Genomic DNA, 115,343 nt, shown 5'->3' on the forward strand with positions numbered 1-115,343 from the left:
TGGGATTTCGATAGGAGATGGAGCCGTTATCGCTATGGGGTCGATCGTTACCAAGGATGTGGAGCCATACTCGGTCTATGCAGGTGTCCCTGCCAGAAAACTCAAAGACCGTTTTGATGATCATAAAGACCTGAACAAGCACAGGGCAATGCTGGAGAATTCACACGACCAAAATGCTTTTGATTTTGAGATGTTATGTAAATAGGGGCATTGAAGGAATTGACCCAGCGAAGTAGAAGAGAAATCTAATATATGGGCTTTGTAAGTAATCATTTACTGAATTTTTAATATATAAAACATGTATGCCGTAATCAAAAAACACTTTCCTTCACTCTTGAATTTGGGGGTTTTGTGGGTTTATGCCTTGGATTTTTATAAGTACACCAAACATTCTTCAGTGGCCAGGGAAGATACCTCAGTCAAGCTCGTAAGTAGAATAATTGCAGATTACCACGTGATAGAAAAGGGACTGACGATGCCCAGTGTCAGGCTAGGGTTTGGCGTGGCCAGAATGCATGCACTATTGGAAAGTATAAATGCTTATGTGGAACAATATGGTGCTACCAACGAACAGGTTTGCTGCGCCATTGGAGTAGTGAAGGAGTATAAGGATTTTCATACCCGCAATGACTACCAGATAGATGAGAATATCAGCAAGCAAATAACATCGCTTGAACAAAGGTTTCCTGCTATTGCCAATACCGTGCAGAAGAGATTTTCAGAAGGTAATTATTATGCTCAATCCAAGGCTTCATTTGATGACTTTTCCAGGTCACGCTTAAGTGTTAGAAACTACGATCCTGAAAAAGAAGTGCCTGTTGATAAGATAGAGAAGGCGGTAAATTTAGCGACCAATGCTCCTTCATCCTGTAACAGGCAGACTGTTAGGGTTCATGTTTATAAAGATCGTGATTTGGTGCGTGAGATACTGGCCATACAAGGGGGCAACAGAGGGTTTGGTGATCGTGCCAATAAATTGATCATTGTCACATCAGATTTGCAGTGCTGGCATGGTGTGAGTGAAAATAAAGCTCCTTATGTCGACGGAGGCGTATTTACAATGAACCTCTTATATGCCCTGCATTTTTATAAAATCGCATCTTGTCCCTTGAATTGTAATTTGTCTCCGGAAAAGGAGAAAAGCTTGCGTAAAATCTGCGGTATCCCCAAATCAGAAGTTTTTGTCGTGATGGTAAGTTGTGGATTGGTTCCTGAAGAGTTTGAGGTGCCAGCTTCCAGAAGATATACTACCCCTAATATATTAACCATTCATAATTAAATGAAAGTAGGAATAATCACCATTTTGAACGTCAATAACTATGGGGCAGAACTCCAGGCGTATGCTTTATTGGCGAAGATCAGATCATGGGGGCATGATGTCGAAATCATCAATTATCTTTTCTACAAACATCCCCGCCATAAGAGGACTTCTAAGTCCCGGCCGTTTGTCCAATTAAGCTTCCAACAAAAGCTAAAGGAAAGGCTGTATCCGATAGTTGCCGATATCAAAGCCATTCCCTACTGGAAGGCCAAAGTGGCTCGGGACCAAAAATTCTCCCGATTCCATGACAGGCACAACCGCCTCTCCAGGGAATTTAGGAGTATGGATGAGCTTTATTCCTTCGAAGGCTTTGACTATGATGTGTTTGTGGTGGGCAGTGATCAGGTATGGAATCCCAATTCAGGATCTAATATAGAACCTTATTTCTTGACTTTTGCGCCCAAGGAAACCCGAAAGATCAGTTACGCTTCCAGTTTTGGAGTGGATTCAATTCCCACAGGATATCATGAGACCTACCGTCAGCTTATCGATGGATTTGATGAACTGGCCGTAAGGGAAGAAGCCGGAACACAGCTGATACGGGAAATGGCCAATAAGGAAGTGGACTGGGTACTGGATCCTACCTTTCTTCTCGATAGGACGGATTGGAGCCAAATCGCCGTCTCTCCAGAAATCGGTCGGCAGTACGTGTTGATCTATGCCCTTACGGATGCCGAGTACATCACTTCGTTGGCGTATAAAATTGCCAAGGAGCGTCAGTTGGCTATCGTACGATTATGCAAAAACGCTTCTAGGGAAGATACTGACAAATCGATTATTAACGTGATTGATGCCGGGCCGGAAGAGTTTTTGGGGCTGTTTTTGAATGCCTCATTTGTCCTTACCACTTCGTTCCACGGTGTTTGTTTTTCCTTGAATTTCAATGTCCCTTTTTATTCCGTTCTTAAAAAAGAGAAAACCAATAACAGTAGACAATTGAATCTGCTGGCATTTTTGGGACTGGAAGAGCGAGTACTGTATGTAGATGCTCCTTTTCCTGATCCAATCCGGGAAATTGATTATGTAAGCGTAAACGAGAAGCTTGAAAAGAAAATCCAAAGTTCAATTAATTATTTGAATACTGCTTTAAAAAATGAGCAATTATCAGAAGTATCAAAATAACCTGAGTTTTCGGAACAAACTGGGAAGGCTACTTTGGAGTTTTACCTGGATGTTTTTCTTCCGACCACTAAACCTGCCCGTCTTTAATGGTTTTAGGATATTTTTGTTAAGGATTTTTGGCAGTAAAATAGGTAAAGGATGTAAGGTCAATGCGACTATAAAAGTCTGGGCTCCTTGGAATTTGGAAATGGGGAACCTGGTCGCCATAGGTTTTGGTGCCATGATCTATAACCCGGGTAAGATCAGCATAGGGTCGAAGGTCACTGTTTCCCAAAGGACACACTTATGCAGCGCTACTCATGACTATACCTTGCCGAGCAATCCATTGGTGACTAAGCCGATACGAATAGAGGATAGGGCCTGGGTGGCGGCAGATGCTTTTGTAGGCCCTGGAGTAGTGGTGGGTGAAGGAGGGATCGTGGGAGCTAGGGCTGCTGTTTTTAGAGACGTGTTTCCTTGGACCATTGTGGGAGGTAATCCCGCCAAGTTTATCAAAGATAGAGTTTTAGAAGGTGAAAAAACAGTAGAGGAAATTTTGCTATGAATTCCGAAGTAAGTGTTGTTATCCTGACTTATAATGAATCCAAGCACATCAAGCGATGCCTTGAGCGGGCCTTTACGGTAGCATCCAGCGTATATGTAGTGGATAGCTTTTCGACTGACGATACGGTAGAAATTGCGAGGGCCATGGGCGGTGAGGTATATCAGCATCGCTGGCCAGGTAACCAAGCAGCCCAGTTTAACTGGGCGCTTGAGCATTTGCCGATAACGACCGAATGGATTTTGAGATTGGATGCAGATGAATACCTGACCGACGAGCTGCAAGATGAAATCAATGCCAAACTTCCACTTCAACCCGATGAAATCACGGGTGTTTCCTTCAAAAGAAGGCATATTTTTATGGACAAATGGGTCAAGAGAGGAACTTATCCTGTCACCTTATTGCGGTTGTTCAGGAGGGGAAAGGCTGTCTGCGAGCAGCGATGGATGGATGAGCATATCCATTTATTAGAAGGGAAGTCCGTGACATTTGAACACGATTTTGTGGACCATAACCTCCATAATCTAGCTTGGTGGACCACAAAACACAATGGTTATGCGACCCGAGAAGCGATTGAATTGTTGGATTTGGAATATCAATTGATAGGCCGGGAGAGAGATAATGGGGGATTGAACGAACAGGCCAGCATTAAACGAAGTAGGAAGAAGCAATACTCCAAGCAACCTTTATTTTGGCGGTCATTTGCCTATTTCCTATATCGCTATATTCTAAAAGGCGGTTTTTTAGAGGGCAAAGAAGGCTTCATGTGGCACTTTTTTCAAGGCTGGTGGTACCGGACTCTTGTAGATTCAAGGGTTTATGAGGTAAAAAAGGCCTGTGGCAATGACCCTGCCTTGATAAGGGATTATATACAACGTAATTATCAAATTGAACTGTCTCCCAAAAAGAGCCTAGTTGAAGTTTAACCAACGCATAAGTATTGCTTCTCTTGGCCTTTTGGTTTGATAAATTTATTATTGCCTTGTTAAATCCACTTTTATGGGCAATGGTGTTGTTATTGGCGGGCTTGGCCTTCCGTAACCGTCAAATAAAAAATAGATTTTGCTGGGCTGCATTGGCGGTATTGGTGTTTTTCTCGAACCCATTTATGTCCATGCATGTGGCAAAAATCTGGGAGCCGGAGCTCCGTTCAGCCAAGGATGTGAAACTGGGCCAGAGACCCGTGGTCGTACTAGGGGGATGGCAGAGTCGCTACCTGGTATGGAGAGGCCGATTTTTCATAAAGGAGGTGATCGGTTGTTCGGAGCATTGGAATTGCTACAAAAATCGAATCAAAATATGCTTTTGATCAGTGGAGGGGCTTTTTATAAGCGAGACGTGTTGGCAGAAGCGAGTTTTATTAAATCATTTTTGACGAATACAGACTTGATTCCAAACCCCATTGTGGCCGAATCAACATCAACGAATACAGCACAAAATGCCCGTTATTGCCGAGATATTTTTATTCGGCATGACTGGCCGATGGACATTGTTCTGGTGAGTTCGGCTTTTCATCTTTACCGAGCCAGAAAATGTTTTGAAAAGCAAGGTTTCCAAGTGGAAACTTTTGCTACGGATCCACTTGAAAGTAGGACTCCTAAGCCCATGATCCATGCTTTTATTCCCAGCTTTCATAGCCTACAGACTTGGGAATACTTGCTAAAAGAATGGCTTGGAACGCTGTACTATCACTTAAAAGGGGAAATATAGGCTGGGATTATTTATTGAATGACCACTAAGCCGGAATATGCATTAGATGGTTATAATGGCGATCTCCAGACATTTTCACATCCTATTTTCATCTTAACATATCAACCCAAAATGCACTAGTCTATCTATGACGACCTGAATTCCCTTCAAAATCATTCCGTAAACTGACTGGTTTTTTAGCACTTTCAGCACTCACAGCGATTCCTAAGATTTCATTCGGGTTTACATGTCATGATGTATTGAGGACTACTATTTCATCTTACAATTTTTACCACACATCACCATGAAAGTTTCTTTAATTACAGCTTGCTATAATTCTGCAGCTACCTTACAAGATACCATCGATAGTGTCTGCCGTCAGCTATACGATGATATTGAATATATTATTATTGATGGAGGCTCCACAGATGGTACCGTGGATATTATCAAAGAAAATGAAAAGTGCATCACCTATTGGATTTCTGAGCCTGATAATGGACTGTATGATGCCATGAACAAGGGGATTCGAGCTGCTACAGGTGACGTAGTCGGGATTATTAATTCGGATGATTTTTATCACCGTGATGATGCGATTTCCTTGGTGGTAGATTGTTTTGAGCGTACCGGGAAGGACTGTGTTTATGCGGATGTCCGTTTTGTTTCTCCCGAAAACTTGGAGAAAACCGTACGATATTACTCCTCAAAACGATTTCACCATAATTTATTTAAAAAGGGCCTTATGCCGGCCCATCCCACTTTCTTTACTTATAAAAAGAACTTTGAGGAGTTAGGCTACTACAGGACTGATTATAGGATAGCCGCAGATTTTGAGCTATTGCTCCGGTATTTGTACAAACATGGGTTGACCTATGCGTATATGCCTGTTGATTTGATCAAGATGCGTACGGGAGGGGTCAGTACACAGTATTTTAAAAACAACTGGACCATCAATCGGGAAAATCTCAAAGCTTGCAGAGATCATGGATTGTATACCAATTATTTTCATTTGTATTCCAGGTATTTCAATAAAGTATTTGAGTTTGTTCCCGCTATGTGGTAATTGATTTTAGTGGGTATTATATATGAAATTTTCGTGAAGTTTATGGTCTTAAGTCCGTTTGTTTTCTAAAATATACCATTCGTACTTACTATACATGTATTTGTTTAAAGTATTATATAATATTGTTTAAATACTAAAATCAGGTTGGAAATACTTAATATGAATAGTATTTTTGAGTGTATTTAAAATTTGAGTAGTTTTTTCGCAAGATTTTATAGACGGTTTGTAAATAGAGCCGTGAAGTTTAAATAATAATATTTTATCATCAAATTTTGTCTTATGAGAGTAATTGTTTTCTCGCGGAGGAATTTATAATACTAAGTTGGATAGGTGGGATAGCCTAGATAACTCCAAGTTATTGACTAGTTGGGTTGAAATTTTTCAAGAGACTGCAAGGCTCGTATAGGACGATATAATATTCTACAGTAAAAATCCTTTTTCTAACATCTAAACCATTAATACAATGAAAATGAAACAAATGCAAAGACTTGGGCTGACGGGGCTTAGCTTCCTGTTGGTTCTTATGTTCATGACCAATTGTGGAACCAAAGAGATGGAGTCCACCGACCCTTATCAGTTTCAAGAGGAGGAATTTGAGGCAGTGCCTGATATTCCTGATGTCGCAGATCCAGAGCCAGAAGTGGTAGAACCTGAGATCGGTGATGTGGTGACCTCTCCGGGTACCTCTTCAGTAATCGACGATTTGGGAAATGTCAATGGTGAAAGTGAAATTGATCCAGCCACTCAAGGTAATCTAGATGATATCGCAGCGTTTTCAAATAACTTGTCTGCTGACTTCAAAGCCAAAGCAGAAAACCTAAGTGAAGAGGACATTAACGCTATTTTTGATTCCGGAAATGAACTTTCCAGTGAATATGGCGAGCTACTTAGTGCCTTGGAAAATATTTCTCCGGGTTTGTTGAGCTTATTGCCTAAGATCAATTATTCGGATGATTATGCTGCCATGAACACTGAAATCTCCTTTCCTGAGGAAGGTCAGCTAAGGGTGACCATGCCTGATGATGCCACCTTGAGAACTGAGAATGTGTATGGACCATGTACTGAAGCTGCACTAAAAGCCTATGATAAGAAGATAGATAAGCTAAAAAAGCAACGGGACAAGGCTATAGAGAAGGCGCAGAAGAATTATGAAAGAAGATTGGACGAAGCTGAGGATAGATACGATTCCCGGTCTGACATGCTTGACGAAAAGTATGAGGAAAAACTGGCTACCGTTAAACTCACTGTGCTTGCCCTTTATGGTGTGGCCGAGCAAGTGTCCAGTTTCAATCCCGAATTAGGTGCTGTGTTAAAATACTTCACCATTATCTATGGTGTATATGCCAGACAGCAAGTGGATACTTGGTACAGCGAAGGTAAATTATTACTTAAATATAAGTTTACCGAAGAAAAACTTGCAGCACTTGAAGCTCGCGATGAATGCATCCAAGAGATTTTGGAAGAATATGACAAGTGTGTGGATAAGGCAAATGAAGTACTGAAAGATGCTTTGGCCGCTTGTCATGATCAAGGTGCAGGCAACTAATCTCGCATCCAACTAGTGGATAAGATGTTTTGATATGGATAAAACTGTATTGCCGTAGGAGATAGGCGGAGAAGGGATGCCCTTCTCCGCTCTCTTGCGGTGATTACTTCCCATGAAGATACAGTCTATGTTCATATTTAGTTATTTTTTGAAAACCAAAATGGTACACATTTTCTCCTATTTGAAGTGAGATAATGATTAAGGCAGTTGAGTATCGGCAGTACATGGCTGATTTCTTTTTAAATGATAACACAAATCTTTACCGGAAATAGCATACGTCAAGGTTAGGCGCTCTATACGAGGGGGCAAATGTCGCTTGTCGTCGAAGTTTATTTAAATAATGAGAAGAATCCTGCTTTTATTTGCCTTTATTTTAGGCATTTCAAGCCCTTCATTTGCCCAAATTGAATTTAACAATTTAGGGATAGGGGTATCATATTGGCTCAGAAGTTATAGTGGAATGGACGAGAGAGGCTTTTTGCCCGATTACCCTGGTGAAGGCGGTTTTTCTAAAGGTGCTATCATGCCAAGCATAAGTGGTGAACTGACCCTTACTGAGAAGTTTGCTCTAGACGGTAGAGTAGGGTTTTGGAGAGGCCAATTTTCTGGAGAGACGCAGTTTTCCGATGGAAGGGTGCTCAGCGGAAAGAACAGACAGACTATAGTACCAGTTTCCTTAGGGCTGATGTATGTCAAGGATGATATTGATTATGGAAATGTCCGCATTTTTGGCGGAATTGGAGCCAATCAATACTTGATTCATAATGATGTAGAGATGTTTTATGGTGGTGGGGAAGGCGCTACTTATGGGCAGCCACAGACCGCAATAAGATATGGCTATTATGCTAAATTAGGAATGGAGTATTTTCTGACCTACTATATATCAGTAGGGTTTGATTTTCGGTACAATGGGGGCAAATATTACCAGCAGGGTGTCAATACTGAAGAAGTCTATCAAGTGGATATTAAGGGGCCTGAAGCGGGTTTTTCATTGCATATTCACTTTGATGATGAATTTTAATTGTACGACCGGGCATTTTTGATAAATAGGCTTACATATCAGTTCGGTTGGCTATTGCTATTGCTATTTGGCTATCAGCAGGCGGAAGCTCAAATCAACTTTATAGGCAAGCCAGGCTACATGACCACTCCTTCAGCGATGTGGTATGAGGAGAAGCGATTAGGGTTATCCTTCGGGTATGTACCCAGAAATTATTCCAAGGATATTCACCCAGGCGCCAATACACCAGTTGATTTAAATACGTTGAATTTTTATAATGTGCGTGCGGGGATTACCCGTTTCATGGAGATCAATTTTACGGTTACCTATAGGCCTTTACTCCCTGATCAGATTGGGATTGGAGATAGGCAAGTGGACTTTAGGTTCCATCTATTGCGAGAAAAAAAATACCGTCCTTCTTTGGTTCTGGGCATTACGCCCCCTGGATCTTCAGCACCATTCATGTCACAGGATTATTTGGTAGCTACCAAAAATATAGCAGCTGGAATCTGGGACTTCCAGTTTAGTCTAGGTTATGGGTCACCTTATGTCATTAAGAAAAATACGGGAGAGGATTCTTCTCCTATCGTGATTGCTTTAAAAGAGAAATTTTATAATTCACGATATCTTGTGGGGTTTTTTGGAGGGATGGAAGTAAAACCTGTGGAGTGGGGAGGCCTCATGGTAGAGTACAATACCAGCACCATTAATGCAGGAGCATTCGTAGATGTAAAAGATTGGTTGACATTCAGTGCCTATACTTTTGAGGGAAAGTCGTGGGCGTTTAATGTGGCATTACAGTTTGGGCTGGATTTCAAACCAAAAGAGCTCAGGGCTTATGAGAAGAACCACTGATTTTTTTATAATAGTCGTTCTGTTTTTTTGTGGAGTAGGTACCCTGTATGGCCAAAGTCTCTCTGATCCAGATATACTGGAGAAGGTCTTGTATTCGCATGGCTTTGAGCAAGTACATATAAGGGAAGTGGGAGATAGCTTGGAGGTTTTTTTTGAACATCGGAATTTCCGAAACCCCAAGCAGAGCATGGAGTTTGCCACGCGGATAATAAGTGATGCAGGAGTGGATAAATCCCTCGTTTTGATCCCGTCATACCATAACCAACCTATGGTAGCCTATAACGTGGGGCAAGGAACCTTCAGGCGACTAGCCCCGGAAGAGTGGAGGTACTATAAAGCTAATAATAATAAAATGGCGGGTTACCGTTTCCATTTTAGGATCATGCCAGAGGTGGCGGCCCGTTTCGGCTATTATGAACGGCCAATCCAAGCCAAGACCAATATTATCATTGACAGCAGGATTTATCTGTTGCCGGGCTTAAGTGTACAAACTGGTATCCTTATTCCCGTCCAAAATTCCTTGGACAATCAGGATATGTTGCCAAAACTGGCTCCAAGTCAGTTGACTTTTTTTAAACATTGGGAAAATGATCACTTTATGATGGCGAATATAGGTACTTTTTTTTCCAATCGTTACGGAGCAGATTTTCAGTATAGATACGCGCCGGTGGAGAGCCGGTGGAGTGTTGGGGCGGGAGTAGCGTATACAGGATTTTATTATTTGCAGTCGAGTCAGTTTTATATGGAAAATCCCGATGACTGGATGTTGATTGCGGACGTGGAGTACCGGACGCCTATAGAAGATGTAAGCCTAAAGCTCAGCGGTGGCCAATTTTTATATAAAGACAGGGGCGCTAGGCTTGATGTGATCAAGCAATTTGGAAATGTAGATATAGGGGTTTTTGGAGCCCTTTCAAAAGCCGGAAACACCATAGGTTTTCAGTTTGCCTTTCCTTTGTACCCTGGTAAAATATTACGCGGAAAGAAACTAGAGCTAAGAACCACAGAAGAATTCAGATGGGAGTACAATTACCATAATGAGAATTCCATAGTTCAAGGTTTTAGGACAGGTATACCCAAATTGACCGATATAACAAGGCAGTACAATGGCAGGTTTATCAGAGGATATTGATAGGTTGTTTTTTTATGTCTTGTCGGTTGTGAGTAGTATGTTTTTATAATTAATAAAGAAATAGTTTAACGGTAGTTTTTAAATGCTCTTCACATGCAAGTAGTTTTGACGCTGATTTTATCTTTTACAGTTGGATTGATGGTAATCCCGATGGTTATTTTATGGATCAAGAAAAAAAATATTCTCGACTTGCCCGGTGGGCGGAAGATCCACAAGCGATCGGTTCCCTCCATGGGAGGGATAGGTATTATGGTGGCTTTCTTTGCTGGGACACTCGGGAGTCTTCCTGTCAGTGATTACTCCAATTATATTTACTTTTTTTGTGCTGTCACGATACTGGCATTCATAGGTTTTTGGGATGACAGAAAAGACATGAGGGCCGGTCATAAGTTGATCGGTCAGTTGGTGGCCTTCTTTTTGGTGATCGTGTTGGGAGATATTAGAATCGAAAGTTTTTACGGTTTTTTGGGAATCCATGAACTTCCGATTTCTATCAGTTATGCATTGTCTTTTTTTATGCTCGTAGGACTTACCAATTCCTTTAACTTAATTGATGGTTTGGATGGTCTTGCAGGAACCTTGGGCGCGCTTAGCTGTGGTTTTTTGGGGGTGTGGTTTATGTCTACTGGGTTTACTGCCGAAGGGATTATCTGTTTGGGCATGCTGGGGAGCTTGATGGCCTTTTTGATTTATAATTGGCATCCGGCCAAGGTTTTTATGGGGGACACAGGATCCCTTCCGATAGGGTGTTTCATAGCGGTTTTTATCATGCTGTTTATTCGTGAAAATGGTGAGATGCACCCTTCTGCAGTATATAAGTTCCATGCTCCGATTACCTCCGGGCTTACCTTGATGGTGATATGCAGCTACGATACATTGAGGGTCTTTTTAAGGAGGATTAGAAGAGGCAAGTCTCCATTTTCTCCTGATAAGTCGCATGTCCATCATTTCCTGATGAGAATGGGGTATGGCCATGACCAGGTGGCCATGTTTTTAGGTGCCATTAAAGTGCTTTTTCTGGGGATGGTCATTATGTGCAGTGGAATGAATGAGCACTTGATGTTCCCATCCGTAGTAGGTCTTACGATTGCATTTGGGAGCTTGATCAATGTGGTCACCCTAAGAAGGGTACGTGAAAAAGTACGAAAATCACCGCCTATTTCCCAACGTTATACCCTCAAGTCCAATGGAGCCATTAAGCCCACGAAGTCCACTTGGGAAGAAGAAGCAGTGCTGGAAAGCTAATGGCTTCCTGTTGATGTCAAAGTGAAAATATGTGTGATCACTCCCAGATTCCATTTGATCTGGTAAGGATCTCAGGAAAGCCATCTGTTATCAAAATTGTATGTTCATGCTGGGTCACGAACCCGCCTTTGTCTCCCACCAGCGTCCAGCCATCACTAAGGGTGTCGGCGTAGGTGGATTTAGTGGCAATGAAGGTTTCCACGGCCACAGTAGTATTTTTTCTAAATCGTTCCTTGTTGCTTTTTACCCTGTAGTTTAAGATGTCATCTGGTTTTTCATGAAGGCTTTTACCTACCCCATGTCCCGCAAGGTTTTTGATCACCTTATACCCTCTCTTTTTCGCTTCACTTTCTATCAAAAAGCCGATATCGGCAATTTTGACACCGCCTTTAATAGTTGAAATAGCTTTTTCTAAAATCTCTCTTGAGGCATCGACTAGGGGTTGGTGGTGGTGAATGTCTTTGCCAAGAACAAAAGACCCCCCATTATCCGACCAAAAACCGGCCAATTCGGCTGATACATCTATATTGATCAAGTCTCCTTCTTGTAGTACTTTAGTCGTAGAGGGAATCCCATGGGCAGCTTCCTTATTTACGCTTATGCAGGTGTACCCGGGGAAACCGTACGTTTCATAAGGGGCTGACTTGGCACCGAACTCCTTTAAGATAGCACCGCCATATTCGTCGAGTTCTTTTGTAGTCATACCGGGTTGGACGTATTGGCGCATTAGGTTGAGCGTTTTTCCTACGGCTTCACTGACTTGCTCCATTCCTCGTAATTCGGCTTCTTGTGTGATCGACATGATTCTTTGTTTGATGACTTGAGTAAAACAAACCAAAATTAACGAAAAACACTGCATTCCCATGATGTTTTCGCTATTGGATCTGATGTGCATGAAAAGGAAAAGGAAGTGATGCTTTAGCGTTTGAGTATTATTTGATGGATGACCCTAAATGAAAAAGAGGCTGCACCACCGATTGTGGGTGCAGCCTCTTTGGTAAGGACTGTTTGGAGAATGATGCATCCGCCGTGACTGGTCAGTCCGCAATAGATGGGCTAATGCATATTCCCAGTTTAATCCATTACGATTTTATAGCTTGGGTCATTATCGGCATAGTTGATATTGATAATTTTTTCAGCCTTTTCCAATAAGTTTTTTGAGCTGGTGCTCAGGTGGCGGATATAGACTGTTTTACCCATCTTGTCGTATCTTTCGGTCACCTTGTGCACCGCATCTATCCCTGAGTGATCCACAATCCTACTTTCTGCAAAATCAATGATGATCTCCTCGGGGTCATTGGTTGGGTCGAATTTTTCGCCAAAAGCCTGAGCAGAAGCAAAGAACAAAGGGCCATAGATTTCATAGTGCTTTACGCCGTTTTCGTCAACACGTTTTCTGGCACGGATCATTTTGGAATTTTCCCACGCAAACACCAATGCGGCGATAATCACCCCTACCAATACGGCCAAGGCCAGGTTGTGGAGGAATACGGTGATCAGTGTTACGATGACCATTAGGATGACATCAGAGGTAGGGACTTTTTTGAAGATTTTTAGGGAGGCCCATTCAAATGTACCTATGGCTACCATGAACATCAGCCCTACCAATGCAGCCATGGGGACCATTTCAATGTAGGTTGATAAGAAGAGAATAAAGGTCAACAAACCAAGTGATGCCACTATTCCAGAGATTCTGTTCCTACCTCCTGCGTTGACGTTGATTAGACTTTGTCCAAGCATGGCACATCCGCCCATGCCACCAAAGAATCCGGTTGTGGTATTTGCGATTCCCTGTGCGATGCATTCTTTGTTGCCATTTCCTCGTGTTTCGGTGATTTCATCCACCAGCGTAAGGGTCAGAAGACTTTCGATCAGTCCCACGCCCGCCATAATTGCGGAATAAGGAAGGATAACCATCAAGGTGTCCCAGTTCAAGGGAACCATTGGCAGGTGAAATTCTGGTAGCCCTCCTGAAATGGATGCCATGTCTCCGACTGTTTTGGTGTCCACATTTCCAAAAATCACGATACCGGAGATGACCAGAATCGCAGCCAAGGCAGAAGGGATCATTTTGGTGAGCTTCGGGAGAAACTTGATGATGACCATGGTCAATACCACTAAGGTCAACATGATCCAAAGGGGAGGGCCTGTAATCCACTCTTTTACCCCAGGGCTCGTTTCTATCTTAAACTGTTCAAATTGCGACGTGAAAATGATCACAGCAAGACCATTGACAAAACCGTATATCACAGGATGAGGAACTAACCTAATGAGTTTTCCAAGTTTCAAAACACCCACTAATACCTGTATTAGCCCCATTAGAACAACTGCAGCAAATAGATATTCTACACCATGGGATTGGACCAAAGCTACAATGACAACAGCAATAGCTCCGGTGGCTCCCGAAATCATGCCAGGTCGTCCTCCTAGAATGGATGTGATCAATGAAATAATGAATGCCGAATAGAGACCTATTAATGGCGATACCTGTGCTATTAGGGCAAAGGCTACTGCTTCTGGCACCAAAGCCAGGGCTACAGTGAGACCTGATAGTACTTCATCCTTTAAGGTCGATTGCTTAGGACGAAATAGGTTAAAGAACATTTGCGTCATGTCTTTTGCTATTTATAGATAGTATGAAATGTGATTGTACAAGGAAACTGGACAGCCAATTTATTCGGCTGCCATGGTATAATGGTGTCAAAAAAATCTCCTCAAGGTGGAGTAGGCGTAGACTTTATGATAATATTGTTTTTCATCAGAATTGCAAAGGTAACGCTTTTGTCAAGAAACCAAATAATCTTTTGAGTTTTAACCGAGATTTGTGCTCGTTATTGATTATTAGGAAGTAGCTGATTGTTATCAGAAACTCATTAATTTCTTATTTTCAAACAAAATTAGGATTTTGTTATGGATAATTCAAATTATATACGGTTTATTAAATGTTAAGTCAATAATGATTGTTCTGTTTGAATATTCATAAGACTGTGTGAGGAGCGAGGATTTGGCGATGTGGATTTTACTGATTCTAGGTATTTACAATATGGTAACAATTTAATAAATTAAGGTGATCTTATTCCATTGCTGGAATAGCAACAGTTTTTTGAATTTTAGCAACCTAAATGACACACTAATGGACTCCTATAAAAAGACCATAACTGAGTTGTTGGATTTTGCGGGCATTCAGCTTGACGGGTCGTCACCCTACGACCCTCAAGTTCACAACGGCCATTTTTACAAGCGGGTGATGAGAGAGGGCTCCTTAGGTCTTGGGGAAGCTTATATGGAAGGATGGTGGGATTGTGAGCGGCTAGATGAATTTTTCCATCGGATTTTACGTGCAAACCTCGACCAGAAAGTCAAAGGAAACTTAAAAGTCCTCTGGCAGGGGGCAAAGGCAAGGTTGTTTAACCTGCAAACCAAGCACCATTCTAAAGATATCATCGTTCAACATTATAATGTGGGAAATGACCTGTACGAAAAGATGTTGGATGAATATATGATGTACAGTTGTGGTTATTGGCAGGGTGCAGGTAACTTGGACGAGGCACAAGAGAATAAGCTAGAGCTGATTTGTCAAAAATTAAAGCTCAAGCCTGGTTTACGGGTGCTTGATATTGGCTGTGGATGGGGGGGTTTGCCGCTTATGCTGCCAAATATTATCAGGTAGAAGTAGTGGGGATTACCCTTTCAGAAGAACAAGCCAAGCTCGCTAAGGAGCGGTGCGATGGACTTCCTGTGGATATCAGGTTACAGGATTACCGGGATGTGGAGGAGCCCTTTGACCGGATTTTGTCCATCGGTATGATGGAACACGTCGGGGCCAAAAATCACCGCGAATACATGAAAACGGTCTACCATAACCTAAAGGATGATGGTATCTCATTGGTCCATACCATTGGTAATAATGCTTCTTATCAAAATACTGATCCGTGGATCGATAAGTATATTTTTCCAAACAGCCTGATCCCTTCGGCAGCTCAATTGACCAGTGCCATGGAAGGTTACTTTTTACTAGAGGATTGGCATAATTTCGGTTTGCATTACGACTATACATTGATGGCTTGGTTGGAGCGTTTTCGCATGGCTTGGGCTGGCTTAAAAAATGAATATGGTCACACTTTTTATCGGATGTGGGAGTATTATCTTACATGCTGTGCGGGATCTTTCCGTGCACGCAAAAACCAACTTTGGCAGGTGGTAATGGTGAAAGATACTTTTAAGGGAGATTACAAAGCCGTGCGGTCTGTCAACCAGACCCATTCGGTATGATTTTAACCCGGATTATGCATTAGGAATCGTAGTGAGAGCTGAAATTGCAAGAAAATCAGTTAGTTTGGAGGCATTAGCGTAGCACCGCTACGGTTATGCCGAAAACTAAAGTGAAACGGCTGATTTTGAAGCAGTTTAAGGTCGCAACAGATAGGCTAATGCATATTCCGGGTTCAATGTCGTTTAGTTAGTGTGTATCTGGAAAATATGGGTTCTATATTTTTTCCTTGGGCAGTTATTTTTCTAGCTAAATTCCTAGGTGTTTTTCATCCCTTTACATTTGTCACTTTTTTGCTTCAGGTCAAAAAAGTAACCAAAAAACCCCGCCGCTGTGCATCTATTGGCCTAAAATTAAAACCTTCCCTCATGCAGGCAAACTCCTCCTTTTCTAGCTGCCAACATTTTTTTTGGCTAATATTTCGTCAAACAAGCCTGCCTTTTTGCCCACCCGCTTTTTAATTTCTTAACGCCCAATACCTGCAAGGCGGATCCGATTAATAAGTTTCTTATGGATAAATTATCATCATTATTCCATGTAGTGGTATATTTTCTTAAGAAACCAAGTTGAGCGAGAACTATAAGCCCTCCTGAGCCAAAAAAGGTATCGCTTCCTTAATTACGGCCCTTGGTATGCCTGTTTTCCAGCCGATGGTGGAGGCCGTTAGGAAAGGGAGTTGGCTCGCGTCGTGGAACAGCGAGACCCACTCACTTTTAGGTCGTAGCCATCGGGTGGAAATTAAAATGGGTGACGGATCTCGGTCGCAGGGTAAATCCATGTTCCATTTTAAAAGGCCTACCACCGGCCTAGATTTTTTTCTTTCTTTTTTCATCAATAGCCTGCCCCGAAGGCTTTCGGGGGAAAAAAGGAAAAGGATAAAATCCACCAAGATGATCAGGTTTCCCCAGCCAAAGTCAATCAAAAAAAGGACTTTTAGGTATATGAAAAGAAGGAAATACCCTTAACTAAACGGCATTGATTCCGGGTTTAACCCTGTTTTACCAAGTGCTCGGTATTCCTGATTGTTTTTAAACAGGTTTTGGTAAGTTTGTATTGGTGATTGTATTCACTTAGCAAAATAGGAAGAGTATTAACAAACAAGCTGCTTATGCCTGACGGAAGAAATAGAAAAGACATAAAAATAGGAGACTTGGTGGAAGTAGTCCAAAAACATCACCAACGCACCGGAGAGTTGACGGAAGGGTTGGTGAAGCGGATTTTGACCAAATCACCACAACATCCCCATGGAATAAAAGTGCAACTTGACACAGGCGAAGTGGGAAGAGTTAAAAACATCATTGAGGAGGAATAAAAAAAGGAGCGTTGACGCTCCTTTTTTTATTCCAATGCCTACATCCAGGCTTTCCAAGGGATTCTGGAAAGAATCAATACCAAGGCGATGCCATAAAACATATAAAGACTTCTGAATCGAGCTCGGCTTTCGGTAAGTTTTTTTGCCCTACTGTATCCTACTGTGATCAAGATGACCGCAACGATATTGATCAAAGGGTGTTCAAGAGCATAAAGCCTACTTACCGCATCACCCATTGCATTGCCGCTAGAAAGGTTACTAAATCCCAATGGGCTGACAAAATAGATGATTATCCCTGCCAATAACTGGATGTGGGCAGGAATCAGGCCGATAAGTCCAAATTTCCTGTCCTTGTCCGTAAAAGGCCGATTGCCCAAGGCACCAATCAGTGCATAAATAAAAACCGCTATCAAACCGGCCAAAACCAAGTAGGCCATTCCGGAGTGAAGATGTTGAATTCCTGTTTGCATGTTGTCTCTAATTTTTGATACTCAAATTAACGCAAATCTTAGGAGATTTTTACGGATTTTGATCACTTTGTGTTGAGTGGATAGTAACGGTCGGTAGATAAAAATCAGCCTACTTGATGGTATCTACTTGAAGGTTATCTGCATAGCTGCTGCCGATAGGGACAGTATGTTTGCCAACGGTGACCTGATGTCGTTCTATTTTATCGATTTTTGACTTGTTGGCAATGAACGATCGATGAATGCGGCAAAAGTAACTTGGTAGCAATTTTTCGGCTTCTGAAAAGGTCATTCTTGTCAAAATCTTATTTTCGTGTGTTTGGAAGGTGACATAGTTTCCCGATGCTTCAAGAAAAAGAATGTCTTCCAGCTTGACCTTGACCTGTTCATAGCCCGTTTTGAGGAAAATGGAGGTGGTTTCGGTGGGTTGTTGGTTTTTTAGCATCCATAGTTCATTGGCCTTAGTACAGGCCTTGATGAAGCGGGCAAGGGAAAAGGGCTTGAGCAGGTAATCGATTGCGTCCAGCTCGAAGCTCTTAACGGCATGTTCTGAGTAGGCGGTGGTGAATATGATCATGGGGTTATGCTGAGGAAGCTCTGCAAACTCCATCCCGGAAATATCGGGCATTTTGATATCCAAAAAGATCAAGTCCACAGGGTTTTCCTGCAAGTAGTCCAGTGCTTTGAAGGCATTGGTAAAGGAGCTCTTTAAATCCACAAAGGGAACTTTGGAAGTATGGCTTTTGATGACTTCCAAGGCCATGGGTTCGTCATCGATAGCGATTGCTTTGAGCATGGATCAGGATTTGTTCAGTTGTATGGATAAATGTACAAAATATTCCCTATCGTTTTCCCGGATCACCAGCTCATGTCGGCTAGGGTAGAGCAGTTGGAGCCGCTGTTTGACATTGGGAAGACCGATGCCCGAATGGACCCTTTCTGGATCGTCTTCATTTTTTCTATGGATGCTGTTATGGATATCCAGGTGAAGCGAGCCTTCCAGGCACCTGAGGTTGATCCGCACCCAGGATTTTTTCTGAAGGCTTATGCCATGTTTGAACGCATTTTCAATAAAAGGGATCAATAGCATTGGTGCAATGTTTCCCTTGCAGTGCTCATCCTTTCGGCTGAATTCGATGGTGATGTTTTCCTGGGCTTCGATCCGTAGCTGTTGAAGGTCCACATAGTTGATCAGGTAATCGATTTCCCTGTCCAGAGGGATGGCTTCTTGGGTGTTTTCATGCAGCATGAACCGCATCATATCGCCCAGCTTTTGGATGCTTTCTGCCGTTTTTTCTGCCGTTTCCTGTAGCGAAATCCCATAAATGGTGTTGAGTGCATTGAAGAGGAAATGCGGATTGATTTGGTTACGGAGCTGTTTGAGGTCGGTGGTTTTTTCCACCAGTTGGACATTGAGCTCGTCCATTTTTTCGATGTATCCTTGGTATTTGTTAAACAATGCATTGGAGATGGGATTGATCACCAAGACCAATAGTGCTATGGCCACCAATCCGACCAAGAGGATTTCTTCATCCCCAGATGCCGCCGTGATCGTGAAAAATATCGCGCCCATCAATACAATCAGCAGCCAATAATAGATTTTTGATGCTTTGTTTTGCCCTGTTTGCTTTTTGCGATAGACCAAAAAGTAATTGTAAATGAATATGGCAATAAGTGAAGGAACCACAATGGCATAAATGATCAGGATCAATTCATGGAAAAAACGGTGGAATTTGAACAAAAATGTCAATAGAAACACATACAGTACCACTAATCTGGAAATATTGTATCCAAGATAATTGGGTGTCGTCTGTGCGAGAGTGGCCTTTTTTAGAAAAGATACCACAAACATATACCCCATATAGAGTGCCACTGCAGCAAAATAAAAGGGTATGAACATGTCTTGGCCCCAGTCAGCTCCAATATAAAAAGCACCTGTAGCCAGCCATGAAAGGATGAAAATTAACAGGCTTAATAGAATGAGTTTCCATGTCTTGCGATCAGTTATATAAATAGGTGCCACCTTCATGTGCATAAAATAAAATGCCGTGAAAAGAATGGCGGGAATGAAAATGGTCGAAAAGTACTGTGCCATTTGATCGAATTCTCCCCCTCCGATGTAGCCAATACTGATTTTGCCACCCAAGATATTGGTCAGGATGATCAGGAAGAATACCCCTGATACCATCCACCATTCTGTTTGTTTAAATTGTAACGCTCTTTCTTTCATGTTCAAATTTGGTAAATAATGATGAAGCAATGATAGCTTTTACCAAAACGGTTCCCAAAAAAATGTGACCAATGGCGGGGTATATGGGATGAAGCGGCAAGCTAAAAGAAAGATGCAAGAAGAAAGAGTCAAGAGCAAAGTATCGAGATGAGGGAGTTGAGTAGTGAGATATGAGTCTTGAGTCTTGAGACAAAAAATTGGCTTTTCCAGTTTAAGCAAAAAATCAGCGCCAATCATAATGATCTGCGTCATCAGCGTTCTATTAGAACCATCCTTGCTTGGTTGTCCCTTCAGTTGTACTGAGGGAGGCCTAAAGTTGAGCCTGCGGCTCATTGTGATTAAGAATTTAATAAAAGCTCGCAAGTAACCGACTTTAACCCGGAATATGCATTAACCTAATCTACGTCCCGGCGTACAGGTATTGCGACCTGAAATAGCTTCTCCCAACTGATTATTGGGATAAAACGCTATTTATATGTATTGGGTTTTAGCGTGAATTTATAAGCGCTAGGAAGATGATTGCCGCTAAAACAAGGAGATTGTTTTTGATGTTCACCATGGGCGTTGCCCATGGCTAAGATGTGACGCCCTTTCAGGGCTGTTGTTATACAAATTTACTTTTCCAGTTTAAAAAAAAATCAGCGCCAATCATAATGATCTGCGTCATCAGCGTTCCATCAGCTCCACCCCCCAACTTTTCCGCTTGACCCGACTTTCCAACCTTAATCATAACATAAAAAAAGGTGACACGAATGTCACCAGTTTAGGGTTTTATAGGTTTTGATAGGATGTTTTCTTTGATTGATTACTTAAAGTAATTTAAAATATTTCACTGCTCCAAACGACAAATTACCGCAAACGGTTGTGCAATCAATTTCGGGGCGATTATTTATATGGTTTCTAAATAAAAGCTTAAAAATATTGGGCTTGTGATAGGGTTTATGTAGGTTCATGTTCTTAATTTTGGAATGGATAATTAAGTACAGAAAATGTCCGAAAAGCATCAATTAACATTAAAAGACATTGCCAAGGAATTGGGCTTGGCGGTGTCCACGGTTTCCCGAGCACTGAAGTCGCACCCTGACATAAGCGAAGAGACAATCAAGCTGGTGAAGGATTATGCCGAAAAGCACCATTACGTGCCTAATCTTTTGGCAGTTAATTTTAGAAAAAGCAAAACGTTCAATATAGGGCTGATTATCCCTGAACTGGTCCATCAATTTTTTTCGTCCATTATTAGCGGTGTACTCAGCGAATCCAATGCACATGGCTACAATGTCATGATCTGCCAATCCAATGAACATGTAGAAGATGAGAAGAAAGTGGCCAAGGCACTGCTGAACAGCAGGGTGGATGGTGTGATCATTTCACTTTCCAATGAAACTACGGAGGTAGCCCATTTGGAGGAGTTTTTGGCGGCAGAGATTCCAGTAGTGCAAGTGGATAAGATCATTGAGACATTTGATACGCCCAAAGTGATTGTCAATGATTTCAGTGGAGCACATCAAGCCGTGACGGAATTGATAAAAAAAGGCTATCATAAGGTCGCTCATATTAGGGGCAGACTCAATGTACAGCACTCCAATGAGCGGTTCAGGGGATATGCGGAAGCCTTGAAGGAACATGGGAAGGACTATCCTGATTCTTACGTGAAGATATGCAAAGACCTTACGAAGGAGGAGGGGTATGAGTTTGCCAAATCCCTGATGGAATCCAAAAATCCTCCTGATGCTATCTTTTGCGTGACAGATTTGGTGGCCTTAGGGGTGATGCAGTACCTTAAGCAGCACCATATCCATGTGCCGGATGAAGTGGGAGTGATTGGCTTTAGCAATTGGCAACTGGGTGAAATCATCAGCCCTACACTAAGCACCGTGCACCAGCCGGGATTCGAATTGGGAGAAAAAGCAACCTCCTTATTAATTGAAAAAATCAATAACGGTTTGGCAAGTCCAAATGAACAAGTAGTGCTGGATGCTGATCTGATCGTAAGAGAATCGGTTAGGTCATGAGGCTTTTCGTAAATCACCTAGATGGGAAGGAAGAATGTAATTGGTTGGAATGCGGAAGCGAACACTTTCAAAACTGACCGATGAGTAGGTGGTTATTTTTTTAGTGAGTTAACAGTATGGAAATTTTCAGGTAACCTACAGGTAAAATACAAAGAAAATTGTAGGCAATTACTTAAAATAAAATTAACTTTGTGCGGTTCACACACATCGCACACAATGGAGACCGGCTTTACCTTCTTGATGTTTACACTTGCCTATGGTTTGTGTTTTCTTTCGTTTTATCCTGAAAAGTATTTACGTAGATTTAGCTATAAATACACCCATAAACATGTTCCCGAATACAAGAAATTGAGGCTTACGGAACCTATTTTTTTCAGTTTTCTGGCAGGATACCTTTTGGCCTTTGCTGTCCTGTTCTTAATGCCTTGATTCCTAATGCATAAACCGGATTAAAGGGTGTACCACCGGACTAGATTTTACGTCCTTTTCATCAATAGCCTACCCCGAAGGCTTTCGGGAGCAAAGGACGTAAAAACAGTATATAAAGTTTGGTTACCTGCAAAATTCAGGAGACTCATTTTTTGTTATACAGTGGGCTGGCTAACAATATTAAGAAAGTGATTGATTTTCCTTGGAAGCAAGTTCGAGTATTTTATCAAACTCAGTAGGTTCGAGGTCTTTGAAGAAATAGTGGACGGGGTTTATTGTACGGTCGTCCTTGATGACTTCGTAGTGTACATGCGGGGCTGTGGAAGACCCTGTATTGCCTACCGTCCCGATTTGGTCACCTCGTTTTACCTTTTGGCCCTTGCGTACGTTGAATTCATTCATGTGTCCATACCGGGTCTCAAAACCAAATCCGTGGTCTATGGTTACTGATTTACCGTAACCGCCAAATTCTGTTTTGACCTCTTCGACTACCCCATCTCCCGTGGCATAAATAGGAGTACCTTTGGGAGCAGAAAAATCAATTCCTGTGTGCATTTTACGTACTTTCAAGATAGGGTGTATACGCATGCCATAACCTGAAGCAAGTCTCTTGAGGTCCTCGTTGTGAATGGGCTGAATGGCCGGGATAGAGGCCCAGTATTCTTCTTTATTAAGTGCTTTGTCTGCTAGTTCGTCATAGGAAAGTGACTGGATGTACATTTGCTTTTTGAGCTTACCCACCCTGCTCATCACATCCATGATAAGGTCTTCTTGACGGAGTCCTTTTTCTTTCAACTCCCTGAAACGGTCTGCTCCTCCATAGCCTGCATCTCGGATGGAAGAGGGGATGGGTTCAGATTCAAAAATGACGCGATAGAGATTGTCATCCCGGTCTTTGAGGTCGGTCATCATCTCATTGAGGTCTGAGACCTCTTTTTCCATCATTTCATAATATAGCTTGAGCTCATCATTTTCCCTTTTCAGCATGAGCTCCTTTGGGCTGTCAAAGTAATAGCTGAAGGCCATAAGGATCCCTACTGCAAAAATCGAAGATAGGGAAAGGAATCCAAGGACTCCCAATAAAATGTCCCATTTGCTCTTAGTGTATCGCTCGTATTTGCAGGTTTTAGGATCGTAGTAATATTTTATTCTACTCATTATTAATTGAATGGTATTTCTCCTATTTTTGTACCCCTATGAATGGGTTTCTCGTGGAATGTCTCGCTTGAAACATGCCAATATAGGCATATTAAATGTGTAATCCGAATAATTTAAGCATATAACATCTTACATGGACGCTAAAAGAATCAGAAGTACTTTTATCGAGTATTTCCAATCCAAGCAACATCAATTTGTACCTTCTGCACCTATCGTGGTCAAGAATGACCCGACACTTATGTTTACCAATGCAGGAATGAACCAGTTTAAGGATTATTTCCTTGGTAATGAGACTCCTGCGAGTACTCGGGCCACTAATAGCCAAAAGTGCCTGAGGGTTTCCGGTAAGCATAATGACTTGGAAGAAGTAGGGGTGGATACCTATCACCATACGATGTTTGAGATGCTGGGAAACTGGTCTTTTGGTGATTATTTTAAGAAAGAAGCTATTGCCTGGTCTTGGGAGCTATTGACAGAAGTATACAAGTTGCCGGTGGACAGGCTTTATGTGACGGTATTCGAAGGGGATAAAGGAGATGGACTGGAGCGGGACATGGAAGCCTTTGATATGTGGACTGAGCATGTGGACAAGGAAAAGATCCTTTTTGGTGACAAAACAGACAACTTCTGGGAAATGGGCGATGTAGGGCCTTGTGGTCCTTGTTCTGAAATCCATATTGACCTTCGACCAGAAGCCGAAATCATGGCCCAGCCGGGCAAAGACTTGGTCAATGCTGACCATCCACAGGTCATAGAAGTATGGAACTTGGTTTTTATCCAGTTTAATAGGCAGGCCAACGGCAGTCTTTCAGAGCTTCCGGCCAAGCATATCGATACAGGAATGGGTTTTGAGCGACTGGTTCGTGCCATCCAGAACAAGACTTCCAATTACGATACTGATGTTTTTACGCCTTTTATCGCCGCTGTGGAGAAGAAGGCCGGGAAGAAATATGGAGAAGACGAGAAGATCGATATTGCCATCCGAGTGATCGTAGATCATATCCGTGCGATATCCTTTACCATTGCAGATGGACAGTTGCCATCCAATAACAAAGCTGGGTATGTGATCAGGAGGATTTTGAGGAGAGCCGTGCGGTATGGATATACCTTTCTCGGCTTTCATGAGCCTTTCCTCCATGAATTGTTGCCGCTGCTCTCAGAGCATTTTGGAGAGATGTTTCCTGAGGTTTCCGCACAGGAAGATTTTATTGCCAAAGTCATTTATGAAGAGGAGGCAGCTTTCTTGCGTACCTTGGATAATGGACTGAAGCGACTTGACCAAATCAAAGCGGATATGGCGAACAAAGGAGAGCAGGTGATTTCCGGCAAAGTGGCCTTCGAGCTGTACGATACCTTTGGGTTTCCACTGGATCTGACCTCCTTGATTGCAAGGGAAAAGGGCATTTCGGTGGATGAAAAAGGCTTTGATGCGGAAATGACCAAGCAGAAAAATCGCTCTAGGGCTGCAGCAGAACAGGAGACCGGTGACTGGGTGCAGGTCGGTGAAGATGCGGGAGTGCAGTTTGTGGGATATGACAGTCTGGAGACCACCAGCAATATCATCAAGTACAGGGAAATCAAAGAGAAGAAAAATACCAAATATCAATTGGTGTTGGATGAAACACCTTTCTATGCTGAAAGTGGCGGGCAAGTTGGCGATAAGGGCGTGCTGGTAGGACAGGATGAAACCATCAAGGTCCTTGACACCAAAAAGGAGAATGACCTTATTGTGCATTTTGTGGAAAAACTTCCTCAACATCCCGAAGCCACTTTTACGGCTAAAGTGGATGGAACAAAGAGGGTATTGACCATGAACAACCATACCGCCACCCATTTGCTTCATGCAGCACTTAAGGAAGTGTTGGGAGATCATGTGCAGCAAAAGGGATCATTGGTAAATGAGCAACTATTACGCTTTGATTTTTCCCACTTTAGCAAACTAAATGATGAGGAAATTGCGCAGGTGGAGCGTATCGTCAATCGGAAGGTGCGAGAGAATATCCCATTGCTCGAGCAAAGAAATGTGCCTATAGAAGAGGCAAAGAAAATGGGAGCTACGGCGCTATTTGGTGAAAAATACGGAGAATTTGTCCGTGTAATTACTTTTGACAAAGACTATTCCGTGGAACTATGCGGAGGGACACATGTCAAAGCTACTGGCCGAATCGGTCTGTTCAAGATTGTTTCGGAAGGGTCGATCTCTTCTGGCGTGAGAAGGATAGAAGCGATTACGGCAGATGCCGCTGAGCGATATGTAAATGAGCAAGTGGATGTGGTGAAGTCCCTTCAGGAATTGCTGAAAAGCCCTAAAGATATCACCAAAGCCGTAGAAGCGCTGGTACAAGAGCGAAATGAATTGAAAAAGGAGATGGAGGCACTTCACCTGAAGCAAGCCAGTGTCCTAAAAGAAGAACTGATCAAGAAACTTCGGCCGGTGGGAGGAAGCAATCAGGTCATTGCCAAGGTAACCCTTCCTTCTGCGGATGCGCTAAAGAAATTGGCATTTGAATTGAAGAACGAGGTAGACCAAATAATAGCGGTCATTGCAGCGGACATCAGTGGCAAGCCCCAAATTGCCGTTGTGATAGCCGAATCATTGGTCAATGAAAAATCACTCAATGCAGGTAATGCCGTCCGCGAACTGGCCAAAGAAATCCAAGGCGGCGGCGGCGGACAGCCTTTCTTTGCTACGGCCGGAGGAAAGAAGATAGAAGGTCTCGATCAGGTCGTCATAAAGGCCCAAGAGATGTTTTCTTCCATCTGATCATGTAATAGCCGGTTTTGAATTTGGTTTTGGGGTAAAACTCTGCCATTTTTGGTTATCTTAACTATAAAAAACAATATTCATTATAATAAAATGCCTTCACAGGAGATAAAAGATAAATACGAGTTGGTAGTAGGACTGGAAGTCCACGTTCAGCTATTGACAAAAAGTAAGATGTATGCTTCTGATTCTACGGAATACGGAAACTTACCAAACACCAATATATCGGTCATTACACTGGGACATCCCGGGACACTACCCAAGGTGAACAAGCGGGCAGTGGAATTTGCCATGAAGCTTGGTTTGGCCTGTAAAAGTGATATTACGCGGAACAATATTTTTGCCCGTAAAAACTACTTCTATCCAGATCTTCCAAAAGGATACCAGCTTACACAAGACAAAAACCCTGTGTGTGTGGGAGGAGTAGTGCCGGTGACATTGGGCAAGTCCGGAGTCACCCGCGAAATCGAGCTTACACGTATCCACATGGAAGAAGACGCGGGTAAGTCCATGCACCTTGCTGGTGAGGTGGACACTTTGGTGGATTATAACCGTGCAGGGGTGCCGTTGCTGGAGATCGTGACGGAGCCGTGTATCCGGGCATCAGAGGAAGCTTACCAATTTATATCCGAAATCCGCAAGCTGGTACGGTACTTGGATATTTGTGATGGTAATATGGAAGAAGGATCCATGCGATGTGATGCCAATATCTCTATCCGCTTGAAGGGTGAGACCGAATTGGGCAAGAAAGTAGAGGTGAAAAACATGAACTCCTTCCGAAATGTCGCCAGGGCCATCGAGCATGAGTTTGACCGTCAGATCGATATGATGGAAAAAGGGGAAACCATCATCAGTGAAACCAGGACCTTTGACGCCACCACTGGACTTACAGCAGGTATGCGTACCAAGGAGGACCTTAATGATTACCGGTATTTCCCAGAGCCCGACCTCAGCCCAGTGGTGATTGCAGAAGATTGGCTGGAGAGCATCAAGGCGTCTATGCCTTCATTGCCCCGTGAACTGCATGAGCGGTTTGTGAGTGCTTTTGGTCTTCCTGAATATGATGCCAATGTATTGACGGACAGTAAGGAAATAGCCTTGTATTTTGAAGAGCTTTGTGGTGAAACCACCAATTATAAAGCCGCATCCAACTGGATGATGGGGCCAGTAAAGTCCTATTTGAATGAACTTACCCTTCATATTGAAAATTTTCCTGTGCGACCAAAACAATTGGCCAGCTTGATAGCGTTAATTGATGAGGGGAAGGTGAACTTCTCTGTGGCTTCCCAGAAAATATATCCGGAAATGATCAAGGATCCTTCACGGACACCGCTGGATATAGCACAGAAGCTCAACTTGATCCAAGAAAGTGATGAGGGTTCTTTAAAGCCAATCGTAGAAAGTGTATTGGCTGAAAACGAAGCAAAAGTGGCCGAATATAGATCAGGGAAAAAAGGCCTTCTCGGGATGTTTATGGGGCAGGTAATGAAAAAGTCCAAAGGTAAAGCCGACCCCAAAGTGGCCAACAAAATTTTAACAGAACTACTAGAAAACTAATTCCATGACCAAGTTCAATTATATGATTCTATTGGCAGCTTTATTATTGGTAGCTGCATGTTCCAATGAGGAAAAGAAGGAAGCCTTCGACGGCGAGGTGGTGATCAGTGGGCAACTGAAAAACCACCCGGAAGGGATGCTTATACTTTCCAAATATTTGGATAATAGCGTGGAGCCTATCGATACGCTCAATCTCAAGAGTGACGGGGGATTTGAATATACCCTAAGCCTGGATGGCCCGACTTTTTATGAGCTGGACCTATATGGTGTGAAGCAAGTGCGATTGGCTCTTTTCAATGAAGATGTGGAGATAAATTACGATTTTGATAATGAAGAAAGCTTGGCCATTTCAGGATCTTTTGACACTGAGCAAGTAGCTAAAGTGGACCAGCTTGCAGAAGAATACCAAGAGAGGATCAATGAACTCAACAGTGAATATTATGAAGCGCTTTCGGCCAAGGATGAGGCTGCGGTGAAAAAGATTCAGGAACGAGCATTGACGCTAGAGTCAGATCACGCAGCTAAAGTAAAAAGTACCATTAACAGCATGGAGGGTAGTTTTGCTGCATTGGCAGCTGTAGGGATGTTAAACCCTCGAAATGATTTTTCTTATATAGATAGCTTGGTTACTGAGCTGGACAAGTCCTATCCTGAAAACAACATGATCGTTTCTATGAAACAACAGCTGGATGAAATGAGGGCCTTGAGTATTGGGCAGCCTGCTCCGGAAATAGCTCTTCCTGATCCAGAAGGAGAAGAAGTGAAGTTGTCAGATTTTAAGGGGAAATATGTTTTGATAGATTTTTGGGCAGCTTGGTGCAAACCATGTAGAGAAGAAAACCCAAATGTGGTAAGATTGTACAATGAATACAAAGAGGAAGGCTTTGAAGTCTTTGGAGTTTCTTTGGATAGAAGTAAGGATGCTTGGGTGAAGGCCATAGAGGAGGATAATCTCACTTGGACGCATGTATCCGACCTGAAATATTTCAATTCAGAAGCTGCTGCTACGTATAAAATCAACGCTATTCCAGCAACATATATGATTGACCCAGAAGGGAAAATAATCGCTAAAGATCTTAGGGGGCCGAGTTTGGAAAATAAATTAAAAGAAATTTTCAAATAGTGGAATGCTTTTTGATCCAGAAGCATTTGCCGGAACTTTAAATAACCATCGTACTTAATTATTAATCTATCTAACATGAAAAAAAGTAGTTTTAAATCACCACTTAGCAGGCTAGCCACATTAGTGCTTTTCGGGCTGTTGGCCGTAGGTGCTTGTAAAAGTAAGAAGAAAGTAGTAGAGGCTGCACCAGAACCGGCCCCTGTAGAAGAGCCGGCACCTACACCAGCTCCAGACCCAGAACCTAGTGCAGAGGAAGTAGCAGTAGGAAAATTGGAAAATTATTTTTCTACTATAGCCTCATCCAGTAGTGTGCAAAGTGCCAATAGCTCTATCCAAGAAGCGTTGAGTATGTTTTCAAACCAGAACACACCTGTTTTGATCGTCATCCATGAGGAAAATGGCATTAAGGACTATGATGAGCCTACCACCATTGCCAAGTATCTGAATTACCTTAAGGATACCAAGAAGAACCTGAACTTTATCAGTGATGTGAGACTGGATGGTAGTGGAAAAATCACTGAATTGGAACTTCGTCGTCGATAAAATAAGGAACACAGAAAAAAATAACCATGAAAAGACATATTCAAGCATTCATACTACTGTTTTTTGCGACTACCCTATTTGTGGCAGCGCAATCTGACAATATCAGCCCTCAGAGGAAACAGGCCATTGATTCATTGGCATTGGAAAAGGTAAAAGACCTTAGTAAATACATTAGCATAATCGGGAGCAAAGACACCCAGTTCTCCGAAGCAAACAGGGTGATGGATCGTGCCGAGGAGTTGTTTTCGCCAGGATCTGAAATGGGCGTTTCTTCTTTGAGTTCTCAGGAAGTAGCGTATTACCCTGTAAGAAGGTATTTTGAGCGTCTGATGGCTCTTAACTATGATAATGTCACCATAAGCTGGTACGACATTCATTATATCTCTGATCTGGAAAGACAGCCTGATGGTAGGTACGTAGGAGTAGTGACGATCTATCAGCGTTTTGAAGGAACCTCAGTGGAGACGGGATTGAATTATAAAGATACCACCAAAAAAGACATCACTATCTATGTGGAGAAAAAACAAACTCAGGTAGCCGGAAGAACTATCGAGTTTTGGGATGTGATGCTGGGTGATATCAGAGTGACCGAAACTTCCGCATGAAGAAAGTAAGCTTATTAGTAATTATCATCATTTCATCCATACAATTTGTCTCGGGGCAGGGCTTAGGCGGCCCCGGGCAAATTAAGGATGACGGCAGATTTGCCGCCTCTACCAAACAACTAAACCAATTCTTTCGGAGATTTAATGCTGAAGAAAGTGAAGATGGGCTCACCCGATATCATAAAGGTGATGAGATGTACCATAACAGGGATCTTCGAATAAAATATGTGAATATACTTTTTGACAATGAAACTTCGAATATCACAAAAAATCTCAAGCAGGAGTTTATTGATCACGTAACCGCAGAAAACTACCCTCAGTACCTGAGCTTTCACCGAGAGAAATGGTTTGCAGAGGTGTCTTCCGTGTTCTTGTTTAAAGGAAAGCGGACGAATGTCACCCTGTTTATGCAGATTCAAGAGGAGGGACTAGGCTATGAATGGGTGATCAATAAAGTGGCTTTTGATGGGTTTAAGCCCTATTTCGATAAGCAAGAAGGTAAGGAAAAGCCTTTTTTGCATCCTTTGAGCCACGAACTGGGGTTCATGAACCTTCGTAAAGCTCTTCAGGAGAACGATAAGCCTGAGTCCTATACATCAGATGAATATACACCCGATTATCTTACACTTTTCCTTTATGAGATTAAAAACGGCAACATGAAATTCGAAACGGTGAAAGGGGTAAAGTTCCATTTCTTCCAAGTGGAGGACTGGTACTTTGAAGTGTCCCAATTTAACCGACCGGGTTTCAATACGGGTTGGCTAATTAGCAACCTTACGAAAGTGGCCAATGAGGAAGAAAAAGAGGCTATTTTAAATTACATCTATGATCAGAAGTAGGCTATATATCATTTTATTTGGTTTAATTCTTATACCTGGCGTGGTCATGTCCCAAGACATGGGGGATTATTCCAAACAAGAAGTAAAGGAGTTTTCCCAAAAAGTAGAAGACCAGATAAAATTTCTGGAGTACTTTCTCAATACTGTAGGGAGTGCCCAAACTTCCGCTAGGGACAAAGACGTGATCATCACAGAAAGTTATAAGAAAATTTTCCGTGATGATAAGGTTCAGGTAGAGGATGATTTACTGTTGGACCGACAGGTGATCACAAATAAAGATATACCAGCATACCTTAAGGATGTCGAGTTCTTTTTCAAGGATGCCAACTTTAAGTTTAAGGTAAGGGATGTGAAGCCCTTCCTTAGGGACAATGATGAGTTATCCTTTTTAGTGTCTATAGACCGGACCTTGTCCGCTGTGGGATTGGATGATGAAAAAATCGAAAATACCAAACCGAGATTTGTAGAAGTCAATTTGGATCCACAATCCAATGAGTTGAAAATAGCAAGTATTTATACGACCAAGTTAAGTCGTGATGAGGAGCTTACTGAATGGTGGGGCAATCTTTCATTGGAATGGGAAACGTATTTTAGGGAGAGTTTTGGACTCGCTGAAGACTCGATTACCATTGATCATCTAAATCGGATAAGTGCCATTGATAGCTTGGACCTCTCGGGAAATGAGCTAATTCAAGATCTGAAACCTCTGGAGTCCCTGAGGGATCTTAAATATATCGACATCAGTAATACGATGATTACGGATCTGGGGCCCATCAGCAATGTTACTTATTTGGCCTATCTGGATGTTTCCAATACACCCACTGCCGACATTCAATTTATCAAGTATTCGGATAATTTGCAGTACCTGAATATTTCAAATACATTGATAGAGAACATTGATGAGTTGACATCATTGGCAAATCTCAAGATCCTGATAGCAGAAAATACCCCATTGATGAGTTTTGCAGGGCTCAACTCCTTTACTGGACTGGAGGAACTGAACCTAGAGAAGAGCGGCCTCAATAATGTGGAGAACATTCATCAGCTGAGAGCTTTGAGAAGGTTGAATATCAGCGGTAATTATTTGATCAACTTTGAGTTTTTGTCCGACTTAGAGATGCTTGAAGAAATCAACTTGTCAAGGACCAATATTGGCAGTTTGGAGCCTTTAAGCTCCCTGGAGCATCTAAGTGTGGTGAGAATCAATGAGACTGTGGTCAATAATCTCAGCCCATTGGACCAGAAAGCAAGCCTGAAAACCGTATATGCTGATCGTACAGAAATAGCAGAAGAGCAGGCCAATGTGTTTGCCGTAAAAAACAGGAGAGTATTGCTGATTCACAATGTGGAGAATCTACAAACTTGGTGGAAGACACTTCCTGAGGGTTGGGAAACGGTGCTTAGAAAGTATATTCCTGGAAATAGCAATCGGATGCCATCAGTGGAAGAAATAGGAAGGATCGTGGGGGTGGATTCATTGGATCTTTCTGGAAGTGACATCATCAATTTGCGACCTGTCATTAAGTTTAAGAAACTAATCTCGCTGAAATTTAATGATACTCAAATCCATGAGCTCAGCCCTGTGAGAGAGCTTACTACTTTAAAGAGGCTCTCTGCTAATTCTACGCCTGTGACCAATGTGGAGGATATTAGCGAAGCAGAGGGACTGGAGGTAGTTTCCCTGAAAGAAACACTTATTACCAGTATAGCACCTCTGCAATCCTTGCACCGATTGGAGTTTCTTGATGTGGATGGAACAGAGGTGCCTAAGTGGGAGGTTCAGACATTACTTCAAGTGTTTCCTGATGCCAATGTCATCTTCAGATCAGCGGAACTGAAAGGTTGGTGGAATAGCCTGGATGGTGTTTGGCAGACCGCCTTCGTAGAGCAGTTCAATATCTCTACCAGCCCAAATTCGAGAGAATTGCATAAATTGACTTCAAGCAGGTCACTGACCATCGAACGTAAAAGTATCCAAAATCTACGGCCATTGGTGGATTTTATCAACTTGCACAGGCTGGAAATCAATGATGTCGCCTTGTATGATATAAGTGACTTGGCAAGTCTAGAATTGATCCAGGAGCTTCGGATTACCCAAGCACCTATTACTACTGTAGAGCCACTTGCCAAGCTAACGACATTAAAATACTTGAACCTTTCCAATACGGGGGTGGAGGATCTACGTTCTCTGGAAGGTTTGATCAATATGGAGACACTTATCCTGTCGGGTACCAGTGTGAGGAGACTGCGCGGATTGGACACTATGCTAAAGTTGAAGGAACTGGATATAGCCAGTACAGATGTGCGAAGTATCAGGGATATAGAAGATCTTCCAGAACTGAAAAAGCTAAGTTGCTTTAATACCCGGATCAACAGCAGGCAGATAGATAAATTCAGGGAATCCAACCCGAATGTGAAGTGAGGTATTATTAGGGTGCAGAGTGACAAAACATTTTGAAAAAGCCATGACGGGATTTACTGTTATGGTTTTTTTTAGCTCTTGACTTTCTGGGGTTGCTGATGTTAAGGTAAGATTTGTATTTGGCTACCCACTCCTTTATCGAGAGACTGACAGGATAAGATACAGGTGCTATGTGCTTTAACCCGGAATATGCATTAGCCTATCTGTTGTGACCTGAACCTGCTTCAAAATCAGCCGTTTCACTTTAGTTTTCGGCATAACCGTAGCGGTGCTACGTTAATGCCTCCAAACTAACTGATTTTCTTGCAATTTCAGCTCTCACTACGATTCCTAATGCATAATCCGGGTTTAAATCCTAGCCTATCTATTTTGGTCTGATCCGCGGCGGACAAAATCAGTTGCTTCGCTGCTGTTTCCAATTCTAACTAGCGGCAAAACAGGTTCATCATCCACCCTCCAAACAGCCGGTTCTAATGTAGTTTCATACCTTCCCGACATTCGTCAAGACAGGCTATATCGATTCCTAATTCATAAACTGGGTAAAAAAAAACCGGAAATGCCCTTCGACAATTCCGGTGTGTTCTATGGTTGTTTGATGGTTTATTTCATTCCAAGGGTTTTGGAGGGGGTGTCTTGTACGCACCTGAAGCCTACATTGGAGGAACCACTGTCATAGGCATGTCCTTGGCGGGCACTGGGGCGGTAGTTGATGCAGTAGTTGTCAGAGCATAGGAAAGAACCACCCTTGATCACCCTTTCTTTGGCGTAGGGGTTGGTAGGGTTGTAGCATTGGTTCATGTTAGCGTCCAGTTTTGGCGCATTACCAGTTAGTCGCTGGAATTTGATGGCATCAAACCAGTCATCGGTCATTTCCCATACATTACCAATGATGTCATAAAGCCCAAAGTCGTTTGCAGGAAAGTTCTTCACTGGTGCGGTGCCCATAAATCCGTCCTTTCCTTGATTGCCATTTGGAAATCGCCCCTGGAAAGTGTTGGCCATAAACTTGCCCTGTGGTCTTAGTTCATCACCCCAAGAGTATCTTTTTTCTGTTAATCCTCCTCTTGCAGCATATTCCCATTCCGCTTCAGTGGGCAGTCTTTTACCAGCCCATTTTGCATAAGCAAGGGCGTCATCATAGGCAATATGCACCACTGGATGGTCCATTCTTCCTTGAAGGTCTGTTCCTGGCCCTTCTGGATGTTTCCAACTGGCACCAGGCGTCCACTTCCACCAATTGGAAATATCTCTGGTGTCCACAGGTTGGTCAGGAGCCACAAACACGAGCGACCCAGCTTGTAGCAATGAATCAGCTGGTTTGGGCGTGTTTGGAGGAAGTTGTTTTTTCATTTCCTCCCACTCTGGTTTTTTCTCTGCTATTGTTACATACCCCGTTGCGTCGACGAATTTTTTGAATTCTGCATTGGTTACTTCGGTTTCATCCATATAGAAGCCTTCCACATGACGTTTTACTGCAGGTCTCTCCACAGGGTAAGCCTCTTGTTCATCGGTGCCCATCATAAAGTCCCCCCCGGGATCCATACCATGCCCTCTCTCTCCTCTAGGGTGGATTGGGGAGTACTTACGGGAGTGGCCGCTTTGTTATTGGCAGTAGTAGTACCTTCTTTCTGATTATTTTCGCCACAAGCCCATAAAACGCTTGCTGCTGAAATGAGCAGCAGAGCATTGTTAACGGACTTATTTAGGATGGATACTTTCATATTTAAAATTGTATTATTGACTTGTTAATCAGTTTTGATTGAACGGACAAGTTATGCCTATGCTTTTTAAAAGTAAAGTTAATCGTGTAAAGATTGCGCCAAAATAGGCAAATAATAAATGGTAGGGGAGCTTGCCTACTGGATTACGTGTGACGATGGGGATAAGTCAGTGATCATCCTATTTTAGTTGCCGTTCATAAAGATGGATATAATCATCCACACTTATTTTTCCGATGAGAAGGCCAATCAACTCATAGGGAATGGCATCCGGTTTTTTGAACCGTATACAGCTTTTGCCCATATCCAATTTATACGTGCAATGCTTAGGGTACTCTTCAATGAACCATTGCATAATCGTGTCATCGGCATAAATACCACAGTGATATAGGGCGATGTGGTTTTTTTGGTTGGCTATGGAGACAAAGGGTAGCGGGAGTGAAGGGGTACAATGATACCCTGCAGGATAAAGATCATGGGGCACTACATAGCCGATCATACCATAGCTGATGGTCTCTTCAAAGCCTTCGGGGAGGTGTTTTAGAATTGTGTTCCTGAGTTTGGTGAAATACGGCTTTCTTTCTTTAGGAACTGTATTGATATATTCGGTAGGGCTGTTGATGGTAGGTTTCATAGTGGAATGAACTATTAAGCCTTGGGGAAAGGTTGCGTGATGCGTTCCCTTACCATTTCTTTAATCGATTCGCCCAGCAAAATCACTGATGATATAACCAATAGCAGGTAGTTAAGAATGATAGTGAGATTGAAAGGGAGTGCTTTGATACAATAGATGGTTACTGCAATAAAAATCAAGGCACTCAAACCACCTCCGGCAATTCCTAGGCGGGGAGATTTGAAGTGTGCGATAAGTAGCAGAGCGGTCAACATCGACGGGATTGACCATGATAGCCTTCCTGAGAAGACCAGATAGGGTGCTTCTGTCCCGAAGATAGCGTAGCAACTAGCTGCTGCCCAATAAGCTGCCATGACAATTCGTAAGATCTTTTGACTAATTTTTTCGATTTGCAAGAGGTTATTGACCATGTTTTTTTTCTTTAAGCTAATCAATTATAAAAAATAAAAAAAGCGACCTGTGTAAACAGGCCGCTTTTGTAGCGTATTTTTGGTTTCTTTATTGCGCATCACCAGTGCTGTCATGGAGTTTTCCCAGTTCTTGGTCGATCGTCCATAGACCGATTCCTTCTTCACCAATAATGTCAAACAACTCGAGTGCTCGACGTGCTAGGGTTTCTTCTTCACGTTGCTCGGTTACGTACCACTGCATAAAGCTAAACGTGGCAAAATCCTTCACACCAAAACAATGGTCAACAATAATGTTGATGGATTTGGTCACCTGAATTTCGTGTTCCAGAATAAGTTGGAAAATCTCTTTTAGGGAATTAAAGTGATTTTTGACACCTGTGATTTCTGGCTGTACAGCTAATCCACCTGCTTCATTGATGTAATGGAATAGCTTTAGCATATGGTGCCTTTCTTCTTCAGCATGTGCATATAATAACTTGGCGGCATTATTATAGCCCATCATGTCACACCACGAAGCCATACTAAGATAAGAAGCAGAAGACTTCCCTTCCATTTCTATCTGCTTGTTCAACATTTTTTCTGTATCGTGAAGCAATGAACGCTGTAATGTTACTATTTCTTTTTCTTTCGTCTTCATAGTCACCTATTTTTTAAGTTCTTATACAAACATAACCAAATTTATAGAGGATGGTTCAATGTTTTGGTTCGATTTGCGGAATTTAGAATTGGTATAATTAAAGTTCTATAGAATTAAATTTGGTCAATATTAATTTGAATTAAATATAAATAAAGATAGTTAGTAACCTCAGTTGCTTCTCAATCCGGTTTATGAATGCCCTATGTGCCAAATGTGGTTGTCGAATAAGTCAGCTACTTTACCTTACTTTCTCAACGTTTTAGAATCCGGGTTAATCCAGCCATTAAAACCTTATCGTCTTTGGTGCTGCCTTAATTACTTTACGTTTTGCCCAAAAAATCGTTTTCGAATGAGGCGTACTCAGTGGTCACTGATGGGTATATGATGGGGTGCTATTACCGATTCCCAAAGTATAAACTGGCTTAAATATCCGTAGTTTCACCATTTTTTTTTAACATTGTCCTATGAAAATTGTTGCAATGATTCCAGCACGTTATGGTGCGACACGCTTTCCGGGAAAGCTTACGTCTGATTTATGCGGCAAGCCGGTAATTGTCAGAACGTATTTGAGTACAATGGCTACAGGCTTGTTTGATAAGGTAGTGGTAGTGACTGATCATGAACAAATAGCCGAGCAAATCGAAGCGGAAGGCGGAGAAGTATTTTTTAGCCAAAAAGCACATGAAAGCGGCTCAGATAGGATTGCCGAAGCCGTGGCAGGTATAGAAGCGGATGTTGTGGTGAATGTCCAAGGTGATGAGCCCTTTCAAGACAAGGAGTCATTGGCGGGGCTTGTAGGGGCATTTAAGGATGGTACAGTAAAAGTCGCTTCACTCATGAGAAAAATAGAGGATGATGTGGATGTCATTAATCCAAATTCAGTAAAAGTAGTAGTGGATAAAAATAATTTTGCCCTTTACTTTAGCAGGTGCCCAATCCCCTTTGTCCGAGATAAGTTCCAACCGGATTATTATAGACATATAGGTGTTTATGCCTATACCAAAGAAATACTGTTGGAGTATACTAATTGGGAAAAGACCATGTTGGAAAGGGCCGAAATGTTGGAACAGCTTAGGCTCTTGGAGAATGGCATCCGTATTAAAATGGTAAAGACCAACCACGAGGCAGTAGCTATCGATACCAAGTCCGATCTCGATAGGGCAATTGCCTTTTATCAGCGTCACAATTCCTGATGTATATCAGGAAACTACTTTAAGGCCTATTATAGAACCGATCAATAGCATCAAAAATCCTATGCGGAGCCAGTTCGCCGGTTCTTGGAAAAGGAAGATCCCTACGATTACTGTGCCAGCAGCACCTATTCCAGTCCAAACAGCATAGGCTGTTCCCATAGGAATGGTCTTTATGGCTTGGTTGAGTAAGTAGAAACTTAAGCTTATGCTGATGAAAAAGGCAATAGACCATTTGATGTTGGTGAAGTTATTGGCCATTTTTAATGAAGTGGTAAAGGCCACTTCGAAGATTCCTGCTAAAATTAAAATTAACCATGCCATAGTATTTACTCTTTTATACAAATATACGTGGTCCATGGGTAGTTAAATTTTACATATGTTAAAAAAACTGTTTATGTAGACTTAAATCCTGCACTGGAATTCCAACCGTTTTTACGACCTTCTGATACGACTCAGTGATACTTGGCTTATCCCTAAGTAAGATGCGATGGTGCCCAGAGAAATGCGCTGGAGTACCTGGGGATGCGCTGTTATAAGTTCTTGGTATCGTTGTGTTGCGGCCTTTGTTTGCCTATCGATAAGTCGCCTTTCCGTTTTTATCAGTTCTTTTTCGATCAGACTTCTCCACCAGTTGATTATTTCTATGTTTTCAATACAAAGTTTGTCCAAGTGCTCGTTATCGATTTTCCAAAGTTGACATTTCTCCAATGTAGTGATACTTTCGTAACCAGGTTCTTTTAAGATTTTGCTGTTATAGGAAAACAGGAAATCACCTTCGAAGCCAAACCAAAAAGTGACGTCTTTACCATCATTGTTTAAGTGGGCTTTTACACAGCCAGAAATTATTAAATAACTCGAATTTTCCAGTTTTCCTTCTCGGATAATACAAGTGTTTGCTGCGTAGGTCACCACATTTCCAGAGCTAAGCAATGAAGAGAGGGTGTTCTCTGAAAGTTCGTATTGTCTCAGGAAAAAATCATCCAACTCCATGATTAGTAGTTCAGTAAGCTTAAGGTATGTACGGCGGCCAGTCCAGCAGTCTCCGTTCGAAGTCGACTATTTCCTAGGCTACATGCTTTAAATTCGCTTTCCCTACTGCGGCTAATCTCTTCCGGTGAAAAATCACCTTCTGGACCAATCATTATCAAGTAGGACCCTTTGGGTTTTGCCAGTTCAAATAGGTGTTGGGTATTGGTTTGGTCTACATAGGCGATGAACTTTTGGCAATGTTCAGTGGATGCTCTACTCAACAAATCATTAAAAGTGGTCAAAGGATTGATTACGGGGAAGTTAGTTTTTATGCTTTGCTTACATGCAGCGATCATCTTTTTTTCGAGACGGTCAGGCTTGAGAAAGCTTCTTTCTGAATTGGCTGTTTTGATAAAAGTAAGCTCCTGAAAACCTATTTCGGTGATTTTCTCCAGCATCCACTCCATACGATCGGTGTTTTTGGTTGGAGCAATAGCCAAGTGAATATGGTACTCGGAGGAAGGGGAGGGCCTTTTTTCAATAATACGTAATTCAGCTTTTTTTTGGTCACTTTTGGTGATGCTGCAAGTAAATAAGTTGCCAACACCGTCTGTCAAATACACATCATCTCCGACGGACTTTCTAAGCACTTTTACCAGATGTTTTGACTCATCTGGGCTGAGGATAATGGTACCGGAATTAGGAATGTCTTTTTGATAGAATAACTGCATGTATCACGTGTTTTGGAACAAAGATAACAAGTAGTATGGAAATGCTTAGAGGGAATAGCGGAATTGGTAGGGTGTTTTTTACCTTATATTGTTACAAAAGTACAAGAATAGAATAATCTACGACAGCGACCTTCTATTAAAACTAACCACTATTCCCAACTTTTCCATTTGATCCGCAATTCGTGGATCAAGCAATCTATCTGGGGGGCACACTTTCTTAAAATGGCTTCTCCCAATTGATTATTGGAATAAAACGCTATTGGTGTGTATTGGGGTTAGCGTGAATTTGTAAGCGCTAGGAAGATGATGGCTGCTAAAACAATGAGGTTATTTTGATGTTTACCATGGGCGTTGCGCATGGCTAAGGATGTTATGCCCTTTCAGGGCTTTATTATGCTACTTGTCTTTTCCAATTTAATAGAAAAAATCAGCGTAAATCATAATCATCCGCGTCATCAGCGTTCTATTAAAACGAACCACTATTCCCAACTTTTCCATTTGATCTGCAATTCGTCTATAGACTGACTTTTATAACATATGGACATAAAAAAAGCGCAAATCATTCGATTTGCGCTTTTCCTAACCTTAATTAACCTTTATATAATTTAATCTTTAGAAAGTTCCATGTTGACAGGTTTGCCTTTGATGGTGTTTCTCTTCATTACATTGATTACGTGACTGGCATCCTTTGTCGGTACATCTACAAAAGAGAAGTTGTCAAAGATATCAATACCACCGATCTGACGACCAGAAATACCCGCTTCACCAGCTATGGCACCAACGATATCATTTGGACGGATCCTGTCTTTTTTGCCAAGATTAAGGAAAAGTCGAGACATATTGGCTTCACGTCGTCCTTTTTCTCTACCACCTTTTCTGCCTCCTGGACGGTCTGCGCCACGGCCTTTTCTTCCTCTTTCGAACCGGTCTTTACCTCTTCCTCCTCTGTCTCTGTCTTTGCCCAAGTTAAGGTCAAAGTTCATATCCGAAAGTTCCTGGATGGATTTGCCCATTTGAAGCTTGACCAAGCCAAGTGCTATTTGGTCCATGGTCAATCCTTCGGCAAGTAATTGCCCCAAAGCTGCTTCGAAGACTTGGTTATCTTCTTCTTTGGACAGCTCCGTAGTCACCTCTTTTCCAAGTTGATCTTTCTTTTGGTCGATCATCTCCGCTACAGATGGCGGGTTCATTTTGGTCAAGGAAGTCTTGATGTACTTTTCAAGGTCTTTTAGCCTGAATATGTCTTTTCTTCCTGTGATAAAGGAAATGGCCATTCCAGAACGACCTGCTCTTCCTGTTCTCCCTATTCGGTGAACGTAATATTCCTCATCGAGTGGGAGGTCGTAGTTGAACACTACTTCTACATTATCTACATCAATACCCCGTGCTGCCACGTCGGTCGCTACCAATACGGTACAAAGTCCTTTACGGAATTTGTTCATTACCTTGTCACGTTGTGCCTGTGAAAGGTCACCGTGAAGTGCTTCAGCTGTAATTCCTCGGGCGATCAAGCCTTCGGTTACCTCATCGGTAGCTCTTTTGGTGTTACAGAAAACTACGCCAAGGTTAAACTGGTGAACATTGATCAACCTCGTGATCAATTCCATCTTCAATGGTGGCTTCACTTCGTAATAAACCTGCGATATATTCTCTACTGTCAGCTCCTTACGTGTTATTTTGACAATTTCAGGATTTATCTGATACTTTTTGGTCAGGTCCATGATAGGCTTGGCCATGGTAGCAGAGAAGAAGATGGTTTGACGATCCTCGGGCATTTGGCTTAGAACCGTTTCGATGTCTTCTCTAAAGCCCATGTCGAGCATTTCGTCAGCTTCATCCAAGACGATAGTTTTCACTGAGTCCAATTTCAGGGTGCCACGATTCATGTGGTCCATGATTCTACCAGGTGTACCGACTACGATCTGAACGCCTTTTCTAAGGGTTCTGATCTGACGATCAATGGCTTCACCACCGTAGATGGCCGTGCTGAATACACCTTTTTTGTGCTTTGCAAGTTTGGTGATTTCTCCTTCGACCTGAACGGCCAATTCCCTTGTAGGACATAGGATCAATGCTTGAGGCTGTTTGCTCGTGTTGTCTACACGATCTACAATGGGAATCCCAAAGGAAGCGGTTTTCCCTGTTCCTGTTTGTGCTTGACCGATGACATCGCGGCCATCTAGCATTAATGGGATTGATTGTGCTTGAATTTCTGAAGGTTGGGTATAGCCCATGCCTTCCACTGCCTGAAGAATTTCAGCTGAAATTCCCAGGTCTGCGAATAAAATTTCGTTTTCCATGATTTTTCCTTACTCCTGTGCCCTGATTTTCCTTGATACAACCCAACAACGAACGAGTAAGGAAGCTCATGACTCAGAAAAGTTCTTTCTTAATTGAGCTGCAAAGATATGGGTAATTATTCGTTTTGGCAAATATAGTGTGATATAATTTAGAATAATTAACAATGAAAGGGCTTGTGCATGAAAATAAATTTGGTTGAAGCCGTGATTATAACATGAAAAAGCGGAGCTTTAAGAGGCTCCGCTTTCTTATTATTAGTTACAGTTTGGATGAAGTTTTATTATCTCTCTTTCATAGAGACATAGGGACGTTCATTCGCTCCAGTATAAACCTGTCTTGGTCTACCGATTGGTTCGTTGTTTTCCCTCATTTCTTTCCATTGTGCGATCCAGCCCGGAAGTCGTCCCAAGGCAAACATCACTGTAAACATATCTGTAGGAATACCCAATGCACGGTAGATGATTCCTGAGTAGAAATCAACATTTGGATATAATTTTCTATCCACGAAGTATTGATCGTTTAGAGCTGCTTCTTCCAGTTCTTTGGCAATATCTAACACAGGATCGTCAACACCTAGTTTATCTAAAACATCATCAGCTGCTTTCTTGATGATTTTGGCTCTAGGGTCAAAGTTTTTGTAAACCCTGTGACCAAAGCCCATTAGGCGGAATGGATCATTCTTGTCCTTTGCCTTGTCAAGGTATTTCTTAGTATCACCACCGTCTTCCTTGATGGCTTCCAGCATTTCGATCACTGATTGGTTAGCACCACCATGAAGAGGTCCCCACAGTGCATTGATACCTGCCGAAATAGAAGCATATATACTGGCTTGTGAAGAGCCTACGATCCTTACAGTAGATGTAGAGCAGTTTTGCTCGTGATCAGCATGGAGGATCAGAAGTTTGTCCAGTGCATTGGCGATGATAGGATCCACATCATACTTTTCAGCAGGAAGTGCAAACATCATTTTCATGAAGTTGGAGCAGTAGTCCAAACTATTGTCAGGGTAGTTGGCCGGATGGCCCATTTTATTTTTATATGCCCACGCTGCGAAAGTCGGCAATTTGGCCATAAGCCTTACAATGCTCAATTTGATCTCTTCATCTGTCCTGTTTGGGTCGAGAGAGGTAGGGTAGAAAGCAGTCAATGAACAGATCAAAGAAGAAAGTACCCCCATTGGGTGGGCTACTGATGGGAAACCATCCAGTATCTTTTTGATGTCTTCATGCACTAACGTATGATAGGTGATTTCATTTGCAAACTGATCATATTGCTCTTGAGTAGGTAGCTCACCATAAATCAAAAGATAAGAAACCTCTAAAAAGTTGGATTTTTCGGCCAAATCCTCGATGTTGTACCCTCGGTATCTCAGTATCCCTTTTTCACCATCCAAAAAGGTGATGGAGCTCCTGGTGGATCCTGTGTTCTTGAATCCTGGGTCTAATGTTATTAATCCAGACTGGCCTCTTAGTTTGGCAATTTCTATTGCCTTTTCATTTTCAGTTCCTTCTGTTACAGGTAATTCATATTCGTTACCGTTGAAGGATAACTTAGCTATTTCAGACATAAGTTTTACGTTTATCTATTTATGGTTTTGTTCTATCGTGAAACCGCATTTGGCGGCATTAAGATAATAAAAAACCGCCTTATTTTCACAACAAACAGCATTAATTACATGAATAAAATTAAGTAAAATTACTTAATTTGGATTTGTGATTATTGATTGCGCATGATTTGCGCAATAATTGGAAAAACATAACCGATTAGGTTTGAATCTTATCGGGTAGATGATCATAAATACGAAATAAAATCCCGTAGCTACCTGATCGTTTTTTTGGAAGGGGGACAAAAAAAATAGTCCGCCGAAGCAGACTATTTTTTCTCTTATTTGCAGAAGTGCTCAAAAACTTCCACTAAATGTTCTCCGATAATTTGGGCATTTCTGCCTTCGATGTGGTGCCTTTCGACAAAGTGCACCAGTTCTCCGTCCCTAAACAAAGCCATGGCTGGAGAGGATGGAGGATAAGGAAGGCAGTGCTCTCTTACTTTGTTCACTGCATCAGTATCATTACCGGCAAATACAGTGGCCAGTGTGGTAGGGTGTATGTCTGTTTTGTCCAGAGCGTATTTTACACCAGGTCTAGCAGCACCAGCTGCACAACCACACACCGAGTTGACGACGATAAAGGTAGTGCCTTTGTGATCTTTTAGGTGATTGTCTACGTCTTCAGCGGTTCTAAACTCCGTAAAACCGGCATCAGTTAATTCAGCACGCATCGGTGCTACTAATTCTTCAGGGTACATATATCTTCAGTTTAATTAGTGCTATTTACATAAATCCAAGCTCAAGCTTGGCAGCTTCGGACATCATGTCCTGGGTATAAGGGGGATCAAAGGTAAGCTCTACCTCTACATCGTTGATCCCTTGTATTTGTTGGATTCGGTCTTTGACTTCCGCAGGAATGGATTCTGCCGAGGGGCAGTTAGGCGATGTCAAGGTCATAAGGATATAGACGTTGTTGACAGGGTAAACACTGATTTCATAGATCAGTCCCAGCTCATAAACGTCTACGGGGATTTCAGGATCGTAGACAAGTTTTATTGCTTCGATCACTTTATCCCTTAAATCAGGTATGTTGGCAGGTTGTGCCACTTGGTTATCTTCAGCCATAGGTCTACACATTTTGTTTTGATTGATAAGCTATCGCATATAGCTTCATTTGTTTGATCATGGAGGCAAGCCCGTTGGATCGTTGCGATCCGATGATATTGCCCATCCCGATTTTTTCGATAAAATAGAGATCGGAATCAATGATTTCCTTGGGGCTCCTATTGGACAGTACCCTGATCAGCAGACTGATCAGACCTTTGGTAATATCCGTGTTTGAATCTGCTTTGAAGACTACCTTTTGGTCTTTTTCCTCAGTGGTGAGCCATACTTTTGACTGACAGCCTTTGATCAGGTTTTCATCCAGACGGGCATTTTCAGGAAATTCATCCAGCTTGTTTCCCAGCTCCATGATGTAAAATATCGTGGACTCACGATCTCCTTCCAGAATAGAAAATTCGTCTATTATTTCATCCTGAACGTGGTTGATGTCACTCATTTATTTTTCAATTTGGCGATTTTGCTAATACTCTCACAGAGCTTGTCTACTTCTTCTTTGGTGTTATAAACAGAAAAGGAAGCCCTAACAGTTCCCTCGATATCGAATCGGTTCATTAATGGTTGTGTACAGTGGTGTCCGGTACGAACGGCGATCCCGACAGCATCTAGCATCATACCTATATCGAAGGGATGCATCCCTTTGATAAGGAAGGAAAGTACGCTGACTTTTTTTGCAGCTGTTCCTACCGGTATAAAGCCTTTTACACCTTTCAGCTTTTCTTCTGCATAATGAAGAAGGGCATCCTCATGTTCCCGTATATTTGCTTTTCCCAATTCGTTTACGAATTCAATGGCTTTTTGAAAAGCAATGACATCTGCGATATTGGGAGTGCCAGCTTCGAATTTAAAGGGGATTTCATTGTAAGTGGTCTTTTCGAAAGTGACTTCTTTGATCATTTCCCCTCCTCCTTGGTAGGGAGGCATAGCTTCGAGCAGTTCCCTTTTTCCATACAGGACCCCCAGGCCTGTAGGGCCATATATCTTATGGGCTGACATCACAAAGAAATCGCAATCCAAGTCTTGGACATCAATGTCGAGGTGGGCAGAAGATTGGGCACCATCGATCAGTACCTTTGCACCTACTTTATGTGATTTTTCTATAATCTCTTTGACAGGGTTGACCGTACCAAGAGCATTGGAAGCATGAACCACGGCGACAAGTTTGGTCTTTTCTGTTAGGAGCTTCTCAAACGCCTCCATCTCCAGTTCTCCCTTTTCATTGACAGGGATTATCCTGAGCTTTGCGCCTTTTTCTTCGCAAAGTATTTGCCAAGGAACTATATTGGAATGGTGCTCTAGGGTGGATATGATGATTTCATCCCCTTTTTGGATGAACTTCCTTCCGTAAGTGGAGGCGACCAAGTTGATGCCTTCTGTGGTGCCTTTAGTGAAGATGATTTCTTCTTCCTCTGAGGCATTAAGGAATTCCCTTACCAGAGAGCGTGTCTTTTCATAGGCTCTTGTGGCGCGATCAGCTAATGTATGCGCACCACGATGGATATTGGAATTGTCATGGGTGTAATATGCCGCCAAAGCCTCCAATACAACCTTTGGTTTTTGGGTAGTGGCGGCATTGTCCATATAGATGAGCGGTTTCCCGTTGACTTGTTGGTTAAGTACGGGAAATTGTCCGCGAATATTTTGGATGTTCAGCGTCATGAAAGGCAGTTTGGATGTTTGAAGCTTGAATTCCTAAATTCAAAAGGAGAGGGGAGACCCGTTCCTTTTGAATATCATTTTGGCATTAAGGTAATCCGCAATGATTTACGTACTTAGTACTGAACTTTTATGTTAAAGATTTCCTAATCTTTCCTGAACAAGCTGGATGCAGTATTCTCTAAAAGCCTCGATCTTGATATGGTCTAGGATTTCTCCTGCAAAGGCATATAACAAAAGATTTTTGGCTTCTGCTTTACCAATGCCTCTTGCTTGTAGATAAAATTGGGCTTCTTCGTCCAGCTGACCAGTGGTACAGCCGTGAGAGCATTTAACATCATCTGCCCAGATTTCCAGTTGTGGTTTGGTATGGATGATGGCATCTTCTGACAGGAGGATATTATTGTTTTGCTGAAATGCATTTGTCTTTTGTGCATCTTGTCGCACAAAGATTTTTCCATTGAAAATCCCTTTGGACTTATCAGCTAGCACTCCTTTGTAGAGCTCATTGGAATCTGCATGGGGTTGGGTATGGTCCACATTGGTGTGGTTGTCCACATGCGTAGTTCCGTTTAGCAGGTACAGACCATACATATTCCCTTCACAGCCACTATCTTTTAGATTGAGGCTTAGGTTGTTTCGGATGATGTCGCCTTTGAGCGATAGCGTGACAGTGGAGCATGTAGCGTCTCGATGGATGTCAGCTTCAAAATTGTGGACCTCAATGGCTGCTTCACTTTCATTTTGGATCTTATGGTAATATAGGTGGGCATTTTCATTTACCTTCACCTCGGTGACGCCGTTGAGGAAATATACTTCATCGTCTAAGCTGATGACCCTTTCGATAAAGGTCGCTTCGGCATTCGCCTCTCCTTGGACAAAAAGCCGAGGAGTAATTACCTGGCCATTATTGGCCTGGCAAAAGTTGAGCAGTAGTATAGGTTTTTCTACAGCTTTGTTTTTTGCCACTTCTATGTACAGCCCTTCTGTAAACAAGGCTGAATTCAGCGCATTGAAGGGTTCTTTTTCTACTGGTGCTATCGTCCCGATAAGCTGGGATTGCTCTTTGGTAAGCTCAGAAAACAGCTTAACTGAATAATTCTCTTCTGAGTAAGAAGACAGGTCGGCCTCAAAATGGCCATTGTTAAAGACCAATAGATCAGCGTCCAAACCTGGAATCAGTTCGGCTTCCACCTGTTCGCTTGTCAATGCCACCTTTTGGGCGGCCCGAAGGTTGGAAATGGATGTTTCCAGCTTTTTGCTTATTGGTGTAAACTTGTATTCCTCAGCCTTTGGAGCGGGCAAGCCTTCTTTTTCGAGCTCCTTGACTGCCTTTTCGTTCAGTTCCGCAAGGGAGCCATGGGCTGTATTACGGGCGATTTCCAAAAAGGAGTCTGTGATTTTATTTTTAGTTATTGTAGTCATTAATTAGTAAGAAATAAGAGGTTTGACAACGGGATAAAGGAGCTTAGACAGATGCACTGTCCACATCTTCTTTGATCCAGTCATATCCTTTTTCTTCAAGGTCCAGCGCCAGGTCTTTTGAACCGGATTTCACGATTCTACCATTGTAAAGCACGTGGACATAATCAGGTACGATGTAATCCAATAGTCTTTGGTAGTGAGTGACCACTACGGTGGCATTATCGTCTGTCTTTAATTGATTGACACCGTTGGATACGATTTTTAAGGCATCGATGTCCAGCCCTGAATCAGTTTCGTCAAGGACAGAAAGGGTCGGCTCTAACATGGCCATTTGGAAAATCTCGTTTCTTTTCTTTTCACCACCCGAAAAACCTTCGTTAAGGGCACGGCTCATCAGCTTCTGGTCGATTTCTACCAGTTTCATTTTTTCTTTCATCAAAGAAAGGAACTTTACCGCATCAAGGGCTTCCTTTCCGCGGTATTCCCTTACTTGGTTTACTGCTGTTCTAAGGAAATTGGTCGTGCTTACACCGGGGATTTCCACCGGGTATTGAAAAGCCAAAAACACGCCTTCTCTGGCTCGGTCTTCCGGATTCATTTCCAGTAGGTTTTTGCCATTGAAGAATACTTCACCTTCTGTAACTTCATATTCTTCCCTTCCTGCCAATACTGACGCCAAAGTAGATTTTCCAGACCCGTTAGGTCCCATGATGGCGTGGACTTCACCTGCTTTGATTTCTAGGTTGATTCCTTTCAGGATTGGTGTTCCTTCAATAGATGCGTGTAAATTTTTTATGGATAACATGATTTGACTGATTTCTTTCTGGATTTGGTAATATACGAGCTATAGGCACCTTGACGGTACTTTGGCTCTTTTATATATGTAAGTTGATGGCAGAGGGTTACCCTACGCTTCCTTCTAGGGTCAAGGCCAATAGCTTTTGGGCCTCTACCGCAAATTCCATGGGAAGTTGGTTCAATACTTCCTTAGCGTAGCCATTTACGATAAGTGCTACAGCATCTTCACTGTCAATTCCCCGTTGGTTACAGTAGAAAATCTGATCTTCGCCAATTTTTGACGTTGTGGCCTCGTGCTCAACCTTGGCGGTAGGGTTTTGGATATCGATATAGGGGAAGGTATGAGCTCCACATCTATCGCCCATCAGCAAGGAGTCACATTGTGAGAAGTTACGGGAATTGACCGCTCTCTTCATCACTTGTACTTGACCTCTATAGGAGTTTTGGGAATGTCCAGCAGAAATACCTTTGGAAACGATTCTTGATTTGGTGTTTTTACCAATGTGAATCATTTTTGTTCCAGTATCAGCTTGCTGATAATTGTTCGTCACAGCAACTGAATAAAACTCTCCCACAGAATTGTCTCCTTTTAGGATACAAGAAGGGTATTTCCATGTTACTGCAGAACCCGTCTCTACTTGAGTCCAAGAGATTTTCGAATTGTCACCGGCACAGATTCCTCTTTTGGTCACAAAGTTATAAATACCCCCTTTTCCGTTTTTGTCTCCAGGAAACCAGTTTTGGACAGTAGAGTATTTTACTTCTGCATCTTTGGCAGCATGGATTTCAACTACTGCTGCGTGCAATTGGTTTTCATCCCTTTGGGGAGCGGTACAGCCTTCTAGATAGGATACATACGACTCATCCTCAGCCACGATCAATGTCCTCTCGAATTGCCCTGTATTGGCGGCATTGATCCTGAAATAGGTAGAAAGCTCCATTGGGCACCTTACGCCTTTTGGTATATAGCAGAAGGATCCATCGGAAAATACTGCAGAATTCAGTGCAGCGTAATAGTTGTCCGTCATCGGTACCACAGAACCGAGGTATTGCTTGACCAGTTCGGGATGTTCATTTACTGCTTCACTGAAAGAACAGAAGATAATGCCCAGTTTGCTAAGTGTTTCCTTGAAAGTGGTCCCAACAGAAACAGAGTCCAGGACAGCATCTACGGCAATGCCTTGTAGCTTCTTCTGCTCGTTAAGGCTAATGCCCAATCTCTCATAGATTTGTAGTAGTTCAGGGTCTACCTCATCTAGGTTCTTAGGTTTACTTTTCTGCTTAGGTGCAGAATAATATTTTAATGCCTGTAAATCTATTTTGGGGTAGTTGACGTTTGCCCAGTCAGGTTCGGTCATATTTTGCCAAGTCCTGAAGGCTTTTAGCCTCCATTCCAAGAGCCAAGTAGGCTCTTCTTTTTTGGCAGAAATCCAACGGATAATTTCTTCATTTAAACCGGCGGGTGCTTCATCAGCTTCAAAGTCCACAGACCAGCCATGTTCATACTCTTTTGAGGTGAATTCCTCTAAAATTTCGTTGTCTTTGCTCATAAAGCGAGTTATTTAGACTAATTACATTTTGTAGCGCAAAGATATAACATTAATCTAAAATTTTATGTTCAGATAGAATGAAAATTCTCAATCGAAAATAGAAAAAAACTATGTGGGCGGTATAAAAAACAAAAGTTTTGATAACCAAAAGCACCGTTTTAGTGCTCTTGGTTATGCGGAAAAAAGCGTGTTATAACTGCAAATATTTTTAGATATTTTTTATTTAGATTTAATCTAAGTAATTATTTTTCTAAGCAAAACTACTTAGCATCTTGCTCAAAAAGCTGTATAGGTCGATTTATACTTTCTTCGAGTACGATCAATGTTTCTGTTCTGTCAATTCCATCTACTTTTTGGATCTTGTTCAAGACGTCCCTTAGGTGGTTGGTGTCTTTACAGATTATCTTGGCAAAGATGCTATAATTACCGGTAGTATAATAGGCATTTACTACCTCCGAAATTTCCTTGAGTTTTTCTATTACGTTGTCATAAAGTGAACTTTTTTCAAGGTAAATACCCAGATATGCTGAAATGTCATAACCTAATTTTGAAAAATCAATGTTGAGTGTAGCGCTTTTGACGATTCCCATATCTTCCAGTTTACGCATCCTTACATGGACGGTGCCTGAAGATACATATACCTTCTTTGCGATTTCTGTGTAAGGTGTTTTTGCGTCCTCATTGAGTAATGAAATGATCTTAAGATCAACATTGTCAATATCTAAATTTTTATCCATTATTTATTTATTTGGTTACCTTTATTTGAATAAAGATGCATTCAAATTGTTGAATTGTCAAAATTTACACGAACATTTTTTTTGATTTGCAAAATAACAAAAAATGTATTTACTTTGGGATTACATTATTAAGGAGAGTGAAAATTTTGGAGTCAATCGATTTGTTTGAAATAAACTATTGTTTTGATTCAAAAAACCTCTTTTTGAAATGGTTTTAATATAGAAACTTTTAATCTCTAAAGTTATATTTGGGTTTATATTCTGAAAAGGGTCTTGCTGCTGGCAAGACTTTTTTGTTTTTGGCAAATATGGAAACCCACGGCAATATGCATAAACCGGGTTTAATAGGATCAAGCGGAAATGCCGGGGGCTGATAGAGCGCTGATGACGCAGATGATTATGATATACCCTGATTTTTTTCTTAAACTGGAAAATAGCGCTTATAAACTCAAGCTAAAACCCAGTAACCTCAGTTCGATTATAAAACCGTTTCCGTACAGTGGTCGGAACATGCACTGCGAGGCTTAGGGGAGAGTTGAGGGGTGGAAGCCGTGGCAGCTCGCCGCGGCGAGTTGCCACGCCCTTTTCCCACCCACATCCTCCTAAAAAGGGTTCGCTATGGCGCTTTTTATACTAAAAATAAGTCGAGCTCAGGTCAGTACACACCGGATTACACGTAGGTTTAGATTTGGCTTGACACTAGATTGCCGCATGGCGGGATGGGCTGAAAGAATGATTAGTTGATTTGGATCGTACAAGCCGTCGCAGCTATCTGCTCATGTATAGTGGTTGGTTTGGTTGAGGTTAAACCCTGAATAGGCGTTATCAACTGAGCATCCTGCCTCATCCGCCTTTGGCGGAGGGTCATATAGAAGGTGCAGGTGACAACCTGCACTTAGCTGTTCGGGATTTGTAATCTCGAACCGAGATAAGGGGGATTTGAAATCCCCCCTAGGCCATTTGTAAATAACACAGACATCAAATAAGGATACATAAACCGGGATAATACAGCTTTAACCCGGATTATGCGTTGGGAATCGTAGTGAGAGCTGAAAGTGCAAGAAAATCAGTTAGTTTGGAGGCATTAGCGTAGCACCGCTACGGTTATGCCGAAAACTAAAGTGAAACGACTGATTTTGAAGCAGTTTAAGGTCGCAACAGATAGGCTAATGCATATTCCGGGTTTACTTATTTATCTCGGAAGGTCGTTGCCAATATAGGCATTGGGGTTTACTTGTGGGATATTGGCTCCCCATTTGGCGTTGATCATTTCGATGACCAAGTTGGTAATAAAGGCATTTGCACGGCCATTTGGATGGACACCATCTACCGAAAACCCACCACTAGGTGGAGTGATGCTGGCATTTAGTGTGACTCCTCCTGCATTGATCTTTCCGTCAGCCACCTGGTCAAAGAATGCCGCAGCATCCACCAAAACCAACCGCTCGGAATTAGCGTTTACAGCGGCAGTGATCAGCTCGTTGAAGGTGGTTATTTTTTCGTTGATCTCCGTTTGTTCATCGGGAATCAGTACAAACTCGTCTTCGACTGGAAAGTTAACGCCTCTCTGGCTATTGGCGTTTTCTTGGGACGTCGGATCCAGTGCTTGTGCTAGGGGCAAAGTGGTCTTGTCCTCTACTGTACTTTGACGAATGGAAGGCAAACCCAGTGAACTAAGATCGGTCAGGCTTTCGTCTTCCATGACAAAGGCATTGGGGCCTGCTGAGAAATGAATAGTCCTGTACTCCTGTTCCTCCTCTGTGATCAGGCCTCCTGACGCAGCTTGTTGCAGTCCTCCATTGTAAAGGGCGTATCCGTTGTTTGCTTCGTCTGCCTGTGCTTGAGTAAGGGGGATGGCGTTGTAGGGGACAAGATTAAAATACGGTAGGTTCCCAAAAGCAGGAATGTTCATGACCACTCCGTTTGATGAGGGGCTGGCTTGGAGTAATGCTCCCAAAGCGGCCGAAAGCCATGTTTGAAAATCTTCATCAGAGGTAAGGATTTGTGGGTTTGAGGCACCACTTACGGCGTAGCCTAATACGTCGTTGGCTCCCAACCAAAAGCTAAAAAACGTCCCGCCGTCAGCCAAGGCTCCAGCAGCATCTCCGATGATCGTGGACTGGCCGGGATTACTGGCAAACCGGGCATAGAGCGGAGAATAAGCAGGGTTTTGGGCACTCGCAGGACCACCGGCCAGTGGTGTGAGCGCTTGGCCAAGAGTGATGCCTGGTACGCCAAAGTTATTCAAGGCAGTCTTGTCACCGGTATAGGGAGTAGGGAGGTCTCCTGGGCCAATAGGAGCAGGGGCGATGGCGCCAGTCTCAGGGTTGGTCGTTAGGATAAGTCGCCCCAAAGGTCCGTTGTCTCCCATGGCAAAAAATCCATTTTCAGAATCTATATCCGGTACATTGAAGGCTCCGCCGCCAGCCCCCTCGAGCTGTCCAGCCAAAATCACGGCAAAGGAGTTGTCTTGTGCCCTGTCATAAAGTGCTCCGTCCATCAGGCCAGCGGTAAGGGAGTTCCCTACGGCAACGTACTTGGAAAAATCTGCATTCCCCGCCTCTGGTTCATTGGTGGGCAGTGCCGGGAAATCGTACTGGCAAGCGCTTAACAACAGGCCTGCCATTAATATATAGGTGGGTTTATATAATAGCTTCATGGTCATGGGGTTTAATTGAGAAGTTCGTCAAAGGTGATGCTTACATAATAAATGGCGCCGATGGAAGGTCCTCCAAAATTGAGGAAATAGCGCTCGTTAAGGATGTTGGATCCACCAAGCTTGATGATGGATTTCCAGTCTTTGACCTTGTAGTTTATCTGTGCATCGATGGTGCCTACCTGCGGTACTTCCCCGGCAGCAAAAGAGGATTCCCAGCGAAAAGCCGTTTGGTATCTGTAGGTGACATTGAACCCTAATTTTTCAGTCAATTTTCTATTGGCAAAGATAAGGTTAAACTTATGTTCTGGAGTATTGAAGTCCGAGAGGAAGCCTTCTTCTATATCCGTCAATAGCTTATTATAATTGTAATTGCCGCTGAAAGTATAGTTTTTAGGCAGGTTGTAGGTGATTCCGATGGCGGCACCATTGGCTTTTACGCTATTGCCTACCAGATTGGTATAAGTCTGGAACGTGTTCTCTTGGCCAGGAGTGGTGACAGGAGTCAATAAAGATGGTGCATTGACCGCATTGATGGCCGCTTGGTCGCTGTTTATCGGGTTAGGGTAGACTGGTCCGGGGGCTTTCCTGACAGCGGTTTGTGTGATGAAATCATTGTAGATATTATAGTAATAAGCGAAGTCTATCAAGAGTCTATTGTCGGCAAGCAAGCCCTTGTAGCCGACCTCGAAGGATTTGACCTGCTCAGGTCTCAGGTCTGGAAGGTCGTTGACAGGAACGAGCTCTGCAGTAGCTTCCGGGGGTACGGGGCTCAGTCCTTCACCTACTTTGGCGATATAATTGTTTACTGAGGCCAAGGAAAAGGCATTTTCGAAGATTTGATATTTTTCACGATAATAGGGCAGTCCACCAAGTAATCTAGCAGAGACCACATTCAGGTCAATATGCTGTCCTTGGGTGGTCGGCATTCTGAAACCTGTTTGATATGAAAAACGGATGTTGCTGTTTCCTTGGGTAAATACGGCAGCAAAACGGGGGTTGAACTGTCCCTTGAAATTTTCATTTTTGTCAAAACGGATGGAGGCCATAAGTTTAAGCTTGTCATCCAGGACTTTTTTGGCCCCTTGGGCAAAGGCACCGTACTCCGAAATAGTGATGTCATTACCTGCTACATCAGCGAAGATGGTCCCATTTGAGCGCAGTTCATAGAGTCGGTAACTGGCACCAGCCTGCAGGTCCATGAAGTCAACTTCATTTTTGAAATTGTACTGTCCTTCAGCCATGTACATTCTAGACCGGTCATTGAAGAGAGAACCTTCCGGGATATAGTCAGATTTGATCTGTTCAGATGTTGAGTTGAATTCCTCCGAACCGGGTAGGAAGCGTCCTTGGTCTGCGACTCCCCGGGCAGCTTGGTGGGCGGCAGCTTGCTGTTCGGTAGTGCCCTGTGTGCCGGGGGCTACACCTTGCTGGGCGAGTGCTCCCATATAGGCCAAGGTGTATTCTCCAAACCAAGTGGAATTGTCCTTCCAAGTATCGTTAATGCGTACACCTGTAAGGTCTGCAATGAATGATTTGCCTGAATTTTCCCGTGTAGTATATCCCCGTAGGAAAAAATTATCTCCAGTCAATTCCAATTTGTGTTGCGAGATTTCAAATTCAGAAAGGGAGTACCGTTGGGATCCTGTGTAAACAGAAGTGCCAGAACCATAGTTTAAGGTGTAGGAGAGTTCCAAAAAGTCATTGATTCGATAGTGCAGGGCGCCGTTAAATTTGTAAGCAGCAGCGCCGTAATCTACGAGGTTGGACTCTTCGTATCCCGTTCTGGAGACCACTTGGTCAGGAATACTGGGGAGATAGCCGTCTATGCCCAATGCCGCTGCATTTTGTTGAATTGTACTTACGTTGCGTAGTAGCCCAATATTATTGGACACTTCATCGCCAAAGATATGTACTCGATTGGCGCCAGGGTTAAAGGGCAAGTCGCCTTGACTTCTGGCGTTGAGGTCGGTCATATCCGTGCCGTACCAGTCTTTTGCCCGCATAAATGACCCGTTGAGCTTAAATGCCCACTTATTGTTGAAGGCCTTGGCATAACGGATGGCCCCTTCGTACATCGGTTGGGCGCTTTGAGGTTCTCCTTCACGTCCATTGATATGGTTGAAGCCTTGTTTGTAAAAAGCGCTCAGGCCTTGGTAATCAAATGGGTTTTTGCTGTTGACCAGAAGGATGCCATTGAAGGCATTGGGGCCATACAGGGCAGAAGAAGCACCTGGGATAAATTCTATCCTCTCCACGTCGAGTTCAGAAGGCCCATTCAAGTTGCTGATGGGGAAGTTCAGTGCTGGCGCTTGGGTATCCATGCCATCGGTAAGCTGTACAAAACGGGTGTTGCCAGTGGAATTAAACCCTCGCGCATTGATGATTTGGAAATTGATGGAAGATGTGGTGACATCTACTCCTTTGAGGTTGGCGATGGCCTTGTAATAGCTATCGCTTGCCGTCTCTCTGATGCTGAGGATGTCCATTTGTTCGATGGAAACTGGCGAAGTAAGGATGCTTTCTTCCACCCTGGAAGCAGAGACGACCACTTCTTGTCCTAGCAAGGTCTGTTCTTCCAATTGTATTGCCAGGTCAACGGTTTTTGCGGAGTTGACATGGATTTCCTGACTGGTGTATCCAACCATGGACACCACCAATGTAAGGGGTGGAGCCTGTTGGACTTCTAAGTGGAAATTACCGTCCAGGTCTGTGACGGTACCAACTACTTTTCCTTTGACAAGGATATTTACGCCGATGAGGGTCTCTTGGGTGCCTGCATCTTTTACGGTGCCTTGGATTGTCGTGGATTCTTGGGCCATGGCCATGGTTCCTCCGATTTGGCACAGTGCAAAAAATAAAACCACCTGCAAAGAGATCCATTTAGGTAGTGCTTTCTTCATGTTATTATTGGGTTTGTTTCGCTAATTGCTTTTAGCCATCTAAAAGACTAATCGCCTAGTTAATATAAGGTAAAAAATTAATTATACCGGGTGTGTATGGGATAATTTTAGGGTTAAAGGTGATGATTTAATATAAGGAGGACACAAAAAAGGCAGTCAATGTGTTCATTGGCTGCCTTTTGTGAAAAGCTGAAAGTGACTTTTTTACGCTTACTTTGCTTTATTATTTTCTTCATTGACATGCTTCACCAAGCGGTCACAGAGTTCCTTGATTTCTTCGGACATATATTCATCACCAGTGCTGTTAAGGATGGTCTGTCCCATGCCTCCCAAAATATCGATATAAAACCGCTTCATTTCAACCACAGACATATCATCTGTCCATAGGTCTATTCTCAAAGTGCTGTGATTAAGGTTGTCCCAAACATTTAGGCTGATGCTTTTGGTTTCTTCTGCACCTTCACTTTCCTTGTCGGTAGCGTCCCATGTTATGGTTTTTGGCAGGCTCTTTTCGTCTAAGTCAATGGTGAACTTTATCTCAGAATTTTTCATGTGCTCATTCAATTTTAAAGTGCAAAACTACAAAACAATGTTTGGAGTTCCTTTTAAAAGAGGTATAAAACTAAATTTCTATATTTGCTTACTATGAAGAGACTTGATAAAGTACTGATAGTTGGTTTTTTAGCCCAGTTTGTGGTGGTAGGGTCTGCCCTTGCCCAGGCAGATAAAATTGTGGGGGAATGGAGGACCACCGATCAAAAAGCCAAAGTAAAGATCACCAAGGAAAAGACCGGCTATGCGGGAAGGATCGTTTGGCTTAAGTCCGTGCAAGACGGGAATTCGACACCCCTGGATGCTGATAACAAAGATCCAGCACTAAGGGACCGGCCTATTTTGGGAATCAATATCATCGAGGGACTACAGTATGATGAAGGGGAATGGAATGAAGGGGAACTGTATGATCCAGAAAGTGGAAAGACGTACGATTGCCTAGCAAGGTTTGAAGAAGATGAGGATCAGCTTGAGATCAGGGGATACTTGGGTATGCCCACTTTTGGCAGGTCAGTTTTCTGGGAGCGGGTTGAGCATAAGTGATTCAGGCCTTCCAAAATCGGGTCTAGGAATGCCTAAGATGCCATTAAGTTCTTCAGGAGCGAAGCAATCTTTATATATGGAATCGCGGGGGATGAAAAGAACTGATCGCCAATGCTGGATAGTTATAATTGGTCGATCAGTTCTATCGCTTATAGTTCATGGAATTATTTTACGCTTTTTTCCAGCAGAGCTTCCAGCTGTTCCAACGTCTGTGTCAACCCTTCTTGCATGCCCATCTGCACGACTACTTCAAGGTCTTCCAGTGAGCTGTAACTGATCAGGATGTCCACCTCAGTGGTGTCTGCTGAATTGCTGAAGTTGACTTTCCAATTTCCTTGGGGGAGATCCGGGTTGGGTTTTCCGTTTTCGTCACAGAAATAGTCCGCCGCCGTATAGTGTTCCAAACGCTGGATACGCTGAAAATCAAATCGGCTCCAGTGCTCTTCACCTTCAGGGCTGATCATGGCAAAGAGCCAATTGCCTCCTTCGGAAAAGTCCATGTGCTTGGTTTTTGCCTTGTAGGGTTCAGGGGCAAACCATTGGTCCAATAATTCGCTTTTGGTAAAGCAGTCCCATACTTGTTGGCGGGCCGCAGCAAATTCCTTTTTGATCGTCATGGTGTTGGCTTCTTTGTTTACAATGAAGTCAAATGCGAGTTTTGTTTTCATGGTTTTTTATGGTTGAGTTTAGCAATAAGATTATCCAATTGTCCAAAGCGGCATTCCCAGATTTTTCTAAACTGCTCCAGCCATTGGTCGATTTCTTTCATTTTGTCCACTTTAATTTCATAGAAGACTTCCCTGCCTTTTTGGTTGGAATCAATCAACTCACATTCTTGAAGTACTTGAAGGTGCTTGGAGATGGTAGGCCGAGCAGCTTCGAAGTTTTCGGCAATTGATCCGGCTGTCATGGTCTGAGCGGCAAGAAGCAGCAGTATTGCCCTTCGGGTGGGGTCAGCTATAGCTTGGAAAGGATCGCGTCTGAGTTTCATTTTAGTTCAATGAGAATTAATGTAGCCATTTGACTACTAATATAAGTGTAGTTATTTGGCTACGCAAATTATTGTGCTAATTATAGATGATATTGGTAAAAAGTACTAGGATAATAATCAACGAGATCTCTAGCAAGGAGTAGTAAGTCACCGTTTGATGTTGGTCCAAAATTTGATTATACGCTTTCTTGCCAGTAGTTTTTATTTCTCGCGGAACGCACAGAAAACCCAGAATGAAACAACGCTTTTCTGAGGTTTCTGTGAGCACCTATTTTATATCTCTGTGATTACTGGTATCATTGCGGATATACATAATCCAAAAAAATCATAGCGATATAGATTAGTGAAATTACCGATATTATTTGACGGTTTTTATGGGAAATTGTCAGGGCAAACGGATGTAATATATTGGGTTTAGTGTAGGCATAGCAATCATCCATGCCGCTGGCACTCAAGTATTGAAAGTAGTTTTCCGGTCTTTTTCATTTAGTTTTCTGATCACTTTGGCGGGATTGCCCACGGCCAGTGTATCTGCTGGAATATCCTTGGTGACTACTGCTCCTGCACCAATGACCGCTCGGTCGCCGATGGTCACTCCGGGACAGATGGTGACATGGCCACCGATCCAGCATTCTTCGCCTATGGTGACGGGGCGACAGTCTTCCCATTCTCTTCTTTCTTCGACTTGGAGAGGATGTCTGGCGGTATAGATATGTACGCCTGGCGCCAGGAGGGTCTTTCTGCCAATGGTCACTTTTGCCCCGTCCAAAATGACAGCGTCAAAGTTGATGAATACACCGTCCCCGGCATGGATGTTTTGACCATAATCGCAGTGAAATGGAGGCTCTAGGTGAAGGTTTTTGGCAGAATTGGGGCATAGTTCGTTGATGGTGTCCTGAAAATTGTCGGTATAGTATTCCGTGACATTGAGCTTGTGCAGGATGCGTTTGACATTTTTTCTGATAGCGATCATTTGCTCACAATGCGCATCATAAGGCTCTCCGGCCATCATTTTTTCCATTTCTGTTTTCATGGTATCCAAAGGTGTAAGGTTGAACCCGGTTTATGCATTAGGAATCGTGATGAGGTTTGAAACTACAAGAAAATCAGGCTGTTTGGAGATTGAGGCATAGCACCGCTATGGTGAAATCGAAAACAGCAGCGAAGCGACTGATTTTGAAGTAGGTTCATACCGCAATAGATAGGCTAATGCATATTCCGGGTTGAATGTGTATGGGTAAGTGTCAAAATTAGGGGGTATATAATATTGGTCGAAAAACACAAAGGTTTCACCAGTGGGTGTAAAGATCCCATCTATACGTACAGGGTATATGGATTACGGAATTTGCCCTATTGTGCACTATGAACCTAATGTGGTTATCAAATAAGTTAGCTACGTTAATTTCTCAACGACTTAGATTCCGGGTTTAAGGTAGGGAAATCGCTATTAAACTATTAATAAAGAGATGTCAGCCTGAGCGGAGTCGAAGGCTAGACGTTGGACCTCGACTCTACCTGGTGGAGGATAGACAGGTCCGCTCGGTCTGACTCTTTTTGCCTGAATTAAATAACTTTATGGGGATAAAAGCGATTTCCCTAGGGTTTAAGGCTCGCGGAGTATTTTTTCCATTTTTTTGCCTTTGGCGAGTTCATCCACTAGTTTGTCCAGGTACCGTAATTGCTGTGTCAGTGGATTTTCGATTTCCTCTACACGGTAGCCACAGATGAGGCCTTTGATCATGTGGGCATTTGGATGTATGGTGGCTTGAGAGAAGAATTCTTTAAAGGTGCTTTTTTCATTTATCAACCGATTAATATCTTGATCGTTAAAACCCGTTAGCCAGGTGATGACTTGGTGCAGTTCCTCTTTGGTTCTGCCTTTTTTCTCCACTTTGGTAAGGTAATGGGGGTAAACCGAGGCAAAAGTCATCTTTGCAATGCGTTCGTTTTGTTTTTCAGAGGTTTGCATAAAAAAGAACTTATTGGTGAAAACATTTTGAATAAGTAAATTATCATCAAATATAATTCCATTTTTTGATTGTATACAACCCTGTTAGGGACTCCGTGTTGTAGGGGGGATGGTCCGTTGTTACTATCGATAGAGACGATTGGTTGAGATGAATTGCAGTGACTCAGTCCAACGCGCTTCCAAGCTGTTAGAGCCGTTATGGGGTTTTTAGGGCAAAACCATGGAAAGAGGAACAATATCCTGGACCAAAACTGCTAAAGGAACGTATGTTTAAAGAATAAAAGAAAATGGGTATCTTTCCAGTAATATAGGTGCAACGAAATCAACTATGCGAAAATTTTTGTTTGGAGTTTTGATCGGGCTTTTGGCCATTGGTGCCTATCGCTGGATTGCTGGAGGAATTGAACAGAAAAACACGTTGGAAGAGAGCAGTAGCCTGATCCAGCAAGAGGTAGAAAATGTCAGCAAGCTGATCGTGACAGAGGGGGATTTTTCCCAAGTGTATAATTATAAGCAGTCAGAAGGTATTTTCGGTAATCTCTGGATCACTGAAAAAAAAGCCCTGGTGGTGGTCAATGCTGATGTGCAGATCGCCTATGACCTGACCAAAGTGAAATTTCAGATAGATGAGGAAAACAAAACACTATATATTGAAGAGGTTCCTGAAGCTGAGGTGAAAATTTTCCCGGATTATAAATATTATGATGCCGAAGGCGATTATCTCAACCCTTTTGATGCTGATGATATAAACACGATAAAGTCGAGGGTCAATGCTTCTATTCGCCGAAAAGTGGACAGTTCTGACCTTGAAAAAAACGCCAATCGCCGTTTGATAGCCGAACTTGCTCGCTTTTATGTCCTTACCAATTCCTTAGGATGGAAACTTGTCTATGAGGAAAAGGAAGTGTTGAGTGAAGGGGATTTTGAGTTAAAAGAGCTGCACTAAATGTGTCGTTGCACTTTCTTAAAGTGGTTTGTCTGATGACCCTAATAGCAATGGGAGTGATGTGGGGGTTCTTTTTCGATATTTTTATTACTAATAACCAATAGGTTGGGGTGAAGGAAAGAATATTTTTTGGCTGGGTTTTGTATTGTAAAATTAACCCTCTATATTTGCATCACCTTACAGAAAGGCAAGGAAATAAAAATAAAATGGTCCGTTCGTCTAGGGGTTAGGACGCATCCCTTTCACGGATGAAACACGGGTTCGATTCCCGTACGGACTACCATTTTAGATTTGCCTTTTTTGTTTTATGGTCCGTTCGTCTAGGGGTTAGGACGCATCCCTTTCACGGATGAAACACGGGTTCGATTCCCGTACGGACTACTGACAAAGTGATGTTTTCATCATTTCTGATTGCTTATAGCATGATGAATTTTTGTTTTATGGTTGTTAGTGGTTAAAGTGAATGGAAAAGCCTCGTTACAATGTACGAGGCTTTTTTTATGTTCCCAAATTTATTTGTGCCAATCCCGGATCAAGCGGAAACGTAGGGGGGAGCTGATGGAACGCTGATGACGCAGATAACTATGATTGGCGCTGATTTTTTTTAAAACTGTAAAAGCCAATTTGTATAAATAGCGCTTTATTCCAATAATCAATTGGGCGAAGCAGTTTTAAGAAAGTGCGTCGAAAATCCCTCCAGACAGATGGCTTGATCTTGATCCCACTTTCCCTATGGTGCCCTCATATGCGCCTAAACCCAAGTAGTCCCTCAACTTTTCTCTTGACCCAACGTACTGTTCAAGTGGATTTTGAAATGGCAATTGCTGGTCACAACTTATTCCAACCACTGATCTAAGAATTGATGAATTGTTTGTGGATATATCCTTAAATTTTGGCTTTCATTTTAAGAATATTAAAATTTTCTAAAAAAGCCCTATTATAAATGAATAGATTAAGAGTTGTATTGTTGCTGCTGCTGATAAATGTAGGAGCATACGCCCAACAGAAAAGCCCCCTTAAACATGAAGATTATGACCGATGGGAATCGATATCCTCTACCAGCGTCAGCCCTGATGGCAGGTGGGTAGGTTTTGAAATCAACCCACAAGATGGTGACGGTCGCTTAAAGGTCTCCCGTCATGATGGTGCGGGTGCCGATTTTTCGATTGCAAGGGGCGATCACTATGCTTTTTCCCATGACAGCCATTGGGTTGTAGGAAAGATCCTTCCCGAAAAGGATACTGTCCGCATGCTCAAACTAAAGGAGAAAAAGGACAAGGACATGCCAAAAGACAGCCTGTTTATTCTTTCTCTAGATGATGGAGACTTGGAAAAGCTCTCACGTGTAAAATCCTATAAAGTCCCCGAAAAAGAAGGTAACTGGCTTGCAGTGCATTTTGAAAAGGAGGAAAAGGAGGAAGAGAAAAATGAGGAAGTAGAAAAAGACAGCACAGATATGGAGGCGTCCAAAAAGAAAGAACAGCCCAAAACGGATGGGACGCTTTTGCAAGTGAGAAATTTCGATGGTTCCATTACCTATGAAATCCAGCGGGTGGCCCAATACGGTTTTTCCGAAAAGGGCGAGTACCTCTATTTCGTCCAATCGGAAGAAGACACTTTGGACAATGCGGCAATCGGTCTGCTGGAATTGGAAGCAGGGAAGCGAACCGTTGTTGACACGGGAATGACCAAGTACACAGATGTGGCTATTTCGAAAGATCTTAAACATTTCGCCTATTTGGCTTCTGATGATTCCGCAAAGGCAGAGAAGCCCTATTACCAATTGTTTTTGCACAGGATCGGTAAGGAAGGCAGTGAGCCAATTGTTACCAAAGATACGGAAGGGCTTTTGGCAGAAGGTAAAGTAGCTAAAAGTGGCCACTTGAAGTTTTCGGAAAATGGAAACAGGTTGTTTTTCGGTGTCAATGAAGATTACAAGACCTACGCTTACGAAGATGATACGACCATTCTCGATGAGGAGCGTGTATCGCTTGATATCTGGAGCTGGAAGGATGATGAAATCCAGCCGATGCAATTGGAAGATAAGGAAAAAGAAGCCAATAAATCGTTTCTGGCCGTATATGACCTTAAGGACAATACAGTCGTGCAGCTTGGTGATCGAGCGGTGGACAAGGTCAATCTAGACAAAGACGCCAAATATGATGTAGTCATCGCTACAGATGACAGTCCTTATCGGATCAACTACAGTTGGGACATCCAGATCGGTAGGGATATTTACTTGATCGATGTGGAGACCGGTGATAAAAAAAGGATCGTCAAAAATGCCAAAGGTTATCCGAGCCTTTCTCCTGCGGCGATGTATGTGAATTGGTACAGTTATCCAGATAGTGCTTGGTTGGCGTATGACATTGCACAAGAGAAAACCATTAACCTGACAGCAGGTATTGAAGATGATTTCTATGATCAGCTCCACGACAGTCCCAGCATGCCACGATCCTATGGAGCGGCCGGGTGGACTGAGGATGACAAGTCGTTTATCGTTTACTCCCGCTACGATATTTGGAAAATAGACCCAAGTGGCAAAAAAGCTCCCGTAAACATCACCAAAGGATCCGGAAGCGCACAACAGACCAGCTTCCGAAGGGAAGTGCTGGATAGGGAAGAGGAATTTATTGATCCCAAGGCTCCATTGATCTTGTATGCGTTCAATGAGCGAAACAAGAAGAGCGGGTACTATAAAGGAGACATTAACGGGGACAAAATTCCTGAAGAATTGGTGTTTACCGATCATCGCTATTATGGCTTGGAGAAAGCCAAGGAGGCTGATGAAGTCATCGTGAGAAGATCCACTTTTCAGGAATATCCGGACGTTTATGCTTCGGATTTAAATATGGACAACCTGAAGCAGCTTTCTCATGCCAACCCTCAACAAAAGGAAATCAACTGGGGGACAGTGGAGCTGACTGAGTACATGACACTGAAAGGAGACAGCTTGCAGGGAATGATCTACAAACCGGAGGACTTTGACCCAAATAAAAAATATCCTTTGATGGTATATTTTTATGAACGAAGGTCTGACAGTTTTCACAATTATATCAGTCCGGCCCCAAGTGCTTCGATAATTAACATTTCCTACTTTGTGAGCAATGGCTACGTGGTTTTCGTGCCGGACATCAAATACGATATCGGCCATCCCGGTAAGAGTGCCTATGACTGTGTGGTGCCAGGAGTGATGTCCGTAGTGGAAAAAGGCTATGTGGATACTGACAATATGGCCATCCAAGGACAAAGCTGGGGAGGCTACCAAGTGGCTTACCTCATCACGCAGACGGACATGTTCAAGGCAGCAGGTGCCGGAGCTCCAGTGGCCAATATGACTTCTGCATATGGAGGAATTCGCTGGGGATCTGGCATGAGCAGGATGTTTCAGTACGAACAGACCCAGTCCAGGATAGGAGGGACGCTCTGGGAAAAGCCGATGGAATACATCGAAAATTCCCCGTTGTTCTATGCCGATCAGGTCAATACCCCAGTGCTGATCATGCACAATGACAAGGATGGGGCCGTACCATGGTACCAGGGCATAGAGTTTTTCATGTCCCTGAAGCGGAACAGGACACCTGCTTGGCTGTTGGTTTATAATGGTGAAGACCACAACCTTCGCAAAAGGAAAAATAGAAAGGACTTGTCCATCCGTCTAAGCCAGTTCTTTGACCACTATCTCAAGGGAGCCCCTGCGCCGCTATGGATGACAGAAGGACTGCCCGCAGTGGAAAAAGGACGTACACTGAAATACGAGCTATCAGAGGAATAACATGCTCTTGGCCTGTGAAACTTTAAAGAGAGCCATTGATACATAGATGATCAGCAAAGCCATCCATGTATCAATGGCTTTTTTTCTTACTGGTGAAAATGTCATTTTTTATTTCACCGTTACTTAAAATTGGTATTTTGATATTAAATTGTGATTTTTAATTAGTATATGTTTTAATATTTTGATTTTTTCCTGTTTATTAAAAAAATGAATTGTTGCAAACAGTTTTTTTATTCTCATAAATAATAGCAATCCTGATTCAGGAACAGCTGTTGACATAAGTAGGATAAATGGGAGAAAAATGGCATCAACTGGAACAACTAATTTAGTAATTGAATTACAAGAAGCCATGGATAGGTTTCCAAACGTTCGAGAAAATTTCGGTCCTAATTTTAAGCACAAATATTCAAAAGAGAATGATTCTTGGAATTATAAGCATCCCGTAGGTGGTCATTCAGATCACATTCATTTCTCAGTAAGATAGAAATATAATGAAATTATTTATTGTTATTATTTTGACAAGCGCATGTCTGTTAAGCTGCAAAGCACAATCTTCCGTAGTTCAGAATATTTCTGATGAATTAACCTTGAATTATGTCCTGTCCAATATCGATAAGGTGGATTACTCCTTTTATGGTCTCTATGAGCGTAGTTTCTTTGTAAGTGTCTATACTATTTTTGATACGAAGGCTACACCAGAAGGCTCTTTTGAAGGCCATGATAATGTCCTTTCCAGTATTTTGGTATCGGTAAAGCCTGATGGAGATTATTATACCGAAAGCGATCTCTATAAAATAGAAGGCTTGTTAGATCCTAAGGTGCTGGGCATTGCGGAAACTGCCTTTCCAGAATTTGAGCTATCGGTAGAGCATGGAGGGGCTGACGAAAGGAAAGTGGTAAAGTATAAGCTTCAATTCAAAGAGAATTGAGTAATAACATGCTCTTGGCTTGTGAAACTTTAAAGCGAGCCATTGATACATAGATGATCAGCAAAGTCATCCATGTATCAATGGCTTTTTTTCTTACTGGTGAAAATGTCATTTTTTATTTCACTGTTACTTAAAATTGGTATTTTTGGTATTAAGTCTTTATTTTTTACAATTTACATTTTAATATTTTGATAATTTATTTTTATTAAATAATAAATTGTTTGCAAGCAGTTTTTTATTCTCACAATTGTCAGACCCTTTACTAATAATCAAACTGTTAGAAATTGGCTTAACGGTCAAACTTACCAACAACAAATTGAGTTTGGATTGGATATTTTATATAAAGCAAAAAACGGATTACCATTACATGAAACATGATATTTTAGAAAAATATATTGCGGCTGCTCAACAATATGAGTCGGGCACACTAATTGGTAACAGAAATCAGACTAATAAAGCTTATAAGAAGTTAAATGCTTTTTTTAAAGAGCTAAAAGCCAGTAACCAATTAGATAAGTTATTGGTTCTTACGGGACATGAAAACTGTGGGGTGAAAATGTGGGCAGCAACTCATATTCTGCCCGTAAACGAAGAAACCGGACTAAGAGTTCTTGACGAATTAGCATCAAACCTCCAAGGCGGTCTCTTTGGGTTTGATGCTAAGATGACAATTCAGGAATGGAAGAAAGGAAATCTCACCTATTTAACTGAATAGGCAACAAAGACAATGAAATGTGATAATAGAGGGGGGCTTTAGCGGTTCGTGGCATACGAGAATTACCTCCTTTTATAATTCAAAATGCCCAATGGGAATTGTCAATACAGGTGACAAAACTTTTGGGCAATGGGTAGCAGGAAAAAGCTTCCAGAAACAAATGGAATGGGGGTTGAAAATTATGCAACAAATGAAATAAACATGGTGATTAAACAAAAATTAAGTGATTCTGAAGAAATCCTTATAAAAAGATTCATAGATACAATCGTAGAAAGGGAGAAGTATGTAAATGTTAACCCTAAAAGGGCTAATAAGCTTTTTGATGAAATACATTCTATTTTCAAGGAGCTGAGAAAAAAAAAACAACTTAAAAGATTGGAACCTTTAATGGAGCATAATAATAACTCAGTGGTTAATTTTGCCGCTAAATATTATCTCATTGTTGACGAAAAAAAGGCAATAAATAAACTGAAAGAACTAGCGAAATCTGGCGGAATGATTGCTTTTGAGATTAACATTTTGATTGATCAGTGGAAGAAGGGAGAAGTAACATTCAATTATTGATATGAAACTATCAGAAAAAAACAGGAGAATACTTCTCGATTATTTGAACGGACAAATAGACGATTATTCCAGACAGCAGACGGAATCTTTCCTTTCGTCCATTTCAGCAGTAAAACCCTATGGGGAAGCCGAGATCAAGGCCTATCAGGCAATGCAGGAAAATGTGGAGGGCAGTAGGCTTTTATTGGAAAGGCTTCTGCAACTAAATGCAAGAGAATTGTTCTTTGATTTTTTTTGCATTATTGACGGTGTGGGAGACCCAGAAGATAAAGACTGGAGTGGTGTTCTTCTGATGGACAAGCCGGATGATTTCGACGAACATGTAGAATTCCTACATGATGAATTTTGATTTGCTTATCCATGAAATGAGTTCAATATCAGATATTATGATTATACGTTTTTATGCCAGTAGGCGAATAAATATAAAGTGATAGTTAGTGTCATTGGTTTCATGATACGGATAAATGGTAGTTACTTGTGTCAGGACAAAAAGTTTTGACGCTATGAACATACTAAAATTTATGAACGTTTCCCCGATGAAGACAGCTGTGCGGTCTATTTGCGTGAACGGCGTGAACAGAAGGGTTATATCCCGTTTATTAATTTATATGGGGATGTATCTTCGATCAAAAAGGAGCTTGAAGACGGGATAGAAACTGTTGTTTTCTTAATCAAAAAAAGGAAGCCAATTTTGGCTTCCTTTTTCTTTCTAAATCAATATTAGAGGTTTATCAATTATCCCGATTTATGCATTAGGAATCGTCATAGATAAGCTAATGCATATTCTGGGATTATACTTTTTCCTTGTCCACCAGTTGGCTTAACTGCTCCGCCACGGCTGCTTGGAGGCTTTCGACTTTGGTGAGGTCGGTGTCCCAGAAATTGATGTTTTTAAGCACTTCGTTTGCCACTTGGTCGACGTCATCGCTTTCCCAGATCGTCTTGAAGTAATTGACGATTTCTTCATCATCCTGTACCGGGGTGGCTTCGCCATTATAGCTTCCTTTATAGAAAACGATCAGGGCAGCCAGCGAGCGTACCAGGTTTGGTGGCAACTGGCCTTTTCGGTCCACATATTCCAAAAGAGAAGGCAATACCCTTACCTTAAACTTGGATATGGAGTTCAGGGCGATGCTACTCAAAAGGTGCTTTACAAATGGATTCTTGAAGCGGTCCATCACGTCATTGGCAAATTGCTCCAGTTCTTCCTTAGGGAGATCCAGCGTAGGGATGATTTCACCTTGGATGGTTTCGTTCAGGAATGGCCCAATGACCGGATCTTCCACGGATTCCCTTACCGTTCTCAGGCCATGAAGATAAGCAACGGGTACCAGTGAGGTATGTGCGCCGTTTAGGATCCTTACCTTTCTGGTCCTGTACGGAGATTGGTCTTTGACAAATTTCACGTCCAGCCCTGCTTCCTCTGCGGGAAATTCTGCTTTGACCGCATCTGGTCCTTCGATCACCCACAGGTGGAAAGGTTCCGCTTTTACCACCAAGTTGTCCTCGAAGCCAATGTTTTCTTGGATCTCCTTGATGGTCTCTTTTGGAAACCCGGGGACGATACGGTCCACTAGCGTGTTGGAGAAGGTATTGGCCTCATTGATCCATTGGATAAAGCCATTGGGTAGCTGCCATAGGGCTGCATATTGAAGGATGATCTCTTTTAGCTTGGCCCCGTTTTTATCGATCAGTTCACAAGGAATGATGTGAAGCCCTTTGGAGTTATCCCCGTTAAAGATGTCAAAACGGCTGTAGAGTAGAGCGGTCAGTTTGCCAGGGAAGGAGCTGGGAAGTTTTTCCCTGTCATCGTCTTGTGGATTATAAGCGATCCCTGCTTCAGTGGTGTTGGACACGACAAATCTCAAGTCTGGATTTTCAGCTAGCTTTAGGTACGCTTCATAGCTTTCATAGGGGTTGACGACTCCTCTGACACAAGTGATCAGGCGGGTTTCCTCTTTGGCTTCGCCTTGTTGGATACCGCTGAGTTGTACATGATAGAGCCCTTCTTGGTCATTGATCATTTTGCCCAGACCATGCTGGATAGGCTGTACCAACTGCACGTCGCCGTTAAAGTCGGTTTTTTCGTTCATGGTATCGATGATCCAGTCCACAAAGCCTCTTAAAAAGTTGCCTTCCCCAAACTGGAGAACTTTGACGGGCCTTTCTGTAAGCCCTTCTACATGTTGTCTGTTGAGTGTTTTCATGTGTTTATCGTAAATTTCTATTGTTCAAACTCAAAGTAATTTTTGGCATTGTGATAGCAAATATCACTGACGATCTTGCCGAGCCATTTCTCATCAGCAGGTAGTTCGCCATTTTCGACATCTTTACCGATCAAGTTACAAAGCGTTCTTCTAAAATACTCGTGTCTTGGAAAAGAAAGAAAACTTCTGGAGTCAGTAAGCATTCCCACAAAACAGCTTAACAGTCCCATATTGGAAAGCGCATTCATCTGTTTTTCCATGCCATCTTTTTGGTCCAGAAACCACCAACCCGAGCCAAACTGCACTTTGCCACGGATAGAACCATCGTTGAAGTTGCCGATCATGGTCGCCAATACTTCATTGTCACGAGGATTAAGGTTATAGAGGATTGTCTTGGTCAGCTGGTCTGTGCTGTCCAGTTGGTTGAGATACTTGGCGATGGCTTCTGCCTGGGAGAAGTCACCAATAGAGTCAAACCCTGTGTCTGGGCCCAAAATGCGGAGCATCCTTTCATTGGTGTTTCTAAGGGCACCCAAGTGATATTGCTGTGTCCACCCTTTGGTGTGGTACATGTGGCTTAGGTGCAGTAAGGTTTCAAACTTGAAATATTGGATTTCCTCTACAGTGAGAGGTTTTTGTTCGGATAGTTTTTTGAACAGTTCTTCAGCACTGTATTGACCCATTTCGAAGAAATAAAGCTGCTCTAAGCCATGGTCCGATAGTCTGCCGCCATGGTCATGGAAAAAGGCTATTCGATTCTCCAAGGCCGCCAATAAGTCACCGTATTTATTGATGGATACTCCACTGACTTCTTGGAGCTTTTCCAAATAAGCCATGTAGTCGGCAGGGTTTTCGACCGCATATGCCTTGTCAGGTCTGAAAGCCGGAAAGAGGTTAGGCTTGGTACCGTCGTTTTTGGCCTTTACATGGTATTCTAAACTATCGATAGGATCGTCCGTGGAGCAAACCGTTTCCACATTCATTTGACTGAGAAGACCTTGTGTATGGTGAGATGGTTGCTGGAGCAAATCGGTAGCCCTCTGATAAATATCATCGGCCGTTTCAGGGCCGAGAAGCTCCTCGATGCCAAAGTACCTTTTTAGCTCTAGATGTGTCCAGTGATAAAGTGGGTTTCTGAGAGTATAAGGAACCGTTGTGGCCCATTTTTGGAATTTCTCCTGGTCGGTGGATGCTTTGCCGGTAATGTATTTCTCGTCTATGCCCAGCGTTCTCATTGCACGCCATTTATAGTGATCCCCAGCGAGCCAAATTTCCGTCAAGTTTTTAAATTTCCTGTTTTCGGCAATGTCCTTTGGAGACAAATGGCAGTGGTAATCTATAATAGGTAGTGCTTTGGCGTAGTCATGATAAAGCAGCTGGGCAAATTCACTCTGCAATAGAAAGTCATCTGATAGGAATTTGTCTTTGGCACCATGCAATCGATTGCTCAATTCATTCAACATATACGTTTGTTGTTTTGTAATTTCAAAAGATCAAAATTATTTATCCATTTGGTTGTTTTACTTTCCGGGCAGAGGATTCTCTGATGATGAGCTCAGGCTTGAGCACGGTTTTTTGCGGAACGTATCTTTTTGGATCTGTCTTGAGCAGTTCAAAGAACAGTTCAGCAGCGACATTTCCCATCGGTATACTGACTTGGTCTACCGTAGTCAATGAAGGAGTGGTAAAAGAGGTAAAGGGTTCATTTCCAAATCCTGCCAATCCTACTTGCTCCGGCACATCGATGCCTTTTTCTTTTAGCATCTGTAATGCCCCCATGGCAGCATAGTCACTGGAAGAAAAGATGGCATCAAAATCTAATTTTTTCTCCAACATTTTCAAGACCGATTTTTGACCATCTTCCAATTGCATATTACTTTCTATCACCAGTTTTTTGTCAAAAGGAATGCCATTGTCACGAAGAGCATCTGTATAGCCTCTCAGTCTTTCGCTGTAAATATTTATTTTTTTTGGATTGGTGAAGTGGGCAATCTTTTCGTAGCCATTTTCAATCAAGTGCTCCACGGTTTTGTAAGCTCCCAAGTAGTCATCAATGACCACCTGATTGACCTCTACCTGATCAGTAATCCGGTCAAAAAGCACCAATGGGATGCTCTTTTCAACGATGCGTTCCAGATGATCAAAGTCCTCGGTGTTTTTTCCGATGGACATGATGACGCCATCTACCCGAGCACTGAGAAGGGTGTCTACTATTTGTACTTCCTGCTCGAAATTTTCATAAGATTGACTTATGATCACTTTATAGTTGAGTTGATTGGCGATTTCTTCTATCCCTCTTACCACAGAAGAAAAGAAGTTCCGGTTTACGGTGGGGACAATAATTCCAATCAATCGACTTCGGCCATTTCTCAATGCCGCAGCGATATTGTTAGGTTGATAGTTAATGTCTTTTGCCGCTTTGGTAACCAGCTTTTTGGTGGCATCACTTATCCTCGGATGATTGTTCAGTGCCCGGGAAACAGTGCTGGCAGTAATGCCCAACTTTGATGCTATATCATGTATCGTCGCCTTCTTTCTCTTATTCATTGATTTTTCAAACTGGTTGCCAAAACTTCAAATGTAAGATATTTCTATCAATTTTGCGGCAATTGCCCCTTTTGGGAACCTATCGCGAAGTTTGGCATTTAATGATCATAATGGGTTACTGTTATGTACCGCATTCATAGTTGAATATTATGTAATCGGTTGCGCAATATACTTTATTTATTGGTTGATAGCCAAAAATTACCTCAGGTATTTTTTTAATTTATTATGATATTTGTAAAATATAATAATGCATTATCCTGCTATTACCTTATTATAAAATTATTTCATGACTTATTTGCTGCTAAATTTTAATGTATCAAAAAAAATAATTAACTATGCAATCGATTGCTCATTATTGTGAAGGTGTAGCAGAAAGAGGGAGAACGAAAATAGTGGGCACCTAAGAATTTTGTATAGAATATAATTAGTTTAGGGTTAATGATGTGAAATGTCCCCTTCGCTTGAGGGGGACTTTTCAACGATCCTCTTTAAAACTTAACCTTTTAATTCAAAATTTCAATTGACGATTAAACCCCAAAATGATGAAAAACCAAAGAAATAGAATTAACTCCTACATAGTCCATTTTTTTAAGTTGTTGTTTAATTATCCAACAGCAACAAGAGAGCTCGTTCCGGTAAAAGCTCAGCACAATAACTTTAACCCGGAATATGCATTAGCCTATCTACGCCACGGCGCACAGGTGTTGCGACCTGAAACTGCTTCAAAATCAGTCGTTTCACATTAGTTTTCGGCATAACCGTAGCGGTGCTACGCTAATGCCTCCAAACTAACTGATTTTCTTGCAATTTCAGCTCTCACTACGATTCCTAACGCATAATCCGGGTTTAATCGTTTTTACTGATTCGATTAATAATATCCGTAACGAAGTCATTGTTTTCTAATCCAAGCCGATAATCTAACCTTTTGTTCTATGTTTAAGCTCAATCAAAATCTACTGCGTATACTGGTAGTATTTGCAGCCATTATATTTGCCTCTTGCTCCCCTAATCAATCTTCCAAAACAGAAGGGAGTGTCCAGAATACGGAAGAACAACAGCCATATTCTACCTGGATGGCTGATTCAGAAATCAAAAGAAATCCGGAAGGCTGGACGTTAGACTTTAATGAAAAGCCAAAATGGGAATATACCCATGGATTGGTCATGACTGCCATGGAAGAAGTGTACGGAGAGACAGGTGATCAAAAATACCTCGATTATATAGTGAATTTCGCAGACTTTATGGTCGAAAAAGATGGTACAATCAAGACCTATAAGAAAAGTGACTATAACATCGACCGGGTCAATGGAGGCCGTTTTCTGATTGGGCTGTATGAGGAGACGAAGGTGGAGAAGTATAAACTGGCCATCCAAGAGCTGCGTGATCAGATGCGTGAGCACCCGAGGACTTCAGAAGGAGGGTTTTGGCACAAAAAGCGCTATCCACATCAAATGTGGTTGGATGGACTGTACATGGGATCCCCTTTTCTGGCACGTTATGCGGCGACATTTGATGAGCCCGCATTATTTGACGATGTAGCCAATCAGATTTACCTGATGGACAAGTATGGCTACAGTGAGGAAACAGGCCTGTATCACCATGCTTGGGACGAGAGCAAAGAACAAAAGTGGGCCGACCCCGAGACGGGTCTTTCTACGAACTATTGGGGAAGAAGCATCGGGTGGTTTAGCATGGCCGTCGTCGACGTCCTTGACTACCTTCCGGAAGATCACCCAAAAAGGGACATGATCGTCGGAGTAGCCCGGAAAATTGCGGCCGGGATCATCCGGTACCAAGATGATACAGGTGTTTGGTACCAAGTGGTGGACCAAGGGGATCGAGAAGGAAACTACCTGGAATCTTCTTGCTCGAGCATGTTTACTTATTTCCTATTGAAGGGTGTAAGCAAGGGATACCTTGATCAAAAGTACCTGGCTTATGGGCAGAAAGCTTATCAAGGTCTTTTGGACGAATTTATCAGGGAAGATGCTGACGGTGGTATCAGTATTACCAATGTATGTGCAGTAGCTGGACTGGGAGGAGATCCTTACCGTGATGGTTCATACGAATATTATATTGGAGAGCCCCAAAGAGACAATGATCCCAAAGCTGTAGGGCCTTTTATTTTGGCTTCTTTGCAAAATGAAGCATTAAAATGAGCAGTGTTAGGGAATATTTATTAATTTCCATGCTTTAAACGAACAATAGACCGCAATTCTTACAGCATGCCAACTAAAGAAATAACCTATATAAAGTATACAATTCTCCTTTTCTTTTGCTTAACAGCCTCTTTTTTGCAGGCACAGGAATATGATATTACAGTAGCCAAAGACGGATCTGGTGATTATGTAAGCATCCAAGAGGCATTTAACAGTATCCCTGATTTCAGGAAATCAATAACCCGAATATTTCTGGAACCGGGAACGTATAAGGAGAAATTGACCTTAGCCTCTTCGAAGACCAATGTACACTTGATTGGGAACGATGCATCTAAAACGATCATTACCTATGATGATTATGCCTCAAAGAAAAATAAGTTCGGAGAAGAATTGGGTACCACAGGCTCCAGCTCTTTCTTTGTATTTGGAGATGGGTTTGTGGCAAAGAATATCACTTTCGAGAACTCATCCGGTCCAGTAGGACAAGCGGTAGCGGTCAGGGTGGATGGCGATAAGGTGATTTTTGAAAATTGTAGGTTTTTAGGCTACCAAGATACACTTTATCCGCATGGAAAAGATAGCCGACAGTACTATAAAAACTGCTATATCGAAGGAACGACGGATTTTATCTTTGGATGGTCCACGGCCGTTTTTGAAGGCTGCGAGATTTTTTCCAAAGACGGGGGGAGCTACATTACAGCGGCTTCTACAGATAAAAAGAGCCTGCATGGATTTGTATTTATCAAGTGCAAGCTCACAAGTGACGCCCCTGATAAAAGTGTTTACCTAGGGAGGCCTTGGAGAGATTATGCCCAGACGATATTTATCAGTTGTGAAATGGGGAGCCATATCAAACCGGAAGGTTGGCACAATTGGGAGAAGCCCTCGGCCGAAGAAAACAGTTTTTATGCTGAGTTTAGGTCCTACGGTCCTGGAGCTGCTCCTGATGATAGGGTTATGTGGTCTTGGCAGCTTACGCCCGATATTGCAAAAGCCTATACTGTACAAAATGTTTTGGGAGGAGAAGATGACTGGAACCCAATTCATGTCCTTCAAGGTGAAAGTGAAGATCAATGAAATATGGGACATGGAGATGTTTTGTGTTGCTCTAGTTTTGGAGTAGGAGTTGATATAAGGACAGAATAGTATTTACACGTGATTTTACAGTTACAAGCCCCTAGTATGATTAGACCAATGAAGTAACTGAACAATCAAAAATAATCCATTCATGAAATTATTTAGACCATTATTGGCCGGATTAGCTTTCGGTATAGGGACTACTGTGTCTGTTTTTGCGCAGGATAGCGGCCCTTCAGCAGTATGGGTGGCAGACCAAGGGGATGGCACCTATATCAATCCCATCATCCACGCAGATTATTCAGATCCGGACCTTTGCCGGGTCGGAGGTGATTTTTACATGACTGCCTCGAGCTTTAATGTGGCTCCTGGTCTCCCGATTTTGCACTCCAGAGATTTGGTGAATTGGGAGTTGGTGGGCCATGCACTGGATCGTCAGGTTCCATTGGACCATTTTAGCAAGCCCCAGCACGGCGATGGTGTTTGGGCACCAGCCTTCAGGTATCATGAAGGGGAGTACTACATTTATTGGGGTGACCCTGACTTTGGGATCTATATGGTAAAGACGAAAGATCCTGCTGGCGAATGGGAAGAACCCGTTTTGGTAGAAGCAGGAAAAGGATTGATCGATCCTTGTCCTCTGTGGGATGAAGATGGCAATGCTTATTTGTCACATGCTTTTGCAGGAAGCCGGGCGGGGATCAAAAGTGTCTTGGTCGTAAAACCCCTAAGTGCTGATGGGACCAAAACCACTGGGGCTGGTAAAATTGTCTTCGATGGCCACGAGGACCAACCTACCGTGGAAGGAACTAAATTTTATAAGCGTAACGGCTATTATTATATTTTCGCGCCTGCAGGTGGTGTGTCGACAGGATGGCAACTGATTCTTAGATCAAAGAATCCTTATGGACCCTATGAACAGCACATTTCACTCGAACAGGGAGAGACAGACATCAATGGCCCCCACCAAGGTGGCTGGGTGAGTCTCGAAAGCGGTGAGGACTGGTTTGTCCACTTTCAGGATAAGGAGGCTTACGGCAGGATCGTCCACATGCAGCCGATGACATGGGAAAATGACTGGCCCACCATGGGAGAAGACAAAGATGGTGACGGTACCGGAGAGCCTGTGATGCGTTATAAGAAGCCTGATGTGGGCAAAAGTTACCCTGTCGCAACAGTAGATGATTCGGATGAATTTGAAGGAAATGATATCGGACTGCAATGGCAGTGGCATGCCAACCCCAAGGCAACCTGGGCATTTGCCAATCCCGCCAAAGGGATGCTCCGACTGTACACTGACCAACTTCCTGAAGGTGCTGAAAACCTTTGGGCAGCATCCAACTTACTTTTGCAGAAGTTCCCTGCTGAAGAGTTTACCACAACGACCGAATTGACATTCCACCCGAACGAAAAACTCCAAAATGAAAAGGTAGGTTTTATCGTCATGGGAATGAGCTACGCCTACCTGGCCTTAGAGAGCGAAGAGGATGGGGTTTATTTGAAATACGTGGAATGTGATGATGCAGAGCATGGAAAACCGGAAAAGGAGACCATCATTAAGAAGGTATCCGATCAGACGGTGCAGTTAAGGGTGAGAGTAGCAGAAGGAGCCATTTGCCAATTTTCCTTCAGTGAGGATGGTGAGACGTTTACCGACATTGATGATACTTTTACCGCTGTACCCGGAAAATGGATAGGGGCTAAAGTGGGGCTTTTTGCTATCAGGGATGAGAAAATTAACGATTCAGGATACGCGGATGTGGACTGGTTTAGGTTTTCGAAGTGATTTTGGGAACTGAAAGATTGTAAAATTGGAGAATAGTTGGTTCAGCGCTAAGTGACAGTGAGGGGCGCTATAAGTGAGTTACCCTGACCGATGTCGAAGGGTTGCCTACCAATGACATCAATGAAACTAATCAACTAAAAAGACATGAGTTTTCCACGCTAATTTGCGGCATTTGACAAGGAACATTAAACCCATCAATTATGAAGAAAAACTATATAAACATACTACTGATCACGGCGCTGGCATTATGGAGCGGCTGGAGCCATGCCAGGCAGATAGTCCCTGTGGATCCGAGTATCTATGAAGGAGTGGAAATCGACATGCCTAAAGTGGAGCTTCCATCTTTTCCAGACCGAACAGTTAATATCATGGATTTTGGAGCGAAGGGAGATGGTATAGTGAAAAATACCGATGCTTTTGCCAAGGCCATCGACGAAATAGCACAGGCTGGTGGCGGAAAGGTAGTCGTTCCCAGAGGGATTTGGCTTACTGGCCCCATCACACTTAAGAGCAACACCAACCTGCACCTTGAAGATGGAGCATTGGTGCTCTTCAGCAGGGATTTTGATGATTATCCATTGGTCAAGACCAGCTTTGAAGGCTTGAACACGGTTCGGTGCATTTCGCCAATCAATGCCCTTGAAGCTGAAAATATCGCCATTACCGGTACTGGAGTAATCGATGGAAACGGGGATGCTTGGCGGCCAGTGAAAAAAGGCAAAATGACTGCAGGACAGTGGGATAAGCTGCTTAAGTCGGGTGGCGTACTTTCTGACGATGAGAAAATGTGGTTTCCTACTGCCAAGTCCAAAAAAGGGCACACAAGCAGCACCAACTTTAATGTCCCTGATTTGATCAGCGAAGATGAACTGGCTTCCGTAAAGGATTTTTTGCGCCCTGTGATGGTCAGCTTGGTAAAGTGCGATAAAGTGCTTTTGGATGGACCGACCTTTCAGAATTCCCCAGCATGGAACATCCATCCATTGATGAGCGAAAATGTGGTCATTCGAAACCTCAATGTTCGTAACCCGTGGTACAGCCAAAATGGCGATGGGCTGGACCTGGAATCTTGTAAGAATGCCCTGATTTATAATAACACGTTTGATGTGGGGGATGATGCGATCTGCTTTAAATCCGGCAAGAACCAAGACGGACGGGACAGGGGAATGCCTACAGAAAATGTCATTGTGAAAAACAATACGGTTTACCATGCCCATGGAGGATTTGTGGTGGGCAGTGAGATGTCAGGTGGTGTGAAGAACGTACATGTATCCCATTGTACCTTCATCGGTACAGATGTGGGCTTACGGTTTAAAAGCACCCGCGGAAGAGGAGGAGTAGTGGAGAATATTCACATTTCTGATATTGATATGATCAACATTCCTACAGATGCGATCCGTTTTAACATGTTTTATGGTGGAAATTCACCCGTGCTTGAAGAGGACCAGGATGCAGAAGATGAAGCAAGGGATGAAACGATCGTACCCGTAACGGAAGAAACACCGGTTTTTAGGGATATTTTTATGAAAAACATTACCGTGACAGGTTCTAAAACCGCTGCATTTTTTATGGGATTGCCAGAAAAGAGTTTGGAAAATGTACGCCTTGAAGATGCACTGCTGGAAGCCGAAAACGGCATTACGGTGATTGATACCGATGGATTGGTCTTAAAAAATGTACAAGTGAAAGCCAAGAAAACTGCTGCATTGACCATTTACAACAGCCAGAATGTCAAGGTCAGTGGATTTGCCTTTGACGAAAACGGAAAGACACCTGTAAGGATTTTAGGAGAACTTTCGGAAGCAATCCAGCTTGACAAAGCGGATTTTTCCACCATAAATGAACAAGTATCAACAGGTACTAAAGTACCTACCAACGCACTAAAAGTTAACTAAGGATGAACAATAAAATCGGATTTATACTCTCTTTTGTGGCTATTGCTGGCCTGCTCTTGTCCTTTGTACCAAAGAACCACGAGATCACCATTTTTATGATTGGCGATAGCACGATGGCCAATAAGCCTTATACTGGCCACAATCCGGAAAAGGGTTGGGGGCAAGTCTTTGGGCTGTATTTTAAAGAAGGGGTTCGGGTAGAAAACCACGCCCTGAATGGAAGAAGTACCAAGAGTTTTAGGGACGAGGGGCATTGGGATAAGGTATTTCAGTCGATACATCCGGGAGATTATGTGATTATCGAGTTTGGTCATAATGACCAAAAATCGAAATCCCCAGAACGGTATGCAGCTCCCGATACAGGTTATAGGGATAATTTGATCCGCTATATCGAAGAGACGTATGAAAAAGGAGGTAAGCCTGTCTTGGCCACGCCAATTTCCAGAAGGAGCTATGAAAATGGCACCTTGGTGGATACCCATGGTCGATACTCCGAAGTGGTAAGAGAAGTGGCTGAAGAATATAATATCCCACTTTTTGATTTGCATAAAAAGACCGTGGAAGTAATAGAGCAGTTTGGAGAGGAAAAATCCAAGGAACTCTTCCTGCATTACAGGCCTGGGGATTATGAACGGTTTGAGGATGGAAAAGAAGACAATACCCACCTCAGCCCAACGGGAGCGTTCAAAGTATGTGACCTTGCAGTAGCTGAACTAAAAAGGGAGCTGCCCGAGTTGGTGATGTTTCTGAAGGATTAGGTAGTAAGAGTTGAGCAAAGGGCAGGGAAGAAGTAGTGAGTCTTGAGTATTGAGACGTGAGATATGAGTCTTGAGTCAATCCTCCCCTTTTAGGGGAGGTTAGGTGGGGTTATTTTGGAGCAAAGAGAAACACAATAGGATTTTAGTAAATGACTAGCGATTACAATAATTGACAATGAAATCTAATAATTAATCTGGACAACACTAATAAGGGACGTACAAAATGACTTATCGAATTGTGTTTACCACTATAAAAAAATAACGATGTTCTATTTAAGATCGGTTTGGGTTGTATGTTGTTTGTGTTGGATTGTCACTTCTGTACAGGCCCAGCACGTGAATTCGTATCCCAAAGATGGTAAAGTGCGTGACCTCAAGGGGAAAGTCCAAGAGGATATTGTGGTCGCTAAGGACGGTACTGGGGATTTTTTGTATATCGCTGATGCACTGGAAGCCATTAGGGTTTACTTGCCTAAACCCATTACCGTTTACATCAAAGAGGGTGTTTACAAAGAAAAACTGGAGATCCCCGGCACCATTACCAATGTGACATTTAAAGGTGATGGACCAGACAAAACCATCATCACTTATGATGACCATACCGGTAAAAACTACATGGACACCTTTGATTCCTATACATTGCTGGTATGGGGGAATAGCCTGAGGTTTCAGGACCTGACCATTCAGAATACTGCGGGATCGGTGGGACAGGCGGTGGCACTTCATGCAGAGGGAGACCGTTTGGTGTTCGAAAACTGCCATTTTATAGGAGGCCAAGACACCATGTTTGCCTCAGGTGAAAATAGCCGACAATATTATAAAGACTGCTATATCGAGGGGACGACTGATTTTATCTTTGGGTCGGCTACAGCCCTGTTTGATAATTGTGAAATTCATGCCAAGTCAAATTCCTACATAACAGCCGCTTCTACTCCAGAATGGGTGGATTACGGATATGTATTTAAGGATTGTCGGTTAACTGCCGCAGAGGGGGTGGATAGGGTTTTCTTGGGCAGGCCATGGCGGGATTATGCCAAAACGGTGTTCATCAATTGTCAAATGGGAGACCATATCCTGCCTGAAGGCTGGAATGATTGGGGACGGCCACAAGTGAAACAGACGATATTTTATGCAGAGTTTGGCTCTGAAGGCAAAGGAGCCAATAAGGCAGAACGAGTAGAGTGGGCGCATCAGCTTACAGAAGAGGAAGCAACACAGTACACCCTTGAGCATATCTTTGCAGGACAAACATCCCAAACCAATGCCTATGGTTTTCCTTGGTACGGCTATCAAATAGACAGTTCATTTAACCTTGAAGATGCTTACCAAAAGCATAAAGAGTATTTTCCTGCTATAGAGCCTGTTAGGGATGTCTCTGTGGATGGTGTTTTGGAGAAGAATATTAGCTATAAGGACCTAGGTTACAGAAGCCTAAAGATGGATGTTTTTTACCCTGAGCACAGTAAAAAAGACAAACTTCCGGGCATTCTCATGGTGCATGGTGGCGGATGGCGGTCTGGCGATCGCTCCTTACAGGCACCATTGGCCAGAGCATTGGCCAAGAAAGGCTATGTAACGGCGGTGATGGATTACAGGCTTTCATTGGAAGCTCCTTATCCGGCAGGTGTCCATGACGTAAAAGACGCTATCAAATGGTTAAAATCCCATGCTGAAGATTACGGTCTTGATACCAATCGTGTGGCCATTTCGGGTGGATCAGCGGGCGGACAGCTTGCCGCCTTGGTCGCGATGACCAACGGAAGAGGGGAGTATGAATCTCCTTCTTCTGACCAAGCGGCTTCTGCTAGTGTACATGCGCTGATCGATATGGATGGGGTCTTGGCATTTCACCATCCAGCGTCTTCCGAAGGGACTGTAGCCGCGCAGTGGTTGGGCGGGACATATGAAGAAGTCCCTGATATTTGGGAGGAAGCATCTGCCTTGCACCAAGTAGGTGAAGGCGCTGTCCCTACGCTATTTTTGAACAGTCAATACCCTCGGTTCCATGCTGGGCAAGACGATATGATCCATAAACTGGATCAATTGGGAGTGTATAGTGAAGTACACGGTTTTGAGGATAGCCCCCATCCTTTTTGGCTTTTTGAGCCATGGTTTGACGAGTCAGTTAATAAAGTGGATCAATTTTTAAAGAAACTGTGGTGAGAAGTTATTGCCACTTTTGCAAAGTCGTCTCTATGAAAAGTAATCGATTGCATGATTATAAATCGTTTCAGCTAGCGGTTTTGTACTTAGTATAATTTGATTTTGAGCAATAATTCAAAAAATTAATTTGTATACTATTATATCTCCATAATTAATAAGTGTAAAAATTACTTGTAATTGAGAAAAATAATAATTAAAATGCAATCGATTGCGCAATGTTAAAGTAATTGAGCATTGTAAGAGTCAATTAGATTAATAAACCCTTAATTAAAAACCAATGAAAACTCCCTCAATCCTTCTCCATCCGGAGTAAGAAATAGTTGCTGTTATTCGATTATTCAGGCTGTGGCTTTATAAGTGTATGCTCAGGGTATTTTTCCCATGAGCTTAAGGCAATATTTATTAACTAAACCCAATTAATATCGAAATGATGTTTACCAAAAAACTATCGGGCTATGCCCGGTGCATCTCAATGCTCTTGATGCTGATGGTAATCGGTGTGGTGGACCTACAGGCCCAAGCACTGGAAATTACCGGCGTAGTCAGGAGTTCTGAAGGTGAGACCATTCCTGGTGTCACCGTATTGCTCAAAGGAACAGGAACGGGCACCAGTACCGACTTGGAAGGTGCCTATAAGCTGACCGTAAATGATCCAAATGGCACCTTGATTTTCTCCTCCATTGGCATGATCAAGCAGGAAATCCCCATCGATGGCAGGTCCACAGTGGATGTGACCATGGAGATGGATGTGGCCCAATTGGACATGGTCGAAGTGGTGGATTATGGCTATGGAACGGTAAAAAAGACCGACATGACCGGATCCGTGGCGTCTATGTCCGGCAAAGAGCTGGCCAAGATTCCGGTGGCAAGTGCTGCCCAAGCGATTACCGGAAGACTTCCGGGTGTGCGGGTAATGACCACCGATGGTTCACCTGGCGCGGATGTGGTCATCCGTGTGAGGGGCGGTGGGTCAGTGACTCAGGACAATGCTCCGCTCTATGTAGTGGATGGGTTTATTGTCGGCAGTATACGCGATATTCCTCCGACAGACATTGAAGCCATTACCGTTTTGAAAGATGCTGCGGCTACGGCTATTTATGGTGCGCAAGCAGCCAACGGGGTGATCGTGGTCACTACCAAAACACCCAAAGCGGGCAAGACAAGTATTTCCTATAACAACTTCTTCCAATGGAAAAGCCTTCCGGCGGACAGAAGGTATAATGTATTGGATTCTTATGAATTTGCACTTGCCAATTATGAATACGCCAAACTCCAGTCCAATGCGGCGGTGAGAAATTTTGAGAAGTTTTATGGTGTCTATGACGACTTGGAACTATACAAGCAAAAGCCAAGTACCGATTGGCAAGATGAGCTTTTTGGAGATCCTAAGCTAAGCCAATACCATAACTTGAGCATTAGCGGAGGTACGGAAAAGACCAAGTTTATGCTCAGCCTTACCAACAATACCGATGAAGGCCTGATGCTCAATTCTGGTTACGAAAGGAATGTAATCAACTTTAAGTTGAAACATGAGTTGGCAGAAAAGCTGACCATGGACATAGGAGCTAGGGTGACCCATACAGTAATCGATGGAGCAGGTACCTCAGGGAATGCCCAGATTAACATTGAAGACGCTATCCAAACACGTCCTACCAATGGTATTGCCGATGAGTTGGACATTGATATGAACCAAATCAACTCGGAAGATGATTTTCAATCCTTCTTACTTAGTCTTGTAAGCCCGGTGGAGTTAGCCAAACAAGATTGGAGAAAGCGTACCGAATATGATTATGTATTCAACGCGGGGCTGACATGGGAAATAATCGACGACCTGAACTTCAAGTCCACCTTTAATGGTTCCAGAGACTTTAGGGAAGATTTGAGATTCTATGGTCCTTTGACCGGTGAATCCTTCAATAATGGTAACAATATGCCACTGGGCCAAAGGGACGATAGGTCTAGCTTTTCTTACCGGTGGCTAAACAGTGTTTCCTATAAATTTGACAATTTGGGCGATGACCACGCACTGGACTTTCTAGTTGGGCAGGAGGTTTATTCTTCAGGAGGAAAAAGAAATTTCCTTCGTGCAGAAGATTTCAGGTTGTCCATTACCCCAGAGGAATTGTTTGCCAATATGACCTTTGGTCGTGCAGACCGTCATGAAACGGAAGACTATACCAATTCAAATCGTTTTTCACTTTTTGGTAGAGCCAATTACCAATTTATGGGGAAATACCTCTTTACCGCTACCGTAAGGTCGGATGCGTCCAGTAAGTTTGCCAAAGACAATAGGGTAGGTGTATTCCCAGCGGTGGCCATAGGATGGAAAATATCTGAGGAAGACTTCTTGAAGGCCTCTTCTTGGGTAGATGAATTAAAGCTACGTTTAAGCTGGGGTGAGACGGGTAATGACCGGATAGAGACCACCGCTACACAGTTTCTGTTCAGCGCGTCCACTAACAGAGGCCCTGGTTTTGGCAATACCGATAATGTGTATTACGAACCATCCAGCAGCACACTTTATAATCCAGACCTGAAGTGGGAAACGACCATTACCAAAAACATTGGTTTGGACTTTACGCTATTCAAGGCAAAAGTAGAAGGTAGCTTGGACTTTTATAGAAATGTCACACGGGACCTGTTATTGCAATCTGCGATTCCTCCAAATACTGGTTTCTCTACCCAATGGAACAATGTGGGCAGCACCTCTAACCAAGGGGTGGAACTGGGGATCAATGCCTTTATTATCGACAAACCGGATTTTTCCCTTTCTGTAAACTTCAATACAGGGCTTAACCAAGCGAGAGTAGAGGAGCTGGATGGCACCAATGAGCGATTCTTCCAGTCCAACTGGGCCAGTACCGACTTGAACAATATCAATGACTTTTACCTTCGCGTAGGAGGCAAGATAGGAGATGTCTATGGCTATGTGACGGACGGATACTATACCGAGGATGATTTTGAAGGCTATGATGCAACAGCGGGTGAGTACATCTTGAAAGCTGACGTGCCAAACTCCACTTCTGTAGTCGGCAATACCAATATCAGACCGGGATTCTTGAAGCTGAAAGACCTCAACGACGATGGCCAAATCGATGCTGATGATAGAAAAGTCATCGGTAATACCCTTCCCAAAAACCAAGGTGGATTCGGTGTCAATGCAAGGTGGAAAGGTTTCGATGCTGCGATATTCTTCAATTATCAATTTGGAAATGATGTCTATAACACGGGCAAGATCCAATACAACCAGTTCAGAAGGGTTACTTACGGTAATATGCTGACGACCATGTCTTCTGACAACCGCTATACCTATTTGGATGTGGATGGAACGTACACAGGAACTCCCGGTGAGATCGTAACGGATCTTACACAATTAGAGGAAATGAATGCGGGAAAAAACATCTGGTCACACAATAGCTACGGTATTGCCAATGCAGTGATTCACTCTTGGGCCATTGAAGATGGGTCCTTCATCAGGTTGAACAACCTAACGGTAGGCTATTCTCTACCCACTGAGTTGATTTCTCGGATTGGACTGTCCCAGTTTAGGGTTTATGCGACAGGAAACAACTTGAAGTTGTGGACAGATTACTCTGGCTACGATCCGGAGGTAAGTACCAGCAGAAGCAGCAGCTACTCGGCTTTGACACCTGGGGTGGATTATTCTTCCTTCCCACGAAGCAGGTCTTATACAGTAGGTGTTAATGTGACATTCTAAACAGAGAACTATCATGAAAATCAAACATATAATTATAGCAGCGGCTACGGCGACATTGATGGGATCCTGTCAGGACTTCCTAGAGCCAGAATCGCTTTCTACCTTTGATCTCAATTACATTTATTCAAATGTGGATGATGCCAGAAAAGGGGTCAATGCCGTCTATTCTCATTTTGGCCAAGATGCCTTCCGGTCCAGGTTATCCAATAACATGACCGGTAATACAGATATTGAGCATTCCAGTGGATGGGGAAATAACGGTGACCGCTATCAAATTTGGGATTTGGAAGCATTGGAGAGTAACCGCGACCTCCAGATCGTGTGGACCTATGCATATCGTGCCATCCGTGATGCCAATATCGCGATAGAAGGTATGGAAGCCAGCGGCATGCTGGAGTCTACTGATGCAGCGACCGCCCAGACGATGAACCAACTTTTGGGAGAGGCTTATACGTTGAGGGCATATTGGTACAGTATGCTTACCTATTATTTCGGCGATGTGCCTTATATGATCGAAGCGCCCAAGGCTGGCCTTGATTTTAACCTTCCCAAGGAAGACCGTAATGTCATCCTTGCACAAGAGATCGAAAACCTGACCAATGTGGAAGAAAAAATGCTTTGGGCCGATCAGGTACCCAATGGCATTGAGCAGGTAAATAGAGAATATACCTTGGGGATGATTGCCCGTCTTTCACTGCAAAGAGGGGGGTATTTCTTGAATCCGGACTTGACGATGACTCGGGAAAGTGACTACCTGGACTATTATCAAATAGCTAAGGACTACTCACAAAAGCTGATCAGTCTAAAGGACCGAGAGCTTAACCCCAGCTTCCGCCAGGTTTTTATGAATCAATGTACCTTCCAGACTCCAGTAAATAACGATATGTTATTTGAAGTGCCTTTTGCTTTGGGCAATGGCGATGTAGGATGGAACATTGGTGTAAGGGTAGAGGGGGCAATACTGCTTCCCATGATTATGGTTCTGGAAATAACTACATGGCGATTCCGCCTACCTATTACCTTTCCTTTGATACGTTGGATACAAGAAGGGATGTGACGTGCTCACTTTATAAGGTGACCACGGAGTTTACCTATGAATTTGTCAATGGTGGACTGGATATCGGCCAAGGAAAATGGAGCCGTCACTTCCTGCCGACACCTCCCGGTAAATCCACTGCGAAAGGTACCGGTATCAACTGGCCGATGATGCGTTATTCAGATGTTTTATTGATGTTTGCTGAGGCTGAGAATGAGCTGAACGGACCGACAGCAGCAGCCCAGGAAGCACTGAAGCGTGTACGCAGAAGGGCCTTTGATGCCGCCCATTGGGGACAGAAAGTGGATGCCTATGTGGGGCAAGTTTCAGGAGGAAAAGATACCTTTTTCGAAGCGATTGTAGATGAGCGTGCTTGGGAATTCGGTGGAGAGATGATCCGTAAGTATGAGTTGATCCGCTGGGGGATATATTCCGATAAGATGGCCGAGACAGTGGAAGGATTAAAGGAACTGGCTGATGCGGCCTTTAACGGTACCACACAGTATCCTGATTACATGTATTGGAAAGTGAATGAAAATGGAGATTTCACCATTTTGAACCCTAATAAGCGCGTGGTCGCTCCACCAGATGATACGTGGACGCAGCAATCATTTTTGTTAGCACTTCATAGTGATGAATTTGGGTACCAAGAATGGGTGACCAAAGACTGGGAAAACTACATCAACGGTCCCCAACCGGGCGTGGTGCGGTACATTTTCCCTATTCCCACAGAGGCTATCGCCAATAGCCAAGGGACGCTAATAAACGACGGTTATGGATTTTAAGGATTGACCTCTAATGCTAAAAATGGAACCAATGAGATTAATAAAAAACAATATATATCAAAGCGTCTGTATCCTTATGCTAGGCCTGATCGTGATCAGCGGCTGTAAGGAAGATGATGAAATGTTTGAGAAAACTAGGCTTTTCAGGCCTGTGTTGATTGAGGATTTGTTTTCGGAAGAAAATACGATCATCGTCAATATGGGGAAAATGAAAGAGGCAGTATCCTATACCTTGGAGGTAAGCAGGGATTCCTTTGCTACTGCGCCAGAGTATGTGATCGAAACGGATACCAATTATGTGGAATTGAACCAAGAGCTCTTAGGACAATCCCTTTTTTGGGACATGCTCTATCAGGTGAGGGCTACTGCCCATGCCGAAGAGCAGGAGTTTGACAGTAAAATTTCTGATCTTGGAGCAGTCCGTACCCAGCGATTTCCGACGATCCTTAATGATCCGGAAAGCTATGATGTGATCGACGTGGCCGCTCATGTAACTTGGCAAACCATCGGTGCAGCCGTGACGGAAGTGAAGGCGTATAGCGCGGAAGACTTATACCTGGAAACACCATTGATCGAGCAAGAAGTATCTGCTGAGGAGCAGGAAGCTGGTGACATGATCCTTAACGGTCTAACGCCAGAAATGGAATATCAAGTGGCCATATACAGCGAGGAAGTCCTTCGAGGTTGGGTAAATTATACCACATTGCCTCAGGATATTGATCCTAGTGCACCTGGTGTAATTGACATAAGAGCAAATACCAGCCCTTCTGCAGTGTCTGACGCAGTGGCCATGGCTCCCGACGGCGCCACTATTTTAGTACAGCGCGGGGTGACCTATGATTTCCCAGAGGATAACCTGAACAAATCCATCACCATTCGTGCAGCCTATGGTTTTGGTGAGCAGAAAGCCAAACTGTATACCACAGGCAACTGGGACATTGATGATAATTCGGATATCGATCATATCCGTTTCATCGACTTGGAGCTGAGAGGGGAAGATTATGGAGGAGACTATGTCTTTAACCCGAATCGCGAAAATGTCCACGTGGGTGAATTGATCTTTGACAATTGTGAAATCGGGACTTTCCGTGGTATTATCAGGGCACGTACCAGTACAGTTATTGATAATTATATCATCAGAAACTCAGTGGTGGACAGCATTGGCGGTTATGGACTGTTTACGGTAGATACAGAAGCTACGGCCATGATCAAGAACATCAGATTGGAAAACTCCACTTTCAATAAGATCCAATTCGGGGTGACCTCCCGTAGTAACTCTGAGTCATTTGTGATCGAGAGTTGTACCTTTGCCAATTTTGTAAATGGAGGCTCCGGTTTCTTCCGCTACAGAGGGGGAGATGGCAATAATAATGTCGCCCAAGGCATTGTGATTCACAATAGTATCTTTGGCCATGGATGGGATGAAGCCATGGAAGATAACTATGCGATTAGGGGGATTTATGATGGATTGGAGGATACTAATTTTGACATAGTGAATGTCTATAGTACCAATGATTTCAGTTTCTCTAGTGGTGAAATAACTGGATTCCCTGTCGGAAACTATAATGGTGCCCAATCGGATCTTTGGGTGGATCCAGCCAATAATGACTTTAACTTCCAAGACAGAGGCTTCGCTGGCCGATATGACAGCGGTGATCCCCGGTGGAGAGCCCAGCTCTAGGAAATTCATGATTGATCAGTAACCAATAAAGGTGTGGCTGCAAAGCCGCACCTTTTCATTCCAACAAACCATGAAAATCAATTGTTTTCTATTTCAGCTTCTAGGCGCAATGCTGCTAATGACTTTTCTGCAATCCTGTAGCAGTGCCGAACCCGGTCCAGACCCAGTGGAAGAGGAGGAAGAAGAACCTTATGAGGGGCCTGAGTATGCTTTTCCAGGGGCAGAAGGATATGGGCAGTATGCTACTGGCGGGCGTGGAGGAAAGGTCTATTATGTAACCAAACTGGATGATGACAATAGCCAAGGAACGCTTCGTCATGCGCTAAACCAAAGTGGTCCACGAACCATTGTTTTCAATGTGGGAGGGACAATAGAACTAACATCCCGATTGAATATTTCCAGAGGGAATGTGACTATAGCCGGACAGTCTGCACCTGGTGGCGGAGTCACCCTTCGCAACTACCCCGTGACCATTGACGCCGATAATGTGATCATTCGGTATTTGCGGTTTCGGATGGGAGACACTGCCCAGCAGGAAGGGGATGCCTTAGGAGGACGGTTTCATAAGGACATCATCATTGACCATTGTTCCATGAGCTGGTCTACAGATGAATGTGTGTCTTTTTATGCGAATGAAAACTTTACCTTACAATGGTGCATTATCGCTGAGAGCCTCAAGACATCAGTCCACGAAAAAGGCTCTCATGGCTATGGAGGGATTTGGGGAGGAAAATACGCCTCCTTTCATCACAATCTCCTGGCGCACCATGACAGCAGAAACCCACGACTCGGAGAGGAAGCCGGTAAAGCGTTTGCCTTAACGGACCTGGTGGATCTCAGGAACAATGTGATCTATAACTGGGGTGGCAATGCGGCCTATGGTGGCGAAGCCATGAATGTCAATATCGTGAACTGTTACTACAAGCCAGGGCCTGCTACCCCATCTGGTAGCAAGCGCAACAGGATCGTGTCTATCGATAAGAATAAAAACGAAGGAACTGAGGTGTACGATATTTGGGGCAAGTTTTATATCAATGGCAATATCGTTGACGGCAGTAGCCAGGCTTCTGAGGAGAACTGGACATATGGTGTCTTTAATCAGTTCCATGGCAGTTACGGGACAGTGAGCGAAGCAGACAAAGCAGCCATGAAGATGGATCAAGCCCGTGAGATGGAGGGATTTACCGTTACTACCCACGGAGCAGAAGAGGCTTATGATTTGGTGCTGGATTATGCTGGTGCCAACCTGAAGCGGGATGAGGTAGACGCGCGTATCATTGCCAATGTCAGAAACGGGGATTATGATCATGAAGGCTCAAATGGTAGCACCAATGGCATCATCGATACCCAGAGTGATGTGGGAGGATGGCCGCTGCTGGAAGCGGGATCACCTGTCACCGATTCGGACCAAGATGGGATGCCAGACAATTGGGAGACGGCCAATGAACTGGACCCCAATGATCCTGATGATGGCAATAAAGTTAAATCAGGTACACCGTACACCTTTTTGGAAGTATACCTCAACAGCCTGATCAAGGATTTTCCAGTGAAGTAGCTAGCGTAGAAATAAAGAAATAGTGCTGTGAATAATGTTGGGCTGAATACTTTCCTAATTGTGCTGTATTGGAGTATCGACACAATTATTTAGTTTGTACAGATAACAAAACTTAATACGATCATCTTTTAAAAACTAGTGAACATGAAATTTGAACATTTTGCGATCAATGTAGCCCAGCCACGAGCGATGTCCGATTGGTATGAAAATCACGTAGGGCTTAGTGTAGTCAGCAAACAAGATTCCAGCCCATTTATGATATTTTTGGCCGATGACAGCGGTACCATAATGTTGGAGATTTATAATAATCCAAAAGCTCCTGTGCTGGACTTTAATAGCCAACACCCTTTGGTGCTTCATTTGGCCTTGGTTTCTGAAGATCCGGATGCTGACCGTGATAGGCTAGTGGCTGCAGGGGCAGAGGTGATCAGTGATGATATCTTGGATGATGGCGCTCATTTGGTCATGTTGAAGGATCCTTGGGGGCTGGCACTGCAGCTTTGTAAGCGAGCAAAACCGATGCTGAAATAAGGAATAATTATCTCCACTTATTAAGCGATGGCCAAAATAATTTTAACCAGTCGTAATTGGCTGATTTATAAAGATAAAGAAACTATGATTAACCGATTTCAATATCATTCTCTTTTCGTGATGCTGTTAGGTTTGGCCTTAATGGCTGGCTGTAAACAGGAGCAGCAAAAGGAGGAAAGTAAACAACCTAATGCTTGGGATCAGGTAGCTGAAATATTGGAAACGATCCAAGCGCCTGAATTTCCAGATCGGACTTTTTCGATTACCGATTATGGTGCCGAAGGAAATGGAGAAACCGATGCCAGCAAGGCCATTAAAGAAGCTATCGAGGCATGTGCAGAGGCAGGAGGTGGCAGAGTGCTTGTTCCGGAGGGTGATTTTGTCACAGGCCCCATTTATTTGGAAAGTAATGTGAATTTGCATTTGAAAAAGGGTGCCAGGTTGCTGTTTTCCACTGATCCTAAAGACTATTTACCACTAGTGTATACCCGATGGGAGGGAGTAGAACTGATGAATTATTCCCCGTTGGTCTATGCATTTGAAGAGGAAAATATCGCTGTCACCGGAGAAGGTGTGTTGGATGGCCAAGCGGATGAGACGAATTGGTGGCCATGGAAAGGCAAAACGCAATACGGCTACACCGCAGGGGATCCGCAGCAGGAAGATGCAGACAAGCGCCACGCGCTCTTCCAAATGGCAGAGGACAAGGTGCCCGTGGAGGAAAGGAAGTTTGGTGAGGGATTTTACCTTCGTCCGCAGTTTGTGCAGCCATACCGGTGTAAGAATGTATTGATAGAAGGAGTAAAGATCGTCAATTCACCCATGTGGATACTGAATCCAGTGCTGTGTGAGAATGTGACCATTCAGGGAGTGACGGTAGAAAGCCACGGTCCCAACTCCGATGGCTGTGATCCTGAATCGAGTAAAAATGTCCTCATAAAAGACTGCTACTTTAATACAGGAGATGATTGTATTGCCATCAAATCAGGACGTAATGCAGACGGGAGAAGGATCAATGTGCCCAGTGAGAATATCATTATCCAAGACTGCAAAATGGCCGACGGACACGGTGGTGTCGTTATCGGTAGTGAGATTTCTGGTGGTGTACGGAATGTCTTTGCGGAAGATTGTGAGATGAACAGCCCACACCTGGACAGGGCACTCCGAATTAAAACCAGCTCTATGCGAGGCGGTGTGATCGAAGATATTTACTTGAGGAATATTGATGTTGGCCAGATTGCCCAGCAAGTGATCCGTGTAAATATGTTTTATGAAGATAGCGGTGCATATGTTCCCACGGTAAGAAATATCCATGTAGAAAACATGACGGTAGAAAATGGGGGAAAAGTCGGAGTGCTATTGGAAGGCTATAAAAGCTCTCCGGTCGAGAACATAAAGCTGGAAAATGTATCGATCAAGCAGGTAAAGGAAGATTTTAAGTTCTCCAATGTGAAAAATGTGCATTTCGAAAATGTCATGATCAATGGTAAAACGGTAAGTTATGATCAGGAATAAGTTGTTCCGTTTCTGCCTGCTGATGCTGTGTATCCACTTATCATTTTTCTCCCATGGACAGGATGCTGGCCAAAGTGAAAGTGAAAAGGCATTGGCATTTCCAGGTGCAGATGGTTTTGGCAAATATACCTCAGGCGGACGTGGAGGCAAAGTCTATGTGGTCACCAATCTCCATGACGAAGGGCCAGGGAGTTTGCGCGAGGCGATCCGAAAAAAAGAGCCACGCATCATCGTGTTTGTAGTTTCTGGCAATATCAAGTTGAAATCAAGTTTGGACATTAATCACGGAGACCTTACCATTGCAGGCCAAAGTGCTCCCGGTGGAGGAATTACCCTGCAGCATTACCCTATGAAGATCAAAGGGGACAATGTCATCATCAGGTACATTCGAAGCCGGATGGGGGACGAAGAAGGCGTTCAGGATGATGCGATGAGCTCTCTGCGCAATAAGGACGTTATTATCGACCATTGTTCTTTGAGTTGGGCCACGGATGAGTGTGGTTCATTTTATGACAATGAGAATTTTACGCTCCAATGGTGCATCATCTCCGAAAGCCTCAATGCTTCTGTCCATGAAAAGGGCAACCACGGTTATGGAGGAATCTGGGGAGGAAATAAGGCTACTTTTCACCACAACCTGATCGCCAATCATGCCAGTAGGCTGCCCCGCTTCAATGGTGCCAGGACTAGTAAAGATCCGCAAAAGGAAGTGGTGGATTTCAGGAATAACGTGATCTACAATTGGAAGAGCAACAATGCTTACGGAGGGGAACAGGGGCATTATAATATGGTGGGAAACTTTTACCAACCAGGCCCGGCGACCACTTCTAATGAGGACCGGGTGATTGAACCCTATGCTCCTTATGGTCAGTTTTACTTGGCCGAAAACACCAACTCCAATGACTGCAAAGTGTCCCAGGACAATCGCCTGGGAGTAGATGGTGTGGAGGCTGCCGAAAAAGTACTGGTGGGCACTCCTTTTCCTTTTATAATGGGACAGGAAACAGAAAAAGCTTCCATCGCCTATTTACGTGTGCTAAGGAATGCTGGGGCGAGCTATAGCCGAGACCAAGTGGACAAGCGATTGCTCAAGGAGGTAAGAAAAGGTAAAAGTACGGCTGGAAAGAACCATGACGGGATCATTGACAGTCAGGATGATGTAGGAGGGTGGCCAAAGTTAACGTCCAAAAAAGCCCTAAGGACAAGGACCGAGATGGCATGCCTGATCAATGGGAGACGAAAATGGGACTGGATAGCGATGATCCATCTGATGCGTCAGGAAATCATCTTCATGAATTCTACACTAACGTGGAGGTCTATCTGAATGGTTTGGTAGAAGGGAATTGATCCATTTTGAGCAATCAGTAAACTAGTTGATGGTGTTGGACGGATGTGAATGTCAACGGCTGGTACTGGGAGGGGTAATAATTGGTATTAGCTTACATGACTTTTTCAAAATTGGACAACTCTTTTTGCAGGAGGGCATATAATCGGTAAATTGAACTAGAATATATGCTATGGAAAAAAGAGTTGACTTTTCGGAGCTTCAAGAAGTCTTGAAGCAAGTGCTTTTGCACTATCAATTTTCATCGGAGAGGGCATCACTGAGTGCCCGATTGTTTGCCCAATCCAGCTTAGATGGGGTGCCATCTCATGGGCTGAACAGGTTTTTGAGTTATTTGTCCTATATCGAAAAAGGCCTGATCGCACCCTCTGCCCAGCCCGAGGTAGAGGCTAAGTTTGGCGGCTTCGAACGCTGGAACGGTCATTTGGGACCAGGGAATCTCAATGCCCATGCAGCCATGAAAGGCGCCATTTCCATGGCCAAATCGACAGGTGTTGGCTGCGTAGCCCTGCAAAATACCAACCATTGGATGAGGGCGGGCAATTATGGCTGGCAGGCCGTGGAGGCCGGATGCATCGGTATTTGCTTCACCAATACCAAACCCAATATGCCAGGCTGGGGCGGTAGTGAGCCAAAATTGGGAAACAACCCGTTGGTGGTGGCTATCCCGCGCAAGAATGGGCCTGTTGTACTGGACACAGCGATGTCGCAGTTTGCCTACGGAAAGATGGCCATCTATGCCAAAGCTGGGAAAGAGATGCCTTATGATGCTGGATTTGACGGGGAAGGAAACCTGAGCAGGTCACCAGCGGAGATCATCCAAAGGGAATTGGCGCTACCCATTGGCTTATGGAAAGGAGCGGGACTTTCATTGGTCTTGGACATGCTGGCAATGCTACTTTCAGGTGGGCAGGCGACCTTTGAGGTGGAGGAGCAGGGTAGCGAAAGTGGTCTCTCCCAAGTTTTTTTAGCATTGAACCCCATGAATTTTGGATTGGATGCCTGGATGGACGAAAGACTGGACGAGGTAATTAATGACTTTAAGAAAAGTGGAGTTTTTAAGGAAGGTAGTGCCCTTCGCTACCCTGGTGAACACACGCTGCACGTAAGGGAAGACAATATGAAACGTGGAGTTCCGGTGGATGAAGACATCTGGAGCGAGATCAAAAATATACTTGCATGAAAAAAATCAACGATGATGAAGTGAGATGGGGGATTTTGGGAGTAGGAGACGTGTGTGAAGTGAAAAGTGCCCCAGCGATGAATTTGGTGGATAACAGTCGCTTGGCAGCGGTGATGCGGAGAAATGAGGAAAAGGTAAAGGACTATGCCAAGCGGCACCAAGTTCCCAAATGGTATACCGATGCGGATGAGCTAATCAAGGATCCTGAGGTGAATGCCATATATATTGCCACGCCACCTTATGCGCACAAGGAGCTGACCCTAAAAGCAGCGGCCGCTGGAAAGCCCGTATATGTGGAGAAACCAATGGCCAAGACCTATGCAGAATGTCAAGAAATGATTGCTGCCTGTGATAAAGCCGGAGTACCGCTATATGTGGCTTATTACCGAAGAGCGTTGCCCCATTTTCTAAAAATCAAATCCTTGATAGATGAGGGAGCCATCGGGGAGGTACGCCATGTGTCCATACAGATGAACCAAGCACCTAAGCCAGGGCTGGTAAGTAACCTTGATGATAACTGGCGGGTAAATCCGGATATCGCTGGTGGGGGTTATTTCTATGACCTAGCCTCCCATCAACTGGATTTTTTGGACTTTGCCTTGGGGCCGATCAAAACTGCCACGGGAATTAGTGCCAATCAGGCTGGGCTATATCAGGCTGAAGATATGGTCGTGGCTGCTGTTGAGTTTGAGTCGGGGGTGTTGGGAAATGGCAGCTGGTGTTTTTCCTCCAGTGATTCCGATGCGAAAGACCAAACTATTATTTATGGATCAAAAGGTAGTATAAGTTATGAAACCTTTGGAGCTGGTAATGTATCACTCAATACCGACAATGAAGGAAGGAGGTCGTTTGAATTTTCTTTACCTAAACATATACAAATGCCTTTGATTCAATTAATAGTGGGGGATTTATTAGGAACAGCTTTAAGTCCTTCTGATGGCCTCTCAGGAAGCAGGGCCAACCGCATTTTGGAAAATATTGTCGGTAAATGAGGCGCTATAGGTAAAATAGCCTATAATGATATTTTATAAGCTTAAAAACTTATAAGTATATTTTATATGTTGATAAGCTTATAAATTGGTTTTATAAGTTTAAGATACTATATTAGCAAGGCGACAAGCTCATCAAATGGAAAAAACAGCCGTCATATCCGGAGATATTGTATCATCTACCAGCTTGGTAAAAGAAGATCGGCTCATGCTAAATGACCGTTTGAAGGACCTGATCTTTTGCCTCTCCGATAAATTTGATACATACGGAAGGGTGCTAAAAGGAGATTATGTGGAGTGTGTGTGTAGAAAGCCTCATGAGGCCCTTGCGGTGGCATTGGCCATAAAGAGCTTTGTTAAATCCATCGAAGTAAGCGATGGAGAAAAAAGCAGTGACAAGAATCGCATTAAATTGTTTAAGACACATGGTATCCGATTGGCCATAGGCTATGGTGAGCTCACTACTTTTGATACGGAAAATGGTGTGATAGACGGAGAGGCCATTTACCTAGCGGGCAGAAAGATCAATGAGCAATCCGGCCGCAAGAAAAAAAGAGTGGTGATCAAACAAACCTTGTTTTTTGAATCGCATGAAGAGCTGCTAAAAGAGCAATTCGATCCTGTGATGGGACTTTTGGATGTCCTGCTGAGCAAGGCCACAGCCCGACAGTCCGAAGTGCTGTACTGGAAGTTGATGGGATTGAATGAGGATGAAATAGCCGAAAAGTTTGGCGTTAGCCAGTCGGTGATCAATCAGCACAGTACCAGTGTGGGGTGGAATGCCATAGAAGATACCGTAGCCTATTATAACCGTACCATAAAGCGACATCAACCATGAATGCAGCCCAGTTTTTTATCTTACAGTTGATTGCCCATATGTTGGCAGATTTTTATTTCCAAAACGACCGACTGGCAGCGCAGAAAAATACACATGGATTTAGGAGCCCGTTCTTGAAGTGGCATATATTGATCGTGTTTTTATTGTCTTGGGGATTGTCGTTTCAGCTGTATTTCGTCTATGGAGCCTTGGTGATAGCCCTGACCCATTATATCATTGATGGCTTGAAAGTCTACCTCAACAGGAGCAAATGGTTGGGAAATTATGCCTTTTTTATTGATCAGGTTCTGCATTTGGCAGTGATCATTGTCGTAACCGTGGCGTACGCGCTTTATCTGGGATTGCATCCTTGGTGGGAAGTTGCATTGTCTCCCCGATTACTCATGGCTATTTTTGCCTATTTGGCTTGTTTGAAACCTTCAAACATCTTTATCAAAGAAGTGTTAAAAGCCTATCAAATCAGCGTACCCGGAACGAATGACCTTCCCAATGCCGGAAAGTTGATCGGTGTATTGGAGCGTATACTTGTGCTTACTTTTATCCTGCTGGGAGAATTTCAGGCTGTTGGTTTTTTGATTGCTGCCAAGTCTATTTTAAGGTTCAAAAATGATGATATTCTGAAAGCTGAATATGTATTGATCGGTACTTTATTGAGTTTTGGTATTGCCATATTGTTGGGCACTTTCGTAGGGCTGGCATAGGGCAAAGAGCCATTCTAAAAGAATGGTAACTTCCGTAAAGATATTCAAAAAGTAGAGTTGATATAATAGGTCTTTTTCCCTAAGTTTATGTTTTGATAACCCGATAATATTTAAAATTTTATGAATCCCAAAATCGATATAGTAGGAAAAAGCACTACATGGGCATTGGTGGCCACTTGCATCATCGCTAGCATGTTTTCCTGCACTACCCAAAAGGAAGAAGGGGAGGCGACAGCCAGTAAGCGTCCCAATATCATCTTCATCATGTCCGATGACCACGCTTATCAGGCGATCAGTGCTTATAGCGATAAGCTGATCAATACGCCGAACATTGACAGAATAGCCAATGAGGGCATGCTTTTCGAAAAGGCTTTTGTGAGCAACTCGATATGTGCGCCAAGTAGGGCGGTGATCCTGACGGGGAAGCACAGCCATTTAAATGGCCTAGTGGACAATGCCGTGAAATTTGACAGTACACAGGTGACTTTCCCCAAAATCCTAAGAGAAAATGGCTACCAAACCGCCATGATAGGAAAATGGCATTTGAAGACCCAGCCTACAGGCTTTGACTACTGGAAAGTACTGCCTGGTCAAGGGCACTATTATAATCCTGAATTCCGGACGAAAGAAGGGGTGGTATTGGATTCTGGTTACGTAACGGACCTGATTACGGACTTTGCGATTGACTGGTTGGATAAGGCGAAGGGGAGCGACGAACCTTTTATGCTGATGTACCAGCACAAGGCACCCCACCGGGAGTGGCTTCCTACGGAAGAAAATTTCCGAGAATACGCCAATAAGGAATTTCCTGAGCCTGAGAGTTTGTTTGATGACTACAGCGGTCGGGGCAGTGCAGCCAAAGAAGCTGAAATGCGAATCGATACGCACATGGGCGTGACAAGTGATAACAAGATCCACCCGGATATAGCAAAAAAAATGGGGTATGAGAATTTTCTCACTTGGTATCCCCATGCTTACCACAACAACCTAGATCGCATGAGCCCATCGGAGCGTGCTGCTTGGGAAGAGGTGTACGGCCCTATGAATGAAGCGTTTGAAAAAGCCAATCTCCGTGGAGATGAGTTGACCAAATGGAAATACCAGCGTTATATGCAGGATTATTTGGCGAGTATTGAGTCGGTGGATGAAAATGTCGGCAGGTTGCTGGATTACTTGGAAGAGAATGGCTTAGCAGAAAACACCATCGTCGTATATACTTCAGATCAAGGGTTTTACCTTGGAGAGCACGGGTGGTTTGACAAGCGGTTCATGTATGAGGAATCTTTCAGGACACCTTTGATGATCAAGTGGCCTGGCGTGATCAAGGAAGGCAGCAGAAATACCGATTTGGTTCAGAATCTTGACTTTGCAGAGACTTTCTTGGATGCTGCTGGGGTGACTATTCCAAAAGAAATGCAAGGCAAAAGCATGCTTCCACTGCTGAAAGGTGAGAAAGTCGAGTGGAGAGAAGCGCTTTACTATCACTATTATGAATACCCGGGTATCCATGCCGTGAAGCGCCATAACGGCGTGCGGACTGACCGATATAAATTGATCCATTTCTATTATGATGTAGATGAATGGGAGCTGTATGACCTTGAAAAAGACCCTCAAGAAATGAACAATGTCTATGCCGATCCAGCCTATGCAGATGTAAAAGAGAAGATGCATCAAAAACTGGACGAGCTAGTCGTCCAATATAAAGATGAAGTGGTGGTACCCACTGAATAGTCGAAAATAATTAGAGCGTTTAAATCCCCTGTCAATGGAATTTGTTCAGGGGATTTTTTTATGTCCACGGATCAGCCTGTTGTAATGTGAATAATCTCGGTTTAACCCGGATTATGCATTAGGAATCGTAGTGAGAGCTGAAATTGCAAGAAAATCAGTTAGTTTGGAGGCATTAGCGTAGCACCGCTACGGTTATGCCGAAAACTAAAGTGAAACGGCTGATTTTGAAGCAGTTTCAGGTCGCAACAGATAGGCTAATGCATATTCCGGGTTTATACATACCTGCAATGACTCCAGTAATCACAGCAATAGTAAATAGGTGCTCACAGAAACCGCTGAAATCTCCGAAAAACCTCATTTCATTCTGAGTGTTCCGTGAGAAATACAACCTTGTTTTTGGCCGTTATGGTGATTTCCAAAGGAGCTTCAATACCCAAACGAAAAAATAGTGATGCTGCCAAATTTAAGGCGTTGGGAATTGCGTATTTGATTGGGATAATTATAATCCTGGTCAACATTCCATGGCCTTTTTTCCCTTTACTGCTAGGCCCTACTTTTAGGTTTTTTTAAGTTATGTCAATAAATTTTATTGACTTGTCCATACGAGTGATTTTAGGGATTTTGTGCACAATATTATAATCTTTTACCGATAGCAGTGTTTTTTTGACAGGTTTGAGGTTGGATTTGAGTAACTATGTACAAAATAATGGAGTCTTGGTTTCCGAAGAGATTCCATCCTATTTGTGTAATAGAATTTAAATGCTACAGTTGATATGAAAAAACTCTTTTGTGCACTTGTTATGTTGTGCTTATTTTCCTTGGAAGGTTTTTCCCAGGATGTGCGATTGAATGTTTACGGCTCTTATGCTTTTGCCGATAAATTTGATTCCTATTGGGATGTTGGAAACAACTACTATTATGATGGAAGAATTGAAGATGGCTTTCAGTGGGGAGGTGGTCTCGAGTATGTGGTGAATGATATGGTGGGAGTAGAAGTGCTGTACTTAAGACAAGATACCAATAGTCCAACACGCTACAGTTATTCGGGGTTTGTGGATCGACGAACAAACTTTGATTTGGGAATCAACTATATTTTAGTGGCTCCATCCCGGTATTTCCAAGCTCCCAGTGGAAACTTGGAAGGCTTTTTTGGGGTGATGGCCGGTGTGGTGATCGCCGACTTATATAATCCTGATAATGGAAATGAAAATAACGCTACCAAAATGGCCTGGGGGGTAAAAGGCGGAGGAATCCTTTGGGGTTCTGAGCGCATTGGGCTGAAGGTCCAAGCACAATTGCTGTCGGCTGTCCAGTCTGTAGGTGGTGGATTTTATTTTGGCACCGGAGGTGCTGGAGCTGGCGTAAACAGTTATTCTTCCATTTACCAATTTAGTCTCGGTGGAGGGCTGGTATTTAAGTTGAACTAATCTACCGAACATTTTTTTTCTGGAAAATTTGTACATCCAGGTATAATGAAACAGTGGACCCAATAAATAGTGTCTGGTCTTTTTAAGGCTTGACTAGTGGTAGATGGGGTAAAATGTGTTCCTGTTTTCAGAATGATAACGAAACACATAAACTACACATATCATGAAAAAGTTGATTGCAGAATTTATTGGGACTTTTTGGCTTGTATTAGGTGGCTGCGGTAGTGCTGTACTTGCTGCGGCATTTCCCGAATTGGGCATTGGGTTTGCTGGAGTGGCATTGGCCTTTGGTCTTACCGTTTTGACGATGGCCTATGCCATTGGGCATGTTTCTGGATGTCATTTGAATCCTGCCGTATCCATTGGATTATGGGCAGGGGGAAGGTTTGAGGCCAAAGATCTATTGCCTTATATCGTAGCTCAGGTGCTGGGAGGCATCGTGGCTGCTTCGGTGCTTTATGTCATTGCGTCCGATAATGCAGCGTTTGAGCTGGGAGGATTTGCTGCCAATGGATTTGGTGAGCATTCTCCAGGTGGATATGGGATGACAGCGGCATTGGTGACAGAGATCGTCATGACCTTCATTTTTCTGTTTGTCATTCTTGGTGCCACTCACTCGAAGGCTCCCCAAGGATTGGCGGGAGTGGCCATTGGATTGTGCCTTACGTTGATCCACCTGATCAGTATTCCAGTTACCAATACATCCGTAAACCCAGCAAGAAGTACCAGCCAAGCGATTTTTGTAGGAGATTGGGCATTGGGTCAGCTTTGGTTGTTTTGGGTGGCTCCGATAGTGGGAGCTATTTTGGCAGGATGGGTGTATAAGTACCTTTCTCCCGAAAAATAACCTAATAGAATACTAGCTATTATTACCCACGTCCAAAGGGCGTGGGTATTATTTTGTCCAAATGCTCGGACTTGACTATATTCGATAATCAAACCTGTCGTCGTAAATAGCTAACTCTTTTATGTCAAAACCACTAAAATTTGGGATTATCGGTACTGGTGCTATCGCTGAAAAGCATGCTTCCGCCATCAACGAACTGCATTCTACGGAATTGGTGGCAGTGTGCAGTTCATCGGCCAAAAGGGCCAAGCAAGCTGAACGGGAATTTCATGTCAAGGGCTATGATAGTTTGGAGGAATTTTTGGCACATCCTGGATTGGAAGTGGTGTGTATCTGTACCGCTAGTGGGCAGCACTTAGAGCCCACTGTAAAGGCGGCCCAAGCTGGGAAGCATGTTTTGGTAGAAAAGCCTATAGAGATCAGCATTGACAGAGCAGATGCGATGATACAGGCATGTGAACAGCATCAGGTAAAGCTTGGCGTTATTTTCCAAAACCGATTTAATGAGGGCTACCTACTGCTCCATGCAGCAGTCAAAAGTGGACAGTTGGGGAAGTTGTTGATGGGAAATGCCTACATAAAATGGTTCAGGGACAGAGAGTATTATCAAAGTAGCCACTGGAAAGGGACTTTTAGCGGTGACGGGGGAGGTGCTTTTATCAACCAAGGGATTCATACGGTGGATTTATTACTGGACATTATGGGCGAGGCAGAAAGCGTTTTTGGCAAAGTCAAGACAGCTCTTTACGACATCGAAGGAGAAGATATGGGAACGGCCCTGGTCACATTTAGAAATGGGGCCTTGGGCAATATCACAGCTGGGACAGCACTCTATCCTGGTTATCCGGAACGGTTGGAAATTTATGGTACAGAAGGCAGTGTGATGTTGGAAGGAGGTAAAATAGTCGCTTGGAACGTTAAAAATCAAGCGTCAAAAGTGGAAAACCCAACTCATGAAGCAAGTGGTGCTGCTGACCCTATGGCGATCGGTCATGCGCTTCATCTGATGCAGATCGAGGATATGGTCATGGCCATCCAAGAGAATAAACCTCCATTGGTGACGGGAGCAATAGCCAAGAAGTCCCTAGAAGTTATTTTAGGGATTTACGAAAGCTCCAAGACCGGAAATGAAATTGCTCTCTAATGATGTTTTAAAGTCCTAAACGAAGGCTTTATTCGTTACTAAGTTGTGGGATTTATGCTTATTCTGTATCCATGAGGTATAGGACCTTTTGAAGGTAATAGCCTTCGTCCATACGGATGAGCTTGTCATTTTTAAAGTAAAAGTACTTTTTATGGAACTCAGAAGTTGGAATGGTATACACCGTATAGGTCTCATTCATTTCAATGATTTCCTCATTCACATTAGTTTTTTCAAATTCTTCTTTGGTCATCCCTATATCTGCACTGATGCGGAAAACCCCACAAGAAAAGAGTATAAAAAATGGTATAGTAATAAGTAGCTTCTTCATAGTAGTGGGTAGTTCATTATTTATTTTCAGCTTGCAAAAAACATTCCTTTTTGGATTTTATTCAAAAAACTACAGCTCAAGAACCACGATAATAATAGGTAACTGTCTTGTATTTAATTAGTTGTATTGTTTTCTTTTTGCGTAAAAAGTTTCGGTGAGACCAATAGATTAAACCCGGAATATGCATTAGCCTATCTGTTGCGAGCTGAAACTGCTTCAAAATCAGCCGTTTCACTTTAGTTTGGAGGCATAACCGTAGCGGTGCTACGCTAATGCCTCCAAACTAACTGATTTTCTTGCAATTTCAGCTCTCACTACGATTCCTAATGCATAATCCGGGTTCAATGCCGTTTAGTTAGTGTGTATCTGGAAAATATGGGTTCTATATTTTTTCCTTGGGCAGTTATTTTTCTAGCTAAATTCCTAGGTGGTTTTCATCCCTTTACCTTTGTCACTTTTTTGCTTCAGGTCAAAAAAGTAACCAAAAAACCCCGCCGCTGTGCATCTATTGGCCTAAAATTAATACCTTCCCTCATGCAGGCAAACTCCTCCTTTTTAGCAGCCAACATTCTTTTTGGCCAGCATTTCGTCAAACAAGCCTGCCTTTCTGCCCACCCGCTTTTTAATTTCTTAACGCCCAATACCTGCAAGGCGGATTCAGTTAATAAGTCCCAAAAAGGTGTTGTTTCCATATGACGGCCCTTGGTATGCCTGTTTTCCAGCCGATGGTGGAGGCCGTTAAGAAAGGGAGTTGGCTCGCGTCGTGGAACAGCGAGACCCACTCACTTTTAGGCCGTAGCCATCGGGTGGAAATTAAAATGGGTGACGGATCTCGGTCGCAGGGTAAATTTATGCCCCATTTTAAAAGGCATACCACCGGCCTAGATTTTTTTCTTTCTTTTTTCATCAATGGAAAAAAGGAAAAGGATAAAATCCACCAAGATGATCAGGTTTCCCCAGCCAAAGTCAATCAAAAAAAGGACTTTTAGGTATATGAAAAGAAGGAAATCCCCTTAACTAAACGGCATTGATTCCGGGTTAAAAAGAAGTGGAGACTTAGGATACTTAATTGAACAAATAAGCCGGGGAAGCAAATACACTTCCTCCGGCGTTAAATGAGTACAGGATAAGACAGTGGATTAACCTATTTTTTCAAACCATTGATCAAACCCATTTCCAGCCCTCTTAGCTCTGCCAATCCTTTGAGTCTTCCGATTCCTGTATAGCCAGGGTTCGTGGTTTTTTTAAGATCATCGAGCATTTGATGTCCATGATCAGGACGCATAGGGAGTGACTTACCTCTTTTTGCCTGTACGTTGATGAGCTCTTTGATTACTTCGATGACCGGAACATCTCCTTCCAAGTGATTAGCTTCATGGAAGTTGCCATCGCTATCCCGCTGGGTACTGCGCAGGTGGATGAAGTGGATGTGATCTCCGTGTTCCCTGATGATCTGGGGGAGGTCATTGTCTGCACGCACCCCAAAGGATCCGGTGCAGAAAGTGATGCCATTATACGCACTGGAGTTGTCTGTTAGCAGTCGTTTTACATCTTGGATGGTGCTCATTACCCTGGGCAGACCAAACATCGGAAAAGGAGGGTCATCAGGGTGGATGGCCATAAAGACGCGGTTTTTTTCTGCGACAGGAATGATCTCATCCAAGAACAACCTTAAGTTGTCCGCAAGTCTATCGGCGTCGATATCCGTATAGGTGTCCAGTACTTTTTGGAAAGCCTCCAACGAATAACCTTCCTCAGCTCCCGGCAATCCCGCGATGATATTGTTGGTGAGCAATTGCTTGGCATCATCAGATGCCTGCTTAAAATAAGCTTCGGCCCTTTTGATCACTTCCTCGTTATACGCATCTGCAGCATGTGGTCGCTGGAGAATAAACAGGTCGAAGGCTGCCAGAGCCTGTAATTCAAAGCGCAAGGCCTTAGCACCATTGGGGAGTTGGTAGGCCAGATCTGTCCGGGTCCAATCCAGCACGGGCATAAAATTATAACAAACCGTATGGATGCCCTCAGCAGCGAGGTTTTCGATAGAGGTTTTATAATTGGTGATGTATTCCTGGTACTTGCCGCTTCTGGTCTTGATGTTTTCATGGACGGGGATACTTTCGACTACCGACCAGCTAAGCCCTGCCGCTTCGATAGTATCCTTCCGTTTTTTGATTTCTTCACGTGACCATACCACGCCATTGGGTAAGTGGTGAAGGGCGGAGACGATGCCAGTGGCACCGGCCTGCCGGATGTCCGCTAAGGTTACTGGGTCTTGGGGACCATACCAGCGCATGGTCTGTTCCATTTTTATGATTGGTTCCATATGGTGATTTTCTTCAAAACGATCATGCTCTTTGGTCAATAAAAGAGCATTTCCCGATTCTTTTTATCTTACTATTCTCACACTCCGCTGTATGCACTAAAGCCTCCGTCCACAGGAATGATGGTTCCTGTTACAAATTTGGAAGCATTACTACAAAGGAAACTTACCGCGCCAAAAAGGTCTTCAGGATCGCCAAAACGATCCATTGGTGTATGGCTGATGATCTGATTGCCCCGTGCGGTCAGGCTTCCGTCTTCTTCGGTAAGCAATGCGCGGTTCTGTTCTGTTAAGAAAAAACCAGGAGCGATGGCATTTACACGATACTGTGTCCCGTATTTCTGGCAAAATTCCACTGATAGCCATTTGGTGAGGTTATCGATGGCGGCTTTGGCAGATGCATAGCCCATCACTCTGGTCAGTGGCCTAGAGGCAGCCATGGATGAGATGTTGATGATGCTTGCTGCGGGGTTGTTGAGTAGAAGTGGGGTGAAGACCTGAATTGGTAAAAGCGTTCCCAGATAGTTGAGTTCCATGACTTTTTTGACCTCTTCGATTTCCAGGTCAGTGATCTTTTGGTCTGGGGTGACGATGGCTCCGGGCATGTTGCCGCCAGCGGCATTGATTAACACATCAATTTTGCCAAATTCCTTTTCCACTTGTTGCGCTGCAGACTGTAGGGCGTCTTTGTTGGTGACATCGGCAATTAGGGGGGAAGCCTTGCCGCCGTTTGAGGTGATGGAAGTGACCAGCTCTTTGACCTTATTGGGGTTTCTTCCCAAAATGATTACCTGGGACCCTTCACTGGCCAAATGTTGGGTGATTTGGCTTCCCAAAACCCCCGTGGCTCCACTGATGAGAATGATGCTGTCTTTAACAGAAAATAGTGCAGACATGATATGATTTGATTTTTTGTTTTTATTGGAAGTTAAAGTAATTTTTGGCATTGTAATAGCAGATGTCCTGAACCATTTTCCCCAGCCATTTTTCATCTGCTGGCAGTTCTCCATTGGCCACGTCATTGCCGATAAGGTTACAGAGGGTCCTTCTGAAATATTCATGACGAGGAAAAGAGAGGAAGCTCCGCGAATCGGTAAGCATTCCCACAAAACAGCTGAGCAGCCCCATGTTGGAGAGGGTGTTCATTTGTTTTTCCATGCCATCTTTTTGATCCATGTACCACCATCCAGAACCAAACTGCACCTTGCCGCGAATAGAGCCGTCATTGAAATTGCCCGTCATCGTGGCCATGACTTCATTGTCGCGGGGGTTGAGGTTATAGAGAATGGTTTTGCAGAGTTGGTCTGTTTTATCCAGTTCGTTGAGAAACAGGGAAAGGGCTTTTGCTTGGCTGAAGTCCCCAATGCTATCAAAACCTGTATCTGGCCCTAGCGTATTGAGCATTCGTTCGTTTGTGTTTCGAAGCGCTCCCAAATGAAATTGTTGAGTCCAGCCTTTGGCGTGGTAAAGTCGGCACAGCTCCAATAGGGTGATGAATTTATAGTAGGCAGTTTCTTCCGTGTCCAACGGTTTGCCTGCGGTGACCTTTTTGAACAACACTTCAATATCAAAAGTACCAATGGGGAAGTGATATAGCTGTTCCAGTCCGTGGTCTGCCAAGCGGCCTCCGTTTTCATGGAAGAAGGCAACACGGTTTTCCAGTGCTGCTATCAGTTGTTCGTGGCTGTCGATGGTCATATTACTGGCAGCGGCCAGTTTTTCGAGGTAGGCGTTATAAACGGCCGGTTGCTCCACTGCAAAGGATTTGTCCGGGCGGAAAGTAGGGAAAAGCCCAATTGGCATGCCCTTATCAGAAGCCATTTTATGATACTCCAAACTGTCAATGGGATCATCGGTTGTGCAGACCGTTTCTACTTCCATGGAAGTCAGTAAGGATTGGGCGCTATGGGAATCTTTTTGTAACTGGTCTGTGGTCGCTTGATAGATTGCCGTGGCATTATCTGCAGATAACAATTCATCGATATCAAAATACCTGAGTAACTCCAGATGTGTCCAGTGATACAGCGGGTTTCTCATTGTATAGGGGACGGTATAGGCCCATTTCTCGAATTTTTCTTGGTCAGAAGCATTGCCGGTAATGTAATCCTCCTTAATGCCCAAGGTCCTCATGGCCCGCCATTTATAATGGTCACCCGCTAGCCATATTTGCGAAGTATTCTCAAATTTACGGTTTTCGGCAAGGTCCTTTGGGGACAGGTGACAATGATAGTCAATGATGGGCATCTTCTTGGCGTAGTCGTGATACAGTACACTGGCCATTTTAGATTGCAATAAAAAATCCTCTTGGATAAAGGTGGATTTTACTTTGGGTTCAGGAGTATGCATATATTTTATGTTTCTTGGGCAAAAGACAGTATGATTGTTGTGGAAATCATTATGCTATAATTAAGCGCTTTCACCCCAATGAAAATAAGTTTTCAAATTGAATTTCTTACGAAAAGAAATACCATGTAACTGCCTTAGTTTAGATTTTTTGATTCGACTGAGCGGCAAGTCATCACTTTAGGCATTGTGTAGTAATAATAGCCAATGTTTCCTGCTTTTGTAAGGAAAAAGTCCACTTTAATCACGGAATCGTTTTCGTATAAATCAGGTAAGTACAGACCAATGAATGCTTTATTGTTAAGTAAGTAGGAAGAGATTGGCGAAATCCCTTAAATTTGATGTGCAATAACCTGGAGCAAAGTGTTTTTATGAGTGGAGTAAATATCAAAAAATTGGCAGAAGTGTTAAATCTGGCGCCTTCTACGGTTTCCCGGGCCCTTAATGACAGCTATGAAATAAGCGAAAAGACCAAATTAAGGGTGCTGGAAATGGCCAAGCAAATGAATTACCAACCCAATCCATTTGCCCGTAGCTTGAGGGAACATAAGAGCAAGACCATAGCCATGATTATACCCGATCTGGTCAATAACTTTTTTGCCCAAGTGATCGAAGGCGTGGAGGAAATTACCCAGCAGTTTGGTTACCACTTATTGGTCTACCATACGCATGAAAACCTGGAGAAGGAAAAGGAAATTGTCACCCATTTGCTCAATGGACGAGTGGATGGGATCATGATGTCTGTTTCCCACCAAACCAAAGAAACGGAGCACCTGCTCAATGTTTATGAAAAAAACATCCCAATCATCTTTTTTGATAGGGTATGTGAGACCATCCCGACCACCAAGTTTGTGACCAATGGATATGAAAGTGGTTATGAGCTCACCAGTCATATGATAAAAGAAGGCTGTCAGCGAATTGCTTTTTTGTTGCTGTCGAGAGAAATTTCCATTAGCCAGCAGCGTCTCAGAGGATATTTGGATGCATTGAAAGACCATGGAGTAGGGGAGGATGACTCCCTCGTTCTGAAGTGTGAAAATTCCGATGAGGAAAATCACCGGATTATCAAACAGTTTTTATGTGGAAATGCTAAACCGGATGGTGTTTTGGCGGCTGTTGAAAAATTAGCCATCAGTACGTACTATGTGGCTCATGACTTGAAATTGGATATTCCCAATGAGCTCAAAGTGGCTTGTTTTTCGAATATGAAAATCGCCGATCTTTTAAACCCCAGCCTTACCACGGTGGCACAGCCCACGCATGAGTTTGGCCGCCAGGCTGCCAGTTTATTGATGAATAAACTTACCAAAAAAAATGCGCCTGACTTTGAAGACAAGGTGATTGTCCTACCTTCTACTTTACATATCAGAAAATCATCTAAAGCTTAAACCCGAAATATGCATTAGCCTATCTGTTTCGACCTTAAACTGCTTTAAAATCAGCCGTTTCACATTAGTTTTCGGCATAACCGTAGCGGTGCTACGCTAATGCCTCCAAACTAACTGATTTTCTTGCAATTTCAGCTCTCACTACGATTCCTAACGCATAATCCGGGTTAAACCTCCATTCCAAGACTTGGGATGCAGGTAAATATAAAACGCCAACTGAAACTAGTTCAGTTGGCGTTTGAGGTATTGGTGGTTTATAATGAGGTTAGTAGCCTGGGTTTTGAGGGAATGCATCGCTTCCACCCGCTACTCTGTCGATTTGATTTTGGGGAATTGGCCGGAGGATATGGGTGGGCTTGATATTTGGCGCACCTTTATCATTGTGCATTTGTACTCTTTCCACTAGGACACCCCAACGTACCAGGTCCATCCATCTCTTTTGCTCACCGAGGAGCTCTCTGGCCCGCTCTTCCATGATGAAGTCAAGGTCGAGATCGGTAGTGGCTATTTCCATTTCACTTTCCATTCCTGGCCAAGCAGCTCTACGCCTAATGACATTTAGCGTCTCTGTGGCTTCAGTGATTTTGTCCTGCTGGAATTGTGCTTCAGCCAGCAGCAGGTAGGTGTCCGCGAGCCTGAATGCAATATAATCCCTTACACCAGCACCCTGGGTTTTGTCCTGTCTTCCCGGATCCAAGTGCTTATTAAGAGTAGGATACAGCTTGTCGGTGTACATGCTTGGGGTGAGGATTTGATAGGGTTTGGTAGCCCGCTCAGCCTCTGGTATTTCATATCCAGGAATGTAGATCGCTGTGTCTCCTTCATTATAATTCACCGTGCTCTTACTGAGGTCAAATGTGGTGTTGTATTCGCCAGGAGTGTTGGAATAGAATACATCCTTGAATGATTTCTGGTAGCGGGCATCTACGTCCCGGTTTGCAAACACCTCATTGAGGGTGTATTCAGTAGGACGGTAACGCTTCCATGGTCGGCCATTTTCCACATCTCGCTGCATGCCTGGCTGGACATCATATTCCATGAGAAAATAGAGGTGGGTATTATTGCCGCCTCCATTGGTAAGTGGATCACTGGTGTACTGAATGCTAAAGATAACTTCATCGTTGATTTCATTTCCGAAAGCATGGACATCAGCAAAATCTGGTAGCAATTGGAAGCCATAATCGTTGATTACCTTTTGAAGCTGGGCTTCAGCATTGGCAAAATCACTTCCTTCTGCAACTTCTGAGTACCCTTTGGTAAGATATACCCACCCTAGCAAGTGTTCGGCAGCTGGCCGGGTGGCCTTGCCGTATTGCGATGCGCGCATCTCAGGTTCCAAGTCAGGTATAGCGGCCTCCAAGTCTGCAATGATCGCCGAATACATGTCTGCCACAGAAGAACGGCTTACCTCATTGGTAGGGAGTAATGTTTCGCTCAATTGGAGATCGACTCCTCCAAAATGTTGGGTCAATATAAAATAGTGATGGGCACGGATAAACTTCGCTTCAGCTACATATTGGGCTCTTAAGTCTTCTTCAATACCTTCTACTGATGGTGCCCTGTCAATGATGGCGTTACAGGTGTTGATACCGTCGTAAAAAAAATTCCAAACATCCGTGACGTGGCCATTTCGGGAGTCAAACTGCGAAGTGTATTCATTCATAAACTTCCAGCTACCATCGGATCCATTCGTATAGGTGTCGGTACCAAAAACGGTTAGGTTATTTCCCCTTTCGGTACCATAAAATGACCTGAAAGTGCTGTACGCTGAGTTGACCCCATCCCTGAGACCGTTCGGGGTATTCAAGTAATCATCACCGATATTGGCGATGACTTCTTCGTCCAGAAACCCTTCGCATGAGGGGAGTACAGTGAGTCCAAGGCCAATAGAGCAGGCTAATAAGACCTGTGAGAATTTATTTTTGAATCTATATCTTTCCATCTGTTTCATTGTTTTAAAGTCCGACAATTAAAATTTGGCATTGATACCAAAAGTAAAGGAGGTAACAGCAGGCGATATGTTGGCATTAACCTCACCGTCACCAGCACCTTGTTCTCCGTCCAAGTACACTTCTGGGTCTATCCCTTTATGTTTGCTTCGGTATTCGGCAAAAATGAAGGGTTGTTGGATACTGCTGTACAACCTTAAATTGGTCATGCCAATTTTTTCGGCAATTTTTGTAGGGAAATTATAACCAATATTGATGTTCCTTATTTTTATAAATGTGCCATCAAAGTAGGACATAGAGCTAGCATATTTTGGCCGCTCTTGGTTTTGGTTAGGCCTTGGGTATTCATTGGTAGGGTTGTCCGGCGTCCAATAGTCAATTGCCAAGTTGTTATATCGTCCAAATAAGCTGTTGAACTGGTCATGAAAACGGCTTCGGATCATGGATCCAAAACGCCCGTAGATGAAAAAGGACAAGTCGAAGTTTTTGTAGGAAAACCTATTGGTCATCCCCAGTACGAAATCAGGTACGGCAGAGCCAAGGATCTGACGGTCATCAGCATTGATCTGGCCGTCATTGTTGATGTCTTCTACCCTGATCTCACCGACATTGTCTTCGTAGGATTCTGCCAAGTCCGCTTGGTCTGTCTGCCAGATGCCAATTTTCTTGTAATCATAAAATACCGTAAGTGCTTCCCCTACAAAACGTCCAGCAGATATGTCATTCCCATTTGGAAGTTCCAGTATTTCTTCCCTGTTCCTGTTAAAAATAAAATCAGTAGTCCAAGTAAAATTGGAGTTGTCAATGTTTACACTGTTTACTGTTAACTCTATACCACGATTTTGGGTTTTACCTACGTTGGTGGTGTATCCGCCAAAGCCAATGGAGTTTGGAAGGGGTTGAGGGGCCAATAGGTCTTTGGTAGTGGTGACATAATATTCAAAACTACCACTGATTCTTCCAGCAATTAGCGAAAAGTCCAGACCGGCATTGAATGTAGTGGAAGTTTCCCATCTTAGGTCTGGGTTTCCTATCGTGCCCGGTCCATATCCAAAGGCTGGGCTATTTTCATAGGCATAGGTGCTTCTTCCAAGAAGGGCTTGGGTCTGATAGGGGTCTATTGCTTGGTTTCCGATGGAGCCATAACTTACCCTTAATTTCATCTGATCGAAGGTCTCGTTGGCTTTGAAAAAGGGCTCATCACTGATATTCCAGCCTAGAGCCACAGATGGGAAATAGGCAAACTTGTTGTTTTCTCCAAACTTGGATGATCCATCTGCCCGAAGGGTACCCGTAATCAGGTACTTCCCTTTATAATTATAATTTAATCTGCCCATAAAGGAGAGTAGAGCCCATTGTATCAGGTTGGTGCCGGCGCCAGTGATCTGGCTGGCATCTCCTAGTTGGTCGTATAATTGGCTTTCGGAGGGGATGCCCTGCACATTTAGATAGGTTTCTTCCAAATTGTCTTTTTGGATAGATTGCAGTCCTGTGAATTTAAAAGCATGATCTTCAGCAAATGTACGGTCATAGGTGATGATGTTTTCCAGCGTGTAGTTAAACCTGAAATCTTCATCAATACTTCCAGTTGGATCTCCCCCACGTCGGGCATTGGTTTGGGAGCCTGTAAATCTACCGTTTCGGTCTATGGTAATATCCGGGCCGAAATTCACGCGGTAAGTCAGTCCTTCGGTGATTTTCCATTCGCCATAGATACTGTTGAAGATCCTGTAACGTTTGGTGAGGTCTACGTTTGCTCCAGGTACGATTTCTGCTAGGGGATTGGTCCTTAATCCATCGGAAGTAGGTAGGAAGATAAGGTTACCATCTTCGTCATAAGGCTTACCGAGTGGATTTTCTTGCATTGCTCCTCCGATAGGGTTGAAGTCTTCTCCATTTCTTTCGCTGTAGGATACCAAAGTAGATGTACCAAACCTTATTTTGTCATTGATTTTGTGATCTACGTTGGCACGGAAATTATAGCGGGTAAAATCCTGGTTCTTAACGACCCCTTTGTCCTGAAAGAATCCTCCAGAGACGAAGAACTGTGTTTTTTCACTTCCGCCAGATACGGACACTTGGTGACTTTGGATGGTACCTGTACGGGTAAGGGCGTCGACATAGTCCGAAGTTCTTCCTTCAGCAATTCCCTCAAGTTCTACTGGCTCAAAGAGCGCCGCATCGGCCTCTGCGGTGGCAGGGCCTTCAGGGTAGTCCCCAGTGGCTCGTCTGGATTCCCTTTTATATTCGGCAAATTCCGGCCCATCAAAAACCTCAATAGTCCCTAGGGAGTTATTGAACCCGAAGTAGGAGTCTACAGAGACCACTGTTTTTCCGGCGGTACCCCGCTTGGTGGTGACCAATACGACACCATTGGCACCTCTGGAGCCGTAGATGGCAGTAGCAGAAGCATCCTTGAGGATTTCCATGGAGGTAATGTCGTTAGGGTTAATGTCATTGATCCCTCCTGCGATAGGGATTCCGTCAACCACGTATAAGGGTTCATTACTGGCATTGAACGATCTCCTTCCTCGTATCCTTACTTGAGGTGCAGCACCGGGCTTGCTTCCTGGTGAGGATACATCTACTCCGGATGAGCGGCCTTGCAGGGCTTGGCGGGCATCGGTAATGGGCTGGTCAGTGATTTCTTTAGCGCTTACAGAAGAAATGGCTCCTGTAAGTTGGCTCTTTTTTACAGATCCATAGCCCACGACTACCACTTCATCTAGATCAGATACATTCGGCTCCAAGGCCACGTCAATGGTGGTCTGATTACCCACTGTCATCTCTGTGGTATTGTACCCGATAAATGAAAACTGAAGGGTTTGGTCGGGATTTACATTAATGGTGTATTTACCGTCAAGATCAGTTGCTGTACCATTGCTGGTGCCTTTGATCAGGACAGCTGCCCCGGGTATGGGCATGTTGTTTTCATCTGTTATGGTGCCAGATACTTGGACATTTTGTCCAATTAAGGGCCCAGATAAGAGCAATAGGAATAGTATTATTCCTATGGATAGGTAATTTTTGCTTTGCATAGTTATTTGGTTTATTTGTTAATTGGTACAAGGGTTTCTTTCTTTCGAGAAATAGGTTATTTGTAAAATATTGTTCTCGAATAAGTTTTAAATTACATACACCATAGTACCTATCAAAGTTGAGTTTGTCTTTTTTTTACGGAATCGATTTCGTATACAGGTACATTGAAATCGATACTGATCGGTAAATAATGTATATAATTGGAATTATTTTGTGATAAATTATCGAATTGGGAATTTATCTTGATGTTGATTGATGACTTTGCTAACGTTAATGGTACTTTAGGGAGTTAGCGCATGATTGGCTGGGTGAATTTTTGCTAACGCGCTTAGGCAGGTTGACCGCAATGTATTGTTGATCACTAGGTGTATAAAACAAATTCAAAAAATATAGGGTGAATTTTTCCCGGGGCTTTGCGGTAGGTGATTGTAAAATTTGTGCACTGTTATTGTTCTACGTTGTTCCTTTTAGAAGCCTTAACGTCCAGGGTAAAACAATCCTCTTGACCCCTTCCTCTATTCCTTGAATCCCCAAAGCCCAGGTCGATCCAGGGCTTTGGGGATTATATAGGAAAGTGCGATAAGCCATTATTTGAAGGAATCGGCCTTGTGATAAGCGTTGATCAAGGCTTGCTCACCTTCCTTGCCGGGGGAAGCATTTCCGTGTTCCATACCTGAAATACCTTTGAACCCTTTTTCATCGATCCATTTGAAGACATTTTGGTAATTGATTTCTCCCGTTCCTGGTTCTTTCCGGCCAGGGTTATCGCCAATTTGAATATAGGCGATCTCCTCCCAGCAAAGCTCCATATTGGCGATGAGGTTGCCTTCATTTCTTTGCATGTGGTAGATATCATACAGGATTTTGACCGCAGGACTGTCCACTGCTTTACAGATCATATAGGCCTGGTTCGAATGCCTTAAATACAGGTGTGGATTATCACTTAGCGGCTCCATGACCATGGTCAGGCCATGTGGTTCGAAAACCTCGGCACCCATTCTATAGGCATCGATAATGTGAGCTGTTTGTTGGTCCAGCGGTAGGTTTCTTTCAAAATACCCCGGTACGACCGTCATCCACTTGGCATTGACGATTTTGGCAACTTCTACGGCTTTCTCACATTCTTTCACAAAGGCCTCTTTG

96 protein-coding genes, 2 tRNA genes and 1 pseudogene (2 of these 99 cut by a window edge) are annotated in these 115,343 nt (G+C 43.3%); 58 read left to right on the plus strand and 41 right to left on the minus strand.

All coding sequences use genetic code 11. The features are described from left to right. From DN752_RS25275 to DN752_RS21945, 12 genes are all read left to right on the plus strand, one after another. Window positions 1-205: the 3' end of an acyltransferase gene (locus DN752_RS25275; RefSeq protein ID WP_317048508.1), read on the plus strand. Its footprint begins 251 nt before the window's first position; 205 of the gene's 456 nt are visible here — the last part of the coding sequence; its start codon lies off the left edge, out of view; its stop codon occupies window positions 203-205. Between the two features lie 93 nt (window positions 206-298). Continuing rightward, the gene (locus tag DN752_RS21895; RefSeq protein ID WP_112785959.1) at window positions 299-1,279 is read left to right on the plus strand and encodes a nitroreductase family protein; all 981 of its coding nucleotides are present in this window, start codon (window positions 299-301) and stop codon (window positions 1,277-1,279) included. Further along, a complete protein-coding gene (locus tag DN752_RS21900; RefSeq protein ID WP_112785960.1) occupies window positions 1,280-2,443 on the plus strand; it encodes a polysaccharide pyruvyl transferase family protein in 1,164 nt (387 codons plus the stop codon). Continuing rightward, complete coding sequence (locus DN752_RS21905; RefSeq protein ID WP_112785961.1) at window positions 2,415-2,987, plus strand: LbetaH domain-containing protein; 573 nt, start codon at window positions 2,415-2,417, stop codon at window positions 2,985-2,987. Before DN752_RS21900 ends, DN752_RS21905 begins: the two co-directional genes overlap by 29 nt. Continuing rightward, entirely contained in the window at window positions 2,984-3,910 is a 927-nt protein-coding gene (locus DN752_RS21910) for a glycosyltransferase family 2 protein (protein ID WP_112785962.1), read from the plus strand. Before DN752_RS21905 ends, DN752_RS21910 begins: the two co-directional genes overlap by 4 nt. A 136-nt stretch (window positions 3,911-4,046) precedes the next feature. Beyond that, window positions 4,047-4,694: a YdcF family protein gene (locus DN752_RS21915; protein WP_112785963.1), complete on the plus strand. Its 648-nt coding sequence runs from the start codon at window positions 4,047-4,049 to the stop codon at window positions 4,692-4,694. A 283-nt stretch (window positions 4,695-4,977) separates the two neighbouring features. Then, a complete protein-coding gene (locus tag DN752_RS21920; RefSeq protein WP_112785964.1) occupies window positions 4,978-5,733 on the plus strand; it encodes a glycosyltransferase family 2 protein in 756 nt (251 codons plus the stop codon). Between the two features lie 463 nt (window positions 5,734-6,196). Further along, on the plus strand, window positions 6,197-7,279 hold the full coding sequence (locus DN752_RS21925; protein ID WP_112785965.1) for a hypothetical protein: 1,083 nt from the start codon (window positions 6,197-6,199) through the stop codon (window positions 7,277-7,279). A gap of 340 nt (window positions 7,280-7,619) precedes the next feature. Next, window positions 7,620-8,300: an outer membrane beta-barrel protein gene (locus DN752_RS21930; protein WP_112785966.1), complete on the plus strand. Its 681-nt coding sequence runs from the start codon at window positions 7,620-7,622 to the stop codon at window positions 8,298-8,300. Window positions 8,301-8,318: 18 nt separating this feature from the next. Further along, a complete protein-coding gene (locus tag DN752_RS25215) occupies window positions 8,319-9,134 on the plus strand; it encodes a YjbH domain-containing protein (RefSeq protein ID WP_262511686.1) in 816 nt (271 codons plus the stop codon). Further along, on the plus strand, window positions 9,118-10,266 hold the full coding sequence (locus DN752_RS25220) for a YjbH domain-containing protein (protein WP_112785967.1): 1,149 nt from the start codon (window positions 9,118-9,120) through the stop codon (window positions 10,264-10,266). Before DN752_RS25215 ends, DN752_RS25220 begins: the two co-directional genes overlap by 17 nt. Before the next feature lie 93 nt (window positions 10,267-10,359). Beyond that, the gene (locus tag DN752_RS21945; RefSeq protein ID WP_112785968.1) at window positions 10,360-11,511 is read left to right on the plus strand and encodes a glycosyltransferase family 4 protein; all 1,152 of its coding nucleotides are present in this window, start codon (window positions 10,360-10,362) and stop codon (window positions 11,509-11,511) included. A gap of 37 nt (window positions 11,512-11,548) precedes the next feature. Here DN752_RS21945 and map read toward each other — a convergent pair whose 3' ends face one another. Both map and DN752_RS21955 read right to left on the minus strand, forming a co-directional pair. Beyond that, window positions 11,549-12,313 carry a type I methionyl aminopeptidase gene (gene map / locus DN752_RS21950; RefSeq protein WP_112786659.1) on the minus strand — a complete coding sequence of 255 codons (765 nt, stop codon included), beginning with the start codon at window positions 12,311-12,313 and terminating at the stop codon, window positions 11,549-11,551. A gap of 272 nt (window positions 12,314-12,585) precedes the next feature. Beyond that, a complete protein-coding gene (locus DN752_RS21955) occupies window positions 12,586-14,124 on the minus strand; it encodes a SulP family inorganic anion transporter (RefSeq protein ID WP_112785969.1) in 1,539 nt (512 codons plus the stop codon). 871 nt (window positions 14,125-14,995) lie between these two features. Here DN752_RS21955 and cfa point away from each other — a divergent pair. The 3 genes and pseudogenes from cfa to DN752_RS21970 all read left to right on the plus strand — a co-directional run bounded on the left by cfa (window position 14,996) and on the right by DN752_RS21970 (window position 17,093). Then, window positions 14,996-15,783, plus strand: a pseudogene (gene cfa / locus DN752_RS21960) (cyclopropane fatty acyl phospholipid synthase). 630 nt (window positions 15,784-16,413) lie between these two features. Then, window positions 16,414-16,746 (plus strand): hypothetical protein, encoded by a 333-nt coding sequence (locus DN752_RS24620; RefSeq protein ID WP_162633309.1) that lies wholly within the window; start codon window positions 16,414-16,416, stop codon window positions 16,744-16,746. 143 nt (window positions 16,747-16,889) lie between these two features. After that, window positions 16,890-17,093: a YwbE family protein gene (locus tag DN752_RS21970; protein WP_112785971.1), complete on the plus strand. Its 204-nt coding sequence runs from the start codon at window positions 16,890-16,892 to the stop codon at window positions 17,091-17,093. A gap of 38 nt (window positions 17,094-17,131) precedes the next feature. Here the strand turns inward: DN752_RS21970 and DN752_RS21975 are convergent, their stop codons facing one another. The 3 genes from DN752_RS21975 to DN752_RS21985 all read right to left on the minus strand — a co-directional run bounded on the left by DN752_RS21975 (window position 17,132) and on the right by DN752_RS21985 (window position 19,790). Beyond that, complete coding sequence (locus tag DN752_RS21975) at window positions 17,132-17,563, minus strand: hypothetical protein (RefSeq protein ID WP_112785972.1); 432 nt, start codon at window positions 17,561-17,563, stop codon at window positions 17,132-17,134. Between the two features lie 109 nt (window positions 17,564-17,672). Then, window positions 17,673-18,356, minus strand: coding sequence for a LytR/AlgR family response regulator transcription factor (locus DN752_RS21980; RefSeq protein ID WP_112785973.1), 684 nt, complete (start codon window positions 18,354-18,356; stop codon window positions 17,673-17,675). 3 nt (window positions 18,357-18,359) lie between these two features. Then, complete coding sequence (locus tag DN752_RS21985; RefSeq protein WP_112785974.1) at window positions 18,360-19,790, minus strand: sensor histidine kinase; 1,431 nt, start codon at window positions 19,788-19,790, stop codon at window positions 18,360-18,362. A gap of 989 nt (window positions 19,791-20,779) precedes the next feature. Here DN752_RS21985 and DN752_RS21990 point away from each other — a divergent pair. Beyond that, window positions 20,780-21,802: a LacI family DNA-binding transcriptional regulator gene (locus tag DN752_RS21990; protein ID WP_112785975.1), complete on the plus strand. Its 1,023-nt coding sequence runs from the start codon at window positions 20,780-20,782 to the stop codon at window positions 21,800-21,802. Between the two features lie 609 nt (window positions 21,803-22,411). Here the strand turns inward: DN752_RS21990 and DN752_RS22000 are convergent. Beyond that, window positions 22,412-23,389 carry a M23 family metallopeptidase gene (locus DN752_RS22000; RefSeq protein WP_112785977.1) on the minus strand — a complete coding sequence of 326 codons (978 nt, stop codon included), beginning with the start codon at window positions 23,387-23,389 and terminating at the stop codon, window positions 22,412-22,414. A gap of 133 nt (window positions 23,390-23,522) precedes the next feature. Between DN752_RS22000 and alaS the strand changes: the two genes are divergently transcribed. From alaS to DN752_RS22035, 7 genes are all read left to right on the plus strand, one after another. Further along, window positions 23,523-26,153 (plus strand): alanine--tRNA ligase, encoded by a 2,631-nt coding sequence (gene alaS / locus DN752_RS22005; protein WP_112785978.1) that lies wholly within the window; start codon window positions 23,523-23,525, stop codon window positions 26,151-26,153. Window positions 26,154-26,246: 93 nt separating this feature from the next. Then, on the plus strand, window positions 26,247-27,710 hold the full coding sequence (gene gatB, locus DN752_RS22010) for an Asp-tRNA(Asn)/Glu-tRNA(Gln) amidotransferase subunit GatB (protein WP_112785979.1): 1,464 nt from the start codon (window positions 26,247-26,249) through the stop codon (window positions 27,708-27,710). 4 nt (window positions 27,711-27,714) lie between these two features. Beyond that, window positions 27,715-28,833, plus strand: a complete 1,119-nt coding sequence (locus DN752_RS22015; protein WP_112785980.1) for a TlpA disulfide reductase family protein — start codon at window positions 27,715-27,717, stop codon at window positions 28,831-28,833. 75 nt (window positions 28,834-28,908) lie between these two features. Further along, window positions 28,909-29,376 carry a nucleoid-structuring protein H-NS gene (locus DN752_RS22020; RefSeq protein WP_112785981.1) on the plus strand — a complete coding sequence of 156 codons (468 nt, stop codon included), beginning with the start codon at window positions 28,909-28,911 and terminating at the stop codon, window positions 29,374-29,376. Window positions 29,377-29,402: 26 nt separating this feature from the next. Continuing rightward, on the plus strand, window positions 29,403-29,981 hold the full coding sequence (locus DN752_RS22025; protein ID WP_112785982.1) for a hypothetical protein: 579 nt from the start codon (window positions 29,403-29,405) through the stop codon (window positions 29,979-29,981). Continuing rightward, window positions 29,978-30,820, plus strand: a complete 843-nt coding sequence (locus tag DN752_RS22030; protein ID WP_112785983.1) for a hypothetical protein — start codon at window positions 29,978-29,980, stop codon at window positions 30,818-30,820. The genes DN752_RS22025 and DN752_RS22030 overlap by 4 nt, the downstream gene beginning before the upstream one ends. Beyond that, the gene (locus DN752_RS22035) at window positions 30,807-33,242 is read left to right on the plus strand and encodes a leucine-rich repeat domain-containing protein (RefSeq protein WP_112785984.1); all 2,436 of its coding nucleotides are present in this window, start codon (window positions 30,807-30,809) and stop codon (window positions 33,240-33,242) included. The genes DN752_RS22030 and DN752_RS22035 overlap by 14 nt, the downstream gene beginning before the upstream one ends. A gap of 600 nt (window positions 33,243-33,842) precedes the next feature. Here DN752_RS22035 and DN752_RS22040 read toward each other — a convergent pair. The 5 genes from DN752_RS22040 to DN752_RS22055 form a co-directional block, all read right to left on the minus strand. Beyond that, a complete protein-coding gene (locus DN752_RS22040; protein ID WP_245949359.1) occupies window positions 33,843-34,784 on the minus strand; it encodes a formylglycine-generating enzyme family protein in 942 nt (313 codons plus the stop codon). Then, window positions 34,760-34,963 carry a hypothetical protein gene (locus tag DN752_RS25045; RefSeq protein WP_245949361.1) on the minus strand — a complete coding sequence of 68 codons (204 nt, stop codon included), beginning with the start codon at window positions 34,961-34,963 and terminating at the stop codon, window positions 34,760-34,762. Before DN752_RS25045 ends, DN752_RS22040 begins: the two co-directional genes overlap by 25 nt. A gap of 178 nt (window positions 34,964-35,141) precedes the next feature. Continuing rightward, window positions 35,142-35,594 (minus strand): DUF1801 domain-containing protein, encoded by a 453-nt coding sequence (locus DN752_RS22045; RefSeq protein WP_112785985.1) that lies wholly within the window; start codon window positions 35,592-35,594, stop codon window positions 35,142-35,144. A gap of 14 nt (window positions 35,595-35,608) precedes the next feature. Next, window positions 35,609-36,004, minus strand: coding sequence for a hypothetical protein (locus tag DN752_RS22050; protein ID WP_112785986.1), 396 nt, complete (start codon window positions 36,002-36,004; stop codon window positions 35,609-35,611). An 88-nt stretch (window positions 36,005-36,092) separates the two neighbouring features. Beyond that, a complete protein-coding gene (locus tag DN752_RS22055) occupies window positions 36,093-36,641 on the minus strand; it encodes a ferritin (RefSeq protein WP_112785987.1) in 549 nt (182 codons plus the stop codon). A 464-nt stretch (window positions 36,642-37,105) separates the two neighbouring features. On the opposite strand from DN752_RS22055, the gene kdsB reads away from it, so the two are divergent. Then, complete coding sequence (gene kdsB, locus DN752_RS22060) at window positions 37,106-37,834, plus strand: 3-deoxy-manno-octulosonate cytidylyltransferase (RefSeq protein ID WP_112785988.1); 729 nt, start codon at window positions 37,106-37,108, stop codon at window positions 37,832-37,834. 6 nt (window positions 37,835-37,840) lie between these two features. Here the strand turns inward: kdsB and DN752_RS22065 are convergent, their stop codons facing one another. The 16 genes from DN752_RS22065 to gldC all read right to left on the minus strand — a co-directional run bounded on the left by DN752_RS22065 (window position 37,841) and on the right by gldC (window position 56,780). Beyond that, entirely contained in the window at window positions 37,841-38,155 is a 315-nt protein-coding gene (locus DN752_RS22065) for a DMT family transporter (protein ID WP_112786660.1), read from the minus strand. Window positions 38,156-38,266: 111 nt separating this feature from the next. After that, the gene (locus DN752_RS22070) at window positions 38,267-38,824 is read right to left on the minus strand and encodes a Crp/Fnr family transcriptional regulator (RefSeq protein WP_112785989.1); all 558 of its coding nucleotides are present in this window, start codon (window positions 38,822-38,824) and stop codon (window positions 38,267-38,269) included. 2 nt (window positions 38,825-38,826) lie between these two features. Then, the gene (locus DN752_RS22075; protein WP_112785990.1) at window positions 38,827-39,534 is read right to left on the minus strand and encodes a 16S rRNA (uracil(1498)-N(3))-methyltransferase; all 708 of its coding nucleotides are present in this window, start codon (window positions 39,532-39,534) and stop codon (window positions 38,827-38,829) included. A 605-nt stretch (window positions 39,535-40,139) separates the two neighbouring features. Beyond that, window positions 40,140-41,834: a DEAD/DEAH box helicase gene (locus DN752_RS22080; RefSeq protein ID WP_112785991.1), complete on the minus strand. Its 1,695-nt coding sequence runs from the start codon at window positions 41,832-41,834 to the stop codon at window positions 40,140-40,142. A 281-nt stretch (window positions 41,835-42,115) separates the two neighbouring features. Then, on the minus strand, window positions 42,116-43,402 hold the full coding sequence (locus DN752_RS22085) for a citrate synthase (protein ID WP_112785992.1): 1,287 nt from the start codon (window positions 43,400-43,402) through the stop codon (window positions 42,116-42,118). Window positions 43,403-43,719: 317 nt separating this feature from the next. Then, window positions 43,720-44,139 carry a BrxA/BrxB family bacilliredoxin gene (locus DN752_RS22090; protein WP_112785993.1) on the minus strand — a complete coding sequence of 140 codons (420 nt, stop codon included), beginning with the start codon at window positions 44,137-44,139 and terminating at the stop codon, window positions 43,720-43,722. A gap of 25 nt (window positions 44,140-44,164) precedes the next feature. Next, window positions 44,165-44,506, minus strand: a complete 342-nt coding sequence (locus DN752_RS22095; protein ID WP_112785994.1) for an SUF system Fe-S cluster assembly protein — start codon at window positions 44,504-44,506, stop codon at window positions 44,165-44,167. Between the two features lie 4 nt (window positions 44,507-44,510). Further along, window positions 44,511-44,942 (minus strand): SufE family protein, encoded by a 432-nt coding sequence (locus DN752_RS22100; RefSeq protein WP_112785995.1) that lies wholly within the window; start codon window positions 44,940-44,942, stop codon window positions 44,511-44,513. Then, window positions 44,939-46,162, minus strand: coding sequence for a cysteine desulfurase (locus DN752_RS22105; RefSeq protein ID WP_112785996.1), 1,224 nt, complete (start codon window positions 46,160-46,162; stop codon window positions 44,939-44,941). The genes DN752_RS22100 and DN752_RS22105 overlap by 4 nt, the downstream gene beginning before the upstream one ends. Before the next feature lie 132 nt (window positions 46,163-46,294). Beyond that, window positions 46,295-47,584, minus strand: coding sequence for a Fe-S cluster assembly protein SufD (gene sufD, locus DN752_RS22110; RefSeq protein WP_112785997.1), 1,290 nt, complete (start codon window positions 47,582-47,584; stop codon window positions 46,295-46,297). Window positions 47,585-47,627: 43 nt separating this feature from the next. Further along, window positions 47,628-48,389, minus strand: a complete 762-nt coding sequence (sufC, locus tag DN752_RS22115; RefSeq protein ID WP_112785998.1) for a Fe-S cluster assembly ATPase SufC — start codon at window positions 48,387-48,389, stop codon at window positions 47,628-47,630. A gap of 97 nt (window positions 48,390-48,486) precedes the next feature. Beyond that, complete coding sequence (sufB, locus tag DN752_RS22120; protein WP_112785999.1) at window positions 48,487-49,932, minus strand: Fe-S cluster assembly protein SufB; 1,446 nt, start codon at window positions 49,930-49,932, stop codon at window positions 48,487-48,489. Window positions 49,933-50,192: 260 nt separating this feature from the next. Beyond that, window positions 50,193-50,669 carry an Lrp/AsnC ligand binding domain-containing protein gene (locus tag DN752_RS22125; RefSeq protein WP_015266856.1) on the minus strand — a complete coding sequence of 159 codons (477 nt, stop codon included), beginning with the start codon at window positions 50,667-50,669 and terminating at the stop codon, window positions 50,193-50,195. 1,192 nt (window positions 50,670-51,861) lie between these two features. Continuing rightward, window positions 51,862-53,328 carry an SGNH/GDSL hydrolase family protein gene (locus DN752_RS22130; protein WP_112786661.1) on the minus strand — a complete coding sequence of 489 codons (1,467 nt, stop codon included), beginning with the start codon at window positions 53,326-53,328 and terminating at the stop codon, window positions 51,862-51,864. An 11-nt stretch (window positions 53,329-53,339) separates the two neighbouring features. Continuing rightward, window positions 53,340-56,228 carry a TonB-dependent receptor gene (locus DN752_RS22135; RefSeq protein ID WP_112786000.1) on the minus strand — a complete coding sequence of 963 codons (2,889 nt, stop codon included), beginning with the start codon at window positions 56,226-56,228 and terminating at the stop codon, window positions 53,340-53,342. A 210-nt stretch (window positions 56,229-56,438) separates the two neighbouring features. After that, entirely contained in the window at window positions 56,439-56,780 is a 342-nt protein-coding gene (gene gldC / locus DN752_RS22140; RefSeq protein WP_112786001.1) for a gliding motility protein GldC, read from the minus strand. A 93-nt stretch (window positions 56,781-56,873) separates the two neighbouring features. On the opposite strand from gldC, the gene DN752_RS22145 reads away from it, so the two are divergent. Next, window positions 56,874-57,323, plus strand: a complete 450-nt coding sequence (locus DN752_RS22145) for a DUF2147 domain-containing protein (RefSeq protein WP_112786002.1) — start codon at window positions 56,874-56,876, stop codon at window positions 57,321-57,323. A 164-nt stretch (window positions 57,324-57,487) separates the two neighbouring features. Here DN752_RS22145 and DN752_RS22150 read toward each other — a convergent pair whose 3' ends face one another. The 4 genes from DN752_RS22150 to DN752_RS22165 all read right to left on the minus strand — a co-directional run bounded on the left by DN752_RS22150 (window position 57,488) and on the right by DN752_RS22165 (window position 60,283). After that, complete coding sequence (locus DN752_RS22150) at window positions 57,488-57,991, minus strand: SRPBCC family protein (RefSeq protein ID WP_112786003.1); 504 nt, start codon at window positions 57,989-57,991, stop codon at window positions 57,488-57,490. Further along, window positions 57,988-58,314 carry an ArsR/SmtB family transcription factor gene (locus DN752_RS22155; RefSeq protein WP_112786004.1) on the minus strand — a complete coding sequence of 109 codons (327 nt, stop codon included), beginning with the start codon at window positions 58,312-58,314 and terminating at the stop codon, window positions 57,988-57,990. The genes DN752_RS22150 and DN752_RS22155 overlap by 4 nt, the downstream gene beginning before the upstream one ends. 451 nt (window positions 58,315-58,765) lie before the next feature. After that, complete coding sequence (locus DN752_RS22160; RefSeq protein ID WP_112786005.1) at window positions 58,766-59,347, minus strand: sugar O-acetyltransferase; 582 nt, start codon at window positions 59,345-59,347, stop codon at window positions 58,766-58,768. Between the two features lie 570 nt (window positions 59,348-59,917). Further along, entirely contained in the window at window positions 59,918-60,283 is a 366-nt protein-coding gene (locus tag DN752_RS22165) for a DUF2200 domain-containing protein (protein WP_112786006.1), read from the minus strand. A 328-nt stretch (window positions 60,284-60,611) separates the two neighbouring features. On the opposite strand from DN752_RS22165, the gene DN752_RS22170 reads away from it, so the two are divergent. From DN752_RS22170 to DN752_RS22210, 8 genes are all read left to right on the plus strand, one after another. Further along, window positions 60,612-61,229: a DUF4230 domain-containing protein gene (locus tag DN752_RS22170; RefSeq protein WP_112786007.1), complete on the plus strand. Its 618-nt coding sequence runs from the start codon at window positions 60,612-60,614 to the stop codon at window positions 61,227-61,229. Between the two features lie 208 nt (window positions 61,230-61,437). Then, window positions 61,438-61,512, plus strand: a tRNA-Glu gene (locus DN752_RS22175). Window positions 61,513-61,538: 26 nt separating this feature from the next. Next, a tRNA-Glu gene (locus DN752_RS22180) sits at window positions 61,539-61,610 on the plus strand. Window positions 61,611-62,172: 562 nt separating this feature from the next. Then, window positions 62,173-65,004, plus strand: coding sequence for an alpha/beta hydrolase family protein (locus DN752_RS22185; RefSeq protein WP_112786008.1), 2,832 nt, complete (start codon window positions 62,173-62,175; stop codon window positions 65,002-65,004). A 491-nt stretch (window positions 65,005-65,495) separates the two neighbouring features. Further along, entirely contained in the window at window positions 65,496-65,933 is a 438-nt protein-coding gene (locus DN752_RS22195; protein WP_162633310.1) for a hypothetical protein, read from the plus strand. Between the two features lie 367 nt (window positions 65,934-66,300). Beyond that, entirely contained in the window at window positions 66,301-66,648 is a 348-nt protein-coding gene (locus DN752_RS22200; protein WP_162633311.1) for a DUF2019 domain-containing protein, read from the plus strand. Between the two features lie 129 nt (window positions 66,649-66,777). Next, the gene (locus DN752_RS22205) at window positions 66,778-67,212 is read left to right on the plus strand and encodes a DUF2019 domain-containing protein (protein WP_112786012.1); all 435 of its coding nucleotides are present in this window, start codon (window positions 66,778-66,780) and stop codon (window positions 67,210-67,212) included. Window position 67,213: 1 nt separating this feature from the next. After that, entirely contained in the window at window positions 67,214-67,561 is a 348-nt protein-coding gene (locus DN752_RS22210) for a hypothetical protein (RefSeq protein ID WP_112786013.1), read from the plus strand. Window positions 67,562-68,003: 442 nt separating this feature from the next. On the opposite strand, the gene DN752_RS22215 is transcribed toward DN752_RS22210, so the two are convergent. Genes DN752_RS22215 through DN752_RS22225 form a run of 3 tightly spaced genes read right to left on the minus strand, consistent with a single transcriptional unit; the run spans window position 68,004 to window position 71,966 of the window. Continuing rightward, complete coding sequence (locus DN752_RS22215) at window positions 68,004-69,419, minus strand: tagaturonate reductase (RefSeq protein ID WP_112786014.1); 1,416 nt, start codon at window positions 69,417-69,419, stop codon at window positions 68,004-68,006. Window positions 69,420-69,436: 17 nt separating this feature from the next. Then, window positions 69,437-70,882, minus strand: a complete 1,446-nt coding sequence (uxaC, locus tag DN752_RS22220) for a glucuronate isomerase (RefSeq protein ID WP_112786015.1) — start codon at window positions 70,880-70,882, stop codon at window positions 69,437-69,439. Between the two features lie 40 nt (window positions 70,883-70,922). Continuing rightward, complete coding sequence (locus DN752_RS22225; RefSeq protein WP_112786016.1) at window positions 70,923-71,966, minus strand: LacI family DNA-binding transcriptional regulator; 1,044 nt, start codon at window positions 71,964-71,966, stop codon at window positions 70,923-70,925. A 932-nt stretch (window positions 71,967-72,898) separates the two neighbouring features. Between DN752_RS22225 and DN752_RS22230 the strand changes: the two genes are divergently transcribed. The 22 genes from DN752_RS22230 to DN752_RS22330 all read left to right on the plus strand — a co-directional run bounded on the left by DN752_RS22230 (window position 72,899) and on the right by DN752_RS22330 (window position 102,830). Beyond that, the gene (locus tag DN752_RS22230; protein ID WP_112786017.1) at window positions 72,899-74,125 is read left to right on the plus strand and encodes a glycoside hydrolase family 88/105 protein; all 1,227 of its coding nucleotides are present in this window, start codon (window positions 72,899-72,901) and stop codon (window positions 74,123-74,125) included. A gap of 66 nt (window positions 74,126-74,191) precedes the next feature. Further along, window positions 74,192-75,202, plus strand: a complete 1,011-nt coding sequence (locus DN752_RS22235; protein WP_112786018.1) for a pectinesterase family protein — start codon at window positions 74,192-74,194, stop codon at window positions 75,200-75,202. 151 nt (window positions 75,203-75,353) lie between these two features. Continuing rightward, window positions 75,354-76,988: a glycoside hydrolase family 43 protein gene (locus DN752_RS22240; protein WP_112786019.1), complete on the plus strand. Its 1,635-nt coding sequence runs from the start codon at window positions 75,354-75,356 to the stop codon at window positions 76,986-76,988. 200 nt (window positions 76,989-77,188) lie between these two features. Beyond that, on the plus strand, window positions 77,189-78,883 hold the full coding sequence (locus DN752_RS22245; protein ID WP_112786020.1) for a glycoside hydrolase family 28 protein: 1,695 nt from the start codon (window positions 77,189-77,191) through the stop codon (window positions 78,881-78,883). 2 nt (window positions 78,884-78,885) lie between these two features. Next, window positions 78,886-79,641, plus strand: a complete 756-nt coding sequence (locus DN752_RS22250) for a rhamnogalacturonan acetylesterase (protein WP_112786021.1) — start codon at window positions 78,886-78,888, stop codon at window positions 79,639-79,641. Between the two features lie 264 nt (window positions 79,642-79,905). Further along, window positions 79,906-81,804, plus strand: coding sequence for a pectinesterase family protein (locus DN752_RS22255; RefSeq protein ID WP_112786022.1), 1,899 nt, complete (start codon window positions 79,906-79,908; stop codon window positions 81,802-81,804). Window positions 81,805-82,231: 427 nt separating this feature from the next. Further along, window positions 82,232-85,522, plus strand: coding sequence for a SusC/RagA family TonB-linked outer membrane protein (locus DN752_RS22260; protein ID WP_112786023.1), 3,291 nt, complete (start codon window positions 82,232-82,234; stop codon window positions 85,520-85,522). A 13-nt stretch (window positions 85,523-85,535) separates the two neighbouring features. After that, window positions 85,536-86,579 (plus strand): RagB/SusD family nutrient uptake outer membrane protein, encoded by a 1,044-nt coding sequence (locus DN752_RS25050; RefSeq protein ID WP_245949363.1) that lies wholly within the window; start codon window positions 85,536-85,538, stop codon window positions 86,577-86,579. Further along, window positions 86,519-87,343 (plus strand): RagB/SusD family nutrient uptake outer membrane protein, encoded by an 825-nt coding sequence (locus DN752_RS25055; protein WP_245949365.1) that lies wholly within the window; start codon window positions 86,519-86,521, stop codon window positions 87,341-87,343. The genes DN752_RS25050 and DN752_RS25055 overlap by 61 nt, the downstream gene beginning before the upstream one ends. A gap of 31 nt (window positions 87,344-87,374) precedes the next feature. Then, a complete protein-coding gene (locus DN752_RS22270; protein WP_112786662.1) occupies window positions 87,375-89,024 on the plus strand; it encodes a DUF5123 domain-containing protein in 1,650 nt (549 codons plus the stop codon). Between the two features lie 70 nt (window positions 89,025-89,094). Further along, a complete protein-coding gene (locus tag DN752_RS22275) occupies window positions 89,095-90,579 on the plus strand; it encodes a pectate lyase family protein (RefSeq protein ID WP_112786024.1) in 1,485 nt (494 codons plus the stop codon). Window positions 90,580-90,723: 144 nt separating this feature from the next. Next, window positions 90,724-91,110: a VOC family protein gene (locus DN752_RS22280; protein ID WP_112786025.1), complete on the plus strand. Its 387-nt coding sequence runs from the start codon at window positions 90,724-90,726 to the stop codon at window positions 91,108-91,110. Between the two features lie 84 nt (window positions 91,111-91,194). Continuing rightward, window positions 91,195-92,625, plus strand: coding sequence for a glycoside hydrolase family 28 protein (locus DN752_RS22285; RefSeq protein ID WP_112786663.1), 1,431 nt, complete (start codon window positions 91,195-91,197; stop codon window positions 92,623-92,625). Further along, window positions 92,612-93,949 (plus strand): pectate lyase family protein, encoded by a 1,338-nt coding sequence (locus DN752_RS22290; RefSeq protein WP_317048509.1) that lies wholly within the window; start codon window positions 92,612-92,614, stop codon window positions 93,947-93,949. Before DN752_RS22285 ends, DN752_RS22290 begins: the two co-directional genes overlap by 14 nt. Window positions 93,950-94,142: 193 nt before the next feature. Then, entirely contained in the window at window positions 94,143-95,153 is a 1,011-nt protein-coding gene (gene yiaK / locus DN752_RS22295) for a 3-dehydro-L-gulonate 2-dehydrogenase (RefSeq protein WP_112786026.1), read from the plus strand. Further along, window positions 95,150-96,145, plus strand: a complete 996-nt coding sequence (locus DN752_RS22300; RefSeq protein WP_112786027.1) for a Gfo/Idh/MocA family protein — start codon at window positions 95,150-95,152, stop codon at window positions 96,143-96,145. Before yiaK ends, DN752_RS22300 begins: the two co-directional genes overlap by 4 nt. 136 nt (window positions 96,146-96,281) lie before the next feature. Then, window positions 96,282-96,980, plus strand: coding sequence for a helix-turn-helix transcriptional regulator (locus tag DN752_RS22305; protein ID WP_112786028.1), 699 nt, complete (start codon window positions 96,282-96,284; stop codon window positions 96,978-96,980). Continuing rightward, window positions 96,977-97,681: a DUF3307 domain-containing protein gene (locus DN752_RS22310; RefSeq protein WP_112786029.1), complete on the plus strand. Its 705-nt coding sequence runs from the start codon at window positions 96,977-96,979 to the stop codon at window positions 97,679-97,681. The genes DN752_RS22305 and DN752_RS22310 overlap by 4 nt, the downstream gene beginning before the upstream one ends. A gap of 120 nt (window positions 97,682-97,801) precedes the next feature. After that, entirely contained in the window at window positions 97,802-99,412 is a 1,611-nt protein-coding gene (locus DN752_RS22315; RefSeq protein ID WP_112786030.1) for a sulfatase family protein, read from the plus strand. Window positions 99,413-100,185: 773 nt separating this feature from the next. After that, window positions 100,186-100,839, plus strand: coding sequence for a hypothetical protein (locus tag DN752_RS22320; protein WP_112786031.1), 654 nt, complete (start codon window positions 100,186-100,188; stop codon window positions 100,837-100,839). A 163-nt stretch (window positions 100,840-101,002) separates the two neighbouring features. Continuing rightward, window positions 101,003-101,686: an aquaporin Z gene (aqpZ, locus tag DN752_RS22325; protein WP_112786032.1), complete on the plus strand. Its 684-nt coding sequence runs from the start codon at window positions 101,003-101,005 to the stop codon at window positions 101,684-101,686. A gap of 121 nt (window positions 101,687-101,807) precedes the next feature. Continuing rightward, window positions 101,808-102,830 (plus strand): Gfo/Idh/MocA family protein, encoded by a 1,023-nt coding sequence (locus DN752_RS22330; RefSeq protein ID WP_112786033.1) that lies wholly within the window; start codon window positions 101,808-101,810, stop codon window positions 102,828-102,830. 58 nt (window positions 102,831-102,888) lie between these two features. Here DN752_RS22330 and DN752_RS22335 read toward each other — a convergent pair whose 3' ends face one another. Continuing rightward, entirely contained in the window at window positions 102,889-103,158 is a 270-nt protein-coding gene (locus tag DN752_RS22335; protein ID WP_162633312.1) for a hypothetical protein, read from the minus strand. 375 nt (window positions 103,159-103,533) lie between these two features. Between DN752_RS22335 and DN752_RS22340 the strand changes: the two genes are divergently transcribed. Further along, window positions 103,534-103,854 carry a hypothetical protein gene (locus tag DN752_RS22340; protein ID WP_112786035.1) on the plus strand — a complete coding sequence of 107 codons (321 nt, stop codon included), beginning with the start codon at window positions 103,534-103,536 and terminating at the stop codon, window positions 103,852-103,854. Between the two features lie 11 nt (window positions 103,855-103,865). Next, entirely contained in the window at window positions 103,866-104,147 is a 282-nt protein-coding gene (locus tag DN752_RS22345; protein WP_162633313.1) for a hypothetical protein, read from the plus strand. 155 nt (window positions 104,148-104,302) lie between these two features. Here the strand turns inward: DN752_RS22345 and uxuA are convergent, their stop codons facing one another. The 3 genes from uxuA to uxaC (DN752_RS22360) all read right to left on the minus strand — a co-directional run bounded on the left by uxuA (window position 104,303) and on the right by uxaC (DN752_RS22360) (window position 107,827). After that, window positions 104,303-105,484 (minus strand): mannonate dehydratase, encoded by a 1,182-nt coding sequence (gene uxuA / locus DN752_RS22350; RefSeq protein ID WP_112786664.1) that lies wholly within the window; start codon window positions 105,482-105,484, stop codon window positions 104,303-104,305. Between the two features lie 77 nt (window positions 105,485-105,561). Next, on the minus strand, window positions 105,562-106,377 hold the full coding sequence (locus tag DN752_RS22355) for an SDR family oxidoreductase (RefSeq protein WP_112786665.1): 816 nt from the start codon (window positions 106,375-106,377) through the stop codon (window positions 105,562-105,564). Between the two features lie 22 nt (window positions 106,378-106,399). Further along, entirely contained in the window at window positions 106,400-107,827 is a 1,428-nt protein-coding gene (uxaC, locus tag DN752_RS22360; RefSeq protein WP_112786037.1) for a glucuronate isomerase, read from the minus strand. 338 nt (window positions 107,828-108,165) lie between these two features. Here uxaC (DN752_RS22360) and DN752_RS22365 point away from each other — a divergent pair, with 338 nt between their 5' ends. Next, window positions 108,166-109,212, plus strand: coding sequence for a LacI family DNA-binding transcriptional regulator (locus DN752_RS22365; protein ID WP_317048510.1), 1,047 nt, complete (start codon window positions 108,166-108,168; stop codon window positions 109,210-109,212). A gap of 265 nt (window positions 109,213-109,477) precedes the next feature. On the opposite strand, the gene DN752_RS22370 is transcribed toward DN752_RS22365, so the two are convergent. The 3 genes from DN752_RS22370 to DN752_RS22380 all read right to left on the minus strand — a co-directional run. Further along, the gene (locus DN752_RS22370) at window positions 109,478-111,154 is read right to left on the minus strand and encodes a RagB/SusD family nutrient uptake outer membrane protein (RefSeq protein ID WP_112786666.1); all 1,677 of its coding nucleotides are present in this window, start codon (window positions 111,152-111,154) and stop codon (window positions 109,478-109,480) included. 27 nt (window positions 111,155-111,181) lie between these two features. Beyond that, window positions 111,182-114,199 (minus strand): SusC/RagA family TonB-linked outer membrane protein, encoded by a 3,018-nt coding sequence (locus DN752_RS22375; RefSeq protein ID WP_112786039.1) that lies wholly within the window; start codon window positions 114,197-114,199, stop codon window positions 111,182-111,184. Between the two features lie 588 nt (window positions 114,200-114,787). After that, window positions 114,788-115,343, minus strand: the 3' portion of a protein-coding gene (locus DN752_RS22380; protein ID WP_112786040.1) for a hydroxypyruvate isomerase family protein. The gene runs 377 nt beyond the window's last position; only the last 556 of its 933 coding nucleotides appear in the window; the start codon falls outside the window, past its right edge; its stop codon occupies window positions 114,788-114,790.

The organism is Echinicola strongylocentroti, from assembly GCF_003260975.1.
GTDB lineage: Bacteria > Bacteroidota > Bacteroidia > Cytophagales > Cyclobacteriaceae > Echinicola > Echinicola strongylocentroti.

Bases quoted from the DNA above. Each gene is read 5' to 3' on its own strand.
- DN752_RS22335 (WP_162633312.1), bottom strand. From the start codon at position 103,158: ATGAAGAAGCTACTTATTACTATACCATTTTTTATACTCTTTTCTTGT.
- DN752_RS22130 (WP_112786661.1), bottom strand. From the start codon at position 53,328: ATGAAGCTATTATATAAACCCACCTATATATTAATGGCAGGCCTGTTG.
- DN752_RS21920 (WP_112785964.1), top strand. From the start codon at position 4,978: ATGAAAGTTTCTTTAATTACAGCTTGCTATAATTCTGCAGCTACCTTA.
- DN752_RS22320 (WP_112786031.1), top strand. From the start codon at position 100,186: ATGAAAAAACTCTTTTGTGCACTTGTTATGTTGTGCTTATTTTCCTTG.
- DN752_RS21975 (WP_112785972.1), bottom strand. From the start codon at position 17,563: ATGCAAACAGGAATTCAACATCTTCACTCCGGAATGGCCTACTTGGTT.
- DN752_RS22155 (WP_112786004.1), bottom strand. From the start codon at position 58,314: ATGAAACTCAGACGCGATCCTTTCCAAGCTATAGCTGACCCCACCCGA.
- DN752_RS22275 (WP_112786024.1), top strand. From the start codon at position 89,095: ATGAAAATCAATTGTTTTCTATTTCAGCTTCTAGGCGCAATGCTGCTA.
- DN752_RS21980 (WP_112785973.1), bottom strand. From the start codon at position 18,356: ATGCTCAAAGCAATCGCTATCGATGACGAACCCATGGCCTTGGAAGTC.
- DN752_RS22150 (WP_112786003.1), bottom strand. From the start codon at position 57,991: ATGAAAACAAAACTCGCATTTGACTTCATTGTAAACAAAGAAGCCAAC.
- DN752_RS21930 (WP_112785966.1), top strand. From the start codon at position 7,620: ATGAGAAGAATCCTGCTTTTATTTGCCTTTATTTTAGGCATTTCAAGC.
- DN752_RS22080 (WP_112785991.1), bottom strand. From the start codon at position 41,834: ATGGAAAACGAAATTTTATTCGCAGACCTGGGAATTTCAGCTGAAATT.
- DN752_RS22225 (WP_112786016.1), bottom strand. From the start codon at position 71,966: ATGAATAAGAGAAAGAAGGCGACGATACATGATATAGCATCAAAGTTG.
- DN752_RS22105 (WP_112785996.1), bottom strand. From the start codon at position 46,162: ATGACGCTGAACATCCAAAATATTCGCGGACAATTTCCCGTACTTAAC.
- gldC (WP_112786001.1), bottom strand. From the start codon at position 56,780: ATGAAAAATTCTGAGATAAAGTTCACCATTGACTTAGACGAAAAGAGC.
- DN752_RS22315 (WP_112786030.1), top strand. From the start codon at position 97,802: ATGAATCCCAAAATCGATATAGTAGGAAAAAGCACTACATGGGCATTG.
- DN752_RS22245 (WP_112786020.1), top strand. From the start codon at position 77,189: ATGAAGAAAAACTATATAAACATACTACTGATCACGGCGCTGGCATTA.
- DN752_RS22100 (WP_112785995.1), bottom strand. From the start codon at position 44,942: ATGAGTGACATCAACCACGTTCAGGATGAAATAATAGACGAATTTTCT.
- DN752_RS22040 (WP_245949359.1), bottom strand. From the start codon at position 34,784: ATGGATCCCGGGGGGGACTTTATGATGGGCACCGATGAACAAGAGGCT.
- DN752_RS22055 (WP_112785987.1), bottom strand. From the start codon at position 36,641: ATGAAGACGAAAGAAAAAGAAATAGTAACATTACAGCGTTCATTGCTT.
- DN752_RS25045 (WP_245949361.1), bottom strand. From the start codon at position 34,963: ATGAAAGTATCCATCCTAAATAAGTCCGTTAACAATGCTCTGCTGCTC.
- DN752_RS21945 (WP_112785968.1), top strand. From the start codon at position 10,360: ATGCAAGTAGTTTTGACGCTGATTTTATCTTTTACAGTTGGATTGATG.
- DN752_RS22030 (WP_112785983.1), top strand. From the start codon at position 29,978: ATGAAGAAAGTAAGCTTATTAGTAATTATCATCATTTCATCCATACAA.
- DN752_RS22355 (WP_112786665.1), bottom strand. From the start codon at position 106,377: ATGTCTGCACTATTTTCTGTTAAAGACAGCATCATTCTCATCAGTGGA.
- DN752_RS24620 (WP_162633309.1), top strand. From the start codon at position 16,414: ATGCCTGTTTTCCAGCCGATGGTGGAGGCCGTTAGGAAAGGGAGTTGG.
- sufD (WP_112785997.1), bottom strand. From the start codon at position 47,584: ATGACTACAATAACTAAAAATAAAATCACAGACTCCTTTTTGGAAATC.
- DN752_RS22165 (WP_112786006.1), bottom strand. From the start codon at position 60,283: ATGCAAACCTCTGAAAAACAAAACGAACGCATTGCAAAGATGACTTTT.
- aqpZ (WP_112786032.1), top strand. From the start codon at position 101,003: ATGAAAAAGTTGATTGCAGAATTTATTGGGACTTTTTGGCTTGTATTA.
- DN752_RS25050 (WP_245949363.1), top strand. From the start codon at position 85,536: ATGAAAATCAAACATATAATTATAGCAGCGGCTACGGCGACATTGATG.
- DN752_RS22185 (WP_112786008.1), top strand. From the start codon at position 62,173: ATGAATAGATTAAGAGTTGTATTGTTGCTGCTGCTGATAAATGTAGGA.
- DN752_RS21925 (WP_112785965.1), top strand. From the start codon at position 6,197: ATGAAAATGAAACAAATGCAAAGACTTGGGCTGACGGGGCTTAGCTTC.
- DN752_RS21895 (WP_112785959.1), top strand. From the start codon at position 299: ATGTATGCCGTAATCAAAAAACACTTTCCTTCACTCTTGAATTTGGGG.
- map (WP_112786659.1), bottom strand. From the start codon at position 12,313: ATGTCGATCACACAAGAAGCCGAATTACGAGGAATGGAGCAAGTCAGT.
- DN752_RS22230 (WP_112786017.1), top strand. From the start codon at position 72,899: ATGTTTAAGCTCAATCAAAATCTACTGCGTATACTGGTAGTATTTGCA.
- DN752_RS22215 (WP_112786014.1), bottom strand. From the start codon at position 69,419: ATGAAAACACTCAACAGACAACATGTAGAAGGGCTTACAGAAAGGCCC.
- DN752_RS22035 (WP_112785984.1), top strand. From the start codon at position 30,807: ATGATCAGAAGTAGGCTATATATCATTTTATTTGGTTTAATTCTTATA.
- DN752_RS21955 (WP_112785969.1), bottom strand. From the start codon at position 14,124: ATGACGCAAATGTTCTTTAACCTATTTCGTCCTAAGCAATCGACCTTA.
- DN752_RS21970 (WP_112785971.1), top strand. From the start codon at position 16,890: ATGCCTGACGGAAGAAATAGAAAAGACATAAAAATAGGAGACTTGGTG.
- DN752_RS22365 (WP_317048510.1), top strand. From the start codon at position 108,166: ATGTGCAATAACCTGGAGCAAAGTGTTTTTATGAGTGGAGTAAATATC.
- DN752_RS22340 (WP_112786035.1), top strand. From the start codon at position 103,534: ATGGGTTCTATATTTTTTCCTTGGGCAGTTATTTTTCTAGCTAAATTC.
- uxaC (WP_112786015.1), bottom strand. From the start codon at position 70,882: ATGTTGAATGAATTGAGCAATCGATTGCATGGTGCCAAAGACAAATTC.
- DN752_RS21905 (WP_112785961.1), top strand. From the start codon at position 2,415: ATGAGCAATTATCAGAAGTATCAAAATAACCTGAGTTTTCGGAACAAA.
- DN752_RS22250 (WP_112786021.1), top strand. From the start codon at position 78,886: ATGAACAATAAAATCGGATTTATACTCTCTTTTGTGGCTATTGCTGGC.
- DN752_RS22160 (WP_112786005.1), bottom strand. From the start codon at position 59,347: ATGAAAACAGAAATGGAAAAAATGATGGCCGGAGAGCCTTATGATGCG.
- uxuA (WP_112786664.1), bottom strand. From the start codon at position 105,484: ATGGAACCAATCATAAAAATGGAACAGACCATGCGCTGGTATGGTCCC.
- DN752_RS22000 (WP_112785977.1), bottom strand. From the start codon at position 23,389: ATGAGTAGAATAAAATATTACTACGATCCTAAAACCTGCAAATACGAG.
- DN752_RS22125 (WP_015266856.1), bottom strand. From the start codon at position 50,669: ATGGATAAAAATTTAGATATTGACAATGTTGATCTTAAGATCATTTCA.
- DN752_RS22050 (WP_112785986.1), bottom strand. From the start codon at position 36,004: ATGGTCAATAACCTCTTGCAAATCGAAAAAATTAGTCAAAAGATCTTA.
- DN752_RS22370 (WP_112786666.1), bottom strand. From the start codon at position 111,154: ATGGAAAGATATAGATTCAAAAATAAATTCTCACAGGTCTTATTAGCC.
- DN752_RS22090 (WP_112785993.1), bottom strand. From the start codon at position 44,139: ATGTACCCTGAAGAATTAGTAGCACCGATGCGTGCTGAATTAACTGAT.
- DN752_RS22310 (WP_112786029.1), top strand. From the start codon at position 96,977: ATGAATGCAGCCCAGTTTTTTATCTTACAGTTGATTGCCCATATGTTG.
- DN752_RS22170 (WP_112786007.1), top strand. From the start codon at position 60,612: ATGCGAAAATTTTTGTTTGGAGTTTTGATCGGGCTTTTGGCCATTGGT.
- DN752_RS22240 (WP_112786019.1), top strand. From the start codon at position 75,354: ATGAAATTATTTAGACCATTATTGGCCGGATTAGCTTTCGGTATAGGG.
- DN752_RS22085 (WP_112785992.1), bottom strand. From the start codon at position 43,402: ATGTCTGAAATAGCTAAGTTATCCTTCAACGGTAACGAATATGAATTA.
- DN752_RS22345 (WP_162633313.1), top strand. From the start codon at position 103,866: ATGCCTGTTTTCCAGCCGATGGTGGAGGCCGTTAAGAAAGGGAGTTGG.
- DN752_RS22210 (WP_112786013.1), top strand. From the start codon at position 67,214: ATGAAACTATCAGAAAAAAACAGGAGAATACTTCTCGATTATTTGAAC.
- DN752_RS21985 (WP_112785974.1), bottom strand. From the start codon at position 19,790: ATGAAAGAAAGAGCGTTACAATTTAAACAAACAGAATGGTGGATGGTA.
- alaS (WP_112785978.1), top strand. From the start codon at position 23,523: ATGGACGCTAAAAGAATCAGAAGTACTTTTATCGAGTATTTCCAATCC.
- DN752_RS22020 (WP_112785981.1), top strand. From the start codon at position 28,909: ATGAAAAAAAGTAGTTTTAAATCACCACTTAGCAGGCTAGCCACATTA.
- DN752_RS22205 (WP_112786012.1), top strand. From the start codon at position 66,778: ATGGGTAGCAGGAAAAAGCTTCCAGAAACAAATGGAATGGGGGTTGAA.
- DN752_RS22305 (WP_112786028.1), top strand. From the start codon at position 96,282: ATGGAAAAAACAGCCGTCATATCCGGAGATATTGTATCATCTACCAGC.
- DN752_RS22145 (WP_112786002.1), top strand. From the start codon at position 56,874: ATGAAGAGACTTGATAAAGTACTGATAGTTGGTTTTTTAGCCCAGTTT.
- DN752_RS22270 (WP_112786662.1), top strand. From the start codon at position 87,375: ATGAGATTAATAAAAAACAATATATATCAAAGCGTCTGTATCCTTATG.
- DN752_RS22070 (WP_112785989.1), bottom strand. From the start codon at position 38,824: ATGGAGTTGGATGATTTTTTCCTGAGACAATACGAACTTTCAGAGAAC.
- DN752_RS22025 (WP_112785982.1), top strand. From the start codon at position 29,403: ATGAAAAGACATATTCAAGCATTCATACTACTGTTTTTTGCGACTACC.
- DN752_RS22290 (WP_317048509.1), top strand. From the start codon at position 92,612: ATGATCAGGAATAAGTTGTTCCGTTTCTGCCTGCTGATGCTGTGTATC.
- DN752_RS22200 (WP_162633311.1), top strand. From the start codon at position 66,301: ATGAAACATGATATTTTAGAAAAATATATTGCGGCTGCTCAACAATAT.
- DN752_RS22300 (WP_112786027.1), top strand. From the start codon at position 95,150: ATGAAAAAAATCAACGATGATGAAGTGAGATGGGGGATTTTGGGAGTA.
- DN752_RS22375 (WP_112786039.1), bottom strand. From the start codon at position 114,199: ATGCAAAGCAAAAATTACCTATCCATAGGAATAATACTATTCCTATTG.
- DN752_RS22285 (WP_112786663.1), top strand. From the start codon at position 91,195: ATGATTAACCGATTTCAATATCATTCTCTTTTCGTGATGCTGTTAGGT.
- DN752_RS22045 (WP_112785985.1), bottom strand. From the start codon at position 35,594: ATGAAACCTACCATCAACAGCCCTACCGAATATATCAATACAGTTCCT.
- DN752_RS22075 (WP_112785990.1), bottom strand. From the start codon at position 39,534: ATGCAGTTATTCTATCAAAAAGACATTCCTAATTCCGGTACCATTATC.
- DN752_RS22095 (WP_112785994.1), bottom strand. From the start codon at position 44,506: ATGGCTGAAGATAACCAAGTGGCACAACCTGCCAACATACCTGATTTA.
- DN752_RS21910 (WP_112785962.1), top strand. From the start codon at position 2,984: ATGAATTCCGAAGTAAGTGTTGTTATCCTGACTTATAATGAATCCAAG.
- DN752_RS22330 (WP_112786033.1), top strand. From the start codon at position 101,808: ATGTCAAAACCACTAAAATTTGGGATTATCGGTACTGGTGCTATCGCT.
- kdsB (WP_112785988.1), top strand. From the start codon at position 37,106: ATGAAAATTGTTGCAATGATTCCAGCACGTTATGGTGCGACACGCTTT.
- gatB (WP_112785979.1), top strand. From the start codon at position 26,247: ATGCCTTCACAGGAGATAAAAGATAAATACGAGTTGGTAGTAGGACTG.
- DN752_RS22135 (WP_112786000.1), bottom strand. From the start codon at position 56,228: ATGAAGAAAGCACTACCTAAATGGATCTCTTTGCAGGTGGTTTTATTT.
- DN752_RS21900 (WP_112785960.1), top strand. From the start codon at position 1,280: ATGAAAGTAGGAATAATCACCATTTTGAACGTCAATAACTATGGGGCA.
- sufB (WP_112785999.1), bottom strand. From the start codon at position 49,932: ATGAGCAAAGACAACGAAATTTTAGAGGAATTCACCTCAAAAGAGTAT.
- DN752_RS22195 (WP_162633310.1), top strand. From the start codon at position 65,496: ATGAAATTATTTATTGTTATTATTTTGACAAGCGCATGTCTGTTAAGC.
- DN752_RS22260 (WP_112786023.1), top strand. From the start codon at position 82,232: ATGATGTTTACCAAAAAACTATCGGGCTATGCCCGGTGCATCTCAATG.
- DN752_RS22235 (WP_112786018.1), top strand. From the start codon at position 74,192: ATGCCAACTAAAGAAATAACCTATATAAAGTATACAATTCTCCTTTTC.
- sufC (WP_112785998.1), bottom strand. From the start codon at position 48,389: ATGTTATCCATAAAAAATTTACACGCATCTATTGAAGGAACACCAATC.
- DN752_RS22015 (WP_112785980.1), top strand. From the start codon at position 27,715: ATGACCAAGTTCAATTATATGATTCTATTGGCAGCTTTATTATTGGTA.
- uxaC (WP_112786037.1), bottom strand. From the start codon at position 107,827: ATGCATACTCCTGAACCCAAAGTAAAATCCACCTTTATCCAAGAGGAT.
- DN752_RS25055 (WP_245949365.1), top strand. From the start codon at position 86,519: ATGGCGATTCCGCCTACCTATTACCTTTCCTTTGATACGTTGGATACA.
- yiaK (WP_112786026.1), top strand. From the start codon at position 94,143: ATGGAAAAAAGAGTTGACTTTTCGGAGCTTCAAGAAGTCTTGAAGCAA.
- DN752_RS22255 (WP_112786022.1), top strand. From the start codon at position 79,906: ATGTTCTATTTAAGATCGGTTTGGGTTGTATGTTGTTTGTGTTGGATT.
- DN752_RS22280 (WP_112786025.1), top strand. From the start codon at position 90,724: ATGAAATTTGAACATTTTGCGATCAATGTAGCCCAGCCACGAGCGATG.
- DN752_RS25220 (WP_112785967.1), top strand. From the start codon at position 9,118: ATGAGAAGAACCACTGATTTTTTTATAATAGTCGTTCTGTTTTTTTGT.
- DN752_RS21990 (WP_112785975.1), top strand. From the start codon at position 20,780: ATGTCCGAAAAGCATCAATTAACATTAAAAGACATTGCCAAGGAATTG.
- DN752_RS22065 (WP_112786660.1), bottom strand. From the start codon at position 38,155: ATGGCATGGTTAATTTTAATTTTAGCAGGAATCTTCGAAGTGGCCTTT.